Origin of the sequence: Planococcus sp. ISL-109 (genome assembly GCF_018613655.1) — a bacterium.
Classification (GTDB): Bacteria; Bacillota; Bacilli; order Bacillales_A; family Planococcaceae; genus Planococcus.
This window is the reverse complement of sequence record NZ_JAGGPW010000004.1, coordinates 267,970-383,312: the sequence shown is the minus strand read 5'-3', so window position 1 is coordinate 383,312 and position 115,343 is coordinate 267,970. Positions and strand designations below refer to the sequence as shown.

The window sequence follows — 115,343 nt, the reverse complement described above, 5'->3', positions numbered from 1 at the left end:
CGCTCATGAAAAATGCCAGGCTGACAAATGTCAGCCTGGCATTTTTTCGTGCGTTCAATCGGAACTTTCGATGATAATCAAATGGCCGCCCGTAAATTTCACGGTTCCACACTCCGACAATTCATTGCTGATAAAGCGCGTCGAACCGAACGGAATTTCCTCATCTTGCACCGTGTATTTAAAACCTTCTATAGTCAAGCCGCTTACTTGTTCCGCAAACGGATAAAACGATACGAAGTCGTATGCCGGGTCGGGTTCCATTTGGAATTCCCCAGGCTCCATGAAGCGGATGCGGTTTTGTTTGTTCAAAACGAGAAATTCGACATCCGGATAGCGCCTTTGATAAGCGAAAACAATATGCAACGCCGCCATGTAATGGTCCAGGCGCCCGCCTGTCACACCTGTAATGATGACCGTCTCCGGACGGTAATGCATGGCTTTTTCTAAGGCGAGTTCCGTATCGGATTCGTCTTTATCCGCCGGAGACCGTTCAAGTGAAGGGAAGCCCGCACGAATTTGTTCATACTCATCATCCGACACCGAATCAAAATCCCCAATCGCTTCTAACGGCTCAATGCATTGGCCGAGAAGCGTGACGACTCCTGCATCCACTCCGATATGAACCGCATCTTTATAGAGTGAAAGGTCCGGCAATTCATCTACCGGACCTCCTGCTGTTAGAACGACAATCACGAAAATGCCCCTTGACCCGCTTGTTTGATGGCCTGTAAAGCGAGCGCACGATCTTCTTTACTAAAAATAGCGGATCCAGCGACAAATACATTTGCTCCCGCTTTTGCACACGGAACAATTGTTTCTTCGTTGATGCCGCCATCGATCTGAATATCAACCGACAAGCCTCGTTCTTTAACCATCGCCGCCAATTGCGCGACTTTCGGCACCACCGAATGAATAAACTTCTGGCCGCCAAACCCTGGATTGACGGTCATAAACAACACCAAATCGATATCTTCCAGAACGTGCTGGATCGTTTCGACCGGTGTATGTGGATTCAATACGACGCCAGGCTTGACGCCAAATGAACGGATCAATTGAATCGTACGGTGAAGATGCGGGCACGCTTCGACGTGGACCGTAATATAATCCGCTCCCGCTTTTGCAAAATCTTCAATATAACGGTCCGGATTTTCAATCATCAAATGGACATCGAGCGGAAGCTTCGTTAACGGGCGAAGCGCACCGACGACGATGGGCCCCATCGTGATGTTCGGTACAAAATGGCCATCCATGACATCAATATGGATCCAATCGGCGCCTGCTTTTTCGACTTCTTGTACTTCTTGTCCGAGTTTGGCAAAATCAGCTGCTAGTATGGACGGTGCAATTTTAATCATGTGAATACCTCGGCTTTCGATTCATAATTTCTTCCAAAAACTTCAAATAGTGCTTGTGGCGGTAAGCAGGGATTTCCCCAGTTTCCACCGCTTGTTTGATGGCGCATTTCGGTTCGTTCAAATGCAAACATTCGCGGAATTTGCATGCGCCTGAGCGCTGTTCCATTTCCGGGAAGCATGCCGACAGTTCCTCTTTTTCCAGTTGATCAAAATCAAACGAGCTGAATCCCGGCGTATCCGCAAGCAGTCCGCCGTTCACGTCGATCAATTCCACATGGCGCGTTGTATGTTTTCCGCGGTTTAACGCCTGCGAGATATCATCGGTCTTCAATTTCAGCGAAGGCAAAATCGTATTCAGAAGCGTCGATTTGCCGACTCCGGATTGGCCGGCTAGCACGCTTGTTTTTCCTTCAAGAACCGGCATAAGCCGCTCTTGCAGCGTGGGATCGTCTTTATATGTTTCGATGACTTCATACCCGATATTCCGGTAATCCTCTGTGTAGCGGTCAAGTGCTGCACGCTCATTATCAGGTACTAAATCCATTTTCGTCAAGCAAATGACCGGCCGGATATTGAACGATTCGACAGCGACAAGAAAACGGTCCAACAGCAGCGGGTGGAAATCCGGCTGCTTTGCCGAAAATACCAAGATCGCTTGATCGATATTGGCGATCGGCGGCCGCACAAGTTCATTTTTCCGTTCTTCGATTTCGAGTATGGTTCCTTCGCGTTCGTTGTCCGCTTTATACTCCACAAAATCCCCAACGAGCGGCGTAATTTGGCGGTTGCGGAATATTCCGCGCCCGCGGCATTGCGTGTAACGCTCTCCATCTTCATCCAGCACATAATAAAATCCGCTTAACGCCTTTCGAATCTGACCTTTCGGCATAGCACCACCCCTTATTCTTTATTTTCAACTCGCTTAATCGACGTTCTCGTATTCTACGGTATTTTCCAGAATGATGGTCGCATCTCGGACAATTCGGTAAGAAGCGCTCGCATCTTCAACAATTTGCATTTCAATCTGGTGCTCAGTCGTTTCCGTGATAGTGAATTCTTCGACCGGCTCCACCATGCTCTGGTTTTGGTCCTGGATATAAATGCGGATTGTCTGTTCGACCGGGTCTTCCCCTTCTTCTGCAGGTTCAGCCGGTTCATACGGAATTTCCACCGTTTCAACATACGTCTTCACGGGGAGTTCAGCACCCCCTGAAGAAAGAACCACCTCAATCGTGCTGCCCACTTCGAGCATCTCTCCGCTAGCGACGTTTTGCGACAAGACCAATCCTTCTTCTACCGTTTCGGATGTTTCTTCACGTACAATCCGGATATTGAATCCTGAAGAACGGGCGTATTCGTTCAATTCAGATTCCCCGAATCCGCTTAAATCCGACACTTCCCGCATGTCCTTGCCTTTGCTGACAACAAACGCGACTTCAGTATCACTAATGACGACTTCGGTTCCAGCTTCTGGACTTTGGCTTAAAATGGTGCCAGTCGCTTCATCCGAAAATTCTTCCTGAGAATCGGCCGGGGCATAATTCGCTGACTCGAGCATGCGCTGTGCCTGTTCGAGTGAAGTGCCGACATAATCGCCGAATTCAGCGGTTTCTTTGCCAGCACTGACAAATAAACTGATGCCGCTTTCACGATCGCGCATTTTCCCAGCTTCTGGAATCGTGCGAATAATATGGTCCGCTTCCACTTCTTCTGAAAATTCCTCTGTCTCTTCTTCGATAATAAATCCAGCAGCCATCAGCTCTTCTTGTGCCTCAGCGCGTTCCATGCCCGAAACATCCGGCACCGCTACTTGCCTCGCTTCAAACAATCCTGGGAATGCAATCGCTATAATCAGCCCAGCAAGGAGCAATGCGCCAAAAATGCCGAGAATAATCGGAAGTTTTTTCCGTTCCTTTTTCTTTAATGGCTTTACAGGTGGAGTTTTTTCGGCTTTTGGCAGTTCCACCGTTTTCGTCGCATCCGCTTGCTCATACGCGCCGCTGTCTTTGATGGCGGGCATAGCACGGGTTTCCCCTTCGTCGATGGGAACCGCAAACTTCGGTTCGTTTAACCGTTCCGGAGAGAGCGCGGTCGACAGATCTTCCGCCATTTCATCAGCTGATGCATAGCGGTATTGCGGGTTTTTAGTAGTTGCTTTTAAAACGATGTTCTCCAAACTTTGCGGGAGGCTGGGGACAATCTCTTTCAGGGAAGGCGTTTCTGTCTGCAGATGCTTTAACGCAATCGCCACTGCTGATTCGCCGGAAAACGGCAATCTACCCGTCAATAATTCAAACATGACGATCCCAAGTGAGTAAATATCGGACTTTTTATTGGCTGTGCCCCCCCGAGCTTGTTCTGGAGATAAGTAATGTACTGTCCCGAGAACCGAGTTCGTCTGCGTATAGGAAGTGGCGCTTAATGCCATCGCTATACCGAAATCCGAAATTTTGACATTGCCCTCTCCATCTACAAGGACGTTTTGCGGTTTAATATCCCGGTGGACGATGTGATTGTGGTGGGCATGCGCTAGCGCTGAAGCCAACTGCTTCATAATTTCCACGGCGCGTTCCGGCTCGACTGGGGAATGTTTAATGATGTATTCTTTCAGCGTATCCCCCGGCACATACTCCATGACGAGATAAGGCAACGCATTTTCTTCCCCAACGTCAAAAATAGTGACGATGTTCGGGTGGTCAAGGCTGGTGGTAGATAGAGCTTCCCGCTGGAAACGGCGCCGCAATTCTTCTTCATTTGAAAAATCATAGCGCAACACCTTAATCGCCACATCCCGGTCAAGGATCATATCGTGCGCCAAATACACATTGGACATGCCACCGCTGCCGATTGCTTCGAGGACTTTATAACGACCATTAATTCTTTTACCAATCAACATCGCTATACCTCCTCACCGCGCGGCTTCATCAATACAAATGAGATATTATCTTCTCCGCCGTGCTCATTGGCCAGTCTGATCAATGCTTTGCCTTTTTGTGCCAGCGAAGCTTGTGAACGAACAATGGAGGAAATTTCATGTTCACTCAATTTATTGCTCAACCCGTCTGTGCATATTAGCAAATAAGGAATTCCCGCAAGAGAAAATCGGTGCATCTCACGTTCTATCTCTGGTTCTGTGCCGAGTGAGCGCATAATCCAGTTTTTCTTCGGATGGTCTTCTGCTTGCTGCTGAGTAATTTCGCCGTTATCGACCAACACATTCACATACGAATGGTCCCGCGTCATTAGTCTGACCGAGGAATCGATGAGGTAAACCCGGCTATCGCCGATGTGGCAAAGCACGCAATCTTCCCCGTCAATCAACGCAGCGATTAGCGTCGTGCCCATTCCTTTGCATTCGATATGATTTACCGCATGCTCATAAACATAACGGTTCACTTCCAAAATCCGCTCTGACAGCCATGCTTTTCTGGCTTCGGCAGTTTCAAATGCCGCGTCATCCGCTTCCAGAAATTTGCGGCTGAGTTCATCCACCGTTACCCGGCTTGCAACATCCCCTGCGTTATGTCCGCCCATGCCATCGGCGACAAGCGCCAGCAATAAACCGTTCGGACGATTGAGTACTGCGACACAATCTTCATTGACTTCCCGTTTTCTGCCGGTATCACTTTCAATTACATACTGAAACAATAGTGTACACCCCGCTTTTTAACTTCCGGCATTATGATTGCCAGTGCTTTTTTTAAAGCTTGCGACGAAAAACCCGTCACTCCCGAAATCCTGTGGGAAAACTTGGACAAAACCTTGCCCTTTACCTTTGAAAGCTGGCGGCAATGCGGACGGAATCTGCTCCATTTCCGGATGCGCCTTCATAAACTGTTCGGCCGTTCCCCGGTTTTCTTCGGTATCGACGGTACACGTGCTGTAGACGACAATGCCACCGGGCTTCAACAACTTGGCCGCTTCATCCAGCAGCGCCAATTGGATGGTCTGCAGGCGGCCGAAATCATCCGGCGTTTTCGTATATTTAATATCCGGCTTGCGCTTGATTACGCCAAGTCCACTGCAAGGTGCATCCACTAAAATACGGTCGAATTGCTCTTCGCCGAATCGTGCGGCGCTTTCCCTGCCATCCCCGACAATCGTTTCAATGTGCTGATGGCCGAGCCTTGCAGCCGTTTCTTCGATTAATTTCACTTTATGGGGATGCAAATCCATCGCCAGCACTTTCCCTGTGCCTTCCAACTTTTCGGCAATATGGGTCGTTTTCCCTCCTGGCGCGGCGCACATATCGAGAACCGTCATGCCAGGTTCGACCTGAAGCGCATAGGCCGGCAACATGGAACTCTCATCCTGGATAGTGATAAAGCCTTTTTCAAAAGCTTGCGATCGCACCGGCTGCCCACCGGTCACGATGAGACATTCCGGAATGATTTTGCTCGGCTCTGCCGTCAGCCCTTCTGACTCGAGCATTTCGATCACTTGTTCCGTTGACGCTTTGACAGTATTGACACGCACCGTCTGCAATGGTGCTTTATTGTTCTCGAGTGCCATTTCTCGGGCTTTTTCCATGCCGAATTGTTCGGACCAGCGTTTGATCATCCATACCGGATGGCTCGTTTCGATGGATATCTTCTCGATCGGATCGGCTATTTCGTTATACGACCGGACGCCTTCGCGCTGAACCGAGCGCAAAATGCCGTTGACGGCAGAAGCGATGCCCCCGTGTCCCCGGCGCTTTGCGATTTCCACCGCTTCATTGATGACTGCGTGAAACGGAATCCGATCCAAATAAATGATTTGGTAAAGCGACAAACGCAACAGTGTCCGCACCCATGGGTCGATTTTCCCTTTGATAAACGGTTTTAAATAATAATCCAAAGTCATTTGATGCTGCAGCGTCCCATAAGTGATTTCTGTAAGCAACCCTTTGTTTTTCGCAGAAATGCCATAGCTGTCCATCGTTTTATTCAACAGCAGATTGCTGTAGGCTTGTTTATTTTCTACCGCATACAGAATCGACAATGCCGCATCCCTCACATTGCCGTGGATTTTTTTGTTTTTCATTCGAATCGGTCTCCTGCCTGTAATTTCGGTCCGCGCAAATAATCCTGTGCCGTCATGCGTTTTTTGCCGGCTGGCTGCAGCTCCTTGATGGCAAGCGCCCCTTCACCAGTTTGGACGATGATAGCATCTTCTGTGAGTTCAAGCACTTCACCGGGTTCTGCGGTTTTGACCGAATCGGCGATTTCCGCACGCCAGATTTTCACGTTGGTTCTGTCTAATGAAGTAAAGGCTACAGGCCAGGGGTGCAGTCCGCGCACTTGGTTATACAGATCGCGTGCTGATTTGTTCCAGTCGAGACGCTCCTGGTCCCTCGAAATATTGCGTGCGAAAGAGACCCGTTCTTCATCTTGTGGAATCCGCGCATTCGTCCCGTCGATGATCGACGGCAAAGTTTCTTTCAATAATTCCATTCCTGCAGCACTGAGTTTTTCGAACATGCTGCCGGTATGGTCCGCTTCTTCGATCGGCACCGTTGTTTGCGAAATGATATCCCCGGCATCCAAGCGATCGACCATATACATGATCGTCACACCGGTCTGTTGTTTGCCGTCGATGATCGCCTGATGAATGGGCGCGCCTCCACGGTATTCCGGCAGCAAAGATGCGTGAACATTAATGGCGCCAAGCTTCGGCGCTTCAAGTACGGCTGTGGGCAAGATCTGTCCGAAAGCGGCCGTCACGATTAAATCCGGCTGCAAATCCAGAATCTTTTGGGCTTGCTCCGGGTCCTTCAACTTTTCCGGCTGATAGACCGGCAACCCGAGTGCTAGCGCTTGTTCTTTCACCGGTGTCGGCGTCAGGATTTTCTTCCTGCCGACAGGACGATCCGGCTGGGTGACGACCGATACAACTTCATGCCCCTCTTCTACAAGCATCCGTAAAATCGGCGCAGAAAATGCCGGCGTTCCCATGAAAACAATTTTGGTCAAAGCAAATCCTCCTCTTCCTGTTGGCGGATCATCTCATCCAATTCTTCCTGTGTCACGTACCTCTCGATTTTGCTCGTGAACAACACTCCGTCCAAATGATCCATTTCGTGGAGGATTGCGCGTGCTTCGTAGCCTTCAGCTTCCAGCTCGTACCATGCTCCGTCGCGTTCTTGCGCTTTGATTTTAATGCGGCCGTGGCGTTCCACTTCACCGAAAATTCCAGGGAAGCTCAAGCAGCCTTCAATATCGGTTTCCGCTCCTTCAAACAAAACGAGTTCCGGATTGATCATTTCAATCGGGTCTTGCCCTTCCTGAAAATCGACGATTGCGACGCGGAGCAAGACGCCCACTTGTGGAGCGGCAATGCCGACGCCGTCCGCTTCGACCATTGTTTCATGCATATCATCCAGCAGTACTGCCAATTCCTTGTCGAATTCAGTGACGGTGTTGCACGGTGTTTCTAATACTTTATTCGGGTTTTTTACAATGTCGCGGATTACCATTTCTATTCCTCATTTCTGTTACATGACTGTCGTCGGGTTCATATCGATGGACAAAGTCGCCCCCGTTTTGATCCACTCGCTGCGGTAAATTTTGATCAATTGCTGCAGCACTTCAGCCAGCTTTGGTTCTGTTTTGTATTTTATCAAACATTGATAGCGATATCTATTGTTCACACGGGCAATCATCGATGCAGACGGACCGATAATAATGGTCTTTGGCGATAAGCGATTGCGCAGATATTCCGTCATCTGTTCAGCATAGCCGGACACCGTCATCAAATCCTCATGGGTGAACTGGATATTGACGACAAAATAATACGGGGGGTAGCCGCTCGCACGGCGCATGGCCATTTCCTGCTCATAAAAAGGTTCGTACAATTGGTCTTTGGCGAGCATAATCGCGTAATGCTCTGGTGTGTAAGTCTGGACGTACACTTCCCCTGGCAGAATGTCGCGTCCGGCACGGCCGCTGACTTGCGTCAACAATTGATAGGTTTTTTCCGCTGCCCGGAAATCCGGCAAATGCAAAGTCGTATCCGCCGACAAAACGCCGACGAGCGTGATGTTCGGGAAATCCAGGCCTTTGGCGATCATTTGGGTGCCGAGCAGAATGTCGGCTTTTCCTTCCCCGAATGCCGACAATATTTTTTCATGGGCGCCTTTATTGCGTGTGGTGTCGACGTCCATCCTCAATACGCGGGCATCGGGAACGAGCTTCGCCAGTTCCTCTTCGACTTTTTGAGTCCCTGTGCCGAAAAAGCGGATATGGTCGCTTTCGCATTGCGGACAAATTGTCGGAACAGGTTCATCATAGCCGCAATAATGGCATTTCATGCGTTCGCTTGACCGGTGATAGGTCAAGGAAATGTCACAGTTCGGACACTGCAGCACCGTTCCGCAATCCCGGCACAACACAAACGAAGAATAGCCGCGCTTGTTCAAAAACAGCACGACTTGTTCATTTCTCTGGAGACGCTCACGGATCGCTTCTGCAAGCTCTACCGAAAACATCGACCGGTTGCCGGTCCGCAACTCTTCCCGCATATCGACAATGTACACTTCGGGCAAAGGCTGGTTTTTGGCGCGGTTTTTCAGCACCAACAACTCGTATACGCCTTTTTGCGCACGTGCATAGGATTCGAGTGAAGGCGTTGCACTTCCCAGAATGACTGGACATTGATGCTGCTTGCTGCGCCAAATCGCCACGTCTCTGGCATGGTAGCGAGGTGCATCGTCTTGCTTATAGCTTGATTCATGTTCCTCGTCAAGAATGATCAAACCAAGATTTTGGAACGGCGCAAAAATAGCCGAACGGGCGCCGACGACAACTTTCACTTCCGCCCGTTGGATTTTACGCCATTCATCGTATTTTTCTCCTGCCGACAAGCCGCTATGCAGTACGGCTACAAGATCGCCGAAGCGTTCTTTGAAGCGAATGGTCATTTGCGGGGTCAGCGAAATTTCCGGCACGAGCATTATCGCCTCTTTGCCTTCTTCGAGCACTTGGGCGATGGTCTGCAAATAAATCTCGGTTTTTCCGCTGCCCGTGATGCCGTGCAGCATAAAGGTCTTTTCCGTATTCAGGGAAGCTTGAATTGCATCAAACGCTGTTTGCTGCTCATCCGTCAACGACAATGCTGTTTTATGTTCAATAGCCGTCAACAGCGAAGGGTCGCGGTACGATTCCATGAGCGAGTAACTTGCCAACCCTTTTTCAACTAAAGCATTGATCGTCGGAAGCGAAACGCCCGCTTCTTTTTGCAGACGCGCTGCCTCGACCGTTTCCCCCGGATGGTTGTGGAAAAACTCCTGAAGTTTTAATTGCTGTTTGGCGTTCGCTCGAATGGAAATATTTTCAATTCCCTCTATAGAATCCATAATATGCACCATGCGTATGGTTTTAACAGCGGTTTTTTGCTGGATATTCGTATCCGCCAAAACCGTGCCTTTATCCATCTCTTTTTTCATCAGCCCAAATACGGCTTCAGCTTCTTGCGCACGGACAAATTCCCGTGTGCCGAAATATGGCTGCAAGTCTTTCGGCAAGTCTTCAAGCGGGGCATTCAACACGAAGCGCTTTTCATATTTCGCGCGCAGTGCAGCCGGCACCATCACTTGCAATGCGTCGATTTCAAAGCAGACGGTGTGCCGCTTCATCCACTGGGCCAAATCAAGCATTTCCCGGTTCAGAACCGGCTCAACATCCATCAGTTCATGCACAGTCTTTAGGCGCTTCGGGTCGAATTCGGACGTTTCTTTAATAGCCGTAATAAAGCCGAGAACTTTGCGATTGCCAAAAGGCACTTTGACGCGCATCCCCGGCTCTGCGAGTGCTGCAAATTTTTCCGGCACCGCGTAATCAAATGGCCGGTCGATCGGATGTGCGGCAACATCGACGATCACTTCCGCAATCATTTTACAAATTCCTTTTCTGTTATGAGCGCCAGCAATTCATGCGCCAATTCAGTTTTCGGCAAGACCGGGAAGGTTTTTTCAAACCCGCCCAGCCCATAGACTGTGACTTCGTTCGTGTCATGGTCAAAGCCCGCTTGATCTGCGCTGACGTCATTGGCGATGATATAGTTTGCGTTTTTACGCTTCAGTTTATCTTTTGCGTACTGTGCCACGTGATCGGTCTCTGCCGCGAAGCCGACCAGCACTTGCTTGTCTTTTTGTTGTCCGAGCTGCTGTAAAATATCCACTGTCCGCTCCAGTTCAATGACGGAATTCCCATCTTTTTTCTTGACCTTCTGCGCGGCAATCGCCGCAGGACGGTAGTCGGCAACGGCTGCTGTTTTGATGACCATATCGGCGCTATCGTAGTCCCGCAACACTGCGTCCAGCATGTCTTTTGCACTTTCCACAGAAATTCGAGTGACGCCGCTCGGCACCGGAAGAGAAACAGGGCCGCTGATCAACAGCGTTTCCGCACCAAGATCCGCTGCCGCTTGCGCCATCGCGTAACCCATTTTACCACTGGAAAAGTTTGTCAAAAAACGAACCGGGTCGATCCGCTCACGCGTCGGCCCTGCCGTCACTAACACTTTTTTTCCTGCCAGCGGCTTGTTTTTAGAAAAATGCCCAACAACTAGTTCAGTAATCTTTTCCGGCTCTTCCAGGCGCCCTTTGCCGACATATCCACACGCCAAAAAGCCTTCAGACGGTTCGATAAATCGGACGCCGTCATGGTGAAGCCTATCGATATTGCGTTTCACTGCCGGATGGTCGTACATGTGGACATTCATCGCCGGAGCGACCCATATCGGCGCAGACGCCGCAAGCAACACGGTCGAAACCATATCGTCCCCTAAGCCATTGGCCATTTTTGCGATGATGTTTGCCGTCGCTGGCGCTACGATGACCAGGTCTGCCCAGTCCGCCAAATCGATATGCGCGATGACTGAAGAGTCTTTTTCATCAAATGTATCAAAATAGACATCGTTTCTCGACATCACTTGGAACGTTAAAGGCTGGACGAATTGTTTCGCCGATTCGGTCATGATGACTTTAACGTCCGCACCTGCTTGCGATAGTTTGCTGACGAGTGCAACCGCTTTGTAGACTGCGATTCCCCCGCTCACACATAATAGGATTTTCCGATTTACCAACACCGTTAAACACCCTTTCTAAACAACAAACTCCCAAAGAACATATTCGCTCTGGGAGTCGTTAATTGATATCATTGGTTAAATTTCGTCTTCGTAAATTGCGGATGCATCTTGTTGAACCGGCGTCAATACGCCTTCTGCAATTTCTTCCAGCGCTTTTCCGACCGCTTTGTGGGATACATAGGAGTCTAATTTTTCGTCTCCATGTTCATGCAATTGGCGCGCTCGCTTCGACGCCAACGCTACAAGTGAGTATTTTGAATCGATACGGCTTTTTAGTTTATCAACGGATGGGTATAACATCAGGCATTCTCCTTTAGCATATCTAAGTATCTTTTTTCGACACGTTCCCGCTTGCAATGTTCTGCAATGATAATGGCATTGATGCGGTCGCATGCATTTTCCACTTCATCGTTTTCAACGACATAATCGTAGAGGTTCATCATTTCCAGCTCTTTTTTGGCGGCATTGATCCGGGAAGCAATCACTTCATCCGATTCTGTGCCACGGCCGACCAGGCGCTCTTCGAGTTCTGAAAGGCTTGGCGGCGCCAAGAAGATGAACAAGCCGTCGGGCACTTTGTCGCGCACTTGCGCAGCCCCTTGCACTTCGATTTCCAGGAACACATCGCGCCCTGCATCGCGCATTTTATTGACATAGTCGAGCGGCGTGCCATAGTAATTGCTGACATACTCAGCATACTCCAGCAATTGCCCTTGGTCGATCAGTTCTTCAAACTCATGACGGGTCTTGAAGAAATAATCGACTTCATCCACTTCGCCTTCACGCGGTGAGCGCGTAGTCATTGAAATGGAATATTCATAGTTTGTATCCGGCTGTTCGAACAGCTCTTTTCTCACCGTGCCTTTTCCGACACCCGAAGGCCCCGACAGCACAATCAGCAGTCCGCGTTGTTTTCTCATTTTATCCCTCGCTTGCCTCATCATCATTTTCTTCCATCCGCGCAAGTGCAGTCTCGACCGACAAAGCAGAAATGACCACATGGTCGCTATCCATGATAAAAATCGACTTGGTCTTCTTACCGCCTGTCGCATCGACGAGCAAGCCTTTGCTGCGCGCTTCTTGCATCAAACGCTTGGACGGCGCCGAATCCGGTTGGATCAGCGACACAATCCGGTTTACAGCCACCGCGTTGCCCGAGCCGATGGATATGAATTTCACTTTTGGTTTCATTATCTTCACCGCCACCGATGCTTGTCTAACTTTTTCGCTTTGAATCTAACTGTCTTATTATATCATATTCTGTCGTGAAAATGATAAGATGGAACAAAACGATTTGAAAGAGGGATTTTTTATGGCATTTGATGGATTATTTACGAAAGCGATGACGAGCGAGCTCCAACAGCTAGTCAGCGGTAGGATTTCAAAAGTTCATCAGCCTAATCAGCTCGAACTGCTCCTGCATATACGTGCACAAGGAAAAAACCATAAATTGCTCATTTCGATCCACCCATCCTATTCACGGATCCATTTGACGAACACAGCAAACGTCAACCCATCGGAACCGCCGATGTTTTGCATGCTGCTGCGCAAGCATATCGAAGGCGGCGTTATTACCGGAGTGCACCAGCACGGCTCCGACCGGCTGATCATTCTCCGCATACGTGCACGAAATGAAATCGGCGATGAAATTGAACGCGAACTTCACGTCGAAATGATGGGGCGCCATTCGAACGTCATCCTAGTCGATGCCGGACGTGACATGATCCTCGACAGCTTGAAGCATTTGCCGCCGAGCGTCAATTCCTACCGAACGATTCTACCTGGTCAAGATTATATTTTTCCGCCTTCGCAAGATAAACGCAATCCATACGATGAAGGCGCTCGTTTCAACGAACTCAGCGGCAAAGAAATCGTCTCGGAATTCGCCGGGTTTTCCCCGCTGACGGCAAAGGAATTGCATTACCGCCTCGAGAAAGACCCGGAAAGCGCTAAAGAATTTCTCAACGATTTCACGAATCCCGCACCGAGCGGCTATTACGTCGAGCAACAAGGCAAAAGCTATTTCTCAGCAACGCCGCTGACGCATCTTGAACAGGAAAATATCCACTTCGACAATCTTTCCGAGCTGCTCGACCGGATCTATTACGCCAAAGCAGAACGCGACCGCGTCAAACAGCAGGCTGGGGATTTAGAACGCTGGCTGCAAAATGAAATCGCTAAACTGAAACTGAAACTCAAAAAGCTGCAAAAAGAGCAGGACCAAGCACATAAACGCGACCAGCTTCAATTGAACGGCGAGCTGATCATGGCCAACTTGCACACCATCAAAAAAGGCATGAAGCAAGTGGAAGTCGTCAATTATTATAACGAAGAAACCGTGTCGATTGCGCTCGACCCGCGCAAGACACCGATCGAAAATTCCCAGAAATATTACTCGCGCTACCAAAAAGCCAAGACCGCGGTCGTCAAAACGCAGGAACAAATCAAGAAAACCGATGAAGATATCCGCTATTTTGAGCAGCTCATGCAGCAAGTCCAGCAAGCAGGGCTTTCCGATATCGAAGAAATCCGCGAAGAGCTGGCCGAACAAGGCCATATGAAAGCGCAGAAATCCAAGAAAAAGAAAAAGCCGAAGAAACCGAGTGTCGAACATTATGAGTCGAGTAACGGCATTGCGATTTCCGTCGGCAAAAACAATAAACAAAACGATTATGTGACGTTTAAAGTTGCGTCGAAATCCGATACATGGCTTCACACGAAAGACATTCCAGGGTCGCACGTTGTCATCCATTCACAAGAACCGGACGAAGAAACCATTTTAGAAGCTGCATCCATTGCCGCCTATTTCAGCAAAGCGCGCGAATCTGCATCGGTTCCAGTCGATTACACCGAAGTCCGCCAAGTGAAAAAGCCGAGCGGTGCAAAACCGGGCTTTGTAATTTATTTTGAACAGAAAACGGTCTTTGTTACGCCGGATGAAGACCTAGTTTTGAAATTGAAAAAGTAACAGAAGAACTGCCCTGCTGCCTAAAAGCAAGCCGGACAGTTCTTTTTCTTTGTTCAAAAGCAACTGCAGTTTACATAACATTATTATATGAACACTGTATTTCTTAAAGCATTGCCCGAACCTTTAGATAATGCTATCTTTTTAGAGGACGAATACAGAGGAGGCATATCATTGAACAGCTTGAAGAAACGAACATACATAAGTGTAGCTTCTCTTGCCGCAACAGTATTATTGCTGTCAGCTTGTGGCGATGAAACGGCAGACACGGAACAGTCATCAGAATGGGACCGTATCCAGGAAGAAGGCACATTGACTGTCGGCACATCCGGCACGCTGTTGGCTACTTCGTTCCGCGACGAAGAAAGCGGCGAGTTGACAGGCTTTGAAGTGGAAGTCGTCCGTGAACTCAGCGAACGCCTCGAGTTGGAAATCGAATTCCGCGAGCTCGGATTTGATGAAATGTTGACGAGCGTCAGCACAGGGCAGCTCGATATGGCCGCCAACGACATCGAAGTGACGGAGGACATGACCGATAAATTCCTGTTCTCCACACCAATCAAATACTCCTACGGCACAGCGGTCGTCCGAAAAGACGATTTGTCTGGGATTGAGTCACTTGAGGATCTTGAAGGCAAAAAAGCAGCCGGCGTATCGACTTCTGTCTATATGCAGACTGCCCGCGATTATGGTGCGGAAGAAGTGACGTATGACAACGCCACGAACGAAATCTATTTACGCGATGTGTCAATCGGCCGGACCGATGTCATATTGAACGATTATTATTTGTCGACATTTGGTGTCGCGGCTTTCCCGGAACTGAACATCACCATCCACCCCGATATCAAATACTTGCCTTCTGAAGTCGGGCTCGTCGTTAATCAAGACAGCGAAGAACTGCTCGAGCAAGTAAATGCCACACTAGATGAAATGCTTGCGGATGGAACAGTCAGTGAGATTTCGGCTGAGTTCTTCGGCGGAGCGGACGTTACTATCGAACCGGACATCGAAGAGGAAAATTAAAGGAGGGCCATTATTATGAGCGATATCGAATGGGGATTGTTATTCGATCCTGAACTGGCGATCGATTCCTTGCCCTATGTGCTCGAAGGCATTTGGTATACGCTGTTCATTTCGATGGGCAGCATGCTCGGCGGACTTGTCATCGGCTTTTTCCTGGCACTCGCCCGCACATCCAAACAGCCGCTGCTCCATTTGCCGGCGCGCCTTTATATTTCCTTTATGCGCGGCGTGCCGATTCTCGTGATCTTATTTTTGCTGTATTTTGCACTGCCAGTCATCGGCATCGAATTTACAGCGCTACAAGCCGCGTTGCTCGGCTTTACGATCAACAGCGCCGCTTATATCGCAGAAGTGTTCCGCTCCGCACTCGCTTCTGTCGATAAAGGCCAATGGGAATCGTCCACCGCGCTCGGCCTCAGCTATTGGCAGGCGATGCGGCGCATCATTTTGCCGCAATCGGTGCGCATTGCAGTACCGCCATTATCGAATGTTTATCTCGATTTGATCAAAGCGTCTTCACTCGCTGCGATGATTACGGTGCCGGAAATTTTCCAGAAAGCACGGGTAGTCGGTGCACGCGAATATGATTTGCTGACGCTGCTGATCCTTGTAGCCCTTATCTACTGGGCGATTTGTTCAGTCATGACAGTGCTGCAAAATTATTTGGAAAAACGCTACGCGGAATATTTATGACAAACAAAAACCCACGCCGGTTAACCGGCGTGGGTTTTTGTTATTCGAATGCTCCTTCTTCCTTATACATGACTTCCCATAGATGGCCATCGGGATCACGGAAACTCCAAGAGTACATGAACTTATTGTCCATCGGCTCATTGGCAGAGCCGGCGCCTGCCGCAATGGCTTTGTTGATCCATTCGTCGACTTCTTCGCGGCTCGAAGCGGTTAAGGCGATGATCGCTTCAGCACTTTTGGACGTGTCCGCGATGTCTTTATGGGTAAAGCTTTTGAAGAAATCCTCCACCAATAGCATGGCGTATATATTCGGTCCGATAATCATGCAAGTGGCGTTATTGTCCGTCATCCGTTCGTCAAAATCAAATCCCATTTCTCCAAAAAACTTCATCGATCTCTCCAAATCACTGACCGGCAAATTTACGAAAATCTGGTTCGCTTGAATGGACATGGTTTCGCTTCCCTTCTTTTTCGTTTTGCTTTCCCTCTTCTATTCGTTGAATGAAACGAGATTCCTGCTCATCCCCTCATTTTCTTTCGGCCTCTTTCATAAAAACCGGCCATTTCAGCATCCGGAACTAGCGCTCCACCTGTCAGCCAGACGATATGGGTGGCTTTTTCCAGCGCGATGCCATGGTCTTTCGCATAATCAGTCGAAGCAATCGCAAACGGACCTGTAAACCCAGCTGCAGCGGACGGTTCGATTTTCAGCGCTTCGCTGTCTTTCAACAATGCAAGTAAAGGGAATAACGCCTCATCTTCGATTGTCGCGACGCCTGATATCAATTGCTCAGAGCTCTCCGATGCAAAACTTGACGGCCGGCCGACAGCTAAGCCATCCGCTTCCGTTTCATTATCAATACCGACATCCTGGACGCAAATTCCGCTCTTCAAACCAGTCATCAACCCTAGCAGGACGGCCGGTGAATGCGTCGGTTCAACGAAAACCGGATGGACATGATCACCGAACACGTGGCGCAGCCCGAATGCGATGCCTCCTGGTGCTCCCCCGACTCCGCACGGCAAATAAACGAAAAGCGGATGCTCTTTGTCCACTCGAATCTCCTGCTGTTCAAGCTGTTCTTTCAAGCGCAGCGCGGCGACGCTATAGCCGAGAAACAGCTCACGGGATTTTTCGTCATCGACGAAATAACCGTTCGCAACAGCAAGCGTAGCCTTGCGCCCGGTCGTCACCGCTTCGCTGAAATCACCAGCAAACTCCACAACTTCCACTCCTTTGTCCCTCAGCAAATCCTTTTTCCACGCTTTTGCATCTGCCGACATATAGACGGTCACTTGAAAGCCGAGTTCGGCGCTGATGATGCCGATGCTGAGTCCCAAGTTTCCAGTCGAGCCGACACCGATCGAATAGCCGCTGAAAAACTCTTTCGCCGCTTTTGTCGCGAACCATTCATAAGAGTCCTCTCGTCTGATGAGCCCGGCATCAAGCGCTAAAGCTTCCGCGTAGCGGAGCACTTCAAAAAAGCCGCCGCGCGCTTTAACGGACCCCGCAACCGGCAGTTCGTTATCGCATTTGACATATAACTTGCCCGGCAGAGGCTTTTCGTAATACAACTCCAGACTTTTTTGCATGCGAAATGCCGGACGCAAAACCGATTCGATAATCCCTCCCGTTTCGGCTGTTTCGGCGAACACTTTCATTAAATACGGAGCAAAACGCTGCCACGTCTCCTCCGCTTCTTTGAGGTCTTTGAATGTAACCGGCAAATCCGTCACTTGTTCCATCCGCTTTCGCTTCGGATTCAGCCACACGACCGGCTTCAATTTGATCAAATTCGACAGTAGCGGGTACTGCTGCTGCATTTGTTCAATTTGTTGCGTTGTCAGCTCCATTTTAATTCCGCCTCCTTTTCGTAAAGTCCATTCATCGTTTTGAACGGATGCCACGCCTCCGATGCTTAGGTGATTTCTTTTTCTTACCTCGTATTATAACGAAATCTGCGGATTATTTCTTGCCACTAACAAATCCCAAAACTAAAAACACTCGGCACACAATGGTGTGCCGAGTGTTTTTACAAAGTACCTGCCTTTAATTTTTCATGCCATTCGCTTAACATCGGCAAATCTGCCTGATTGATGGCACCAGTTTGTTCCGCTTGTTCGACGAGCGACGGAAAATCCGTCAAGGTGTGGAACGAAAAGCCCGCCTGATGAATCGCTTCTTCTGCTTGTGGCAAACTATAGGTGAATATCGCGGCAATTCCAGCTACGGCAAATCCCGCATCCTTTAAAGCCTCCGCGGCCTGGAGAACCGAACCGCCTTTTGAGATCAAGTCCTCGACAACGACGACTTTCTTTCCGGGTTCGACTTTTCCTTCGATCAAATTCGACTGGCCGTGCCCTTTCGGTTTGGAACGGACGTAGACCATCGGCAAGTCGAGACGCTCCGCGACCCATGCCGCGTGCGGAATGCCCGCTGTCGCGGTCCCTGCGATCACTTCAGCATCCGGATATTCGCGGCGTATTGTTTCGGCGAGCCCATCGGCGATTGCCTTGCGCACGGACGGATAGGACATCGTCAGCCGGTTGTCGCAATAGATCGGTGATTTGACACCTGACGCCCACGTGAACGGATCTTTCGGCCTCAGCTCTACCGCTCCGATGGATAATAGTTGTTGTGCGATTTGCTTTTTCATGACCGGCCGCCCCATTCCCCGTTGATGTATTCATAGCTCTTTTGCGGATTTTCCGAGCGCGTAATGGCTCGGCCGACGACGATATGGGTCGCTCCTTGTGCTTTCGCATCCCTTGGTGTCGCAATGCGCTTTTGGTCATGCGCTTCTGATGATGCCGGGCGGATTCCTGGAGTGACACGCAGGAAGTCTTCACCGCAAGCTTCACCGATTGCTTTCGCTTCGTGCACCGAGCAGACCACTCCGTCAAGCCCTGCTTGTTTAGCGAGATTGGCGTAATGCAAGACCGACTCTTGTAAAGTGACTGGAATCAATTGCTCCTGTTGCATCTGCTCTTCACTTGTCGAGGTGAGCTGCGTGACGGCGATCAGTTTCGTGCCGCTTCCCGAGAGCCCACGCTTTGCCGCTTCCATCATCGCGACGCCTCCTGCCGCATGGACATTGACCATATCCACGCCAAGCTCTGCTATGCGCCGCATCGCCGACTCGACCGTGTTCGGGATATCGTGCAACTTCAAATCCAGGAAAATATCATGGCCGTATACGTTCAGCGTATTGACCAGCTCCGGCCCTTCCTGATAGAACAATTCCATGCCGACTTTCAAAAACAGCGGCTCGGTAAACTCTGAAAGAAATTCTTCCACGTCAAGTTTTGACGGAAAATCCAGTGCAATGATCGGTTTGCTCGTCATAGACGGTGGCTCCTTCCGATTAGTTCATGAACTGATTCGTAGCCGAGCTCATGTAAACGCTCCGGCAATTTTGCAATCAGTTCCGGACAGACGAACGGATTGACGAAATTCGCCGTACCGACTGCAACGGCGCTTGCGCCTGCCGATAAAAAGTCGATGACATCATCCACTTCCGTTACGCCACCCATGCCGATGATCGGCAAATCGGTATGGCGCCTCACTTCGTAGACCATGCGCAGGGCGACCGGTTTAATCGCAGGGCCCGACAAGCCCCCTGTTATATTGGCGATGACAGGACGCCCGGTTTTCGGGTCAAGCCGCATGCCGAGCAGCGTATTGATCATTGTGATGCCGTCAGCTCCGCCTTGTTCCACCGCTTTTGCAAGTTGAACCACATCGGTGACGTTCGGTGACAATTTCACATACACTGGAACGCCCGATACTTCTTTAACCATCCGCGTCAATTCTCTCGCAACGTCTGGGTCTGTCCCGAACGTGATGCCGCCTTGTTTGACGTTCGGACAAGAAATGTTCACTTCCAGTGCATGGACATTCGGCGCTTTCGAAATGGCGCGTGCCACTTCGACATAATCCTCCGCGAGCGATCCTGCAACATTGGCGATGATCGGCACATCGAATTGTTCAAGCCATGGCAGTTCTTCGCCTACCACTTTTTCAAGCCCCGGATTTTGCAGCCCGATGGCATTGAGCATGCCAGATGAGGTTTCTGCAACTCGCGGCGTCGGGTTGCCGAGACGCATCTCGGCGGTCGTCGCTTTGATCATGATCGACCCGAGTTGCGATAGATCATAAAGCTGTGCGTATTCTTTACCGAAGCCGAAGCAGCCGGATGCCGGCATGATCGGATTTTTCAAGTCGAGACCTGGCAGTTGAACGCGTAAATCCGTCATGAAATCACCACCCCTGCTGGAAATACCGGTCCATCTGAACACACTTTGATGTAATCCGTTTCACTTTTCGTCGTCCGGCAAACACACGCAAAGCATGCTCCGATGCCGCAACCCATGCGCTGTTCGTAAGACAAAAATCCTTTTTTCTGCGGATATGCCCATTGCACCGCTTCAAGCATCGGCGTCGGGCCGCAAGAATAATACGTATCGAAATCATTCGGCAAAGCGTTCAAGATATGCGTCACGAAGCCTTCCGTGCCGTGCGAGCCGTCGACGGTGGCGATATGGGTGTCGCCAAGTGCGCGGAATTTGTCTTCGTAAAACACCGCTTCACGGCTTTCAAATCCGAGAATGTGGACTGTTTCCACACCGCGCGCATTGAGTTGCACAGCCAGTTCATAAAGGGGCGGCACACCGATTCCTCCGCCGATTAAATACGCTTTCTGTTCGGCTGCTTCGACCGGAAAGCCGTGGCCGAGCGGGCCGAGCACGTCGAGCGTGTCGCGTTCGGTCTTTCCGGAAAGCAATGTCGTGCCCCTTCCTTCTGCGCGGTAGATCATCGTGAAGCTTGAAGCTTCCTTGTCGATTTTCGCCACAGAGATCGGCCGGCGCAGCAGCGGTTCGAAACTGTCCGCCACGCGCACATGGACAAACTGCCCGGGCTCAGTCATTTCCTGGACTAAGGCTCCTGTGACGGTCAGTTCAAAAATATTCTTTGCGATTTCCTGTTGGGAGACAACAGCCATTTTTTCTTGTTTGATCATACACCTGCCCCCATTTCTTCAGCTTGGAATGTCATCGATTCGATAACACGCAGCATTGCTTCCGCTGTGTCGAGTGAAGTTAAACACGGCACCCCGTTTTCGACCGATTCCCGTCGTATGCGGAAACCGTCGCGTTCCGGCTGCTTGCCTTTCGTCAATGTGTTAATGACGATCTGTGCGTCGCCACTTTGGATGACATCGAGAAGTGTCCGGCCTTCCGCACCGATCTTTCCGACTTCCGCAACCACAATGCCTGCTTCTTCGAAAGCTTGCGCGGTGCCGCCCGTCGCCATAATTTGGTAGCCGATATTTTTAAAACGCTTGGCAAGTCCGATCGCTTCCGTTTTGTCTTTGTCTGCGACAGTCAGAAGTACCGTTCCGTGATCCTGCACTTGCATACCCGCAGCAGCCAAGCCTTTGTACAGCGCTTTTTCCAGCGTGACGTCCTTGCCCATCACTTCACCGGTCGATTTCATTTCCGGCCCGAGTGTGATGTCGACGCGGCGCAGTTTCGCGAACGAGAACACCGGCACTTTGACGTAAACGCCTTTTTTCAACGGTGCGAGCCCCGCTTTGTAGCCCTGGTCGATGATGCTCTGGCCCAAAATCGCTTTTGTCGCGATATTCGCCATCGGAATGCCGGTGATTTTGCTGAGGAACGGCACAGTCCGGCTCGAGCGTGGGTTCACTTCGATGACGTACACTTCGCCTGATGAAATGACGTACTGGATATTGAGCAAGCCGATGATGTTCAAGCCTTTGGCCAGGCGAGTTGTGTAGTCGGTCAGTGTTTCAATGTATTCTTTGGAAATATTTTGAGGTGGATACACCGCGATCGAATCGCCCGAATGGACCCCGGCGCGTTCGATATGTTCCATAATCCCTGGAATCAAGACATTTTCACCATCGCAGATCGCGTCGACTTCAATTTCCTCACCCGTCATATAGCGGTCAACCAACACCGGATGTTCCGGGCTTGCTTCGACGGCATGTTCCATATAATGGATTAAGTCGGTTTCATTATAGACGATTTCCATCGCGCGTCCACCCAGCACATATGACGGACGTACGAGTACCGGATAGCCGATGTCTGTGGCGATCACTATCGCTTCTTCGGTCGATACGGCGGTTTTTCCGAGTGGCTGTGGAATGCCAATTTCATGCAGTGCCGCTTCGAACTTATTGCGGTTTTCTGCACGGTCGATATCTTCGAGAGACGTACCGAGAATCTTCACGCCGTTTTTCTCCAACTTGTCGGCCAAGTTGATGGCTGTCTGCCCGCCGAACTGGACGACGACGCCTTTTGGCTGTTCGAGGTCGATGATGTGCATGACGTCTTCAATCGTCAGCGGCTCAAAATACAGCTTGTCGGAAATGGAGAAGTCGGTCGAGACCGTTTCCGGGTTGTTGTTGATGATGATTGCCTCGTATCCTGCTTCTTTGATCGCCCATACCGAGTGTACCGTCGCATAATCGAACTCGACACCCTGTCCGATGCGGATTGGTCCGGATCCAAGAACGATGACACTTTCTTTGTCCGTGCGAATCGATTCGTTTTCGTCTTCGTAGCTGGCGTAGAAATAAGGTGTTTCGGATTCGAACTCGGCAGCACATGTGTCGACCATTTTATAGACCGGCACAAGTTTCTGCTGTTTTCGCCACTGATAAACTTCCTCTTCCGCGGTGTTCCACAATTTGGCGATCGTTCTATCCGCATAGCCCATGCGTTTCGCTTTTCTCGCCGTATCGAAATCAAACGGGTTAGCTTTCAGCACTTCCTCGTAGCGCACAATATTGTCGAATTTCTTCAGGAAGAACAAATCGATTTGGCTCCAGTCGTGGATCGTCTCGATCGTCACGCCGCGTCTGAGTGCTTCGCCGATAAAGAACAACCGTTCGTCCCCTGCTTTGCGGATGCGTTTTTCGATCCATTCGTCGCTCATCGTACCCCCATTTTTCAGCTCCAAGTGGAATTGTCCTGTTTCCAGCGAGCGCACCGCTTTCAGCATCGATTCTTCGAACGTCCGGCCCATCGCCATGACTTCGCCGGTCGCTTTCATTTGCGTGCCGAGGTTGCGTTTCGCCGATTCGAATTTATCGAACGGCCAGCGTGGAATTTTCGATACGACATAGTCCAGTGCCGGTTCAAACGCCGCATACGTGCGCCCTGTCACTGGGTTCATCATTTCACCGAGCGTCAGCCCGACGGCAATTTTTGCTGCCAGTTTGGCGATCGGGTAGCCCGTCGCTTTTGACGCCAGCGCAGATGAACGGCTGACGCGCGGATTCACTTCGATGATGAAGTAATTAAAGCTATGCGGGTCGAGTGCGAGCTGCACGTTGCAGCCGCCTTCGATTTTCAGCGCACGGATGATCTTCAGCGAGACATTGCGCAGCATTTGGTATTCACGGTCCGACAAGGTCTGGCTCGGTGCGACGACAATCGAGTCGCCGGTATGAATGCCGACCGGATCGATGTTTTCCATATTACAGACGACGATTGCGGTGTCTTCCGCGTCGCGCATCACTTCGTATTCGATTTCCTTGAATCCGGCGATCGATTTTTCCAGCAAACATTGCGTCACCGGGCTGTATTTCAGGCCGCTTGCGACGATTTCGCGCAATTGCTCATCGTTATGGCAAATGCCGCCTCCTGTTCCGCCGAGCGTAAACGCTGGGCGGACGATGACCGGATACCCGATGCGTTCAACAAATCTTTTCGCCTCTTCCATATTATGGATGATATCGGACTCCGGTACCGGTTCGCCGAGTTCGTTCATCAAGGTACGGAACAAGTCGCGGTCTTCCGCTTTATGGATGGCTTCCAGTTTTGTCCCTAGTATTTCAATGTCCAGTTCATCCAAAATCCCGGACTCGTCCAGCTCGATCGCCATATTCAGGCCGGTTTGCCCGCCGAGTGTTGCGAGCAGGGCGTCCGGGCGTTCTTTGCGCAAAATGCGGCTGACAAATTCCAAAGTAATCGGTTCGATATACACTTTATCGGCGATTTCCGTATCGGTCATGATGGTCGCTGGGTTGGAGTTGATCAAAATGACGCGGTAGCCTTCCTCTTTCAAGGCGAGGCAAGCTTGTGTACCCGCATAGTCGAATTCTGCTGCTTGGCCGATGACGATCGGGCCGGAACCAATAACGAGGATGCTGTTAATATCTTGTCTTTTAGGCATGTTGTTGCTCCTTCCGCTGTGCGTTCATCATTTCTAGAAATCGGTCGAACAAGTAATTCGAATCTTCCGGTCCTGGTGAGGATTCCGGGTGGTATTGGACAGTAAATGCCGGGTAATCCAAATGTGTTAATCCTTCATTTGTTCCGTCATTGAGTGCGCTATGTGTCACTTTCAAACGCGTTCCTTGCAAAGTTTCTTCGTCAACGGCATAGCCGTGGTTTTGTGAAGTGATTTCGACTTTCCCCGTCACGAGATCCCGAACCGGGTGGTTGCCGCCGCGGTGGCCGAACTTCAATTTGAACGTGTCCGCACCGCACGCGCGTGCGAACAATTGATGGCCGAGGCAAATGCCGAACACCGGCACTTCGCCGATAAGATCGCGCACGACGTCTACGCATTCCGGTACATTTTTCGGATCTCCCGGACCGTTCGACAGCATGACGCCGTCGGGGCCCCATGCAAGAATCTCCTGTGCCGAAGTGTTATGCGGCACAACGATGACATCACATTTGCGTTTCGTCAATTCCCTCAAGATGCCGTGCTTCATGCCGTAATCGATGATTACGACACGCTTGCCGCGTCCAGGGCTTGGGTAAGGACGTGTGATCGACACTTGTGCCACTTGATCGGTCGGCATCACGGTTTCTTTCAACTTATTTGTCACTTGCTCGAAGTCTGGCTCTTCGCCAGCTGCTGTCAAGACGCCTTTGATCGAGCCGTTGACGCGGATGAGGCGTGTCAGTTTTCGCGTATCGATCCCGGATATTCCGGGAATGCCTTTTTTTCTCAACAATTCGTCAATACTCATGGTGCTCCTGAAGTTCGACGGAAACTCTGCCGCTTCCCGGACGACCATCCCTTTCACTGCCGGGTCGATCGATTCGAAATCATCGCTGTTGATGCCGTAGTTGCCGATAAGTGGATAAGTCATTGTGACGATCTGCCCGCAATAAGATGGATCGGACAAGATTTCCTGATAGCCGGTCATACTCGTGTTGAACACCACTTCCCCGACCGATGCTTCTTCACTGCCGAATGCTTCCCCGTCGAATACCGTACCGTCCTCTAAGATCAAATAACGTTTCATCAGTTTTCCTCCTGCCATACGATGTCACCGCCGAAAATGGTCATAACTGGCCAGCCGGTGCAAGTTTGTCCGCCAAATGGTGTGTTGGTGCCTTTGGAAAGAAAATCTTCCGTGTGGATCTCCTGTTGTTTGTCCAAATCGAGCAGCACTAGATCTGCTGCTTGGCCCGCTTCGATCTTGCCGTAAGGAAGGCCGAACACATCCGCCGGCTTTTTCGTTATCCAGTCAATCAATTGCTGGAGCGTCCATTTACCGCTCTGGACAAATTCTGTGTAAAGAAGCGGGAATGCCGTTTCAAATCCGACGATGCCGAATGGCGCTTTTTCCATGCCGTTCGCCTTTTCCTGTGCAATATGAGGTGCATGGTCCGTTGCGATAAAATCAAGTGTGCCGTCGAGCAATCCGGCGTGCAGCGCGTCGAAATCTTCTTTTGCACGCAGCGGCGGGTTCATTTTGTAGTTTGCGTCGTCTCCCGGGATGTCGTCTTCTGTCAGCAGCAAGTGATGAGGCGTCACTTCCGCCGTTACGCGGACACCTGCTTTTTTCGCATCGCGGATAACGCGTACCGATTCCTTCGTGCTGACGTGGCAAACATGATAATGGGCGCCGGCTGCTTCTGCCAGCAGGATGTCGCGCGCGATATGGACCGATTCTGCAACGGACGGGATGCCCGGCAGACCGAGTTCGCGGCTTCTTTTGCCGTCATGCATAACGCCTCCGTAGATCAAGCTATTATCTTCGCAGTGAGCGACGACTGGCATATCGAGTGTAGCTGCTTCTTTCATCGTTTCGAACATCATCCCCGCTTCCTGGATGCCGACGCCGTCGTCGGTGAACGCGAACGCGCCATGTTCTTTCAATTCTTTCAAATTGGTCCGTTCTTTGCCTGCTTCACGGATCGTGATGGATGCATACGGCAAAACCCGAATGAGCGCATTTTTGTCGATCAGTGCGTTGACATGATCAAGATTTTCTTTCGTGTCCGGTACAGGGCGAGTGTTCGGCATTGCGCAAATCGTCGTGTAGCCTCCGCGCGCTGCTGATTTCGTGCCGCTTTCGATTGTTTCTTTTTGCTCTCCCCCCGGTTCACGCAAATGGACGTGGACATCCACAAATCCCGGTGCGATCATTCGGCCTTTGCCGTCGATTTCGATTTCGCCTTGCGATTTCAAGCCTTCGCCGATCTCTGCAATCTGGCCATCCTTAATGCGGATGTTGGCCTCCTGCAGTTGTTCTCCGTTTAACATTTTTACATTTTTAATGAATAATCCCATCTCAATCTCTCCCTTTCATTGCATATTCGAGTACTGCCATCCGGACGAACACGCCGTTGGCCATTTGCTTGAAGATCCGCGAGCGTTTGCACTCGACAAGCGAGTCCGCAATTTCAACGCCGCGATTGATCGGTGCAGGGTGCATGATGATAGCACTTTTTTTCATTTTCCGCTCCCGCGCTTCGGTCAGCCCAAACTCTTTATGGTAGCGTTCTTTGGAAAACAAGGCCGATACGGCGTGGCGCTCGTGCTGCACACGGAGCATCATGACGACGTCTGTTGCGCCGAGCAGCGCATCCAAATCGTCCGTCGTTTCGTAATCGCCGCTCCACTCGGCTGGGCAGACGAAGCTGACTGTTGCGCCGAGCTGCTTTAACGCCGCGGCGTTCGATTTTGCAACGCGGCTGTGGGCAATGTCGCCGACGATCGTGACGTGGATTCCTTCGATGCGCCCGAACTCTTGATGGATAGTGTAAAGATCGAGAAGCGATTGTGTCGGATGCTGCCCTGAGCCGTCGCCTCCGTTGATGACCGCGACATGGCATCCTGTTAGCTGCTGGTAATATTCTTCTTCTTCGTGGCGGATGATAACCGCACGGACGCCGATCGCTTCCATCGTTTTAACTGTATCATACAAGGTTTCCCCTTTTATAATACTGGAGAAGGCGGATTCAAACGGTAGCACGGATAACCCCAGCCGGTGTTCGGCCATTTCAAAGCTCATTTTCGTCCGCGTGCTCGGTTCGAAAAACAAATTGACGACCGCGCCTTCAAGTTCTGCTTGTTCACCTTGTTCAAACTGTTCCGCGCGCTTCAGCAAGTTCATGATCTGTTCGTTTTGGAGTCCGTTCATCGATAATAGATTCGGCAATTCCCTCACGCCCCTTTCGTTGACTGTACAAAAATACACCTTCCCAGGGGCAGGAAGGTGTAAGGAAATAAGGCCTGCTGCGCCTCTTTTCCAATAACCCTTTCCATGCCTCTCGGGACATTCCTTAAAAGGTAAATTTATTCAGTTCCGTCATCCAATTCCTGTTTGTTGAGTCCCGGTAAAATCAAGTTCAACAGCACCCCGACAATGGCAGCGAGTGCCATACCTTCGATGACGAAAGTTTCGCTGAATTCCAGTTTCGCGCCGCCGATCCCGATGACCAGAATGACTGAAGAGATGACCAAGTTGCGGTTGTTGCCGAAATCAATGCCGTTATCGACGAGCATGCGCATGCCCGATGAAGCGATAATGCCGAACAGCAGGATTGAAATCCCACCGAGCACTGCTGTTGGAATCGTGTCAATGACCGCCATCAACTTTCCGAAGAAAGAAAACAAGATGGCGAATACCGCGGCGCCGACAATGACGTAGACGCTGAAAACTTTCGTAATGGCCAGTACGCCGATGTTCTCGCCGTACGTTGTTTTTGGCGGCCCACCCATTAGTGAGGAAATGAAGGTCCCGAGTCCGTCTCCGAGAATCGAGCGGTGAAGGCCAGGATCTTTTATGTAGTTGCGGTTAACGATTTTTCCGAGCACGAGCTGATGTCCGATATGTTCAGAGATGGTGACAATCGCGATTGGCACCATGACGAACAGTAATGTCGGCGTCACTTGAAACGAATAGTCTATGCCCGGCACGAGAAAGTCCGGCACTTGGAACCAGCTTGCGGCGCCGATCGGGCTAAAGTCGATGATGCCGATCAAGGTGGAGTATACATATCCGACGATGATACCGATCAAGATCGGCATGAGCGAAATGATGTTCTTGAAGTAAATATTGCAAATGATGGCGGTGGTGAGTGTGACGAGTGCGGCCGAGAAATGCAGCAAGCTGTATTCGGAGCCGCCGTCTGCTGTCGGAATATTCATCGCCATATTGACCGCTGTGCCCGACAGTGCAAGCCCGATGACGATGATGACTGGGCCGACGACAATCGGAGGCAACAGTTTCATGAGCCACTGATAACCCGTCTTCCAGATGACTAGTGAGACGATTGCGTAGACGAGCGAGACGAACATGGCACCGATCATCGCCGATCCGATGCCGCCTGATTCTGTTGCAATCTGTATCGGGACGATAAAGGCGAACGATGACCCGAGGTATGCTGGAACTTTAAACTGTGTGATCAAGACGAAAATGATGGTGGCGATGCCACTTGTCAAAAGCGCGATTGCAGGACTCAAGCCTACAAGCTGCGGCACGAGGATTGTTGCGCCGAACATGGCGAACATATGCTGCAGGCTGAGGGAAATCCATTGCCCCGATTTTGGTTTGTCGTGAATATCTAAAATGGCATTGCTCAAGCTGTTTCTCCCCTGTCTCTATAATCTCTAGTTGTTAATCGTGGATTGTGACGCGGTCGGTATTGTCGCTTTCAGCCATTTCGACCACAATCCGTTCTTCGCTCGATGTCGGAATGTTTTTTCCGACATAATCGGAGCGGATCGGCAATTCCCGATGTCCCCGGTCGATCAGCACCGCCAGCTGGATCTGTGCCGGACGCCCGAGGTCCATGACCGCGTCCATCGCTGCGCGAACTGTACGCCCCGTATACAGCACATCATCGACTAGGATGACTTTCATATCTTTAATACTGTGGGCGATGTCGACTTGCTGGACGAGCGGTTCTTGACTAGGATTTTTCTGGCTGAGATCGTCCCGGTAAAGCGTGATGTCCAGTTCGCCGGTCAAAATGGGCTTGCCTTCGATTTGCTCGATTTTCTCAGCGAGCCGCTTGGCGATGAAGGCGCCGCGTGTTTTAATGCCGACTAAAATGCATTCGTCAATTCCTTTATTGCGCTCAATGATTTCATGGGCAATCCGTGTGATGGCACGGCCAATGGCTTTGTCATCGAGAATATCCGCTTTTTCTGCCATGATTTCCACTCCTTATCGCTCGTTTCGTTGTTTGTGCATGAAAAAACCCTCCGCCAAAGAGGCGAAGGGTATAGATGCGCAGTAAAAAAACCTTCCGGAAGACACACTTCCGGCTTTGCGATTATCCCTTTTCAGCCTCTCTGGACTGTTCTTAAAGGTGATGCGTATTGAGTTTTTGACTGGTCTTAGTATAAAGAACAGCAGTGAAACTTGTCAACCCTCTTCGCGAAGTGTTTCAAGCAATGCTTCGAATTCTGCCGGCAGCGGAGCGGAAAACTCCATATATTCCTTGCTGCGAGGATGGATAAAACCGACCACTCCAGCATGAAGTGCCTGTCCGCCGATATCCATTGTTTTTCTCGGTCCGTATTTTGGATCGCCGACAAGCGGGAATCCGATATATCGCAGATGGACGCGGATTTGATGCGTCCGGCCGGTCTCCAAGCGGCATTCTACCAGTGTGAAATTACCGAAGCGTTCGAGCACCGTAAAATGCGTCACCGCATGTTTGCCTTTATCGACAACGGCCATTTTCTGGCGCTCTTTCGGGTCTCTGGCAATCGGTGCTTCAATGGTGCCTTTATCATGCGCAATATGCCCATGAACCAGTGCCACGTATTTGCGCGTAACCGTTTTTTCGACCAGCTGGTCTACTAAAGATGCGTGTGCCATGTCATTTTTGGCTACCATCAACAAGCCTGAAGTGTCTTTATCGATCCGGTGGACAATTCCCGGGCGTGCAATTCCGTTAATGCCAGATAAATCCGTGCAGTGGTACATAAGTCCGTTCACAAGCGTTCCGTTCGCGTGGCCAGGTGCCGGGTGAACGACCATGTCTTTCGGTTTATTGACGACGAGTACATCCTCATCTTCATAGACGATATCAAGATCCAGGTCTTCCGGTTCTACGTCCAATTCTTCGAGCAAAGGCGGTGTGATAATGATTCCATCACCTATGCGGACTTTATAATTCGGTTTCACCGTTTCGCCGTTCACTTTAATCGCGCCATCTTTGACCCAATTGCTGATTTGGGACCGTGACCAGTCTTCATCAATAGCAGAGATCACTTTATCAATCCGGTCGCCTGCTTGTTCTTCTGTAATGTGTATCGTTAGCTCTTCCATTATTAAGACACCTTTTTCTTTTGTTGTTTTTCATCCATGATTACATAAACGATCATTAAGACGACACCAATGGTCAATGCAGCATCCGCCACATTGAAGATCGGAAAATCATAATTAATTACTGGAATCAGCACATCGACAAAATCGACGACTTCGCCTCGGTACATGCGGTCAATAAAATTGCCGATCGCGCCTCCCAACAGCACCATTAGCGAAAGCTGGAACAACGGCTGTCCCCCGGCATGTTTGTGGAAATAATACAGAATCGCCACGATGACGACGATTGTGATGATCGCAAACAGCCACATCTGCCCTTCAAGCATCCCCCACGCCGCGCCGCGGTTGCGGTGGGAAAGCCAGCCAAGATACGGCTCGAGCACCGGGATACGCTCGCCGAGCTCCATATTTTTGACGACTAGCCACTTGGTCCATTGATCCAGCGCGATAATAAGTAAAGCAATTCCATAATAAATCACTCATATTTCCCCCGTCATTCATCAGTCTATTCATTTTAACACAGAGCAGCCGAAAAAAGAAAAAGTCCGAAAACCGGAAAGCCGGCTTTCGGACCGTTGACACTTAAGCAAATTCGATTTCGACGACTTCTGCACAGCGCGGACAAAGCTCCGGATGCGCATCAAACTGTCCGATTTCTTTTGAAATTGTCCAGCAGCGGCCGCATTTCTCGCCTTGTGCTTTCTCGACAACAACTGACACTTCATCGAGAGCCAATGCGTTTTCAGGTGCTTGTTCTTTCGTTCCACCAAACGCGTACTCGGAGACGATGAACAATTGTGCAAGATTCGAATCGATGGCCGGCAATAAAGTCGCCATTTCTTCGCTGCCATAAACAGTCACTTTCGCTTCCAGAGATTTACCGATCGTCTTCAAAGCACGCGCTTCTTCCAGCGCTTTCAAGACATCGTCGCGGACGTCCATGAAACGGCTCCATTTCGCTTCCAACTCAGCGAATTCCGGACGTTTTTGCACTTCCGGGAAATCCGTCAACTGAACGCTTTCTTCTGATGCAAAGCTCAAATACGACCACATTTCATCCGCTGTGTGCGGCAGGATCGGTGATGACAGCTTGACGATTGCCATCAAACTGTCGAACATAACCGTCTGCATCGCACGGCGGTGCGGATGATCGGCGCGTTCGATGTAGACGACGTCTTTTGCGACATCTAGGTAGAACGAGCTGAGATCATTTGCACAGAAGCTGTTCAGCGCAAGATACACAGAGGAGAACTCATAGTTTTCATAGCCGCTGCGCGCCGTATCGATTAGTTTCTGCAATTTCATGACCATATACTGATCCATTTCACGCATTTCTTCAAACGGCACGCGATGCACTGTTTCATCAAAGTCCGCCAAGTTGCCGTGAAGGAATTTCAACGTATTGCGGATTTTCCGGTACACTTCAGACACTTGCTTGAAGTTATCATCTGATACTCTTACGTCAGCCGTATAGTCGACAGAAGAAACCCATAGGCGCAGGATATCAGCGCCCATTTGGTTCATGACTTTAGCTGGTACGATGACGTTGCCGAGTGATTTGCTCATTTTGCGGCCATTGCCGTCCAATGTGAAACCATGGCTCAAGACGCCTTTATATGGCGCGATGCCGTTGATTGCGACGCTGGTCGTCAGGGATGAGTTGAACCAGCCGCGGTATTGGTCGGATCCTTCGAGGTAAAGGTCAGCCGGATATTGCAGGTCTTCCCGTTCATCAAGCACTGCTTGGTGGGACGATCCCGAATCGAACCAAACGTCCATGATGTCCATTTCTTTTGTAAAAGTGTTGTTCGGGCTGCTCGGGTGCGTGAAGCCTTCCGGCATTAATTCCGCCGCGCTGCGCTCGAACCAGATGTTTGAACCGTGTTCGCGGAACAGATCCGCAATATGCGCAATTGTTTCTTCTGTAATGATCGGGTCACCGTTTTCCGCATAGAACACCGGAATTGGAACGCCCCACACACGCTGGCGGGAAATGTTCCAGTCACCGCGGTCGCGCAGCATATTGTAAAGTCGTGTCTCACCCCATGCAGGTGTGAACGTTGTTTCTTTGATTGCTTTCAAAATCTGCTCGCGGAACGCGTCGATCGATACGAACCATTGCGCCGTCGCCCGATAAATTACCGGCTTTTTCGTGCGCCAGTCGTGCGGATAGGAGTGTGTGATGAAAGATAATTTTTCCAACATGCCCGACTCGTCCAAAGCTTCGGTAATCGATTTGTTCGCTTTGTCGTAGAACTCGCCTTCAAATCCTGGCGCTTCTTCCGTCATGATACCGCGCTCATCGACCGGGCACAATACGTCCAAGCCGTATTTCTTGCCGATCAAGAAGTCATCTTCACCATGTCCTGGTGCTGTGTGAACGCAGCCTGTACCGGAATCCGTCGTAACGTGTTCGCCGAGCATAACCAGTGACGTTCGGTCATATAATGGGTGTTTCGCTAAAATATGCTCGAGTTCCTGTCCTTTAAGAGTCCGGACCACTTCGTAATCTGTCCAGCCGATTTCTTTTGCCACTTCTTCGACCAAGTCTTTTGCGACCACATACACCGAACCACCTTGCGCGATTTCTGCATAGTCCAAATCAGCATGCACGGAAATACCAAGGTTTGCGGGAATGGTCCACGGCGTCGTCGTCCAGATGATTAGCTTGGTGCCTTCTTCCAATACACCTTTGCCATCTGTAACTGGGAACGATACATAAATCGATGGGGATTTTTTATCGTGATATTCGATTTCCGCTTCTGCCAGTGAAGATTCACTTGAAGGGGACCAGTAAACCGGCTTCAAGCCTTTATAGATATAGCCCTTGTTGGCCATTTTACCGAATACTTCGATTTGGCGTGCTTCGTAGGAAGGCTTTAATGTCACATACGGGTTTTCCCAATCACCGCGCACACCGATCCGTTTGAACTGAGAACGTTGGCTGTCGATTTGTTCGTATGCATACTCTTCACAAAGCCTGCGGAATTCCGCCAAAGACAATTCTTTGCGGTTGACGCCTTTATTCGCCAGCGCCTGCTCGATCGGCAAACCATGTGTGTCCCAACCAGGAACATACGGAGCATGGAATCCCATCATCGAACGCGAACGGACGATCATGTCTTTCAGGACTTTGTTCAAGGCGTGGCCCATATGAAGATCGCCGTTTGCATATGGCGGTCCATCGTGAAGAACGAAGAACGGGCGGCCTTTCGTGCGGTCTTGAACTCTCTTATATATATCCATTTCTTCCCATTTCTTTTGCATTTCAGGTTCCCGGTTCGGCAGATTGCCGCGCATAGGAAATTCGGTTTTCGGCATCAATAACGTATCTTTGTAATCCATTTCCATTCCTCCTGTAGGCATAATAAAAAGCCCCCATCCCTGGAAAGGGACGAGAAGCTCGCGGTACCACCCTTGTTGCAGCGCTATGCTGCCACTCTGAACACCGTAACGTGGCGACGACGGAATCGGCTACTGTCTTTCACCGGTCCAGCTCAGGAGTGATATTCCAAAACGGCTCCAATGCCAGGCTTTCACCGCCCCCGGCTCGCTTCATCGGATTTCCGCTTTGTACTGTCTCCTTCAATGCGTTTGTAAGTATGTCGTAATTATAGAAGTAGAATAGATTACAGTCAAGGACGGGCTTATTCCTTCGCTGCGGTCTCAGCTTCATTTTTTTCGATTTGTTCCAGATTGTCAGTGTCCAAATCGTATTCAAGCAATGTGTTCCAATCTTCTGTTTCGATCAAATCCAATTGCGCTTCTACGAGCATTTTGAAGCGGTTTCGGAAAATCTTCGACTGCTTTTTCAGCTCTTCGATTTCCGTTGCGATGCGGCGCGCTTTGACCAAAGATTCGTTGACGATGCGATCTGCATTCTTTTCCGCTTCCTGAACAATCAGGTCCGCTTCTTTCTGGGAATTGCGGCGCACTTCTTCTGACGCTTCCTGTGCTACAAAAATAGATTTCTGCAAAGTGGATTCCAAATTCGTGAAATGGCCCATGCGCTCATCTGTCGACTTCATGCGCTCTTCCATTTGTGTTTTTTCTTTTAATACTTTTTCATAATCCTTCATAATCTGTTCGAGGAATTCATTGACCTCATCTTCTTGATAACCGCGGAATGCGCGGCTGAACTCTTTATTGTGTATATCTAGTGGTGATAAAGGCATCGTATCTCTCCTTACTCTCTTCATTATTAATCTCATTATACCGTTCATGACGAGAAATTTCAGTATTATTCAGCACTTTCATTGCTGTTTTATTTTTTAAGTTCCAATTTGCCGACTAGCAGGCGGATTTTGTCTTTTTTCGTCCGTCCTTCGATTGCTTGGATTTGCACACGGCCAAGCCCGCGTGCTGACATTAGATCGGATTCGTGCAGCTCAAACGACACTTGCTCTTGAATTGACCAATTCACTTTCACTTTGCCGCCGTTGATCAGGCCAGCCGCTTTTTGCCGGGAAATTTTATAAACTGAACTCATGACCGCATCAAGCCGCAGTGAACTGACCGTGTGTGCTTCTTCGATCCATTCTTCGATTACAGGCAGATAAGCCGACGAATCCACCACTTCTTCTAGTTGTACTTTAACTTTTCCGGCGCTGATGAAGTTAGCTCGCAAATACGGCGCGACTTCTTCCATCACCGCAAGCTGCACGCGTCCTTCTCCTATGCGGATATCTCCAAACTTCCCCCGCTCCAGCCCAAGAGACATGAGCGCACCGAGAATATCCGGATGCTTTAATGAGACGAACTTGATCGGGTAGCGCAGCTCGAACATCGTAATTTGAAAATCATCTTCTGACGGAACGTAATATGCCGGGTGCAGAAGGACGCGCTGCCGCTCTGCCTGTTCAAATAATCCTGAAGCGGCCATTTGGACATCTCTTGAGCCGATGAGGGATTGGATGATAAAGCGTTGGCGCGGGTCTAGAAAATCGGTGAGCTTCGGTGCATACATATCTTCTACGTCACGCAACCAATCGTTTGCTTGTTCGATGAATTGTTGTTCATCTTTACGGAAATGCTGAAATATCTCTTCCATAGTCGTACCCTCCGGTTCTAGAATTTGTGCACCATCCATTCTTTGTGCAGTCAAATAAAAAAGACAGAGAAACTAGTTTCTCCATCTTCCTACAGCGGCGCGTCAACCGGTCTCATATTATCAGAGAAAATAATTAACCAACGTGACGATTCCTTGGCTGGCAAGGCTCAAAGTGAAAATTGCCACAATCGGTGAAATGTCGATCATGCCGATTGGCGGAATAAAACGGCGGAAAATGTCCAAATATGGATCAGTAATCCGGGAAATCATCTGTCCGAATGCAGATTCCTTAATGCTTGGAACCCAGCTCATGAACACACTGACAATCAGGATATAGAAATAAATATTAATAGCACCTAACAGTAAATTTACAAGAAGAATCATTCGTTTTAAGCACCTTTCTTATTGTTGATCATCGTGATAGTAATCCGAGATGGCGCCATCCACTTCCACTGTGTCCGGCACGCACAGGAAAATATCAGTTCCGATGCGTTGGATATCTCCTCCGAGGGCATAAACGGTACCGCTTAGGAAATCGATGATGCGAAGAGCCTGGTCCCGTTCGATGCGCTGAAGATTGACCACGACGGCCTGTTTGTTTTTAAGGCTTTCCGCAATATCTTGCGCTTCTGCATAAACGCGCGGTTCTGCCAGGCTGACTTTAGATGAAGATGCAGCTGAATTCTGCAAATTGACAATATTTTGCACGGTAGGTTCCTCCACTTTTTCACGGCGTTCTTTCACTGGTTTCGATGTTTTCTGCACTTTCGCCTGCGCTTCTACAGCTGCTGCCGGCTTTTCATAGCGTTGGACAGGGCGCTGCTTGCGTTCTTCTTGTACAGGTTCTTCTTCGTATTCATCCAGATAGAAGAAGTTTTTGAATTTATCTTTCATGTTCATCTTTGTGCCTCGCTTTCCGACCCCACTAATGCCGTGCCGACACGGACAAATGTTGCGCCTTCTTCGGCGGCGATCAGATAATCATTGGACATGCCCATCGACAGTTCAGTGCAAGGGGCGTGCTGCCATTGTTTTTCTGCAATTTGGTGTTGAAGTTTTTTTAATCCTTTAAAAGTAGTGCGCACTAAGCTTTCATCTTCGGTGTTTGGTGCCATCGTCATCAAACCGACCACTTGAATTTTGTCATAGTCCTTGAGGAATTCGATAAAAGCGGGCACTTCTTCCGGAGAAAATCCACTTTTGGAGTCTTCACCGGAAACATTGACTTGAACAAAACATTTCACTGGTTTGCTGGCTCGCTTTTGAATTTCTTTCGCTAGGCTCAGACGATCCAATGAATGCAAGTAATCGATGAGATCGATCACTTCTTTGACTTTTCGCGACTGAAGTGCTCCGATATAATGCCATGCGACATCGCCTTCAACCTCGGCTTTTTTTTGCTTAAGCCCTTCAGGACGATTTTCCCCGATATGGCGTATACCTGCATCCACTGCTTCTTGAGTGGTGACGGTTCCAACTTGTTTTGTCACTGCGACAATCTCAATGCCGCTTCGGATTTGGTTTAATTTATTGGTCATTTCTTCAAACTTCGGTTTAATCGTTCTCATATGCTCACAACTTTTCTATAGACGTTCAATTTATTGTACCAAGACAAGACCGAATTATCAATTCAGCTAATCATGAAATCCACGGAGCGTCGGTTTTTTCCAAAAAAAATTGACTGAACCGTGACAAGGCTTGTCATTTCACCTTGCTCCAGTTCGGTTCAATCGGTTTCTAAAAAAAACCAACTGCCTAGTCGGCAGCTGGTTTTTGGATTAACGGCGCTTCTGTCTGTTGCGCAGGAAGGTCGGGATATCAAGTGCATCTTCACTTTGTTTATCCTGGCGCTGCGGCTCTTGGTTGTAATGAGGAGTCTGTTCCTCGCGGCGTTGCTGTTGCTCTTCACGGCGCGCTTCACGAATCGTAGGTGCCGGATTTTGCTGCTGGATGGATTGGATGCGGTTTGCGTTCAATCCAGAACCACGTGGCGCACGTCCAGCTGGGCTCAATGTTTCTTCGTTGAAGCCAGTAGCGATAACCGTTACTACGATTTCATCTTTCAAGTTATCGTTGATGACGGAACCGAAAATCATGTTCACTTCTTCGTCAGAAGCGGATGCAACGATATCAGCAGCTTCTTGGACTTCATACAAGCTCAAATTAGAACCGCCTGTAATGTTCATAAGAACACCTTTTGCTCCGTCAACCGAAACTTCCAGCAATGGGCTGGAAACTGCTTTCTTCGCAGCTTCAGCCGCACGGTTTTCGCCTGAAGAGACACCAATCCCCATAAGTGCAGAGCCTTTGTTCGACATAATTGTTTTTACATCGGCAAAGTCAAGGTTGATAAGTCCAGGAACCGCGATCAAGTCAGAGATCCCTTGAACACCTTGGCGCAGGACGTTATCCGCTTCACGGAATGCTTCGAGCATCGGCGTGTTTTTGTCGACGATTTCAAGAAGGCGGTCGTTTGGAATGACGATTAATGTATCAACCGACTCTTTCATTGTTGCGATGCCGCCGATTGCTTGAGTCGAACGCTTGCGTCCTTCAAACGTAAACGGACGGGTCACGACGCCAACTGTCAAAGCGCCAAGTTCTTTCGCGATTCCGGCGATCACCGGAGCTGCTCCAGTTCCTGTCCCGCCGCCCATACCGGCAGTAACGAAAACCATATCCGCTCCGCGCAAAGCTTCTTCGATCTGTTCTTTGCTTTCTTCTGCTGCTTTTTTCCCGACATCAGGGTTTGCACCAGCACCGAGGCCACGCGTCAATTTCCCACCGATTTGCAGGCGGGTCTCCGCTTTCGACAAGTTCAATGCTTGCGCATCAGTGTTGACTGCGATGAAATCCACACCTTGAACTCCATGCTCGATCATGCGGTTTACAGCGTTGTTTCCGCCGCCACCGACACCAATGACTTTAATTACGGCTAATGCATCGATATTTGTATCAAATTCCAACATTCTGTTTCCTCCTAAGATTGCTCAGCTTTTAACACATAAGCCGGACACAATGATGATTTTATTCAAAAAAACGATCAAACATTTTTTTGGCTTTGCTGACGACACCTTCGTTATCCTCTTTCGGTTGCTTTGGCTGTTTTTGCTTTTTCGGCTGCTGATCAACATACTCCGCTTTCGGGGAATGTGCAGCGGCTGAACCGTGGCCGACATTGCCATAGAACAAATCTTCAGCATATGCGTATTGGATCAAGCCGACCGCTGTCGTGTATTGCGGTTCACGAACACCGATAAATTCCGGCGTGAACAACCGGACGCGGCTTTGAAGGATGCTGCGCGCGAGCTCTGGAAGCCCATCCATTTTTGCCATGCCACCTGTCAACACGACACCGCCCGGCAGTTCTTCAATGCCAAGACGATATAGCTCATCCAAAATCAATTCGAAAAGTTCTTCCATGCGAACCCCGATTATTTCAGATATGTATTTTTGGCTATACTGTTCTCTGGAATCTGAACCGATAACCGGCACTTCGAATACTTCCTCTTCGGATGCATCGTCAAAAAATGCATGGCCGTGTTCAAGCTTGATTTTTTCAGCCTGCTCTGTCGGGGTTTTCAAGACGATCGATAAGTCTTTCGTTACGTGATCGCCGCCGACCGGAATGACCGATGCTGCACGTAAATAACCGTCACGGAACACTGCAATAGATGTTGAACCTCCGCCGATATCGATGCAAGCGGTGCCATGGTTTTTTTCGTCTTCAGTAAGCGCATAGCTTCCTGCAACTAATGGCTGGACATAAATCTCACGGATTTCGAGACCAGCTCGCTCTACGCAGCGCAATACATTGTGCAATACAGTTTTTGAAGTCGTCACCATTGTACCATCCATTTCAAGACGGATGCCGATCATGCCGCGAGGATCTTTAATTTCACCGAGATGATCAACGACATATTCTTCCGGAATGATGTTTACGAGTTCCCGATCAGGTGGAATCGACATGACTTGAGCAGCTTCGAGCACCCGCTCGAGGTCTTCGTCCGTGATTTCCCGGTTTTCGCTGTTGACTGCGACAATCCCTTTTACCGGCTGCAATGCCACTTGATTGGCTGGAATGCCCAGTACCACTTCGTGGATTTCTTTTCCGATCATACGCTCTGCTTGGTCGACCGCTTTTTTGATGGACTGCACTGTTGCATCTATATCAACAATCGCGCCTTTTTTGATTCCATTGGATTTGACGTTGCCTACGCCGATGACGTGCAACGACTTATTGGTCATTTCCCCAATCAATACTTTAACGGAGGAAGACCCAATATCTAAACTTACATATAATTCTGATTGACTCAACTCGTGGCACCTCCCTTTAAAACTTCTCTATATTACATTCTATTGTAAAATACACACCTTGTCTAAGTAAAATAGCGAAACTTAGAAAATTTTCCTGCAATTTCTCATTTTGCTTCACTTAACCTCTTTTTTCAGTCCATTTTGCCAGCAGCAGGCGGCGGATCACCGCAATGTTCTGGAACAGGCGCACACCGAAAGCAAAAATCGCCGCCAAATATAAATCTACACCGAGATGAACACCGAGAAAAGCGAGGCCTGCAGCCAGCACAATATTAAAGAAGAATCCGGAGACGAAAACTTTATCGTCGTAAACTTGCTGCAAATGCGCTCGAATGCCGCCAAATAATGTATCCAGTGAAGCCAGGACCGCGATGGACAAATAACTGGCGTATTCCGGCGGGATTTGAACATCGGTAAGCAAACCAAGCGAAATGCCGAGAAGCAGGCCAAGGATTGAAATCCACATAAATTACTCCTCCTCTAGTGCTTCAAGATGTGCTGCGCTCCAGTCCTCTCCAAATGGCGGGAGCGTCAACTGTTCTTGCGGTTCCGAAACGGCGATTGTTAAATCGTCTATGTAAAAATCATCATGTATTTCAGAAGCCGTTAAATGGCTAAAAAGTTTCCGTGTCTCCTCCATATTGCCAGTTGTAATCTCAATAGCAAAAGGAGGAGTTGAAATCCGTTCCCCATTAACGGTCGTGTAGCCATTGATATCACGGATGGCCGTCGTATTGATTATGCGCTGGCCGCTGATCGTCATTTCAATGCTATTGAAGCGATTGATTTCATTTACGAGACGGATGAGCAAGTCTGGCGGAATTTCCATGATGTCAGTTCCCATGGCAACCGCTTCAAGGGACGGCCTGACCTCGAGTGTAATCCCTGACCCTGTCACTTCAGTAAGCCCTGCTAAAATCCGTAGTTCCTCAACCGTTTCTTGTAAAATATTTTCAGGATCTTCTGCTGCTTCTCCTGTATATTTTCCAAGCGTCTCATCCAATAAACTGATTTCCGACAAAAGCTCTGAATGGATTTGCTTTTCCCTGGACAGCTCTTGGCGGATTTCCCACGTATCACGCGTGTCGCGCGTATCGCTGGTATTGATTGTATTGTATTGTGTAGCGACCATAAACCCGATGACAAAAAGAATCACAGTAAAACGGCTCAATATTCGCTTTTTCATTGCACGTCCTCCTGTTCCCTATTCCGACAATAAGGCCGGCATGCGGATATCGAGACCTTCATCCAGTGTCACTATAATATTGTCGTTGACGAGCTGGTCTTGGACACCGCCCGCTAATTGCATCGAAGCAGTCAAAACGTCCGGGCTGCCGATCGCTTCAATGGTAAACGGGGCAGGGTGCTGCACCCCATCCACCATGATTACGGGGCCGGTGCAAACGATATTGGAGTTGCCATGGATACGCTGGCCGTTGACCGCTATCGCTTCCGCTCCAGAGATATACAATTCATTGATCACTTGGAACACATGGCTTTCATGAACAATGTAATCATTCGGATTGACGTAGTCCGCGCTGTAGTCCCCATCTTGCAATGTGACTTTCAAGCCGCTGCCTTTAACTGGAACAAGCCCGAGGAAGCGTCGCAGTTCTTCCGCCTCCCGGGCATATGCCGTATAATCTTCTTCCCCGTCCGTTACAGAGCGCTCGAATTCTTGCACAGCGCCCTGTTTGCCGGACAGTTCTTCCCTCAGCTCTTTATTGCGTTCTTGCTGCTCGATCAATTCTTTCCGGTATTGCTCTTTTTGTTCGAAAAACGTGCCGCCGCTAAAATCGTTTTCTGCTTCACGCTGATTCGATAAGCTGTATGAATAAGCCATAATAAACCCGAGAACAAGAAAAACTAACGAAAAAATGATGGATTTACTGATGCTTTTCCGATCATTCCTCTTCGGCATCTTCAAAATCCACACCCGCTTCCGGCAATCCAAATACATCATTATAGGAACGGAAATAAATGCCGACTTCCATGTCGATGATGCCTTTTTGCTCTTCAAGCTGTGCTGTGACCGACGGATAATAATTGATCTTCTCCGCCAGTGTCGATAGGATAGCTTTGATTTCATTGCCATCATTCATGTAAATCGTAATATAATCCGCACGCTCTTCCTCTGGATCCAAAATGATTTGTGAAATGAGGTTTTGCACTTCCGGTTCCGTTTGGACCAATTGTTCCACGAGTGCTTCCCGTTTCGCTTCATCTTCAAAATTTAAAAATATCGGACCCTTGATATTGGTTACCGGCTGATTAAGCACCACGCCGTTCGAGAGAACCACCTGATAACTATTGCCTTGATCCAAATACCCCATTTCAACAAATTCCTCAATTTCAATTTCGACAGAGGTCAGCCATTTTTTTTGGACGGATGCTGTTTCAACCCATTCCAACGCCTCAATATGCTGTTCGATTTCTTCGCTATCAAATGACCACATCGAATCTCCAACCTCCAATGTGCTCGCTTGCTCATAGCTTTCCCCATCAAATAATTCGGCACCTGTTACGTCAATTGACTGAATTTCACTATACGTGGACTGGCTGTATAAGAGCACTAGCAACAAAGAAACGAAAATGAACAGCAATGCAGCAAACTTGCGGTTCGTTCTTTTTCTTCGCCGCTCCCGGAGCGTTGGAATGCGTTCTTCGATGTCTATAACTTTGTCCATAACCGCCGCTCCTTCGTATTATTCGTTCGCGTCTGTGTGTCTTTGGACTGCGTCGATAAATGCATCACCGCGGACTTCGAAACTCTCGTACTGATCCCAGCTTGCGCAAGCCGGCGACAAGAGAATGGTATCTCCTGGCTGTGACAACGCAATCGCTTTTTCGACCGCATCATCCATCATTCCGGCTTTTGTGACCGTCGGGACATTACACGATTCGGCAAAATCGGAAAAGCGTTCTGCCGTTTCGCCGAAAGTCACCAATCCTTTCACCCGTTCCATAAATGGCCGCAGTTCTTCAAGCGAATGCTCGCGCTCCAAACCGCCAGCCAACAGGATGATGTTTCCTTGGAACGCTTCTAAAGCGCTTTTCGTTGCCAGGGCATTTGTCGCTTTGGAATCATTATAAAAACGCCGTCCTTGCCATTCATCGACAAATTGGGAACGGTGCTTGACACCAGTGAAAGAAGTCAACACGCGGATGATGGTTTCTTTTGTCCCGCCCCATAATAATGCCGCTGCAGTGGCTGCCAGTATATTCTCAAGATTGTGTTCGCCTGCGAGCATGATTCGCTTGCGTTCAATTAAGGGTTTTCCTTGCCAGTAAATAAATTCCCGGTCTGCACTAATATGTTCGTCCGTCCTGCCTTTCAACGTAAAAGGCATAGGTATTGCTTTTACAGTTTTAGCGTGATCAGCGAGTATTTTTTGGTCCGCATTATAAATGAAATAATCTGTTTCGATCTGGTTTTCTGTAATTTTCTTTTTCGATTCAAGATAATCATCGAGCGATCCGTGATAATCGAGGTGTGCTTCGTATAAATTGATGATGATCGCAATTTGCGGACGGAAGGTTTCGGTTCCTTTTAACTGGAATGAAGAAAGCTCTGTGACGATGACATTGTCAGCAGCCGCTTTTTCCGCCACTCCGCTTGCCACTGTTCCGATATTCCCTGCAATTAGCGGTGCCTTGCCGTCTTGGTTCAGCATATGGAACAATAAAGTCGTAGTGGTGGTTTTGCCGTTCGATCCCGTAATTCCAATGAACGGCGCTTCGCTGATGCGGTAAGCAAGTTCAATTTCAGTCCAAACAGGAATGCCCTTTTCTATCGCTTTTTGGATCAGGTGATTGCGGTAAGGAATCCCAGGATTTTTGATGACCAGTTCGAATCCTTCGTCCATTAAATCTTCCGGGTGGCGGCCGCAAATAACGGTGACGCCCAGATTCAGCAAATCCTGTGCCTCTGGATTTTCTTCGAATGGCTTGGAATCATTGACTGTTACAAATGCTCCGAGCTTGTGCAAAAGGCGGGCGGCTGTATAACCGCTTTTCGCCAGGCCAAGCACCAGCACTTTTTTTTGATGCAATTGCGGCAATTCTTTCATTTACATGACCTCCAATAAAACGGCGACTGCGGCACTGATAAAACCGACGCCCCAAAATACGCTAACAACTTTCCATTCGGACCAACCGACCAGTTCAAAATGGTGATGTATCGGACTCATTTTGAATATGCGCTTTTTCCGCAACTTAAAGCTGCCTACCTGTAATATCACCGATGCTGTTTCGATAACGAATACTAAACCAATCAATAGCAAGAGCAATTCCTGCTTTAATAGGATCGACACCATAGCAAGCGCGCCGCCGAGTGCCAATGACCCGGTATCGCCCATAAAGACTTTCGCTGGATATTTATTAAAAACCAAAAACCCAAGAAGACCGCCTGCTACGGCAAAGGTGAACAATGCGATGCCCATTTGCTGTTGTGCAATCGCCAAAATGCCAAATGCAGCAAAAGCGATGGTAGCTGTCCCTGCAACGAGCCCATCCAGCCCATCCGTTAAGTTGACGGCGTTTGAGAAGCCGACAAGCCAGAAGACGATGAATAGCACATAAACCCAGCCAAGTTCAATCGACACCTCGGTAAAGGGAATTCCGAGCGCCGTGTCAAAACCGTTTGTGCGCAGCAAGAAGAATGACACAATGGCAATAACAATTTGTGCAATTAATTTCTGCAATGAAGTCAATCCGAGATTGCGCTTCAATACTACTTTGATGAAATCATCCAAAAACCCGATTAGTCCATAGGCGAACAACACCATCAAGAGAATGGTCACTTGTGTCGTCAGTTCTTCGTTAAATGCTGCGACAAGCAGTACTGTCACAATGATGGAAATGAGGAAAACCAGTCCGCCCATTGTCGGCGTCCCAGTTTTTTTCATATGGGATTGCGGTCCTTCTTCTCGAATGCTTTGACCAAATTTCATACGTTTCAATAGGGGAATGAAAAGAGGCATCAATACGACAGTAAATATTAATGCGACCCCAAATCCAATTATATGCATACCTTCCATTTATAGAGCTCCTTTAAAGACGAGTTGACTCGTTCGTTTATTCATTATCTTCCGGTTGTTCTTGTGTTTCTTGTGTTTCTTGTGTTTCTTGCGTTTCTTGTGTTTCTTGTGTTTCTTGTGTTTCTTGTGTTTCTTCGAGTGGGTTATCTATGGCCTCTTCGATATTTTGCGCCTGCTGCGGATAAAATATCTCCGGCGGTTGCAATTCGATGATGACGGATTCCCCTGCCGCAGGTGTCGCCCCTTCGGGAACACTTTGCGTCATGGTAAAGCCTTGTCCTGCAATTTCCAACGGCAATCCGCTGAGCGTCTGGTATGCAAGCAATTCACGCTTCGACCACCCTGTAAAGTCAGGGATAACGGTTTTCCCGCTCGTTCTTAAAATGATGTTTTCGCCAGCGACTAATGTTTCGCCGCTTTGAGGGTATTGATCGCTTACTTGCGTGTTTTCCCCTGTGACGACCGGATTCAAGCCGATTGCCTCCAATTCGGCAATCGCTTGTTCTAGAGGCATCTCAGAATAATCTTCTATCTGCACCGTCTTCGCTTCTATCGAATTCTCCGGTGCGATATTCAAGTATTTCAAACTATTCTCCATCACAGAAGTGAAAATTTTTGATACCGGAACGGATCCATATTCATCAGCCGGCAATTGAGGTTGCTGTACGCCGATATAAATCAACAGCTCCGGATCTTCCGCCGGCGCCATTCCGATGAATGAAAACAAATAATTATTGCTTCCGGTCATATATTGCCCGTCTTGGCCTGGGACTTGTGCGGTACCAGTTTTCCCGGCAACCGTGTAGTCCTGAAGCCCAAAGCCTTTGGCGGACCCAGCTTCCGCAGTGACTGTAGATGCCATCAGTTCACGCACTTCATTGGCCGTTTCTTGTGAAATCGGCTTGCCCGCTTCTGCGGGTTCAGACTTCACTGTTACGTCGCCTGTATCCGGGTTTTTAATTTGATCGATGATATAAGGCTTCATCATCGTTCCGTCACCTGCAATTGCCGTTGCTGCCTGAATCATTTGGATTGGCGTCACGGTTGAACCTTGTCCGTAGGCAGTCGTCAATTTATTGATTGGGTATTGATCCAGAATTTTCCCGGCTGCTTCATTCGGCAAATCGATGTCGGTTTTCTCGCCAAAGCCGAATGCATCGACATAGTTCATAAACATATCCGGTCCCATTCGTTCCAATAAATACCCCATTGATACGTTCGAGGAGCGTTGGAAACCTTCAAGAAAAGTAATGCTGCCCCAACCGCGCCCACTATTGTGGTCGCCGATAGTCCGGTCGAGTAATGTATACGTCCCGGAATCGTAATAAGCATTCGGATCCCATTTGCCTTCTTCTATTGCGGCAGCTACGGTGAAGATTTTCATCGGCGATCCGGGCTCTATAGTCAGTTCAATGCTTTCGTTCAGCCAGTTGTCCGATAAACCTTCCCTTGTGTTCGGATTGAAAGTCGGACGCTGTGACATGCCGAGAATCTCACCAGTATCGGGATCGGCGATGACCGCGATCATGCGCGTCGGATTGTATTCTTCCTGCACGCTCGACATGGCATCTTCGAGGAAATTCTGGATCGTCCGGTCCAATGTCAATTGAAGATTTGAACCGTCGATGGCGGGCGTAATCACTTCTTCGCTATTCGGCAAGAGGTAGCCCCATTTATCCGTATCGAACTCCATTTTGCCGTTTTGTCCGGTCAAAACTTGGTCATGAATCGCTTCGAGCCCCATTTTCCCAGTCGTTCTCACCAAGCCATCCTCACCTTCATCTTCTTCTTTCATCGCAAAACCAATCAAATGCGAAGCAAAGGTGCCGTTTGGATAAAGACGTTTTAGATCCTTGATGAATAATAGGCCTGGTAAATCCTGTTCTTCCATTTCAAGCATTTGCGTATGGTTGATTTCGCGGCCTGATGCCCCGAACTCCACTTGATAGCGCTCATTTTCGATGCCATTCACCAATATGTTCAATAGCTCTTCTTTCGGCGTGCCTAATTGCTCCGCCAAATATGTGGCCGTTTCTTCGGGATCGACGATATGGTTCGGTTGTTCCGGATTTGTCGTGACCGATTCATCCAAAACCGCCACCAACTTATAAGTAAGGGTGTCTTCTGCGATCACTTCGCCGTTGCGATCGATAATCTTTCCGCGTTCTGCCGTCAACACTTCTTCTTGGCTGTATTTGGCGGCCGCGCGTGCGGCTAATTCCTGGCCTTCCACTTTGCCAGTCGCTTGGATTGTGATTATTCTGGTCATTAAAAGGAAAAAGAGCCCTGCAAATAACAAAAATAGCAGAAAGGCTCCCCCTTGAAAACGAAACTTTTTCTTCATTGTCCAGGCACTACCTTTACATTTCGCTCATTTAATTTTAAGCCGTAATCCTTTGCTTTCGACCAAATGCGCTCATATGAAGACAGTTCACTTACTTGCACGGACAAATCGGTATTTTGTCTCATCGTTTCATTGATTGAATTTTCAATTGTTTGGATTTCCTGCGTCGAAGCTTGGATCGTCGACTGATTCTGCAAAACGAGCAGTGCACACAGAATGCATACAGCGAGGAAGGCCGTGTATAAGATTTTTTCGCCTTTTGTAATTCGAACTTTCTTTCGGACCGGCTGGCTACTCGGTTTTTGAGGAACGGCCGGCTGCTGGATGTAGGTTTGAGGTCTCGCATTCAACGCCATTTAAACACGTCCTTAGGATTTGATTTTTTCCGCAATCCGCAGCTTCGCGGAACGCGAACGATTATTATGGGCCAGTTCTTCCTCAGACGGCAGAATCGGCTTGCGTGTAACAAGTTTGAATTTCGGTTCAAGGCCTTCTGGAATAATCGGTAAATTCGGAGGCAATTCCGGCAGTGACGAAACCTCTTTAAAGAGTGCCTTCGTTAAACGATCTTCCAAGGAATGGAATGTGATGACGCTGATTCTGCCGCCTTCAGCCAACAGATCAAGTGCATCTTGCAAAGATGTTTCTGCAGCACCCAATTCGTCGTTCACTGCTATGCGGATGGCCTGGAATACTCGTTTGGCGGGATGTCCGCCTGTGCGTCTTGCCGGAGCCGGAATGCCGTCTTTGATGCATTCCACCAATTGTGCTGTTGTTTCAATCGGATGCTTTTCTCTAGCAGCTTCGATTTTCCGGGCGATTTGCTTGGAAAATTTTTCTTCTCCGTAGCGGTAAAAAATGCGCACCAAATCTTCAAAACGCCATTCGTTCACGACATGGTAAGCGCTCAGTTCAGCACTTTGGTCCATGCGCATATCGAGCGGTGCATCGTGGTGATAGCTGAATCCGCGCTCCGGTGTATCGAGCTGCGGTGAAGAGACGCCGAGGTCATACAAAATCCCGTCCACTTTCTCTACGCCCCGCTGATTCAGTTCTTCTTTTATATCTTTGAAGTTCGCATGAATAAATGTGATTTTATGTAAATAATCTTTCAGTTTTTCTTGTGCATGCGCGATTGCTGTCGCGTCCTGATCAAAGCAGTACAGATGTCCTTGATCGGATAATTGCTGGGCCAAATATTCGCTATGGCCTGCTCCGCCGAGCGTACAATCTACATATATACCATCAGGACGAATGTTCAGCCCATCGACAGTTTCATGCAGCAAAACTGTAGTGTGATTGAACAACCCAGTCCCCCCGTTCGTTTATTAAAAATCAAAGTCAGTTAAGTTTTCGGCAATTTCGTTAAAAGATTCTTCGGATTCCACAAAATACGCTTCCCAGGAATCTTTCGCCCAAATTTCAAATCGGTTGGAGACGCCTAAAATGACGCATTCCTTTTCGATTTTCGCATAAGTCAAAAGCGTCGCAGGTATATTGACGCGTCCCTGCTTATCAAGTTCCACTTCTTGGGCTCCGGAGAAGAAAAAACGCGTAAATGCACGCGCATCCTTTTTAGTTACTGGCATTTCTTTTAATTTTTCTTCAATTTTATTCCATTCATTCATTGGATAACCAAATAAGCACTGATCCAGGCCTCTGGTGATCACAAACTGTTCACCAAGCAAGTCACGGTATTTTGCAGGGACAATTAATCTGCCCTTTGCGTCAACATTATGTTGAAATTCGCCCATGAACATGCCTTTCACCCCACTTATTATAATTAATGTACCACATTCCCCCACATGCCACCACTTGTTTTTGAAATATTTCACTATTGTTACAGCATTTCATCTCAAGTAGTTTACTTCACAAAAAAGAAGCCTGCATATGCAGGCTTTTCCAATTTAAAGAATGACGATTTTATGTGTTTTATTATAGTTCATCGGCAAGTCAAGCAAGTCTTCCACCAATTCTACACCATATTGATTTAAATAAGGAATCGGGTTGTAAATCCGCTCTTGCCATCCGGATTCCGGCAGCAGCGCATTTTCGATTGCCGCGAGTTGATTGAACTGCGTACTGTTCTGGATCGCGACTTCATCTTGGAGCTTGTTCTTCAAGAAGGTCAGTTGATCCAAATGAATGCGTAAATTTTTCTCCACGAGCGGCTTGAGCCCGGCACTGACGGATGTAAAGCGCTCCATCAATTCATCGTATTCCACTGTAAGATCTTGTTGGATTGCGCCGATTTTCGATTCAGTCTCGACATCCCGAATCGACTCCAACAATTCGTTGCGCAGCTGTGGAATTTTCCGCTCGACCACGACGTCTTCAAAACTCAGCTGGTGCTTTTCAAGGAGTGCCGCTGTCCGGCGATCGATCAAACTGACGCTGAGCCGCGGCATGACAATCGGCATTTCCATGTCCATCAATTCGAATGCACCTTTCAAAGCAGCCCAGTAAGCGATTTCTCCAGGGCCTCCGACAAAGGCTAAAACAGGAAATACCAAATCCTGCATCAACGGACGGGTGACGACGTTATTGCTCAAGCGCTCCGGTTCGTGCCGCGCAATCTCCATCAGCTCTTGCTCTGTATAACGCACTGCTGTATTTTTCACGATAAATCCGGCATTGTCCCGCTCCAATAACAAGCGTTCGCCTTTGATCGTCAGGAACAAATGCGCCGCATCTTTTTTGGCGTCGATTCCGGCGGTATATCCGATCGCTTGTAGCGAACTTTCCGCCTCCATGACCGCTTCGGCAATTGCTTTGCTGTTGTCGATCATTCGACAAAAGAATTGCGATTCATATGTGCGCAATTGCTTGTCGGCCGCGTCAATAAAAAGCAGGCCTTCTTGTTGGAAAAAGTGATTTAGCAATGCTGCAAAAAAACCTGTAAATGTCTTGGCTTCGCGAAGGTGGCGAAATACCAGGCTATGGACGTGTTTCGTATGCGAGGTTTCAGGCAAGCTGCGGAAATATTCTTCGATGAATGCTGCGACTTCCTCATAATTCAGCGGTGTCTGCGAAGCGGCGCTTTTGCCGAATTTCGCATGCGGATAGTTGAGTTTCTCTATTCGCCCATTGGTTTCCCGGTAAACATGCGCGATTTCAGCAAGATCATGATCTTCCCCAGCGATCCAAAAAAGCGGCACAACCGGAGCTCCGAGTTCTTCTGCCGCTTGTCTGGCCAGCAAAATCGTTGAAATCGCTTTATGTACAGTATACAAAGGACCTGTAAGCAAACCCGCCTGTTGGCCGGTCACAACCACTGGCGCGCCTTCTTCAAAATGACACAGGTTTTTGCGCGCTGCCTCAGACAATCCGAAATCTTTCATATAGCTTTCCAGTATGCCGCTTACTTTTTTGCGGTCAACCGGATGGTCCGCAAGCGATTGCAAGCGTTTTCGCGCTTGTTCCAAAGAAGGTCCATAGGAAAAATATTGAAGGATGCTTTGATCCTCATTTGTATAATCAGCCATCAATTGAGAGGATGGCGGTATGTATTTCTCTTCTAATCTCATGAAGTTAAATCCCCTTTTCGCTTTACATTCAAAGACTACTATAACAAAAGGAGGATAACTTGAGAAAAAATCCGCTTAGCGAAATGTTTGAATCATTAAAAAAGCCGTACCTAACAGCCAGGTGATTGCATAAATCGCTGCAAGCGCCAAAAAATAAATGCGCCAGAGCTTACGGAAAAACTTGATGATTTCAATTTCTTTCGTAGTCTTCCATTCCCGAATCAACAAGAAAATCGCAAATAGTAAGGCAAACAAAAAGATGGTGGGCTGTGTTTGTATGCCGAACAGCAAAACTATTGACGCTGGAATCGAGAAAAACAATAAAAATGTCGTCACATCGGCTGCAATGCCTAGTGCTTTACGTTTTTTCGCTTTATGGGTCAAGGCGTAGACGAACAAGAAAATAAGAAATGGAAGGTAGAGCAGGATTTTCCCTATCGTATTCAGCCAATCCATCAGTTAGCCTCCACCGTTTTCAGCAAGTGATAAAATGATTTAAATAATGGCAAATCCAATTTCGAAGTTTGCAAAACATAGAGCATCAGCCCATCGACATCCATCAAGTCGCCAGCTAAACGGTCGGCGAGCATCGATGAAATTTCCTCTGGACGGGAAGCACAATAAGCGGCTACTCGTTCAATCGGCTGCAGCGTCTCGATTTCCGGAAATGCCAAATACAATTCATTGTATAGATTGCGGAACAGTTCATAGGCATTTGGATCAGTGAGCAGGCGGCCTTTTTTAATTTGCATGAGCGCCGTAAGCGGATTGATGAGGCTGTCGCGAAGCAGCCGCTCAAATAGCTGCGCTTCCAGGTCCTCCATCCAGTTGACCCGCACATGCTTCAAGTGGACTAACGGATCAAAATGGGACACCTCACCTTTGATCAAGCTCATATCGAGTATAGGCTGTTTGGAAAACTGGATTTCATGTCCGCTGACTTTGACGACATCCGTATCGAGCGTACCGGCTGCAATTTGGCGATGCGCCAACAAGCGCGCTTTTTCCAAATAAAGCATGCCTTGCTGGACAAAGATGAGCGGATTGCCGGGGCGCCTAATTTTAAGCAATTTCAAAATCGGCGGCAGTTGTTCTGAATGAGCCGCAATAAATATATAAGCATCCGGATTCACCTGTTCAATATCGGAATAAACAGGAATTTCTTGACGGTCATTTCCGCATACAAGCCCTCGCTCGCTAATGGCATTTGCTTGTGCTTTGTCTGTAATGATGAGCTGCACATCGCCATCTTTTTGTAATAGATGCGCAAGTAGAAGTGCTTGCGCATTCCCGCCAATGACTGCGAATTCCATGGAAATCCCTCCTTTTTAAAGCAATCGTATTTAGTAAACGCGCATAACAGCGCTGCGTTTGCTAAAAAAGAAGCCTGCCTTATGAGGCAGACTCCACGTCTAAACTTATTATACAGGAACAATTGGATGTTTTCGATAAGGCAATGGCAAATCTTTTGTGGCATAAATGGAAAGCCGCTTGGACAATTCATCGCGAAGTGCATACGGAGCAACGATTTCATCAACGATCAGTTCAGAAGCCAAGCGATAAATATCGATTTCTTCTTTATATTCCTGATGTTTTTTCTGAACATATGCGAGCCGCTCTTTCGGGTCTTCGATCGCTTCGATCTTATTCGAATAGACCGCATTGACTGCCGCTTCCGGCCCCATGACAGCAATTTGCGCTGTCGGCAAGGCGATGCAGACATCCGGCTCGAACGCAGGACCTGCCATCGCATACAATCCGGCGCCGTAAGCTTTTCTGACGACGACTGAAATTTTCGGCACCGATGCGGTACTCATCGCCGAAATGAATTTGGCGCCGTGGCGGATAATGCCGGCACGTTCAACTTTCGTTCCAATCATGAATCCAGGAACGTCTGCAAGGAAAATCAGCGGAATCGAGAACGCATCGCAGATGTTAATGAACTTGGCACCTTTATCCGCAGAATCTCCGAACAATACGCCGCCTTTGACTTTCGGCTGATTGGCGAGGATGCCGACTGCTTGCCCGTCGATACGCGCGAGGCCGGTAATCAACTCCGGTGCAAAAAGCTTTTTGATGTCGAAGAAGCTCCCTTCGTCGATCAATTGATCAATCAATTCGTACATATCGAACGGCGCGTTTTGGTTTTCTGGAATAATTTCTTCCAAGCTGCGCCCGGTTTTCTTCACTTTTGCTTCCACGTTCTCTGGCTTGCCGGCAAAGTTTGCCGGCAAGAACGCCATGTAACGCCGAGCTTCCGCAATCGCTTCTTCTTCAGTGGATACGAGCACATCGCCGACGCCGCTAACGGTGCAGTGCATGCGGGCGCCGCCCATCTCTTCAAGCGTCACTTTTTCGCCGATGACTTTTTCCGCCATACGCGGAGAACCTAAATACATCGAAGCGTTGCCTTCGACCATGATGACGATATCGCAAAATGCCGGGATATAAGCACCACCCGCAGCGGATGGTCCGAACAATAGGCATACTTGCGGCACCATTCCGGACATGCGGACTTGGTTATGGAAAATGCGCCCGGCGCCGCGGCGGTTCGGGAACATGTCCAATTGATCGGTAATGCGGGCTCCTGCAGAGTCGACCAAGTAAAGCATCGGCACTTGCATTTTCTCAGCCGTTTCTTGGATGCGGATGATTTTTTCCACCGTCCTCGAACCCCATGAACCTGCTTTCACTGTTGAATCGTTCGCCATGACGCAAACCGTCTCGCCGTTCACTTTGCCGATTGCCGTCACAACCCCATCAGCCGGCAAATCTCCCGCTTCAACATTGGCGAAACGCCCGTCTTCAATATAATCACCGTCATCAAACAATAAATTCAGCCGGTCTCTGACGAACAATTTATTGCTTTCTTTCAGTTTTTCATGGTATTTCTCCTGGCCGCCTGCGAAAATCTTCGAAAGCTTTTCTTCCAGTCTTGTATTGTATCCTGTTGTTTCAGTCGTTTTCGTCATTTCTTCCACCCCTTTGGATTCAAATGCCTTATTCGCCGAGCGTCACCAATGTGTCCCCTTCGTTGACAAAACTGCCCACTTCCACATTGACTTTCTCTACTTGTCCACTGAATTCCGCTTCTACCGGAATCTCCATTTTCATCGATTCCAAAGTCATGACCATCTGGCCGGCTGATACGGACTCCCCTTGCGATACTCTAATGTTCAAGACCGTTCCGGCCATAGTTGCTGTTAATTGTTTCATACTGTTTTTTCCTCCTTTTGTTGTGTAAGCCACTGAGCTAGAACCGCTGTAGCATAGTTTCCTTCAATAAATGGTTTGGATTCGATAAATTTGTCGAATAGCGGCAAGTTGGTTTTAACACCTTCGATTGCCGTTTCGCTAAAGAACTTCCGTGATTTTTCCAGCACCTCTTCACGGGACGTGCCTGTTAAGATGACTTTGGCGATCATCGGATCATAAAATGGCGTCACTTTATTGCCTTCCTCGTACCCGGTTTCAATGCGGGCACCCGCTCCCCACTTCAGGCTGGATAATGTTCCTGGTGAAGGGAAAAAGGTTTTTGGGTCTTCTGCGTAAATGCGGTATTCGATCGAATGCCCGGTCGTTTTGATGGCATCTTGAGCTGGCAATGCTTCGCCTCGTGCGATATTTACTTGCCATTCGACAAGGTCGACACCCGTCACTTCTTCCGTAATCGGATGCTCCACTTGTAAGCGTGTATTCATTTCCAGGAAATAGAATTCATTGTTTTCATCGACAATAAATTCGACCGTTCCCGCATTCGTATAGTTGACCGCACGCCCCGCCTTCACGGCTGCCTCGCACAATTTTTGCCTCGTGGATTCCGGTAAGTCCGGTGACGGTGATTCTTCTATGACTTTTTGGTTGCGACGCTGCACAGAGCAATTGCGCTCGAACAGATGAACGATATTGCCGTGTTCATCCCCGAAAATCTGCACTTCGATATGGCGTGCATTCGCAATGAATTTCTCTAAGTAGACGATGTCGTCGCCAAAATACGCTTTCGCCCGGTTTTTCACCGAATCGAACTGCTGAGTGAGCGCTTGCTCACTTTCACACAACACCATGCCGATTCCGCCACCTCCAGCACTGGCCTTCAACATGAGCGGGTAGCCGATTTCCTGTGCTGCTGCAATGGCAGCAGCACTGTCTTGCACCCCGTCTTTAGTTCCCGGAACAACCGGGACCCCGGCATCCATCATCGTGCGTCTAGAGCCAAGCTTGTCGCCCATAGTGTCGATAACTTCAGGTTTCGGGCCAATAAAAATAAGTCCTGCTTCTTGCACTTTGCGCGCAAAATCTGCGTTTTCGCTCAACAAGCCGTAGCCCGGATGGATCGCCTGCGCGTTTCGATTTAATGCTTCTTCAATAATTTTATCTGCTTGTAAATAAGATTGGGCGACCGGATTTGGACCGATCGCTGCCGCTTCTGTCGCTTCACTTACAAAGGGCAGTTCCCCGTCCGCCTCAGAGTGAATCGCGATAGTTTCGATGCCGAGGCGGTCGCATGTGCGGATGATGCGCCGTGCAATTTCGCCCCGATTGGCAATCAGGATTTTCTTCATCTATGGAATACCCCCTATGTTTTCTCCCTTCTCTAGCATATACGAATTTTGTAAGCGATTTCAACTATTCATATAAATATTTTTCCATAATGTTCCGTCTACTCACCACTTAGAAAGTTGCACCTTACCGGATTTTTCTCAAAACAAAAAGTGAACGCATAAGCGCTCACTTTTTGTTTTTGTTCAAAAACCCGTCCACTGCTGCGTGGTGGGCTTGTTCTGCCCATAACACAGCACATTCGCGAATTTCCTGGTCGACCCGCTCTTTTAAATTCGTTGCCTGCCATTTGCGGATTGCCATCGCTTTATAGGCTCGGTGCACTTCCGGCAAAACCCGTTTCATCGATGCCAGGAAATGCTCGACATCCCGGTCTTCTTCGATGATGGCGCTCGCCCAGCCGTTTGCCAGCAACTCGTCTGCTGAGTAAGCGCGCGCATCACTGAGCATCTTCAATGCCGCATCGTGGCGTAAGGCTTCAAAAAGGTAAGTACCACCGCCCCAGCCGCTAGTGATGGCGAGCGTCCCTTGGATAAATCCACATTTGGCGTGCTTGCGGACGAGCCGGTAGTCGCACGCTGTGGCAATTTCACAGCCGCCGCCGACTGCCGTGCCGTTGACGAGAGCCACGACCGGCACCGGCAGCGTTTTGATTGCATAAAGTGCCTGTCCCATCCGGTTAAGCATCGGCCAAGCTTGCTGCTCTGTTTTCAGTTCGTGGAAGACGGACAGATCCCCGCCTGAACAGAAGGCTTGATCCCCGGTTGCTGTAATGACGACAAACCGAATGTCTTCCCCGCTAGCACGAAGAGCCAGCTCTTCCAAACCTTCCATCACTTCGCCGTTGATAGCGTTCCGGATATGCGGACGGTCGATGGTGAACGTCATGATTTGATTATTTGTTTCGATTCGGTACGCCATTTGATCACCTCTGGCTCCATTCTACCTGATTTTAGGCAAGAGAAAAAGGTTATCCGGAGCCATGGTCTCCAGATAACCTTTTTTGCAGCAAATACTGTTTTATTTGCTTGCTACTACTTCTTTCCCTTTGTATGATCCACATGCTTTGCAGACATGGTGAGCCAATTTACTTTCGCCACAGCTTGGGCAATTTACCATGCCCGGCACTGACAATTTAAAATGTGTACGGCGTTTTCTTTTAGCGGTTTTGGATGTTCTTCTGAACGGTACTGCCATTGGTGACACCTCCTTACAGTGATTCTATTCATCTGTCTGATCGAAATACTTGGCTAAATCAGCCAGTCTTGGATCCGGTTTTGATTGTGCTTGTTCCTTCTCCGCTAAATCTTCTTCATCTGTCAAATAAGACCAGTCTTTGCCGCCTTTGATGACGGATTTTTCCGAGTCTTCTTTAAATACCTGAATCGGCACTTCGAGCGCGATCAACTCTTCTAAAATCTCCTGAAGATTAATTACTTCAGTAGTTACCGCGTGGACGAATTCATCGTCGCCTTCTTCTTGTCCTTTTTCAGACCAGTCGAAGATTTCCACCGTGTCGATATTGATCGGGAATTCGACATCTTCCCAAGTTCTAGCGCAGGGCAGCATGAGCGTCCCTTTAAGATGAAGCATGCACGTCATTTGTTGCGAGCCAATCGTACAGTGTCCTGTGACGTGAACAGGGGATATCGCGCGAATATCGCTATTGCGTGACTTCACCTCATCCAACTGAACAAACTCGTCAATTGGCATCCCGTCTTTACGATACTTTTGTAGCTGTTGAATCGCTATTTTCATAAGTAATCACCTCAAGACAACAAAGTTGATTATATAATGTAGAACAAACGATGTCAAGAAAAAATCTTGTCACTCTAATTCGCTCCCCGCTATACTAGAGCTATCATAACAAAAGGAGGCCATACATTGAAAGCAACAGGAATCGTCGTCGAATATAACCCGTTCCATAATGGCCATTTGCACCATGCCAAAAAAGCGAAACAATTGTCCGGCGCAGACATAGTCGTTGCGGTCATGAGCGGCCAATTCCTCCAGCGCGGTGAACCGGCATTCACCGATAAATGGACGCGTACGGAAATGGCGCTGCACGGCGGTGTCGACCTCGTAATCGAATTGCCGTATGTCTACGCGACCGCACAAGCTGCAGAGTTTGCACGCGGGGCGATCGGGCTGCTAAGCGCACTGCGCTGCGATTCTTTTTGCTTCGGCAGTGAACAAGGCGACATCAACCCATTTCTCAATAGCCTGGAACTGTTGAGCACAAACCGGGAAGCTTATGACAATATCATCCACGAAAGAATCCAAACCGGCATCAGCTACCCGAAAGCGCTGAACGATGCTTACCTCAGCCTGACCGAAGGCCGCGACGGCTTTGCTGATTTGACAAAGCCGAACAATATTCTCGGCTATCATTATATAGAGGCCGCTCACGCCCTCGGAAGCCCGATGACGCCCCTGACAATACAACGCATCGTCGCCGGCTTCCACGATCCCTTAGAGCGCGGTGTCAGCATCGCCAGCGCAACCGGCATCCGAAACGCCTTCTTTGAAGGAGAAAACATCGGGCACTTGACGCCTTATCTGCCGGAAACAAGCATACGCCTGCTCGAACGTTTTCATGCTGAACAGCACGGATTCATCGGCTGGGAAAAAATTTATCCGCTATTGCGCTTCACCATTTTGCGCGAAGGACCTAAAGCGCTTGCGCGTTTTGCCGATGTGACGGAAGGCATTGAAAACCTCATTTATGATGCCGCGAAGCGTGCAGAAAACTTTGAAGGCTTCATCACTCAAGTGAAAAGCAAACGCTTCACCCGTACACGCATACAGCGCATGCTGACACATATTTTCACCGGGTATACACAGGAAGAATCGCAAGCAGTCGGAGAGCCTGAATACATCCGCCTGCTCGGCATGACCGAGTCCGGACGCAATTATTTAAACGCACAAAAAAAAGCCATCCCGCTCCCCCTCATCAGCCGCGCTGCGGACTTAAAAGGGCCTATGGGACAGCTGGATATCCGGGCTTCCATGCTTTATCTTCAAGCAATCGGTGCTGCTTCCTTAAAAAAAGAATATACGACCCCTCCCATTTACTTCGGCGCCAGCTCAGATAAGTAATCGAGTACCGACTCGATGTCTGTCACCGGCACGATATCCATATCCGTACCGATCTCTTGTGCTGTTTCGAGCGCCACTGTGTAATTGCTCGGCAGATCGGATTCCGGCGCATCATCCGGTGCAAAGAAAATATCGATTTCCGCACGGTCGGCCGCAATGATCTTTTGGTCGATTCCACCGATGCGCCCTACTGTCCCATCACTCTCCATCGTTCCGGTCCCTGCTATGTCGTAGCCTTGTGTGATGTCTTCATCCAGCAATTGATTGAGAATTTCCAGGGTGAACATGAGTCCTGCAGAAGGCCCGCCGATCGCTTCCGAGTCAAACAGGACTTGAGGCGTCGTTTCAATGTCTTGGTCTTCCACAAATGAAATTCCGATTCCTGCCCGCTCCGACTCTGTCGGCAGCGGAGCTAATGTAATCGATTGGTTGAGTTGGCGCTCCTCCCGTTCAATCACCAACTCCACTTCGTCGCCCACTTGCTTTGTACTCAAATACTGCAGAAACTCTTCCATCGTGCCAAATGCTTGCCCATCAATTTCAAGCAAACGATCACCCGGAGACAACAGTCCAGCCGCTGCACCGTCCTCTAAAACGTTCATGATGAACACGCCGTTGCGTGATACTTCATAAGGCAGCTCTGCCTGCTCGAACGCCACTTGCAACGCATTGACCTGAGAATCGGACATGAGCTTTAATTGGCGGACATTGTATTCCTCGTCGCTTTCGTGCGGGCTTCTTACCTGTTCAGGGTCCAGCACCTTATAGCCTTCCTGGAATTTAGCCATTATATATAAAGCCGGTGTCGCATTAAACATCGTGACGGTCATCAGACTAAGTGTGCCTTCATCGTCGTCATCTCTGCCTTCCACTTCAACGAACGGAGAAAGTTCATAGGCATCTCCCGGACGGGAAATATACGCATCCAGCCGATAAGAACTGGCGAATACAACAATCGCCATCACCAATACAAAAAACCACAGTCTCTTATTTTTCATCGGCCATCCTCTCCTTTACTGTCGAACCACAACAAAAAGCCACGTGACACGTGACTTACTTGAACTTTTCTATTAACGCTTTTTCCACCACATCCGGCACAAGCCCCGAGATCGTGCCATGATACTTCGCCACTTCTTTGACAATGCTTGAGCTAAGGAACGAGTACTGATTGTTCGACACCATGAATAAAGTTTCGATGTCTTCGTTCAAAAAGCGGTTCATCGACGTAATCTGCATTTCGTATTCAAAATCCGATACGGCACGCAGCCCCCGAATGACGGCGTTCGCTTCAACTTCTACAGCATAATCGATCAATAAACCGGCAAAAGAATCGACCGTTACATTTGGTATCGTTTTGGTCACTTCTGAGATCAAAGCCATTCGTTCGTTCACGTCAAACAAAGGATTTTTCGATGAGTTGTTCATGACCACTACTTTCACTTCATCGAAAATCGCGGATGCTCGTTTGACGATATCCAAATGTCCCATCGTAATTGGATCAAAACTCCCCGGTACTACTGCAATTTTAGTCAATGCGTTCTCCCTCTTCCCCTTGGTAACGGTAAATTGATATAATTGTATTCCCATATAATTCCTTTTTAAAGCGCCTGCAATGGCTTGTTTCGTCTGGAAGTTCAATGTCACGGTCATGTTCACAGACGACAATTGCTTCCTCTTCCAATAAGCCAATCACTGCGGCCCGCTCCATCAGTTCATACGCTTTCTCCATATGATACGGCGGGTCCAAAAACAACAAGCGTGCAGTTACACCGTTTTTCTTCATCGCTTTTAATGCGCGCTCAGCATCCGCACGGTATACTTCGGCACGGTCTTCCATTTTTGTTTTCTGTAAATTCGCTTGGATCGTATCGATCGCTTTTTTATCTTTATCGGTGAAAATGGCATGTTCGATGCCACGGCTCAATGCTTCTATCCCTAAGCCGCCGCTGCCGGCAAATAAATCGATAGCTGTACCGCCATCGAAAAATGGGCCAATCATATTGAAAATGGATTCTTTTACTTTGTCGGTCGTGGGTCTTGTCGTTTTGCCCGGAACCGCTTTCAAAGGCAAACCTTTTGCTTGCCCAGCTACTACACGCATACTATCGCCTCTTACTTTGTCATTTTATTACTGCAATTGCCCACCGGAATGGTAGAATGGATTCTGGAAAGGACGTGACTTATATGATACAACGTTTTATCGAACTAGGAGAAGGATACGGCGATATTTACGAACTTCGCCAGTTGATGGAGAGCAATAAAGACCGCTTTATGCACGGATTTGTTTTTGTTTCGAAAACAAAAGACAACAAACCGGTGGTGTCCGTCGCCGCTGCATTTCAGCCTGCAATTGAAGGAAACTTCATGCCGATTTATTTATGCCGTGAAGGCATACCGGATGGTTCCAAGCGGCTGGCATTGTTCGAAGAAGCCGTAGAACAACTCGGGGCTACACCGATCCGCATGGACGTAAAGAATTCCACACAATATGCAGACCCGTCTCTTTATTTTGCCCATCTCATCGCGATTCTCAGGCTCAACCACTATATTCCGCCGATGCAATAATCACAAGCCGATTTTATAATCGTATTCTTTCGCTTTATCCGGCTTGGCGTTTTCGTACTCAGTCTTAAGGAATGGCCGCTGGGATTCCAGCACTTTTTTCACATAAGGCAATTTCGATAGTTTTTCTTTCGTGCTCTCGATTTTGTCTTGATCCATATAAACGACTACATATTTTAATTTGCGGGAAATAAAATGGACATGTCCATACTTCCGCAGCGATTTCGCTTGTTTCAGCTGATGCACATAGACAATCAGACCTTGGCGATCATGCATATCTATCCCTCTTTTCTAAACTCTAGAATACCATAGGAGTAAAAAAAGCTGCAACCGAATAAACTGACACCAAGAGTCCCATTCGGCTATAATGTGAATATTACCAATATAGGGGGTTATACATATATGGGAAAGAAAACGAAAATCGGACTTACAGCCGCCGCAGTCGGTGCTGCAGCATGGGCCGGATCAAAGGCCTTGACCGGACCGCAAATACGTCCGCAAAAAGCGATTTTGAGCTACGGCCACCCGATTGTGCTTGCTCACCGGGGCGGCAGTTCTCTCGCACCAGAACATACAATGGCGGCTTTCAATAAATCAACTGAACTCGGCGCGCATGGATTTGAAATCGACATCCGTATGACCAACGACGAAGAAATCCTCGTTTTCCACGATGAGTTTATCGACCGGACGTCTGATTCGGCGGGCCGCGTCGCTGAAATGACGATTGACGAATTGCGCGCGCTCGATCTCGGTTATCATTTTGTTGATGAAAACGGGGAACATTCATACCGGGGCAAAGGCGAGACAGTTGTGCTGCTGCGTGATTTATTGGAGAATTTTCCACAAATGCACATCAACATCGACATTAAAGACGCACCGGATACGTACGAAGGCAGCTTAATTCCTTCAAAGCTTTGGCGTTTGATCGAATCATTGGAAGCGCAAGACCGCGTCGTCGTTACGAGCTTTTTTGATGAACAGATCGACCGCTTTAATTTGTATGCACAAAACCGGGTAGCTCTTGGTGCTGGTGAAAACGAAGTGCGCAAAGCATTTGCCTCGTTTAATAGCCAGTTTGGCCATCTGTATGCTCCACGGGCAGATGTTTTCCAACTTCCAGTAAAGCATTCGGTGTTCCGGCTCGACTCGCCTCGTTTCATTGCGTTTCTTGAACGCCTGAACATTCCAGTACATTATTGGGTCATCGATGAAAAGGACGCGATGGAAAAACTGATTGCTGCGGGAGCAAAAGGCATCATCACCAGCCGGCCTGATATTGCCATCAAGTTAATATCGGCAGTTGAGGAAAATCGCAAATAAAAAGAATCAAAAAAATCAGTGAGGGATGAAAAATCTCCCACTGATTTTTCGTTGGTCTACTGGCCGTAAAAGCGGGATAAAAAAAAGTGCAACCGCGGTTGCACTTTTTTTCTATATTATGCGGAACAAGAACAGCTGCCGCCAGTGCCACATCCGCTGCCGCAAGAAGAATCCGAAGAAAAGAACGGATTGCTTGATGGGATCTTGACCGCTTCTGAAACCGATCGGCCGATTATAAAACTGACTTGATCTATTAAATCCTGCAACTCATTTTCTGCAAGACGGAGTGTAGCCACTTTTCCATTCAAATCAAGCTGCCGTTTATCTACACGAATCTGCTTCATCACCCGTTTGTAATCCGGGTGATATTTGCCGAAACGCTGCACTTCTTCGTAGAGTTCCTTCAGCCTGGCGAATTCATGAATTTCCCGCGCCAACACTTTATCGCTATAGACAGAGTCGTAGGCTTCGCGATACTTCGCCGATTGCTCTGATTGAAGAATCATTTCACTCAGCTCGTCTGCAGAGTCAGTTACTACAACCCATTCATAAGTCATGATCAATGCGCATTCCTCCTCTACCGTTACATCATATCAGAATTTTTTCCGGAATCATACACAGTTTGTCCTCTCATTAAGAAGACCTGCACTTTAAAATGAATTCATTTTAAAGTTCACACACCATAGGTTTTGTGATTATTGGCTTTCATATCTGTCTTGATCCTGTTTCAGCAAAATTTGGCTGTAATATCTCCCAAATACCCCAACACCCACTTGGTTGTATTGCCTGCCAAGCAAGGTTCCGCGGTGGCTTGTAGAATTGAACCAGCCATGAACCGTTTCGGCTGCGTCGTAATAGCGCGAAGCTGTATTGATTGCTGCCTGTTCAAATTGAATATCCGCCCCTTGAAGCCTTGCTTCCAAATTTTCGATCTCCAGTTCTACTGAAGTGAATTCCATACGCGCCATTTCTTCGCTCGTTTGTTTGGACAGCATGCTGACTCCACGGTTTTCTGAAACTGGCGAGCGCTGGTGACGCACACGGTAGACATTAGTCAAATCGACCAATTGCTTCGCGTTCGCCTCATCGATCGACCGCTGCAATGTAGATGAAGGACGCGGTGTCACGAGCAAATCACCAGCATACATAATGTCGTACGGCTGGTGGCGGATCAGCGTCTCCGCATCCATAAAGCGCACTGCTTCCAATTGCTGGTCTTCAGCATCGATATATAATTGTGCATAAACTTCGTCAAAGCTAACGAGAAGGCGCTTGTCCATATCTTCCTCGCTCAAGTTAAAGGTATACGTATTCGTTCCGTATTTTACGGTCACTTCATTCTGCACAATGGTGAAACGGTATAATTCCTCTAATGACTGGCCGATTTCATAAGGAGCTATATTGGTCGATTCTCCTGCTGCGAATACTTGGGCTATACGCCCCTCCTTGACGCCGACCATCACATAGTTGGAATAAGAGGCATCATATACCCACCATTCGTAAGCATAGGCGGATGGTTCGATGCGGTCCGGCTTGCCGTGCTCCGCCAGCCAGTCATCGATAGATTTCCCGATGTAGACAGACAATCCGGATGCTGGACGTTCCAAATCCAGTACGCTTTCAGTCAAGTCATCTGTCGGCATTGGATCTGCCTTCCTTGGGGCTTCCAGCAACTCATTTTCACTGATCGACGGGTCCAAATAAAATAGCCCAATCAGGACAATGGCGAGAAATATCATGATGCGCAATAAGTCCTTCAATCGATCAGCTCCCGACACCCGTTTTTTTTATTATAACAGCCGCCTGCATTCTGACACAATCTAGCCATTGCATGTGCTCTAAATATGATCTATTATTAAAGGAGCATTCAGTCTTTTTTTGTTATAGAGGAGGAGATTCCATGTATTTTGAAAATACAGGATTAGAGAACATTGAAGTAGATGTCACATTGCTTGAGTACGCTATGAACCAGCAAGGTTTGAAAAAAGAAGGTCAATGGGATTACGAACGAGTCACTTATGACCGTAAATTCATCGTGCGTGAAGGCACTTACTACTTGCGCGTTTTCGCTTATGCCATTGATGGCGACATTGATGCTAATGAAGCAACTGTCCGCGTCTTGAAACCGATGATCGGCAAGCATTATTACCCACACGGCGTCGAGTACGGCGAAGATGAGCATTTTCCGGATCACCTTTTGAAAACATGCGCTGAACTTTTAGCTGCTGTCAAAAAAGAAGTAGCCGAGTTCGAAATCAAAGCATAAAATTTCCGCAGTTCAAAGCGAACTGCGGTTTTTTTAAACAATCGCTTTTTTTTTGCATTAATTTCGAATAGTTCATTGAAGGAGGTTAATTGTGGGCAAGTGGTTTAATAAAAAGTTGGCAACCATTATCTTGGTCGTCGCTGTTTTGATTCTTATCTCTATATACATACTGCCGATAGCTGTCCCTTTGATCATCGCTTTGCTCACGGCCATCTTTCTCGAACCGTCTGTTAAATTCGTTCAGAGAAGGTTTAAATGGCAACGAAAAGGTGCTGTCATAACCGTATTCATTTTATTTCTAGTCATCGCCTCGACAAGTGTTTATTGGATCATTACACAGTTAGTTGGTCAAATTATCCAATTTTCTAAGATGGTTCCAGAATACACAAATTCCTTATCGACGATGTGGGGAGATGTCGAAGAATTCTTTTTCCGCTCGACAGCTGAAATGCCTGTAGAAGTGGTCAGTTCGTTCGAAACGGAAATGATCGCTTTTGCGGAGGGCACCCGAGACTGGATCTTAACATTAGTCAATTATGATACTGTCACTAATTTATTGACGGGTATACCATCTTTCCTCGTCAGCTTTATTGTTTTTCTGATTGCCCTGTTCTTGTTCATGCTGGATTTGATCGACTTAAGAAGCATGCTTTTTAACCGCTTGAAGGAATCGACTGCAGAGAAAGTGCGCTTTATGAGCGCACGCTTGAACAATGTTGTCTTCGGATTTTTAAAAGCTCAGTTCCTTGTCAGCCTCATCATTTTTGCAGTGAGCTTTATCGCATTATTATTCATTGCCCCTGAATATGCATTAGTGATGTCATTCGTCATTTGGATTGTCGATTTCATCCCGATTCTCGGTTCCATCATCGTCTTAACGCCTTGGTTTATCTATGAGTTTATCGTTGGCGACATTGTCCAAGGAACGCAGCTCGCTATTTTGGCGCTCGTCCTTTTGGTAATCCGCAGAACCGTCGAACCGAAAGTAATGGGTACACAGATCGGCCTGTCACCGCTTGCAACATTGATCGCCATGTTTATCGGCCTTCAATTGATCGGATTCCTCGGCTTTTTCGTCGGCCCGCTGCTGGTCATTCTTTTCACTTCCGCACGGGAAGCAGGCATCATCAAAATGGAGTTCAAGCTTTAACGCTTCCCTAATACAAAAAAAGCACAGAGCAAATTCGCTCTGTGCTTTTTTTACTTGTTTTAGTTTCCAAGTATTGCTTTGAAAACCGAGGTTGTGTGCCCGCCTTCATAAATTACATAAAGCAACAAGTAAACCATTACTCCTGTAATTGCAGTGAAGAACCAAACCACACTCGTATATGGCCCGATTTTCCGATGTTTGTCCAAGCGGTTTTTCAATCCCCAGAAAATGGTCAGTAGCCCCATCACTGCACCGATTGTTGCAAGCGTAATATGAAAAATCAAGAAAACCGTATAATAGATTTTCAATTCATCGGGACCGCCGAATGCCGTGTTCCCCACAAACAGTGTGCGGGAAACATAGATGATGAAAAACGTCAGCGCAGCAGCTCCCGCACCGAGCATAACTTTTTTGTGCGCTTCAATACGGCGTTGGCGGATCAAGTTCCATCCGATCGCCACAAGAATGGCGCTAAGGACGATAAAAATCGTGCTGATAGTTGGCAAAAGCGGCAAATTCATTTGAAATAAACTCCTTTTGGGTCATTACCCGTTATGTCTGTGATACGCCATATCTTTACGGTCTTGCAAAACTTTTGCGGTAATATCTTCTGCATTCGCTGTTTCATTTTTAAGCCATTCGTGGAAAACGAGCCAAATGAACACGGTGAACACCAGTTCCTGAATGACTTTCATCACGATCCCGCCCGTTCTTTGATCTTCGAGCGTCGACATATTGGTGAACAATTCAGGACCCGTCAAATTGAGCTGAGCCAATGTCCCAGCAGGAACACAAAGCGCCATTGCCTGCAGCCAAGCTTCCCCGTCCGAGTAGGTTGCATAAAACGGGCCGGTGCTGAAGATGATCAACGCACAAGCAGGCGTCATCAAGACGCTGAGTCCAAACAAATAGCTCAACTTTTTTAAGCCGTGGAATTTATGCATCCCTTCCAGGTTATTGACGATCGGCCACCAATAAAGGATAGCGGAAACAAACAGCAAATTGCTGACGATTCCATGGATCAGCACATCTTGCTTTACGAAGTCAAAAACCAGCGGCAAATGGTATAACGAGAAAAACAAACTAAATAACAGCAAAGCCAGCATAGGTTTTGTGAAAAACATGAACAACGGCTTGATGACCGGCAATTCAATGAACGCCCGCCATATATAAGCTGGTATGCCCATGATCAATAGTGGGGGCACCAAAAGCAATAGAAAGGCCATCTGCACCATGTGCATCGTAAAGATGATATGCCCCATCAAGTCGATAGGAGAACCTTTCAGGATATATAGCAATAACATCCCTGAGACGAACAAGATCGCTTGTTTCGGCTGCAAGGGTTCATTATCAGCAAACTTTTCTCTCCATTTTACCGTAATTAAAAAATAGAGCAGCGTGACGAGTACGAGAAATCCAAAATACCAGGGGCTCCATAACGCTTCGAAGCCGAAAATGCTGATTGGCATTAGACCGTACCTCCTTTTCCTTAAGTAACCTCATTATATAGGGGAAACACTGCTATATCAATGAACGAATCATGACATTTGCCGTTCCTGCTTGTATATAAAAAACTCCGGACACTGAGTGTCCGGAGTTTTTGGGGAATTACCACCATACAATTGTAACCATCGCTAGGACAGTCAGGAAAGCAATAAACATGCCGCTAAACATGAAGAAAGCCATCATGCCGTGCCCTTTGTTGCCCATATGCATGAAGTGATAAAGCTGAAGCACTACTTGAATTGCTGCCAGTAGCAACAGGATCGGCACAATAAGGTACGGAGAGAACTCCGCAGCCACTAGAGTGAATGCGATTAACGTCAAGAAGATCATTATTGCGAATGACGTTAATTGCCCGCGCATTTCAGTAGCTCTTTTTCTCTTAACAAATTCGTATTCTGCTCTAGATCTGTGAATATCATGAGTATCGTGTGCCATATTAACCGATCACTCCCATCAGATAGACTACAGTGAAGATGAACACCCACACTACGTCAATGAAATGCCAGTATAGAGCTGCGAGGTAGAACTTCGGTGCATTGTACATATTCAGGCCTCGTTTTGCATTTCGGAGCATCAAGGCGATAAACCAGCTAAGTCCGAAAACAACGTGGGCTCCGTGCGTTCCGACTAAAACATAGAAGGCGGAACTAAATGCACTATTGGTAAAACCAAAGCCAAGGTGAACATAATGATTAAACTCATAGATTTCCAAGCCTAGGAACGTTAAACCGAGAAGAACGGTTATGCCAAGCCATGCTTGCATCGCTTTGAAATTATGGTTTTTCATATGGTAAATTGCATACACACTTGTCAAAGATGAAGTCAGAAGAATCATCGTCATCGCAAAGACCAGTGGAAGTTCGAACAATCCGGCTGCGGTAAATTCCATTCCGCTCGGCCCTTTGTCTTTTAATGCTAAATATGTTGCAAAGAGAGAGGCGAAGGTGACTGTTTCAGCAGCTAGCAGCAACCAGAAACCAACGAACTTGTTCTTTCCTTCGAGCGTCGCCGTTTCAGGATGATCCGGCCAAGTTTGTGGGGTATATCGCTTATTTAAGTCCACCGTTTTTGCCTCCTTCCCGCGCTTGTGCTTCTCTTTGAATGCGTTCTTGATCCGCAATCAATTCTTCTTTTGTAACAATGAAGCCAAGATCATCTTTCCATGAACGGACTAGCATCGAACCGAATGTGATTCCAAGACCGATGATCAATACCGGCAATGCCCAAGCTTTGTCGCCATCTAGATGATACAAAGCACCAAATGATGCAACGAACATACCGAGTGACATGACAAATGGAATAAAGGAATTGTTCGGCATGTGGATATCGCCAAGCGGTTCTGCGTAAATCATACCTTCTTTATTTCCTTCCATTTTCTCGATCCAATAAGGATCTAGTCCACGGACAAGCGGAGTCTGTGCAAAGTTATAGAATGGCGGTGGTGAAGGAATCGCCCATTCAAGCGTACGTCCGTCGCCCCATGGGTCATTTCCAACGCGCTCATTTTTGATGGTAGTCATTACGACGTTCACAAGAAGAATGATTACGCCGACTGCCATGAAGAATGCGCCTACTGTACTGATGGCGTTAAAGAGATCCCAGCCCTGATCGGCTCCGAACGTGTAAACACGGCGAGGCATGCCCATAAGACCGAGGAAATGCTGGATAAAGAATGTCAAATGGAATCCGATGAAGAAGAACCAGAATGTCCATTTTCCGAGTTTCTCGCTCAACATCGTACCGAACATCTTCGGCCAGTACAAATGCGTACCTGCCAAAATTGCGAGCACGACACCACCAACGATTACGTAGTGGAAGTGAGCGACGATAAAGTATGAATCGTGAAGCTGGTAATCAAGAGGAGCGATTGCCTGCATGACACCAGTTACCCCACCCGCAGTGAATGATGGAATAAATGCTACTGCGTAAATCATCGGGACTGTAAAGGAAATGCTTCCGCCCCAAATCGTCAATAGCCAGTTAAAGATTTTGATTCCTGTCGGTACCGCGATGATCATCGTAGCCAAGGCGAATACTGCGTTCGCAGTTGGCCCAAGACCCGTTGTGAACATATGGTGAGCCCATACCATGAAGCCATAGAAACCGATCAAGATTGTTGCAAACACGAGTGCCGTGTATCCGAACAGACGCTTGCGAGAGAATATCGCAAAAATCTCAGAGAAAATACCAAATGCTGGCAAGATCAAGATGTAAACTTCCGGGTGACCAAAGATCCAGAAGAAATGCTCCCAGATGATTGTATTACCGCCCATCGTTACATCAAAGAAGTTCGCTCCGAACAAACGGTCAAATATCATGAAGAAGATACCGACTGTTAGTGGAGGGAATGCCAAGAGAATCAAGGCAGATGCCACAAATGTCGTCCATGTGAACAATGGCATTCTCATATAAGTCATACCCGGTGCACGCATGTTGATGATCGTTACCAGGAAGTTAATCCCTGCGATCAAACTACCGAAACCGGATATCGTTAAACCGAGTGAATAAAAGTCTATTCCGTGGCCTTCAGAAGCGAGTGCCAAGGAAGCGTAGTTTGTCCACCCTGCATCCGGTGCACCACCCAAGAACCAAGAAAGGTTCAAGAAGACACCACCGAAGAAGAACAGCCAGAACCCTAGTGAGTTCAGGAATGGAAAGGCAACATCACGCGCACCAATTTGCAAAGGCGCGATGGAGTTCATAAATGCAAAAAGAATCGGCATCGCTGCCAGGAAGATCATGGTCGTACCGTGCATCGTTAAAACTTCGTTATACGTTCCGGCACTGAGAAAATCATTTCCGGCTTTCATTAACTGAATCCGGATCAGCATCGCTTCTACGCCGCCGACTAGGAAGAAAAATCCGCCGGAGATCAAGTAGAGGATTGCGATTTTCTTATGGTCTACTGTTGTTATGTAGTCCCATATTGTAGCACCGAAGCCCGTTTTTTGAGCGTTAGAACTCACAATAGTTTACCTCCTTTTTTAAGCTCTGAATCTTTACTCTTCCACTTTCAAGCCCATCAAGTATGCAGCAAGAGCATCAAGTTCCTGATCAGAGAATGGCTCACCATTATTCAGTGAAGCTGCATTCGGCATCAAGTTACCTGGCTTATATTGCTGTGGATCTGCAATCCAGTTTTTCAAGTTTTCTTCGTTATGTTCCATGAAGCCGGCAACTGTGTTGCGGTCACCGAATGTTGCAAGGTTCGGACCGACTCCCGGAGTAGCTCCTACACCACTAGTTGCGTGGCATGCGATACAGCTTTGCTCAAATAGTGCTTGACCTTCTTGAGCAACAGCTTCTGTAGGTGCTTCTTGTTCTTCCTGCATTCCAGCTACCCATTGATCAAAGTCTTCGCGGTTAAGCGATTTCACTTTGAAGTCCATTAAAGCATGGGATGGGCCGCAAAGCTCAGCACATTTTCCGTAAAATACGCCGTTATCAAGCTCTGCCGATTCACGGTCGAATTCCAAGTAGAACGTGTTGACGTTTTCAGGGTTGACGTCTAGCTTACCGCCAATTGACGGAATCCAGAAAGAGTGCTTGATGTCTGCCGAAATCAAGTTGAAGTAAACGCGCTCTCCTGTTGGAACAACGAGTTCCTGAGCTGTAATGATTCCTTGTTCAGGATATTCGAATTCCCACCAGTAAAGTTTACCGGTGACGTTGACCGTCAAGCTCTCAGCAATGCCTTCTTCAGTTTGTGCATCCATCGCCGTGACATCTGCCAAGTCGAATGTGGAATAAACTGTAGGGACAGCGAGGATCAAAAGCAGGACGATTGGAATTGCAGTCCAGATAAACTCAAGCCGTGCACTTCCTTCGACTTGTTCAGGGATCATATCCTCCCCTACTTTTGAACGGCGGAATTTCACAATTGCCAATACATAGATGATTGAGACGACGATGATAACAAATAACATGACGACGGAAGACAATATCAGCAAGTTGAACTGATCTTGTGCGACCTTACCAGCCGGTATCAGCGTCGAAATTTCTTCGCGCCCGCATCCCGAAAGAACAACAAGCAATGCGGTCATCAATGCGAAAAGGCGCCATTTCTTTGGTCCTTTCATCATAGCTTTTCATACCCCTCTCTGAATAAAATGTTTTACATATAAGTGAAAATGAAATTTAGACGAAAACTGCAAAAATGATCATCGATACAAATAGAATCGTCATATAATTCAACGAATAGATGAACATTTTCTTCGCCCATTTCAAATCATCCGCCACACTAAAGCCTCGGATTGCCAGAACTAACCATCCGATATTCAAAGCAGTGGCTAAGATAATGAAGCCAATTCCCAGTTCCGTCAGTAAAAACGGCAATGGAAACAGCAGTAAAACCCATGCAAGCATCGATTTTTTTGTCCGGTGGAACCCTTTGACCACCGGCAGCATCGGGATATTTGCAGCCCGATACTCTTCCGTCCGTTTCATTGCTAGCGCATAAAAATGCGGCGGTTGCCAGATGAACATAATCAGAAACAACGCCCATGCGCCCATACCGAGCGTCGGCTCCACAGCAGCCCACCCGATTAATGGCGGGATAGCTCCGGAGATGCTGCCGACGATCGTATTTCCAACATGCCTTCTCTTCGACCACATCGAATAAAGTACGACATAAGCGAAAATGCCGGCTATTCCCAGTAGCCCTGCTGAAACAGAAGCGGAAAACAAAAAGAGTTCGCCTATAACGATGAAAGAAATGGCGAGTGCCAAGACAGCGGATGGCTTAAACCTGCCCGTAACCGTTGGGCGAGATCTTTTGCTAGCCATCAGTGGATCGATGTCTGTGTCGATGTAATTATTCATCGCCGCAGACCCCGCTATGATCAATGCCGAACCGGCGAGTGTGTAGACGAGAATGTCCATATGGTCAAGAAAGTTCGTTCCTGAAAACTGGAATGCGAGCCAAAGCCCCGTGAAGACTGTAATCAAATTGGAATTCACTATCCCAATTTTAATAAGTGCCAAAAAGTCTTTTGTGAACGTAGTCGCTTCCACAGCTTCAGTCGGTTCTGCAGGCAAAGACCGGCCGTTTGACATATAACTCCCTCCTTTCAAAGTTGTAAGCATATTCCGCTAATCATAACTATATCTAAATTCCAGCGCTTTTTCTACATATTACTGAAATTTCCTGATATAAATGATGATTTCACGCAATTGGTCTTACTTATATTCATCTTTAATCATACAGTAGGTTCCTCGTTATTTTAAGATAGAAAAAACGTTGTTTTTGAACAGTTTGTGAAGGTCGCTGTTATTATGTCCAAATCTTGAAAGTTTAGGCGAACGCTCATTTCTCGTTGTATTTTAAACGCAGTTTCGCTATCATCGAGTATGCAGGTTATATACAAGGATAAAAGTTTTTCTAAAAAAAGTAGGTGACATATTGAAAAGTAACATTTATATAAAAGTGTTCGGTGTGCTCGCGACTCTTGGCATGCTGCTCATTCTCCTTGGCGGTGCGCTTGTCACGAAAACCGACAGCGGCTTGGGCTGCGGGCGGAACTGGCCAGATTGCAACGGCAATCTGATTCCACGCGAAATCACACCAGAAGTATTGATCGAGTTTTCACATCGTTTGGTTACAGGCGTTGTCGGCATTCTCATTGTGATTCTCGCAGTATGGGCTTGGCGCAAGTTCGGCCATGTGCGGGAAACGAAATTCCTTGCGGTTTTAGCCGTATTCTTCCTCGTGCTCCAAGCCTTAATCGGAGCTGCTCAAGTTTTATGGGGACAAGGAGATTTCATTCTTGCTCTTCATTTCGGTATTTCACTGATTTCTTTTGCGGCTGTTCTGCTATTGACTTTGCTCGTCTTCGAAGTCGATCGGAAGTTTGATGCTGATCGCGTGCAGATCGGGCGCAAATTGAAATTCCACACGATCGGTGTCACTTTGTATTCATATATTGTCGTTTATACGGGAGCACTGGTCCGCCACACGGATTCAAGCTTGATTTGTTCCGATTGGCCGTTATGCCGCAATGATCAGTTTGCTCTCCCCAGCAACATGTACGAATGGGTTCAGATGGGTCACCGCTTTGCTGCTGCGCTCATCGTCATCTGGCTCGGCATCATTGCTCTCCATGCATACCGCCATTACCGCGACCAACGTGTAATTTATTGGGGCTGGCTCATCGCCTTCATCATTGTGCTGTTGCAGGCTACGACCGGCATGCTGGCCGTCTTGACGAAACTTAACTTGGCTGTCGCATTGATGCATTCTTTGCTGATTTCAATGCTGTTCGGATTACTGTGCTATATGGTCCTGCTCGTCTCGAGAAGCAAATTCATCAAGAGCAAATAAAAAATTCCGGTGCGAAGTTCGCACCGGAATTTTTTTATTTTGTTTCCATTTCGATCAACAGATCTCCTGTAGAAATGCCGTCTCCAGCAGTCACATAAATTTCCTGGATCGTTCCGTCAAATGGCGCCTGGACGGTCGTCTCCATCTTCATCGCTTCTGTGACGAGCAAGTGATCGCCACGTTTTACTTTCAGCCCTTTTTCACCGATTACTTTGAGCACGGTGCCAGGCATTGTTGCTGCGATATGGTTTTCTTTAGTCGGATCGGCTTTTGGTTTTGCCGACTGGTCAGTTTCCACTGTTATATCTTGTATGCTCACTTCACGTGGCTGGCCGTTCAATTCGAAGTAAATGATGCGTGTACCGTCTTTTTGCGGCTCGCCGATGGACACGAGTTTGATCATCAAAGTTTTACCTTTTTCGATGTCGACTTCGATTTCCTCGCCGAGGCGCATCCCGTAAAGGAATGTCAGCGTATCAAGAACGGATACATCACCGAATGTTTGATTGGTGACAGTATATTCTTCGAACACTTTCGGATAAAGCGCATAAGCCAACACTTCGTGGCTCGTCACCGGACGTTCCAAGCGGGCGAATAATTTTTTCTCGATGCCTTCAAAATCTGCCGGTTCCAAAAGCTCACCCGGACGTACCGTGATCGGCTTGCGTTCTTTTAAAACGACATCTTGCAACTCTTTCGGGAATCCGCCATGTGGCTGGCCGATATAGCCTTCGAAAAATTCGATGACCGATTCAGGGAAATCGATGCTTTCGCCGCGCGTCAGCACCGTCTCTTCGTCCAAATCGTTTTGGACCATGAACAACGCCATGTCCCCTACAACTTTCGATGATGGAGTTACTTTCACGACATCTCCGAACAATAAGTTAACACGGGAGTACATTTCTTTCACTGCTTCCCAGCGCATGCCGAGGCCGACCGCTTTCGCTTGCTGCTGTAAGTTGCTGTATTGGCCGCCTGGCATTTCATGCACATAGATTTCTGAATGTGGACTGTTCATGCCGCTTTCGAAATCAGAGTAGTATTTGCGGACATCTTCCCAGTAATGGGACAATATTTCAAGTGACTTGATGTCGGCGCGGACTTTCCGTTTGCCGCCGCTCATCGCGTAATATAGCGTGTTGGCGCTCGGCTGGGATGTAAGCCCTGCCATTGTGCCAAGAGCCGTGTCGACGATATCGACGCCCGCTTCGATCGCTTTGGAGTATAGGTAGATGCCGTTTCCGCTCGTGTCGTGTGTGTGCAGATGAATTGGCAAGGAAACCGTATCTTTCAGTTCGGAAACAAGGCGGTATGCCGCTTCCGGCTTCAACAGACCGGCCATATCTTTGATTGCCAGAATATGGGCGCCTGCAGCTTCGAGCTCTTTCGCCATATCTTTATAATACTGCACCGTGTATTTATCACGGCTCGGGTCGAGAATATCACCCGTATAGCAAATCGCGGCTTCCGCGACTTTGCCGGAGTTCCGGACTTCATCAATTGCAACTTCCATGCCTTTGATCCAGTTCAAGCTGTCGAAAATACGGAACACATCGATTCCTGCATCCGCTGATGTCCGTGCGAATTCACGGATGACATTGTCCGGATAGTTCTTATAGCCAACTGCATTCGCTCCGCGGAACAGCATTTGGAACAAGACGTTCGGAACGTCCTCACGCAATTTGATGAGGCGCTGCCACGGATCTTCTTTTAAGAAGCGGTACGATACATCAAACGTTGCCCCGCCCCACATTTCCATCGAGAACAAATCGCTCTGAAGGCGTGCGGTTTCTTTTGCTACCGCGAACATATCATGGGAACGCATGCGAGTTGCAAGAAGCGATTGATGGGCATCGCGCAATGTCGTATCTGTCAACAAGACATCATCCTGCTCAAGGATCCACTTAGCCAAGCCTTCTGGGCCTCGCTCGTCCAGGATTTGCTTCGTGCCTTTTGGGACTTCTGTGATGATATCGATTTCAGGCTTGCGTGGTGCTGCATGAACCGGTTTCTTTTTCTTTTCGATTCCAGGGAAGCCGTTAACCGTGACATTGCCGATATAGCTGAGCAATTTCGTTCCACGGTCTTGGCGCACAGGGAAAATGAACAATTCCGGTGTGCTGTCGATAAAGCTTGTATCAAAATCACCATTGATGAAGTTTTGATGTTTTACTACATTTTCAAGAAACGGGATATTCGTTTTAATGCCCCGGATCCGGAATTCCTGCAAGTTGCGGTCCATTTTAGCAGCCGCTTCCTTGAACGTCGTCCCCCAAGTGGAAACTTTCACGAGCAAAGAATCGTAATACGGGGAAATGACCGCTCCCTGGAATCCATTTCCGGCATCCAAGCGAACGCCAAAACCGCCGCCTGAGCGATAAACCATCAAACGTCCGGCATCCGGCATAAAGTCGTTCAACGGATCCTCCGTCGTAACCCGGGATTGGATGGCAAAACCGAACAATGGGATATCTTCTTGTTTTGGAATGCCGATTACATCGCTGTGGAGCGTATGCCCACGTGCGATATTGATTTGGGCATGGACGATGTCGATCCCTGTAACCATTTCAGTAATGGTATGCTCCACTTGGATGCGGGGGTTGACTTCAATGAAATAAAACTCATTCCCAGCTACCAGAAATTCAACGGTTCCAGCATTTATGTAATCGATGTTGTTCATCAATTTGACTGCCGCATCGCAGATTTCGTTGCGCAAGCTTTCACTGATCGAGTTGGAAGGTGCAATTTCCACTACTTTCTGGTGGCGCCGCTGGATCGAACAATCGCGTTCATATAAATGGATGATATTACCATCAGCATCTCCTAAAATCTGTACTTCAATGTGTTTTGGTTTGTCCACGAACTTTTCCACATACATTTCATCGGAACCGAATGCAGCTTTCGCTTCGGATTTTGCCCGTTCGTATGCAGAAGCCAGTTCACTTTGATCTTTGACGATACGCATGCCGCGTCCGCCGCCGCCGAGTGAAGCTTTGATCATGAGCGGGAATCCGGCTTGTTTGCTGAATGCCTCAATTTCTTCGAGCGATTCGACGGGGCCATCCGTACCGGGAATGACTGGAATGCCTGCAGCAATGGCCTGGCCACGGGCCTTGACCTTGTCCCCGAACATATCGAGATGACGGGACGTTGGGCCGATGAAGATGATACCTTCTTCTTCACAACGCCGCGCAAAATGGACGTTTTCTGACAAGAACCCGTATCCAGGATGAATTGCGTCAACATCCGAATCTTTTGCAATGCGAATAATGTCTTCAATGTCCAAATAAGCATCGATCGGCTTTTTGCCTTTGCCGACTAAATACGATTCGTCTGCTTTGTAACGATGAAACGAACCACTATCTTCCTGCGAATAAATCGCAACTGTCCGAAGATTCAGTTCTGTACAGGCGCGGAAGATCCGAATAGCAATTTCTCCGCGGTTGGCTACCAAGATTTTATTCATCTCTTTCACTCTGTCGCACACCCTTTACTTTTTCGTTTTTTCGTATTTATTGAACATGGAAACATTCATTAATACTCCCATAGCTAACGATAACAAAATAACGGACGTTCCGCCATAGCTTATAAAGGGAAGCGTGACTCCTGTCAGCGGAATAATTCCGGAAAGGCCGCCCAAGTTGACGAAAGACTGGATGCCAATCATGCTCGCCACGCCAGCTGCAAGCATTCGCGCGAGCGGATCTGTTGTCGTCATCGCGATCCATAATCCGCGCAGCACGATAAATCCAAGTCCGCCGATTACAAAGAAAACGCCGAAAACGCCGAGTTCTTCGGCAATGACCGACATGATGAAATCCGTATGCGGCTCCGGTAAATAGCCGAGTTTTTGAATCGACTGGCCAAGCCCGAGACCACTTAAGCCCCCTGACCCGATCGCCAAATAACCATTGACAATCTGAAAACCGAAGCCGAGTTCATCCGAAAAAGGATTAAAAAACGCATCGATGCGCCCCATCCGCTTTTCAGTAAAAATCAGATCGCGCGCAAACACCATCATTGGCACAATGAAGACCGCCGCAGCGGCAACAACCATGCCGGCCAATTTGATAAATGGCTTTAAGCGGACGCCGGACGCCGCCATGACTGACAGGCCGACCGCTCCGATGATGACCATTGAACCAAGATCCGGCTCGAGGAACACCAATAGCAGCACACCCGTCAAAATGATGACAGGAGGAAAAATCGATTCATTCAATTTATTGATGGAACCGTTTCGGTATTTGTTGGAGAACACACCAGCCAAATAAAAGATGATGCCGACTTTTGCAACTTCCGACGGTTGGATATTGGCGAAGCCAAGGCTGATCCAACTTCTTGCGCCACCCGCCGCAAAACCGATAAAGTGCACAAGGATGAGACCGGTGAAGATAACGGCGAGCACAGTCGCCATCATCCATTTTTTATTGAAATGTTTGTACGGGAAAATGGCTGCCACTAAAAATGCGGGGTAGGCAATCGCCAAGTTGATCAGTTGTTGTATGTAAAAGCGGTCCGGCGAATCGTTGTAATAGTTTACGGACCACGCCATGCTGGAGGAATAGATCATGATCAGCCCGAATATCGTCAAGGCCAGGTAGGTGAATAATAGCGGATAATCGATGTACTTCGCGTATTTCTTGATGTAGGATTTCATAGGTTTTTTCCCTCATTCAATTGGATTCATTAGTAAAAAAACTCAAACAGGAATCGTTTGAGTTTTGGGTCATTTATTTGTATACGCTTCATGAAGAACAGATAATCCCTTCTCCAGCGTATCCATTAAATTTTTTCCGGTTTCACGTTCGATCAAGCCAAGCTTAACCGCAAAATCGATTTCCCGTGACAAGCCAAACATTTGCGTATCAAGAACTTCTTCATATAAAGGGCAGGAAGGCAAAGTCAGATGGTCCATCTGCACCTTGATCAATTGCTCTATTTTCTCTGCATCAGCTTTAAGGAGTTCCAACGCTTTTTCTTGATAAGTCTGTTCTTCTGTATGTTCCATGAGGACTCCCCCATCACTCGTATTTCTGCTCCAATAGCCTGTATAAAGTGTATCTTTAACTTCGTTAAATTGCAAGTCTCTCCCTATAAGGATTAAACACTTTGGGAATTGCATGTGAACAGGTATACTGAGGAAGAGAGATACTATAATGGAGGGTTTTACTTATGGAATTCATAGTACCGTTTAAAGGCGAAGTCGCATACAAATTAACTTTGGATCCGACCGTGTGGATTTTCGACGACCGGAAACTCGATCTTCAAACCTTCTTCACAGAAGAGCAAATCGTTAAAGATGAACTCGAAGAATACAAACGCGGGATGGGTGAACATTGGTCGCGCGAAATCATGGAAGGTGCGACCGTGCCGCCTACTTTAAACTCTGAAAAGAAATACAAACGACATGAAAAACAAGCCATGCTTACAGGAACATTCGGCATGCGCTTCCAGCCATTTTTGGAAAACGCGGAGCCGAACGCAAGCGCTTCAAAAGTCGTATTTGAAACAGCTTCCGGCGAACATGTCTTCCCGATCGAACATGCCAAAAAATTGATCTTCAAATTCAGTGAAAACGGCAAACCGCTCCGCGAAGATGGCCCGGTTCATATTCTATTGCCCGATGGCTCGAATGTGGATCAACCGATTACACATATTCATGCTATCCGAGTCGAATAGGAGGAACCACTATGCGCGTACAATGCGTCATCTGCGATAAAATTGAAGAGCTTGAAGAAGATACGCTGCAAGCGAAGCGCCTCCGCAATCGGCCGATCCACACGCATATGTGCCAGGAATGCAACGAACGGATCGCCAAACGGACCGAAGAGCGCCTCGCCACAGGCGCGTTCCATTTCTTCCGCAGCTCCCGCAGCATTGAGGATGATTTTTAATGAAGATTTTAAAAGGACTTTGGATTGGATTCTGGAGCGGCCTCATACTTGGCCTTTTGATGAAGTGGATGCAAAAAGTAACGGGGGTCCGCATTTATGAGCTATTGCTGAATGTTGATTTTATCCCAACCATCGGCCAGGTCGACTGGTCCGAGCTGACTGAATTTGTTTTTCATTTGATCATTTCCTTAGTGATCGGGATCGTTTATGTTTATTTGGCCAAGCGCCGCAAGTATACGTTCGGGCAATTGACCATACTAAGCCTCATTTTGACTTTGCCGACTTACTTATTATTTTTTCCGTTATCTTTTCTTGCCGTTGAAGCCGATGTACCCAGCCCAACAGACATAGAGGCTTTTCTTTATTGGATCCTCGCTCATCTGACATATGCACTATTGTTGCCAGTCCTTTACAAAACATTCGAACGAAAAAACGCTGCTTCTCAATGAGAAGCAGCGTTTTCACGTTTTTCGCGCCAAAGGCGGATTTTATAGAGAATGAGGATCAATGCGGCAATAACCAAACCTTCGACTACAGGAAGGAAAAAGGCCAAAAATGTTAAACCTAATCCACCTGCAGCCAAAAACAAGATGATCACTGCATTTTTTCCTAAAGGCAGTTTTTTGGCAAAGCCCAGTTTATACACAAGTGCCGACAAAATGAAGATGACTGCAAAAAGTGCATATCCCGCCATTTCATAGCTCGGCAAGTTCTGGTAAAGAACTCGGGCTACCGGATACATATTCTCAAAGACAAAAGACTGTTCGTCCACTGATTATACATCCTTCCGGTTATTTATTCTTCGATGGCTACTTTCTTTTTCTTCGAAACACGTTCGCGCTCGCTTTTATCAAGAATTTTCTTGCGCAAGCGAATTGATTGCGGAGTGATTTCACAATACTCATCATCATTCAAGTACTCAAGTGCTTCTTCCAAGCTCATGATGCGGCGTTTCTTCATCGTAGTCGTCTGGTCTTTGTTCGCTGAACGGATATTTGTCGCAGCTTTGATCTTAACGATGTTAACAGTCAAGTCGCTGTCGCGGTTATGTTCACCGACAATCATGCCTTCATAGATTTCAGTACCCACTTCAACAAATGAAGTTCCACGGTCTTCGATACCCATCAAACCATAAGTTGAAGATTTTCCGCGTTCCATTGAAACAAGAACGCCTTGGCGACGTCCGCCAACACGGCCGGATGCTACTGGTTGGTAGCTGTCAAACGTATGGTTGATGATACCGTAGCCACGAGTCTGCGTCAGGAATTCAGTTGTATAACCGATCAATCCACGTGCAGGAACGTTAAAGACAAGACGCACTTGCCCGCTTCCGTTATTGATCATATCAAGCATTTCGCCTTTGCGTTCGCCAAGGGATTCAATGATCGATCCCGTGTACTCTTCAGGAACGTCTACTTGTACGCGTTCAACCGGCTCACAGCGAACGCCATCAACCATGCGGACGATTACTTCAGGTTTTGAAACCTGCAGCTCGAATCCTTCACGGCGCATGTTTTCAATCAGGATCGACAAATGCAACTCACCGCGGCCTGATACTACCCAAGCATCCGGTGAATCCGTAGGGTCTACACGCAAAGATACATCAGTTTGCAACTGCGCATCCAAACGTTCCTGAATCTTCCGGGAAGTGATCCATTTTCCTTCTTTACCGGCAAACGGACTGTTGTTGACAAGGAATGTCATCTGTAAAGTCGGCTCATCGATGCGGAGGATCGGCAATGCTTCCTGGTGATCCTGTGGTGTCACAGTTTCACCTACGTTGATATCTTCCATGCCCGAGATGGCAATCAAATCGCCTGCTTCGGCTTTTTGGATCTCAACGCGTTTCAGCCCCATAAATCCGTGGATTTTGGTGACGCGGAAGTTTTTAATGGATCCGTCCAATTTCATTAATGATACGGATTGTCCAACTTCAATCGTGCCGCGGAATACGCGTCCGATTCCGATACGGCCAACATAATCACTGTAGTCAAGAAGCGCTACTTGGAATTGCAGCGGCTCTTCACGGTTGTCGATTGGTGCTGGGACGTGGTCCATAATTGCATCGTAAATGACCTGCATAGTTTCTTCTTGGTCAGCAGGATCAGATGAAAGACTTGCAGTTCCATTCATGCCGGAAGCAAAAATAACCGGGAATTCCAATTGGTCGTCGTTCGCTTCAAGTTCGATGAACAATTCGATGACTTCATCGACAACTTCATCAGGACGCGCGAAATCGCGGTCGATTTTGTTGACGACTACAATCGGCTTCAAGTTTTGCTCAAGCGCTTTTTTAAGAACAAAGCGCGTTTGCGGCATACAGCCTTCATAAGCATCGACAACGAGTAAAACACCATCAACCATTTTCATGATACGCTCCACTTCACCGCCGAAGTCGGCGTGTCCAGGAGTATCCAAAATGTTGATCTTAGCGTCTTTATATTGAATCGCGGTGTTTTTTGCGAGAATCGTAATTCCGCGTTCTCTTTCAATGTCGTTGGAGTCCATCGCCCGCTCATCAACATGTTCGTTTGATCGGAAGATTCCGGATTGCTGAAGCAACTGATCCACCAATGTCGTTTTGCCGTGGTCAACGTGTGCGATAATTGCAATGTTACGTAAATCGTTTCTAAGGTTAGTCATAACTTTCACTCCAATATTCTTTTTTCGAGCCTATAACTGTGCTAGTATAGCACATATAGGGGAAAAACCCTACGATTTTATTTCATGCATACGCAGGAGGTTAGATGGAATGAAAGAAGCGGTCATAGAATCATGGCATAATATAAAATGGGTTTTTGTGCTTTATTCACTTGCTGCCATTGGCGCAATGGTGTTGATCGGTGTTGCAGTTGCGCTGCGCAGCATGCCGGGAATCGCCCTTTCAATCTTATTATTGCTCGCTGTTATGGGGCTCGGATTCAAACGGAAAAAAGACATGCGAGAAGCCGGAATACTATAACTCCACAAGAAAAAGAGGCGGATTTTTCCGCCTCTTTTTTCTTTGTCTTGCATTATGGTTGTTTCGGCTTGATGTACTCGTTGATCAATTTGCCGTGAATGGACGGGTTTGCAGCTACAAACGTATCCGACTTTAAAAGGTTTACCGGTTCGCCGGAAAAAGTGCTCGCGACAGCGCCGACTTCTTTGGCCATGACTAACCCCCCCGCAATGTCCCAAGGTGAAAGCCGCATGGAGATATATGCATCGATGCGCCCGCTCGCCAAATATGCGAGCTCCAGTGCCGCAGAGCCGTACGAGCGCACGCCGCGCACATCATGGACCAGGCGGATCGTCGCTTCATGGTCGATATGGGAGTTCGGTGTCGCCCAAATCGGATTCATGCCGATAATCGATTCGTTAATGTCCGTTTCAAAAAGCTTCTTCAGCCGTTCATCGTTGTAATAAGCGCCTCCGCCTTCAATTGCGTGGTAGAGATCATCATTGACGACATCATAAATATAACCCATCTTCCCGACGCCATCTTCATAGATGCCGAGCGAAATGGCGAAATTGCGCCGTTGATGCACAAAATTCATCGTGCCGTCAATCGGATCCAATAGCCAAACGGTACCGCTCAACTCTTCAATGTTGTCACCGAAGCCTTCTTCCCCGAACACGCGGTGGCCAGGAAAATCTTTACGGATGTGGCGGATAAAAAACTTTTCCACTTCTTTGTCTACATTGGTGACAAGATCATTTGCGTGAGCTTTTGTATCGACCGTAATATCGCTAAGAAATGAATTTCGGATGCGGTGCCCCGCTTCTTTTATCATCGATTTTATGTAACGGTCCATTGCGTGCTGATCCATGTAAGATTTCCCCCTCATTTCTCTCTAGTATAACGAAAAAGGCATCCGCTGTCTTTTGCCAGCAGATGCCTTTAAGGTATGGATGATTTTTCACAGTGCATGAAGGGCCTCCAGTTCTACCTGTATTTCAGTAAGCCGCTTCTTGCTCTTCGCTTTTTGCTCGTCGTCGTTTTGCTGCATTGCATCGTACAAGGTGGCCAATTCGTAATCAAGCTCTAGCTTCAACGTGTTGACGTATTCTTTCTCTACATCCGCCTTTCGGATAACCTGAATCATCTGTTTCATTTTGAGCGCCCCTTCCCACGTTATCGGAATATTCCGACCGCGATGTTTGTTATCCTCCTTTACCCCAATTCCGATTGCTGAAAACTTATTTATATTCTTTCTTTCCAAACTTCGTTACACTAAAACCTGATGTTGCATTTAAGGAGGAATAATCATGAACTCTTATTGGACTGAGCAGGATTTTCATGTTTTTGAAACCGACGGCCTTGAAGCACGAATGGAAGCTTTGACAAATTATGTCCGCCCGAAATTCGAAGAGTTGGGGCAAGACTTCTCGGCTTATTTCTCCGGGGAAACTGGAGATGAATTTTTTCCGCATGTGGCAAAGCATATGCGGCGCACCGTAAATCCGCCAAATGACAGCTGGGTGGCGTTTGCTCCCTATAAGCGCGGGTATAAAGCAGTTCCCCATTTTCAGATTGGGTTGTGGAACAGTCATGTATTTGTCATTCTCGCTGTGATTTATGAAGCTCCCGGCAAACCGGACATGGCGAACAAGCTCATCAAGCTCGACGCTTTAAGTGAATTGCCGAATGACTTTGTGGTTTCCGGCGACCATATGAAGCCGGACGCTGAAGCCATCGAGTCACTTGGCGAACAAGGAATCGAAAAATTACTGGTCCGTCTTCGCGATGTCAAAAAAGGTGAACTGGTTATCGGCCGCCACCTGGCACGGACTGACGCTTTATCACTTGATAAAGACGCATTTTATGCATTTGCAGAAAAAACATTCCGCGAGTTATTGCCTGTCTACCGCAACTTGCTCCAAATTAACGAAAAAACCGCCGTTCAGCGCTGAACGGCGGTTTTTTCATGATTTTTTAATGCGGATCAATTCGTCGCCCGATGCTTCTTTCATCCTTTTGATGACCGCGTAGCTTACATAGCTGCTTTCTTCTTCGAACTCACGGAAATAGTTTTTTTCTTCAGCCATCGAAGGCACAACCTTTTTGAACTTCCGGTATTTATCCATCAACTCTTCCCGTTTGATGCCTTTTTCATATGCATCCTCGATCGCTTGAAAAAATTCCACGACATCGACGATTTCATCCGTCGTCCAGTCAATGGAAAATGGATACGAATAATCCATCTCTCTCGCCTACTTTCCTTCAGTAATACCCCAACGTGCGCGAATGTCCTCAGCCTGTCTAACCATCCGGTCGAACAGCTCCTGCACAGACGGCACATCGTGGATCAACCCTGTCACTTGCCCAGCCCATCCAAAGCCTTTTTCAGCATCGCCGTCGTAAATATAGCGCTTGTTGGCGGTGCCGCTAATATAATCCTTCAGTGCTTCGTAGGTCGGTGTTTCTTTTTCAACCGCCAAAATCTGGTCGGTCCATGTGTTGGCGAGCGTACGCGCCGGTGCACCGATGCTGCGCTTAATGATTACGGTATCGTTTTCTGTGCTGTCAATCAAGTTTTGCTTGTAAAGTTGTGATGCATGGACACATTCTTTTGTCGCGATGAAGCGTGTGCCCATTTCAATTCCTTCTGCACCAAGGGCGTGTGCTGCCATCCAGCCACGTCCGTCGCCGATACCACCGGATGCGATGACTGGAATCGACACCGCATCGACCACTTGCGGGATGAGCACCATCGTCCCGATATCATCACGCCCGAGATGTCCACCGCCTTCGTGCCCGACAACCATGACCGCATCTGCACCGAGCTGTTCGGCTTTTTCAGCTTGTCGCCTTGCTGCCACCAACACCAATTTCTTGATTGATGTGCCTTTCAATTGTTCGAATATCGGCGTCGGATTGCCCCCCGTCATCGAGACGACCGGCACATTTTCTTCGATGGCAACATCGAGCATATGTGAAAAGGGCCTGCCGTGCTCTCCAATCGCAAAATTCACGCCGAATGGCCGACCCGTCAGTTCGCGGACTTTTTGGATCTCTCTTCGCAATTCATCCGGACCCGGCAAACTCATCGCTGTAATCTGACCTAAACCGCCAGCATTCGAGACAGCGGCGGCAAGGTCAGCATATGCCAAGTAAGCCAAGCCTCCTTGGATAATTGGGTAGTCGATGCCGAGCAGTTCTGTTATTTTCGTTTTAAACGCCATAATTCCACTCCTTTTTTAGGTCCTCAAGTTTTCTATTCGCGATACTTGTTGAAATTCCTTTTCCCGGGCAGCTTCCCTATATATGCTCCAAGAAAATAACTGATGCATTGCAAGTATATGTATAGTAACAAAATCTTTCGCATGCTATAATTTTTCTTGTTTTCATTTTAGTAAAGTGAGGTGCACGTCCCATTGTCCCAACTCGAAACTCCACTCTTTGATGCATTATTAAAGCATCGAAATCGGCATCCTATACAATTTCACATTCCGGGCCATAAAAAAGGCCAAGGCGTCGATCCGGCATTCCGGGAATTTGTCGGCGACAATATCTTATCGATAGATCTCATCAATATAGCTCCACTAGATGACCTGCATTCCCCAAAAGGCGCCATTAAAGAAGCACAGGAACTGGCAGCGCAGGCGTTCGGTGCAGATTACACGTTCTTCTCTGTGCAAGGAACTACCGGCGCAATCATGACGATGATTCTGAGTGTCGTCGGGCCGAACGACAAAATTCTCGTTCCGCGCAACGTCCATAAATCAATCATGTCGGCGATCGTATTTGCCGGAGCCATCCCGGTCTTTATCCACCCCGAAGTCGATCCGGATCTCGGGATTTCCCACGGCATTTCTCCGGAATCAGTGGAGAAAGCATTGATTGAATACCCCGATGCCAAAGCGGTTCTCGTCATCAATCCAACTTATTTCGGTGTAGCCGCGGATTTGAAACGCATCGTGGATATCGCCCATAAGAAAGATATCCCGGTGCTTGTCGACGAAGCACACGGAGTCCATATCCATTTCCACAAATCACTGCCGGTCTCGGCTATGTCAGCGGGCGCGGATATGGCGGCCACGTCGGTCCACAAACTGGGCGGCTCGATGACGCAAAGCTCTGTCTTGAATGTGCGGGAAGGGCTGGTGTCGCCAAAGCGCGTGCAAGCCACCTTGTCGATGCTCACGACAACTTCCACGTCCTACCCAATTTTGGCATCACTTGATACGGCGCGCAGGCAGCTTGCTATACATGGCTTCGACCTGATCGACCGGACAATCCGTTTAGCTCAAGACGCCCGCAAGCGCATCAATAAAATCCAACACCTCCATTGCGTTGGAAAAGAGCTGCTCAATTCTTCCGCAACGTTCGATATGGATCCGACGAAATTATTGATCAGCGTCAAAAATCTCGGGATTACCGGCCATCAGGCGGAAGAATGGCTGCGAGAGAATGCTAATATTGAAATCGAGCTATCTGACCTTTACAATATTCTGTGCCTCGTTACGCTCGGGGACAGTCGCAAAGAAATCAATTTGCTCGTCAATGCGTTGCAGCGGATGAGTAGTGCACTCGAGACGGAAAACGCCATAATGGAACCCATCGTCTTGTTGCCGGACATTCCGCGCCTAGCAATGACTCCGCGCGATGCTTTTTACGCTGATACGGAAATCGTCCCGATCGACCTGGCAGTCGGCCGCATTTCCGCAGAGTTTATTATGATTTATCCACCAGGCATTCCAATTTTCATTCCGGGAGAGATCATTACCGAGGAAAATATTTCCTATATCCACACCAATATTGCTGCAGGCTTGCCGGTGCAGGGACCTGAAGACGATTCCCTGCAAACATTGCACGTCATTAAAGAACATCAAGCATTCCGCTAGAATTCCCGATACATGTTCCACAAGAAAAAGGTTCTGGCATATTTAGCCAGAACCTTTTTTTACGATTGGATTCCTTCTATTTCGTCCGGATCAACAAAATCGTAGCCTTTATCCCGCAGCCCCTTGATGATTTCAGGCAATGCCTCTTTCGTCCATTCCCGGTCGTGCATCAACAAATTACCCCCGCTATTGAGTTCAGGTGCGTTGACCATGATATCCGCTAGTGCCGCTTCTTCCATATAGCCCTGCATGAAGTCATAGCCGTATGTCCAGTTCATGCGCACCATTCCCTGCTCTTTTGAAAGTGCATTGCTGAATTCAGTGTTCACGCCGAACGGAGCCCGGAAAAACCGGGGCGCTTCACCGATGATCGCTTCCACCGTATCATTGAGCGAAACAATTTCCTCCTGCTGCACAGTCTCTGTGGATTGCTTTAAATTAACATGGGTATTCGTGTGATTGCCGATTGCAAAGCCCATGTCATAAATCTTCGCTAATGTTTCCTTTTCTTCCTCGGTATCCAAAAAATGCCCGTTCACAAAGAAAATAGCCGGCACATCGAGTTCATTTAAAATTTCAGCCATTTCAAGTGCATATGTATCGGGTGCGTCATCAACCGTAATAAGAACTGCTTGTTCATTAGCATCTCCTATCGGCTCCACTTTGGAGTTCTGTGGATTGATCCGATAGCTTGGTTCATCGGCCGCCTCTGCTTGTTCCTCTTCTTGTTCCTCTTCTTGTTCCTCTTCTTCCACGGCTTCTTCAGTTGCTTTTTCATCTTCAGCCGGTTCTTCTTCTGTTTCTTTCCCGCTCACTTCAGCCGTTGCCATTTCTTCTGTTGCCGACTGTTCTGCTGATTGTTCTTCAGCACAAGCGCCAAGCAAGAGAACTGCGCACGCTGGCACTAGCCAATTTTGCTTCTTCATGATTATCCCCCATTTCGGCAAATTTTATCATGGTAAATTTTATCATAGATGACCAACCAAAAGCATAGAAAAAAGGACCGCTAAATGCGGTCCTTTTAAAAAACGCCTTATTTAATGATGTGAATCGGTGTTCCAAGAGCTACTTCCGCAGCTTCCATTGTAATTTCAGACAAAGTCGGGTGAGCGTGGATTGTCATTGCAATATCTTCCACCGTCATGCCTGCTTCAATCGCTAAACCGATTTCCGCAATCATGTCTGAAGCGCCTGCTCCAACGATTTGTCCACCTAGCAACAAGCCATCTTCTTTACGGGACACAAGTTTTACGAATCCTTCAGTAGCATTAAGAGCGAGCGCACGGCCGTTTGCGCCGAATGGGAATTTCGCCGCTACCACTTCAAAGCCTTCTTCTTTCGCTTGCTCTTCAGTCAAACCGGCACTTGCAAGTTCAGGGTCTGTAAAGCAAACCGCTGGAATCGCCATGTAATCGACTTCTGACTTTTCGCCAGCAATCGCTTCAGCAGCAATTTTGCCTTCATATGATGCTTTATGCGCCAATTGAAGCCCAGCCACAATATCACCGATTGCATAAATGTTCGGGATGCTTGTGCGGCATTGCTTGTCGATTTCAATCAACCCGCGCTCGCCCATTTTGATGTTAAGCTCTTCAAGGCCCATTTCATCTGTGTTCGGACGGCGCCCGACAGTTACCAATACGTAGTCAGCGTCGATTGTTTTCTCTTCGCCGCCAGCTTCATAAGATACGGAAACACCAGAATCTGTTTCTTTTACGCCTTTAGCAGACGCTTTCGTGATGACTTCGACGCCTTTTTTCTTCAAGCCTTTTTTGACGATTGCCGTCATTTGTTTCTCGAAGCCAGCAAGGATATCTGGAGCTCCTTCAAGAATCGTCACTTCAGAACCCATGTTCGCATAAGCAGTTCCTAGCTCAGTTCCGATATATCCACCACCGATAACGATAAGCTTTTTCGGAAGTTCTTTTAAGCCTAGCGCGCCCGTAGAATCCAATACGCGCTCTGAATACTTGAACGTCGGAATTTCAACGGGGCGTGACCCCGTTGCAATGATTGCGTTTTTAAACTTATACGTCTGTGCAGAATCCGCGTCCATGATGCGGACAGTGTTTTCATCCACGAAATAAGCTTCACCGCGGATAATTTCCACTTTATTGCCTTTCAGCAATGATTCTACGCCGCCTGTCAATTTCTTGACGACGCCTTCTTTGAACGCTTGTGCTTTTTCAAAGTTTAACGAAACTTCTTTAGCTACAATGCCCATTTCATCGGAATGCTGGGCTTCTTCAAAGCGGTGTCCGACTGAGATTATCGCTTTTGAAGGGATACAACCGACGTTTAAGCAAACGCCGCCGATATATTCTTTTTCAACGATGGTAACTTTTTGGCCAGTCTGTGCTGCACGGATAGCTGCGACATAGCCGCCAGGGCCTGAGCCGATGATGAGCGTGTCTGTTTCGATTGGGAAATCTCCTACTACCATAAGTTTTACGCCTCCATTAATAGTAATTCTGGTTCACTTAACAAACGCTTGAGGTGATTTAATGCATGCTGTGCTGTTGCTCCATCGATCATGCGGTGATCGAAGCTCATTGACAATGCTAACACAGGTGCTGCCACAATTTCACCATTTTTTACTACCGGCTTTTCAGCAATGCGCCCGATGCCCAAAATTGCGACTTCCGGATGGTTGATGACCGGCGTGAACCATTGTCCGCCTGCAGACCCGATGTTCGTGATCGAACATGACGCGCCTTTCATTTCAGCAGGGGATAATTTCCCTTCGCGAGCTTTTGTCGCGAGCTGGTTGATTTCATCGGAAATCGCAAAGACGGATTTGCGGTCAGCATTTTTAATGACTGGAACCATTAAACCTTTTTTTGTATCTGCTGCGATTCCAATATTAAAATAATGTTTCTGGATCACTTCACTCGTTTCATCATCAAATGATGTGTTGAGTGCCGGGAATTCACGCAAAGTGCTGACCAAAGCTTTTACTACATATGGCAAATACGTCAGCTTGATTTCTTTTTCGGCTGCGATGTCTTTGAACTTTTTGCGGTGTGCGACAAGTTCCGTCACATCAACTTCGTCCATAAGCGCGACGTGCGGAGCCGTATGTTTCGAATGGACCATGGCTTTGGCGATTGCTTTGCGCATGCCGGACATTTTTTCGCGCGTTTCCGGGAATTCGCCTTCTGGAGACGGTTTCGCCGCTGCTTCTTTTGTTTTTGCTGGTGTTTCTGCGTCTTGTGAAGCCGCTTCTTGAGCTGCAGCCGGCTCTTCCTGCTGTTGTCCGCCGTCCATGAATGATTCAATATCTTCTTTTAGGATTCGGCCGTTATTGCCGGACCCTTTGACTTTTTTAATATCGACTTCGTTTTCACGAGCAAATTTCCGGACGGACGGCATCGCGATGACGCGTACATTCGAATCACTCGACTCGTCTGCTTGCGGCTGCGCTCCTGCACCAGTATCGCCTTCGGGCTCAGTTTCCGGTGCCGGTACTTTTTCTACATCTTGGCCGGATTCAGCTGTGCCCGATTGCACTTGCTCTTCAGTTGTTTCTTCTTGCTTTTCTTCTTTTGCTTCAGGCTCAGGCTTTTCTCCATCTTCCTTGCCGCCTTTAAAGTGGACATCGTCTGCATCTGGAGCATCGATTCTCACCAATACATCGCCGACTATTGCGACAGTGCCTTCTTCTACAAGCACTTCCTCAACTGTTCCTGATACAGGAGATGGAATTTCAACGACCGCTTTATCATTCTGCACTTCGCACAGAATGTCGTCTTCTTCAATCGTATCTCCGGCCTTGACGAACCATTTTACTATTTCACCTTCGTGGATACCTTCACCGATATCCGGCAAACGAAATTCAAAAGCCATGCTAGTCACCCTTTCTAATGTACATTTGATACGGCGCACCATATGAAATGTTGCTGTAGATCTATATCCAGCCACCCGACTATACACACCCGCCGGCTCGACCGAACGTATTAAACTGCTATCACCCTATTTGCTTCTTTTTGAGGACAGAAAATTCTGCGCCATCATCAGCAAATCAGAAGTTCAGCACTTTTTCCGCTGTTTCTACTATATCCTTTGCATTCGGCAGCCAAACTTGCTCGGCTTGTGAGAACGGGAAAACAGAATCCGGCGCTGTTACGCGCAAGACAGGTGCTTCTAGGCTAAGAATCGCACGATCATTGATTTCAGCGACAACACTCGCTGCAATTCCCGCTTGCTTTTGCGCTTCTTGTACGACGATTGCGCGGTTTGTTTTTTCAACAGAAGCGATAATTGCTTCAATGTCGAGTGGCTGGACCGTACGCAAATCGATGACTTCGACTGAATGCCCGTCTTTTTCCAATTCTTCTGCCGCTTTGATGCTCTCCTGGACCATCGCGCCATACGTGATGATAGAAAGGTCGGATCCTTCGCGTTTCACATCGGCTTTGCCGAGTGGAATTGTATATTCTTCTTCCGGCACTTCCTGGCGGAAAGAGCGGTATAACTTCATATGCTCCAAGAAGATGACAGGATCGTTATCGCGGATTGCCGAGATCAAAAGCCCCTTAGCGTCATAAGGAGTCGAAGGAATGACTACTTTCAAGCCAGGCTGTGAAGTCATGAGGCCTTCAAGTGAGTCCGCATGCATTTCTGGGGTATGGACGCCGCCGCCGAATGGTGAGCGGATTGTTACCGGTGATGTCAGCGTGCCTCCACTGCGGTAGCGCATGCGCGCCATTTGTCCGCTGATGGAATCCATCACTTCGAAAACAAAGCCGAAAAATTGGATTTCCGCAACTGGGCGGTAACCTTGCAAAGCAAGCCCAATCGCAAGCCCCCCGATTCCTGATTCAGCGAGTGGCGTATCGAATACACGATCTTCCCCGAATTCTTTTTGCAACCCTTCAGTCGCGCGGAATACACCGCCGTTATTTCCTACGTCTTCACCGAAAACAAGAACATTTTCATCGTTTTGCATTTCTGTTTTCAGAGCGTCCGTAATCGCTTGGATCATCGTCAATTGTGCCATGGCTTACTTCGACTCCTTTGCTTTATAAATATCGAGCTGTTCCTGAACGTTGAATGGAACTTCTTCGTACATGATTCCGAGAAGGTCAGATACTTTTTGCTTCGGCGTGCTGTCTGCTTCTTTGATCGCCGCTTTGATTTCTTGTTTTGCTTTCTCGATCACTTCGTTCTCTTTTTCTTCATTCCAAAGTTTTTTGGCTTCCATATATTTACGGAAGCGAACGAGCGGATCTTTTTTCTCCCATTCGCTGTCGATGTCTGAAGTACGGTAGCGTGTCGGGTCATCTCCTGCCATCGTATGCGGTCCGTAGCGGTAACACATCGTTTCGATCAATGTCGGCCCTTCGCCTTTCACAGCTCGTTCCCGTGCATCGCGAGTGACTGCGTAGACTGCAAGTGGATCCATGCCGTCTACAAGCACGCCTGGAATCCCTGCAGATACTGCTTTTTGTGCGATTGTTTTGGCTGATGTCTGTAATTCGCGCGGTGTCGAAATCGCGAATTGGTTGTTTTGTACGATAAAGATCGCTGGTGCACGGAATGCTCCGGCGAAGTTGATGCCTTCGTAGAAATCACCTTGTGAAGATCCGCCGTCGCCTGTATACGTAACAGCGACTGCTTCTTTTTTGCGCTTTTGCATACCAAGCGCTACACCGGCTGCTTGGATGAACTGAGCGCCAATGATAATCTGCGGCGGCAAAATGTTCAAGCCTTCAGCCATCTGATTTCCTTTGAAATGGCCGCGCGAGAACAAGAACGCTTGGTGCAGCGGCCAGCCGTGCCAGATCAATTGTGGAACGTCACGGTAACCAGGCAAGATGAAGTCTTCTTTTTCCAACGCAAAATGCGAAGCCAATTGGGAAGCTTCCTGACCGGCAGTCGGGGCGTAAAATCCAAGACGGCCTTGGCGGTTCAATGAAATCGAGCGCTGATCCAAAATACGTGTGTAAACCATCCGTCTCATCAATTCTTCCAATTGCTCATCGGACAGCTTCGGGTCGTAATCCTTGTTTACAATTTCGCCTTCCTCATTCAACACTTGAACCATTTCAAACTTTTCCTCGATCGCATGCAATGTTTCTACTGGATCGAATTGCTGATTCTTTTTCGCAGCCATAAAAGCAACTCTCCTTTATCTGTATTAAAATTTTTACACTAGCTCATTGATACAATCATCACATTCTCCATCAGTATACGCGACCGCAATAACACGGTCAATCATAGAAGTACTATACATTATACGTATATACCCGATTTCAAAAATCTTAAAAATAGCAAAAACTGTACTATAAAAAAATCTAAACTGTACTATAATACAATGTATTCAGATTAGCCTTTTATAGCACAGAAAAAAGCAGCCTTTACGGCTGCTCATTCATTATCGGCTTCGATTTTCTGAGTTGTGTCACTTTTCAATTCATTGAACTGTTCGGTCTGTTCATTGAACGCTGTCACAGCTTCTTGGACAAGCTCATTTTGCTCGTTGACTTCATTTGTTTTAGCTTGAAGTGTCTCGAGGTCCATGTCTTTCTCAGCTACCATGGCGTACAATTCACTTTGGTGTTCCGTCAGCGATTGATAAGCATCTGTGAATTCGCGGTGCTTGGCAAAACGCTCCTCCATCCGCTCCTTCAGCGCCATAAGATCCGACTGCAAGCTTTCTTCTTCCGCCTCTTCGATCAATTGATCCATGCTTTGGAATTGCTCAGCTGCGCTTTGCATTGATTGCCTTTCGGTTTCAAGCAACTCCAGTCGTTCTTCCGCAGAAGCAATCGCTTCTTGCGCTATCTCTTCGACTTCCGCCTGCTGTTCTTTTGTCAATGCCATCATCGACTCGAAAAGCTGATGCTCGTTTTGCTCGCGGCTCTGCAACTCGCCCTGAACATCCCGGTAGTCTGCTTCCTCTTCAAATGTCGATTCTAAAATATCATTCAATTGTTCTTCCGTTGATGTTCCGGAACACGCAGAAAGAAAAAGAATCCCGGTTAAAACGGTGGCCATAGCTGTTCTCTTCACAATAAAGTCCCCCTTGATTTCCATGTTTTAACTATAGAATGAATATCCAAAAAACACAATGAAAGCTAAAGCTTTTTCTTTTTTCAAAAACGCTTTGATACGGTACAATAAAACTACAAGAAGGCATCATGAAAGGATGAACATAGTGATTTCAATGAAAGATATTATTCGTGAAGGGCACCCGACCCTCCGTCAAAAAGCAAAAGAACTCCAGCTTCCCCTTTCAGAGGAAGACCGCAAGCTAGGCGAGGAGCTTTTGCAATATGTAAAGAATAGCCAAGACGACGAACTGATGGAAAAATATGACCTGCGCCCCGGTGTCGGCATCGCCGCTCCGCAGATCAATGCATCGAAACGGATTTTCGCCCTGCATTTCGACGAGCAGTCCGGTGAGAATTTGAGCCTTGTGGCGGTCAACCCTAAAATCGTCAGCCATTCGGTCGAAAAAGCCTATTTGTCGAGCGGGGAAGGCTGTCTTTCTGTCGACCGTTCCGTTCCCGGCTATGTTCCGCGCTATGCCCGCATTACTGTCAAAGGCTTTACGTTAAGCGGTGAAGAATTCAAGATGCGCTTGAAGGGTCTTCCGGCTATCGCCTTTCAGCATGAACTCGACCATTTGAACGGCATTATGTTCTATGACCATATCAACCCGAAAAATCCGTTCCATGAAGTTGAAAATGCCGTCGCCATCGACCGTGTTACCGTCGAATAACAAAACCCCGTTCAGCGAGTGCTGGCGGGGTTTTGTTTTGCCGATTCGCCAACTGATTGCAGGCAAAGTCACGCCTACAAGCTATTTCTTTCGATTAACGGCTGAGGCCGAGAAAGTCAAAAGCTTTTGCCAGCCCGCCTTCATCGACGTGGCTGGTGACATGATTTGCACGCTTCTTCGTTTCTTCATGGCCATTTGCCATGGCCACGCTGAAGCCTGCAACTTCCATCATTTGCAGATCGTTCAAGCCGTCACCGAACGCAATCGTATCTTCTAAGCGGTGGCCTGTCGACTGTATCAAATGCTTGATGCCTTCAGCTTTGCTTCCTCCTTTTGGGAGGATGTCGCAGGAAACTCGGTGCCAGCGGACGAAATCGACATTTTGGAACGCTAGATGATATTGCTGTTCCTCGTGCTCTTCGCAAAATACCAGCGCCTGGTATACATCGTTCGTCCGATAAAACTCCTTATCCATTTGGGGATGCGGAAACTTCAAGCTTTTGATGCTTTCATCGATGTTCGGATGGAAATCGATCGATGACACCATTTTATGCTCATTCAAAAAAACGAGCGGATGATCGCGCTGATCGGCAAAATCCATCACACGCTCTAAAATAACCGGTTCAATCGCTTGTTTGTGGACGGCCTCATTCTCAAATGCGATGTACTGGCCGTTGAACGTAATATACGTATCGATCGCCAGCTCTTCTAGCAGCGAGCCTATCATAAATGGTGCGCGGCCAGTGGCGATGGCCAAGTGGTGCCCATTCGCCCGTGCACGTATCAATGCCTGCTTTGTAGCTCCCGGTAATTGCTTGTTCGAATCAAGCAATGTGCCGTCAATATCCAATAATAATAATTTTGACATACTTCAATCTCCAATCTTTTTATGAAGGAACTTTTGAGAGCGCCCTCTTTTCATTTGTCAGAAAAAACAGTATACTATACATAAGGAGTGGTGGGCCATGCTGAAACGGTTGAAACGCAGACTACTCAGACAGCTCAACGGCATTATGAACAAAAAGAAGATAGCATAAAGTTTTGGCCCTTCTTATATTAAATAGGAGGGCTATTCTTTATTTTAAAACAATGACATGATAATATAAAGGAAGTGCATTTATTATTGAACGTGTAAAAGGAGAGCAACCTATGATTTATAAAGTTTATTACCAGGAAAACCGTTTTGAAGTACCAGTAAGAGAAAACACCAAAAGCTTGTATGTTGAAGCTTCCACCGAGCGGGAAGTTCGTCATCATCTGAAAGACCGTAACTACAACGTCGAGTTAGTGCAGCTACTTGAAGGGCAGCATCTCGAATATGAACAAGCATCCCAAGACTATCATGTGGAGACACTTGAAACCCGATGAAATTCGTAAAAAATGATCAGACAGCTGTTTTCGCGCTCGGCGGACTCGGCGAAATCGGCAAAAATACTTATGGCGTCCAATTCCAGGATGAAATCATCCTGATTGATGCCGGCATCAAATTTCCGGAAGACGATTTACTCGGAATCGATTATGTTATTCCAGATTACACTTATTTAGTTAAAAACGCCGACAAAATCAAAGCCCTGTTTATAACACACGGCCACGAAGACCATATTGGCGGCATCCCTTACCTACTCAAGCAAGTAAACATGCCTGTTTATGGCGGTAAGCTAGCACTTGGCTTATTGCGCAAAAAATTGGAAGAGCATGGCTTATTGCGCAGCACAACGCTGATTGAAATTGCTGAAGAAGACGTTATCAAATTCCGCAAAACTTCGGTCAGTTTCTTCCGTACAACACATAGTATTCCCGATTCTTTCGGTGTAGTCGTTAAAACACCACCCGGCAGCATCGTCCACACAGGCGACTTCAAGTTCGACTTTACACCAGTCGGCGAACCGGCAAACCTTTTGAAAATGGCTCAAATCGGCAGCGAAGGCGTATTGTGCCTGTTGTCCGACTCGACTAATGCTGAAATCCCGAATTTCACTTTGTCCGAACGCAAAGTCGGCGAAACCCTTAAAGAAATTATGCGCAAAGTTGAAGGCCGCTTGATTTTCGCGACTTTCGCTTCCAATATTTACCGTCTTCAGCAAGTAACTGAAGAAGCAGTGCGCCAAGGCCGCAAAATTGCGGTATTCGGCCGCAGCATGGACAATGCCATGACAATCGGCCGTGAACTCGGCTATATTACTGTACCGGAAGATTCGTTCATCGACACGCAAACTTTGAACCGGATGCCTGCCGATAAGGTCGTCATCCTTTGTACCGGCTCACAAGGCGAACCGATGGCTGCACTGTCACGGATCGCTAACGGCACCCATCGACAAATCCAGATCCAACCGAACGATACTGTCGTCTTCTCGTCTTCCGCGATTCCAGGCAATACGAGCAGCGTCAACCGGACAATCAACTTATTGTTCCGTGCAGGAGCTGATGTTATCCACGGCTCGTTGAACGATATCCATACATCTGGACACGGTTCACAAGAAGAAAACAAATTGATGCTGCGCTTGATGAAACCGAAATACTTCATGCCGATCCACGGTGAATACCGGATGCAGGCACAACACGCAGAACTTGCAGTAGATTGCGATGTTCCGCGCGAGAATACCTTCATTATGGAAAATGGCGATGTTTTGGCACTTGGCCAAGACGAAGCATCCGTAGCAGGCCGTGTCCCTTCCGGCGATATTTACATCGACGGCAGCGGAATCGGTGATATCGGCAATATCGTACTGCGCGATCGCCGGCTCTTGTCTGAAGATGGACTGGTCATTGTCGTCGTCAGCATCGATAAAAAGAAAAGCCGCATGGTATCAGGCCCTGACCTCATTTCTCGTGGATTCGTCTATATGCGCGAATCCGGCACGATGATCTATGAGGCACAGCAAATGCTGAATCGCCACTTAAACAAAAAAATCCACAGTAAAAATACCGACTGGGATGAACTGAAAACCGATATCTCGGATGTTCTCGGACCGTATCTCTACGAAAAAACGAAACGTCGCCCGATGATTCTGCCAGTTATTATGGAAGTATAAAAAAAGAAGCCCTCAGCGGCTTCTTTTTTTTGCTCCATTTCATAGGAAAAAGCTGCCGTATTATCGGCAGCTTTAGTTAATTCATCACTTTCTTCTCAAAGCGGTTGATGTCCGCATCAGATCCGATGATGATCAAAATATCTTCCCGTTCGATTTCTAGATCGGCTTGCGGTGATACGATGATGTCATCGCCTCTTTTTATTGCGACGATGTTGATGCCGTATTTTGCCCGGATGTCCAATTCGATCAATGTATAGCCCGCGAGCTTTTCATTCGCTTTAATCTCCATAATCGAATGTTCATCCGACAATTCCAGATAATCGAGCACATTATTCGACAAAATATTATGGGCGATGCGGATGCCCATGTCCCGCTCCGGATGCACCACTTTATCGGCTCCAATTTTGTGCAGAACTTTGGCATGATAGTCATTTTGCGCTTTCACTGTAATTTTCTTCACACCGATTTCCTTCAGCATCAGCGTCGTCAAGATGCTCGCTTGGATATTTTCGCCGATTGCGACAATAACATGCTCGAAATTTCGGACCCCGAGGGATTTCAGAACCGATTCGTCTGTTGTATCGGCTACTACGGCTTGCGTTGCAATTGATGCGAATTCATCCACGCGCTCATGGTCTTTATCGATTGCCATGACATCCGCACCTTGCTCGATCAATTCCCGCACGATGCTTCCGCCAAAACGCCCCAAGCCAATTACCACGAATTCTTTCTTCATTGTGATCCCCCATCCTGTTAAGTCTCTCTTTTATCATATCCTTCTTTCATACATAAAAAAAGCCCCGCTTATTTGCGGGGGTCAAGCGGCCGTTTTGGACGGTTCTCACAATATTCACAGCTGATATCGCTGCAGCGCTCTTCGCGCCATTCATTGCAGCTCGCACAGTAACTCGCATCGAATTCGTTATCGAAAGTCAGCGGGTCCATGCACGTATGGCAAAATGTATGGACATCCATCCAATTGATAAACTTCTTATTCGCTACTAAATAAAGCCCTTTTTCATCTTGTTTATAATTCATAATCGATGGTTTTTGAGCTACCCTGTTTTTTGGGTCAAGGAAAAAATTCATCTTTCCGTTCATGTTGATCACTCCCGTTGGTGGTTGGGCTATTGTCTACCCTTCATCATCTGCTGAATCTGCACAACCGAAACTTCTATGTCAATCTTTTAAGACGTTATGACTTTTGCACTTTCTCTATGATAGTAATTGCCTTAGCCGATTGCAATAGATTCGGATTGTTTTTCGCAAATTATTTTCACTTGAATTCTATTCTATGTTTTGTATAATGAATAAATACTTTAACTAAACTTTAAGTGTATTTTTACTAAACTCCACTTTCGAAGCATGATACTAAGAATCAACTTATCGCTTTCGCCTATTTCACAAGAATTGAGGAAACTGCATGCAAATCGGCAAAAAAATCAAAACGCTGCGGCTGAAAAATGAACTGACCCAAGAAGAGCTTGGATCACGCACCGATTTAAGTAAAGGGTTTATTTCCCAGCTGGAGCGGGATATGAATTCTCCTTCGATCGAAACGCTATTCTCGCTTCTTGAAGTGCTCGGCACCACACCAAAGGAATTTTTCACGGATGCAGAAGAAGCGAAGCTCGTCTTCAAAGAAGAAGACCATACCGTGCATAGTGACCGGGAAGCGGGATACGAAATTGATTGGCTCGTCCCCACATCCAACAAAAAAGAAATGGAACCCGTTTATTTAACACTCAACGAACAAGGGAAATTCAAAACCTTTGAACCGTCGACATCCGAAACCTTTGTTTATGTACTGAACGGAAAAGTTCGATTGGATATCGGAAGCCGCTCCTATATAGCCGATGCCGGCGACTCCATTTATTATAGTGCAGACCAAGAACATACCTTAGTGAACCACTCCGCTGAACAGGCGGAAATGATCATTGTGGCCACAAAATCTTATTTATAATCCAGGAGGAATAGTATGACTGACCAATCGATCATCCGCTTTGATAATGTAGTACAAACATTTGAAGGCGCGGGAAACGTGTTGAACAATATTAGTTTTGAAATGGAAAAGGGGAAATTCTATACGCTGCTCGGTCCTTCCGGCTGCGGCAAGACGACGATTTTGCGCTTGATTGCCGGCTTTAACCAGCCGACAAGCGGCGATATCTATATTAAAGGAAAAAAAGTAAACACATTGCCGGCGAATGAGCGGCTAGTCAATACGGTGTTTCAAGATTACGCACTCTTCCCCCATTTGAATGTATTTGAAAATGTGGCATTCGGTTTGCGCATCAGGAAAATTAAAAAAGCGGAAGTCGAACGGCGCGTTAAAGAAGCGTTGGCGTTCGTCAATTTGAACGGTTATGAAAACCGGGAAGTCCACGAAATGTCTGGCGGACAACGCCAACGCGTGGCGATTGCCCGTGCAATCGTCAATGATCCGGAAGTGATTTTGCTCGATGAGCCGCTGTCGGCACTGGACCTAAAGCTGCGGACGGAAATGCAATACGAGCTGCGCGAAATGCAGCAACGCCTCGGCAAGACTTTTGTGTTCGTCACGCATGACCAGGAAGAAGCCTTGGCGATGTCCGATGAGATTTTGGTTATGAATGCCGGTGAAATCCAGCAAACCGGCACGCCGATGGACATTTACGATGAACCGATCAACCGCTTTGTCGCTGATTTTATTGGAGAATCCAATATCGTCGAGGGCACAATGGTTGCCGATTACCGCGTCCGCTTCGCCAACAAGGAATTTGATTGTGTTGACCGAGGCTTATCGCTCAATGAACAAGTGGAAATCGTCATCCGTCCGGAAGATCTCGAAATCACCCACCCGGAAAACGGGAAAATGGCAGTCCATGTTGATAGCCAATTGTTCCGTGGTGTGCATTTTGAGATTTCCACATATGACGAAACTGGCAATGAATGGCTCGTCCACTCGACCAAACGAGTGGAGGTCGGCTCGCAAATCGGCCTCGACTTTGATCCGGAAGCGATTCATGTCATGCGCTTGAACGAGTCCGAGGAAGCATTTGATGCGCGCCTTGAATCTTACGGAGCGCATCCGAATGGCTAAAAAGTCTTCTCGCCCGTGGTATCTCATCCCTTATTATTTATGGATTGTGCTGTTCGTCATCGCACCAATAGTACTCATCGTATACTTTTCATTTCAAGACTTATCCGGTGGGTTCACGTTTTCCAACTACGCGGATTTCTTTTCATCGACTTATTTACGCTTAACGCTCAGTTCGTTCTGGTATGCATTTTTGATTACCTTGATTTCGATTTTGATCGCCTACCCGACCGCTTATTGGCTGACGAAAACAAAGCATAAACAGCTGTGGCTCCTTTTGATCATCATTCCGTCATGGATCAACTTGCTGCTAAAAGCGTATGCGTTCATCGGCATCTTTGGCTTGTATGGCCCGGCCAACCAATTGATTCAGTTTTTCGGAGCGTCTCCTTTGCAGATCCTCTTTACGGATTTCAGTTTCGTCTTCGTAGCAGTTTATATTTTCATCCCCTTTATGGTGCTGCCGATCTTCAATTCACTCGATAAAATCAACCCTGCATTGATCGATGCATCGCGCGACCTAGGGGCATCGCAATGGATGACGTTCCGCCGCGTCATTTTTCCGCTGGCGCTCAACGGCGTCAAATCCGGTGTTCAAGTGGTGTTCATTCCGGCCTTGTCGCTTTTTGTTATTACCCGCCTCATCGCCGGGAATAAAGTGATTACACTCGGAACGGCCATTGAACAGCAATTTCTCGTCACCCAAAACTGGGGCATGGGTTCGACCATCGCCGTCTTTTTGATGCTCTTTATGATCATCATTGTGCTGCTCACTGGCCCAAAAGAGAAAGGGGGGGCATTGAATGGCAAAGCTAAGTAAGTCCGCCAAAATATATTTGGCATTCGTCTTTTTTATTCTTTACGCCCCGATTTTCTATTTAATCTTTTATTCCTTCAACAGCGGAGGCACGATGTCCGGATTTGAAGATTTCACTTGGGAGCATTATGCAGCTGTATTCAATGACACCCGCTTGCTCATTATCGTGTTGAACACGGTCATCGTCGCCTTATTATCTGCGCTCATATCAACCACAATTGGCGTGCTCGGGGCGATCGGCATTACCTTCTTGCGCAACCGCAAGATGCGCAGCGCCGTTTTGTCCTTGAACACTGTGTTGATTGTCAGCCCTGATGTTATTATCGGCGCCTCGTTTCTGATTCTCTTTACAATGCTAGGCGTCAAGCTCGGCTTTGCCTCCGTTCTCGTCTCGCATATCGCCTTCAGCATACCGATCGTCGTCATCATGGTATTGCCGAAACTGCAGGAAATGAGCTCGACGTTGATCGATGCCGCAACGGATCTTGGGGCATCCCAGCGCGATATTCTGACGCGTGTCATCATCCCTTATATCAAACCCGGGATTTTTGCCGGCTTCTTTTTGGCATTGACTTACTCGCTTGATGACTTTGCGGTCACGTTCTTCGTTACCGGCAACGGCTTTGCGACATTGTCTGTCGAGATTTATTCGATGGCGCGGGCCGGCATCACATTGACGATCAACGCTCTTTCGGCACTGATCTTTGTCGTGACACTTGGCCTGGTGCTCGGGTATTATTTCTTTAACCAGCGCTCAGCCGCGTCCGCCGGAACAGGAGGAACTCGTCTATGAAAGATCTAGTAAAAGCCAGTATCGCCATCATCGCCATCTCAGCCGTTCTCTTTTATGCGGTCCATTTGCTCGAAACCAGCTCGGCAACATCCGGCAGCGGTTCGATTTCAGTGTACAACTGGGGGGAATATATCGACCCGGAACTCGTTACCCGCTTTGAAGAAGAAACCGGCATTCAAGTTGTTTACGAGACGTTTGATTCGAACGAATCGATGATGACCAAGATCGAACAAGGCGGTACGTCGTATGATGTGGCCATGCCTTCTGAATACGCTATAGAAAGAATGAAGGAAAATGATTTATTATTGCCGATCGACCAAAACAAAATACCGAATCTTGAAAACATCGACCCTTATTTTCTGGATCTGCCTTTTGATCCAGGCAATGAATATTCCATTCCTTATTTCTGGGGAACGGTCGGAATCGCCTTTAACCCGTCTCTTCTTGAAGGACAAACCTTCGAACAATGGGACGACCTGTGGGACCCGACACTCGAACAGGAAGTAATTCTCGTCGACAGTGCACGGGAAGTGATTGGCATGGGCTTGAACAGCCTCGGCTATTCGCTGAACTCGACAGATCTTGGAGAACTGCGGGAAGCGACGGATAAACTGAAGATACTTGGGCCGAACGTTAAAGCCATCATCGGCGACGAAATCGTCGAAATGATGCGCCGCGAGGAAGCGGCCGTTGCTGTCACATGGTCCGGTCAAGCAGCGGACATGATGTGGATCAATGAAGACATTGATTACGTAGTACCCGTGGAAGGATCCAACCTATGGTTCGATAATATGGTCATTCCATCGACTGCCGGCAATGTCGATGGCGCACATGAATTCATTAACTTTATGCTCGATCCGGAAGTCGCTGCCCAAAACGCGGATTACGTCGGCTATTCCACACCAAACGAAGAGGCGCTTGCCTTAATGGATCCGGAAGTGACCGAAGATGAGCGTTTTTATCCGACCGAAGAAATGCGCGACCGCCTGGAAGTTTATGAAAACTTAGGGCTTGAAATGCTAGGTGTTTACAATGAATTATTTTTGGAATTCAAAATGGATATGGAAAAATGACAGGCAGAGCTTCTGCCTGTTTTTTTCTATTTAAATAAGGTATAGTAATTAAGTTCTTTATGCTAAATTTTAGTCACACGAAACAATACCGAGAGAAGGTCTGGCTTATGGCCGTAAAATCAACTAAATTTGCCTTATACATTCTCATGTTCAATATGTTCATCGCCATGAGCGGCATCGGCCTGATTATTCCGATCATGCCCGCCTATTTGGACACGTTCGGCGTAGCTGGCCAGGCGCTCGGCACACTGATTGCAACATTTGCATTTGCCCAGTTCCTATTCTCCCCCATTTCCGGGGAACTGTCCGATAAATACGGACGCAAAAATCTAATCATTTTCGGACTTGTCGTTTTCGGCTTGTCGCAATTGCTCTTCGGCATGGCCACCGAATTGTGGGTCCTTTACCTCGCCCGCTTTTTCAGCGGTGTCGGCGGTGCTTTTCTCATTCCACCAATGATGGCTTTTGTCGCGGATATTACAACTTATGAAGAACGCGGCAAAGGGATGGGATACCTCGGTGCTTCAATGTCACTCGGCTTTATGATTGGGCCCGGCATCGGCGGCTTTTTGTCGGAAGTCAGCTTGCAATTCCCGTTTTATGTCGCGACCGCCGTCGCTTTGCTAGCGGCATTACTGTCCTATTTTGCTTTACCGAACGTCAAACCAGCGGTGCAAGCGGCGGATTATAAACGGGAGAATTTATACCAGCAGATGAAGCGTTCTGTCTACACTCCTTATTTTGTCATGCTCGTCGTCATGTTCATTTTCGCGTTTGGACTGTCTAATTTCCAGTCGACGATTGCGTTATATGTGGATAAACAATTCCAGTTTACACCGAAAGAAATATCTGTCGTTATTACCGTCGGCGGCTTTGTCGGTGTCATCGTCCAAACCTTCGTCATCGACAGCTTGTTTAAGCGCTTTGGCGAGATGCGCGTCATTCTCGTCAATTTGCTCATCTCAGCGGCTGCTATGATCGGCATCCTGTTCGTCAACACGTTCTGGACCATCCTGTTCGTCTCAGCCATCTTCTTCACAGCCGCTTCCTTGTTGCGACCCGCCATCAACACACTCATCTCCAAGCTTGCCGGCGATTCACAAGGCTACGCAGCCGGCATGAACAATGCCTATATGAGCCTCGGCAATATGATCGGCCCGGCACTTGCGGGTGTGCTGTTTGATATTGATATGAGCTTTCCGTATATCGCGGGGACGCTCATCCTGCTCGTTTGTTTCTTCATTGCTTCGAGTTGGTCATTGAAAAAGAAAGACTTGCTGCAAGAAAGCCGCAGCTGATCAAGTGGTGTCTTATCACATAAAAAGAAGCTGACCGCGATTGCGGTCAGCTTCTTTTTACAATGCTTTAAAATAATTATAGAGAAAGTCCGGCATGAAATCCAATATCGTCTCATCCGGCACAAGCTTTGCATGATGCAAGCCGAACGGCGAACCGACGCCAGCCCAAAACATCAGGCCCGGCAAGCGTCCAGTAAAATAACCGAAGTCTTCACCGGTCATCGCGGCTTCACTGCGGATTGCCGTCACTTCAGGATACTGAGATGCATACTCCAAAAAGGATTCCGCAAGCTCTGTATCGTTATCGACTTGGCGGTAGCTGGCACCATAATCGATCGCTACGTTACACTCGTAGCCTTCTTCAATCGAGCGGCACAGCGATTCGATGCGTTTTTTCACACGCTTCATCGATTCCGGCGTCAAAGTTCGGATCGTTCCTTCGAGACGGGCGTTTTCCGCGATGATGTTTTGCACCGTGCCCGCTGTCATTTTGCCTACAGTCAGTACGGCCGAATCCATCGGGTCGACATTACGGCTGACGATTGTCTGCAATTGCATGAGCAATGCTGCAGCTGCGACCGCCATATCGCGCGTTTGATGCGGGAAAGCGGCGTGCCCGCCTTTGCCGCGTAAGTCGATGAACAACTCTGAAGTATTGGCAAACAACAAACCCGGCTTGGTCGCAACGGTACCGACAGGCAACTCCGGTGCAATATGAAGTGCAAACATTTGATCCGGCAAAAGATCCGGCCGCTGCTGTTCCAGCCAAGCTAGCAGCGGCTCAGCGCCGCCTGGCCCCTCTTCTGCAGGCTGAAATATCATCACCACATCATCTTTAATCGGTTGTTCGATCAGCTTAGCGAGCAAGCCGAGTGCAATCGACATATGGACGTCGTGCCCGCAAGCGTGCATAAACCCTTCGTGCTGCGAGGCAAACGGCAAGCCGGTCGCTTCCTGTATCGGTAAACCGTCGATATCCGTGCGCCACCCGAGCGTCCGCTTAGGCGCTGTACCTGTAACTATGGCTACAAGCCCGGTGCGCCATTCCGTCAGTTGGACGCGGTCAGTTGCCATGTCGGAAATGACTTTTTTCAGATAGTGCTGCGTTTTCACTTCCTGAAAACCGAGCTCTGGAATTTTATGAAGATCTCTTCTTATTTGAATAAGGTCCATAATATTCTTACAGCTGGCGCAGCTCTTGTTTGATTTCCGTTTTCGAACGGGTCTTATCGTCCATCAATTTCAATACACGTGCAGGCATCCCGCCGACAACGGCATTTTCCGGTACGTCTTCGATGACGACAGCCCCGGCTGCGACAACTGATCCTTTGCCGATCCGAACGCCTTCAAGTACGACGACATTCGCGCCGATCATAACGTCGTCTTCTACGATAACTGGTGTAGCAGATGCGGGCTCGATAACGCCAGCGAGTACTGCGCCTGCACCGATGTGGCAGTTTTTTCCGACTGTCGCTCGTCCACCCATGATGACGCCCATATCGATCATCGTGCCATCGCCGATTACTGAACCGATATTGATGACAGCGCCCATCATGATGATGCAATTATTGCCGATTTCCACATTTTCACGGATAAACGCACCCGGTTCGATGCGGCTATTGATATTTTTCAAATCAAGCATCGGAATCGCTGAATTTCTGCGATCGTTTTCCACGACGGAATCTTCAATGACAGCCGCGTGCTGTTCCAGTGCTTTTTCCACTTCAGCCCATTCGCCGAAAACGGTTGCGTGGTTGCCTTCGCCGAATACTTTCGAGCCTTCGCCGAAGTTCAGCGCAGCAACGCCTTCACCTTTAACATAAACTTTTACCGGTGTCGACTTTTTTGCGTTCTGTATGTACGAAATAATTTGATTTGCATCCATTTGCTCCATTGATCAAAACCTCTTTCTATTATGTAATGGTGTTATTATATCTGACTTTGTATAATAATTCATCCTTTAGCTTAGCAGAGCGGCATGTTTTTTGACTATATCGACAAATGCTTCCACTTGCCGCAGTTGAAACGATGTTTCATAGCCGATCAGCCACGTATCCCGCGTCAGCTCGAGTTCTTGCTCACTGGTCGTCAAAGGCATCGTATGGACGTCTTCTGTACCCGTCAGCGTTATGGAAGGCAATATGGCATAGCCGATGCCGTTGACCGCCATCTGCTTGCACGTTTCAATTTGATCCACAGTGATTTGGCGTTTCGGGCTGTAGGCGAAGTGCTTTTGCCACCATTGCTGAATCTCTGCATAATAAGTCGAATCGCTTTTAAACTGGATAAACGGCCGTTCCGTGTCCATCACTTCGTTCAATGACTGTATTTCTTTGTCGACTAAATACAAAGTGTCTTTGAACAAGTGGATCTTCGTGCCTTTCCAATCGGTCTGGCCGCGCACAATGCCGATATGCGCTTCCCCGTCATAAAGGGAGCGGACAATTTCAGAGCTCCATCCGGTGATCAATTGAACTTTCGCTTCCGGATAAAGCGTGACGAAATCTTTCAGCACTTTCGGCAGCCAATTTTGACCGATGATCGATGCACAGGCGATTTTTAATGTGCCGTGGACCTTTTCGCTTAAGGTGTGCAGCTGCTCGAAAACTTCCTCTTTTCGCTGGACGGCTTCATTGGCGTATTGAATGACCAGCTCCCCCGCAGGCGTCGGCGTCAAACCTTTTTGTGACCGGACGAACAATTGCTGCCCCCATTCCTTTTCGATCGATTGGAGGCGCTGCGATAGTGCCGGCTGGGACAAAAACAGTCGCTCTGCAGCTTTTCGCATATTTCCTTCTTCAGCTAATACTTTGATGATCAATTCTTCATTTGACATCAGGTTTCACTCCTTTTAATCCACGCAAACCGAATATCAGCGAAAAGCTCAGTAATGCACAGAAAAATGTCAGGCTGTAGACATTCCGCAATCCGAATGCTAACGCCTCCTGCAGCATCATCCGCTCTTCCATAGGCAACTGGCTTCTGCTGCCTGCACTTAAAATCGCATTAACCGATTCCAATGTGAGACTGCTGCCGTTTTGCTCAAAATACTTCAATAAGGAACTGTTTAAAATACTGCCCAAAAGCGCAACGCCGATCGTGCTGCCGAGATTGCGCATGAACATATTGGAAGCCGTTGCAGCGCCCCTTTTTTCATATGACACTGCCGATTGGATCGAAACGATAAATGCGGTGCTCGTCAAACCCATTCCTGCGCCAATAAAGAAGCTCGACATCCCGGCCCATAGCGGCCCGAATTCAGGGCGCATGAATACAAAAAGCATTGTTCCGAGAAGCAAAAACATAGCGCCCAAAAGTGAAGTCCGAAAATAGCCGATGCTGATCAACAGCCGGCCTGATAACACCGAGGCAATCGGCCAGCCGATCGACATCGCCGTTAGCGTAAAACCGGCGATAGCAGCAGGCTGCTCCATTACACCGGTGACATAGGCCGGCAAATAACTGGATATGCCGATCAGAATGATTCCTGTTGCCAGCGAGACAAGGTTTGCATACAAGATCGCCCGGTTGCGCCATATTTCAAAAGGCATCATCGGGTCGTGCGATGCGCGCTCTGCTTTGACGAAGCCATAGAGGAATAATGCACCGATCACTGCAAGTAACAAAGATGGCATCGACAACCACTCAAACGAGACGCCGCCTTCAATGAGGAGGTACAAAATCGTGCTCAATGCAACCGTCAATAACAGCGCGCCTTTATAATCGATCTTCAAGCGCTTATTCCTGACAGGCTCTTTTAAATAAATCATGATCCCTAGGAACGACAAGACACCAAGCGGCAAATTGACCCAAAATACATACTGCCAGCCGATGGTTGCGACCAGAACGCCACCGATTGCCGGCCCGGCCACAGCAGAAATACCCCAAACACTCGATAAATAGCCTTGGATTTTCGCCCGTTCTTCCGCAGAATAGATATCGCCGACAATCGTCGAGGCAATCGGCATGATTGCTCCCGCTCCAGCTCCTTGGATAAAACGGAACGCAATCAATTGATCCATCGAGTCAGCTAAACCGCAAAGCCATGAACCGACTAGAAACAGTACCATGCCGAACGCGAAAACGGGTTTTCGGCCCAGTATATCCGCAAGCTTTCCGTATAACAAAACGGTTACTGTGCTCATCAGCAAATACGCCGAAAATACCCAGCTGTATTTCGAGAAGCCGCCGAGGTCGGCGGCGATGCTCGGCATTGCCGTGGAGACGATGGTCGCCTCAACGGCCGACACGAACATCGCAAGCATGACAGCAATCAATATCAACGGGCGTTTTGCTTGTTCCATAGAATCCCTTCTTTCAGCGAGCAGAAAAAAAGGCCTCAATGGATGAGGCCTTTTTTCGGATGGTTACCGCTTGAACTGGTATAGCTGTTTTTTCAATTGCTTTAAAACGATGCGTCTCGTCAAAATCCCCATAAACATATCCTCATCATCGACTACACAAAGGAAGTTTTGGTCGATCACCAAATCCAAGGCTTTTTGGAATCGTTCATGCAGATGAATGCGCGGCAGGTCGGTTTGCATAATTTCTTCGACTCGGATATCCCCAAGTTTTTCATATTCTATATGATCCATTCCTAGAATGGCATCTGTGATGCGCTGGGCATTGATCAAGCCGTGAAACCGGTACTTCGCATCCAAAACCGGGATGGCTGAATAGCCGGTCTTCGTCAAAACTAATAAAGCATGCTCGGCACTATTGCCGATTTGAACATGTGCTACCTTTTCGGACGAGATGACAAATTCTTCGATCGGGGTTTCTAGAAAATCTTTGCTCGGTAATGAAATCATGTGCTCTACTCCTTTTGCATCGGATGGTCTGATGCCAAACACTTCGATTACATCATAACATAACACGAATCCCGAAACTATTTAATTGGGTGATTTGGCTTAAAAAGGGAATTTGTTTAACCACTGGCCACCGTCTAAAGTCACAATTTCCCCGTTCATATACGACGCTTTCTCTGACATGATAAACGCTGCAAGCTCGGCTATTTCTTCCGGTTTTCCAAGACGCCCCAACGGCACTGATTTTAACGTTCTTTCTTTCGCTTCCTCTGACTCAAACAGTTTGTCCGCACCGCCCGTCCGCTCAATAGGGCCTGGGGCAATACCATTGACGCGAATGCCGTATTGCGTGCCCCACTCCACGGCCAAAGTGCGTGTCAGCGACATAACCCCAGCTTTTGCGGCGGCAGAGTGTGCGACACCTGCACCGGCATTCCAGGCATACGTAGCCAGCATATTAAGTATATTCCCCTTTGTGCCATTTTCAATCCAATAGTTTCCTACAGCGTGGGAGCAGAAGAACGTCCCATTCAATACAATGTCGATAACAGAGCGCCAACCGTTCGGCGACAACTTTTCTGCATGGACAATGAAATTGCCCGCTGCATTATTGACGAGCCCATCAATTCTGCCAAACTTTTCGTGGGCGAAACTCACCATCGCTTTGGCATGTTCCGGTTCGCGGACATCCATTTGGAACGCTTCTGCTTTCCCGCGCAGTCCCGACAATTTCGTCAAAGCTTCGTTCAGCTTCTCCATATCCCGTCCGGTAATGACGACATTCGCTCCTTCCGCCGCAAATTTCTGTGCCATATGAAAACCCATCCCACTGGATCCCCCAGTAACAATAATTGTTTGTTCGTTCAACATCTCAACATCCCCTTATATTATTCGTCAGCGCAGCGCTGCAGTTGATTCCACTTTATGTACAGTGATTGAAAATTTTGATATGATACATGAGAATGAACACTCCATTAATGCGAAAGGAATGAGCCCATGTCCTCTACGAACAAGGATTCGGAAATCGCACAAGCAATATTCACTGTGAATCGCCACGCCAAAACCGCCACAGACAACCAGTATTTATATGCATTGAAAAAAGAAGCTCTACACTTGATGATCCAACAAAACAGAGCACAGAAACTGGGCTTGCACTTCAGTAAAAACCCCCGCAAAAGCCAACAACAATCTTCCATCCTCGTGAAATGCGGCGATTACTATTTCCATATGCTTCCTAGAAAGGAAGATTTCCACACACTCGAACATTTGGGTGAATTGGATGAAACGTACCGCAATCCGCCTAGCCGCATGAATTTAAAACATGCTAAAGAACTGTTGCGCAACTTAACTGGCCTAGAGCCGACAGATAAAAATCCCGCCATATCGGCACTTCCCAAACGCTACGAGCCAAAAGATATGGATCGTTTCTACACACCAAAAAAGTCTTATTTTGATTAGTCTAGCCGGCAGCGGTAATGCTGCCGGTTTTCATTTGCTCATTTTTCGGCAAAATCAAAATGCCGGATCAGCGCTTGCGTCCCAAGATCACCATCTCCTGCATCCTCAAGTTCTTCGTAGAGGCCGAGCGATAATTTAAGTCCGGGCAAATCAAGTCCCCATTGCTCCGCCGCTTGAACTGCAATTTTCATGTCTTTGATGAAATGCTTAATGTAAAACCCTGGACGGAAATCCCCTTCGATCATTTTAGGCGCCAAATTCGACAATGACCAGGATCCTGCTGCGCCAGTAGTAATGGAGAGCAATACCTTTTCTGGATCCAAGCCTGCTTTTTTCGCATAAATCAATGACTCGCATACCCCCAGCATATTATTGGCGATGTTGATTTGGTTGCACATTTTCGTATGTTGCCCCGAGCCTGCAGGTCCTTGGTGGATGATGTTTTCCGCGAACAATCGGAACAGCGGCAGTATATCGTTGAAAATCGGCTCTTCTCCTCCGACCATGACGGATAAGACCGCGTTCTTCGCCCCGATATCGCCCCCGGAAACCGGTGCATCTAAAGCGTGCATTCCTTTTTCCTTAGCGGCTTGTGCTATTTTTTGTGCCAATTTCGGTTGAGAGGTCGTTAAATCAACAAAGATGGCTCCTTTTTCTGCATGCTGCAACAAGCCGTTTTCGCCGAAATACACTTCTTCGACATCAGACGGGTAGCCGACCATCGTAAAAATCACTTCTGCTGACTGCGCCAGTTCCTGCGGATTATTTTTCCAAACCGCTCCCTTCGACAATAAGTCTTCAGCTTTTGACGCGGTTCTCGTATACACAGACAGTTCATGTCCCCCGTCTAGCAAATGTCCTCCAATGCTATTTCCCATGACACCCGTTCCGATAAATCCAATTTTCATGTAATTTCCTCCCTTAGTACTTCTATAGTAGCAAAAATCGTCAGTCTATTCACTCTTCTTTTCAAACAAAAAAAAGAGGCCGGTCCATAATGGGCCGACCACAAAAGGGGGAAATGAGAATGTTGCTGTGTTCAAGTATACTATGCCCGCTGCAAACGCACGGTAAACCTTTTTTAGAAAATTTATTTTGACGGCTGTTCTGTATATTCATATTCGGTCAGGCCATGATGATACGCGGTGCCGCGAAAATGCTTGAAGTCTTCTTGCTCGATTAATATTTTGCGAAATTCCAAAAAATCCTCTTTTGGAATTCTTAAGGTTTGTAGCTCCCCGTTTCTTAATCGTTCCAGTTCAGTTGAATAATCAGTCATGAAATGTTCCCCTTTTCCTTTCGTTTTGTCAAAATGCTTCTGTTATAATACTATACGGACTAAACCTTTCCCGTCCACTCACATAATCCATATGTTTGAATTAGGCAATACGCCGACGCAATTTTAGGAGGATTTTTTCTATGTTCAGTTTTTTCAAGCGCCATTCGCTCCTTTGGCTTTTGCCGCTTTCACTTTATTTGTATCATCTTGCCTTTGAAAATACAGCTGTCTTTTGGTATATGTACTCATTCGCCATTTTGCTCTTGATGTCGATCGCCATTGTAAACTACTCTGTCTTCGATCAACTGAAAACTTGGCAGTCGCTGCTTTACGGTGTCATGTTCGGTACGCTGCTTTATGCGCTCCTTGCGCTCGGCTACCGGTTCCTTGACGTTTTTCCACTCAATATACAAAGGCCTGTCGCTGCTTTACAGACCATTTTTGCCCCGAGCAGCATTTGGCATTATTTATTATTGATGTTCATCATCGTTCCAGGAGAAGAAATTTTCTGGAGAGGCTTTATCCAGCAGCAATTGAAGAAGTATATGAAGTTGCCGCTCGCGATTTTGAGCGCGTCGCTGCTATTCGGCGTTGCACTTTCTTTTAGCGGCTTTTGGCCAGCGATCATTGCTGGGATTTTAACTGGGGCAGTGCTCGGTGTGCTTTACGAATGGAAACGCAGCATGCCATTACTGATCATCACACACCTCGTGATCCTGATCTTGCTGTTTTTGATTTTTCCTTTACCGGCTTGAAACTTTTCCTGCTATCGTCATCAATTCCTTTTTGTTCAATTATCTTGAAACGTTTTCATCCTTCAGTCGTCTAATGGGGAAACCGGAAGGAGGAATTTGATTCATGAAAAAGAATATTTTATTCACTCCAGCAATTCTCACTGCAGGGATTCTTTTGGCAGGCTGCGGCACAGCTGACCTGGCGGGAGATGAACCAGACGCAGTAGACCCAGTGGAAACTCCCGCAGAAACAACTGATACCGATGTGGAAGAAACAGAAGATCAATCAGATGCGCCTGAGGATACAGACGGCACATCCGGGGATAGTCATGATGCGCCTGATGGGGAACTGACGATGAGCGATCAGCAAGCTTACCAGCTTTACGTGCTCGATGGCTATGCGTTCACCGCTGAAGAGCCAAACCGCGACGTCGTGTTCCTCGAAGAGAATGATGCCGTATTTATGCGCATCGAAACATATTACCCGAGTGACATCAGTTTCGATGATTTGGCGGCGAATACACAAGACACCGTCCAAGCGTCCAATCCGGATGCTGAAGTGCAGGAGTTTACAGGGTTCGACGGCTCGTCCTATAGCCAATCCGCAGCATATGAAGTGGAAACAGCGGAAGGCCACGTGACCGGCATTGCTTTTGAAGGCGACAACATCATCGTCCGCGTGACAATCTTCGACCATAGCACGATTGAAGCACGAGACGATTTCATCGAAATGGCACAAACGATCGAACGCGTACAGAAATAACAAAAAAAGATCCTCCGTGATAAACGGAGGATCTTTTTTTAATAAGACAGATCTTTAATCGACAAACCGAGCTTTTTCATCAATTCGATCGCTTGCTCTTTTTCTTCTGGAGACAAGGCTGCTGTCAATGCATGCAGTTTCTGTTCGTGCGCCGGGAAAATTTCAGCCATGAACGCTTTTCCTTCATCGGTGATTTCTGCATACGTGATGCGCCGGTCGCTCGGGCAATTGACCCGTGTGATAAATTGGCGCTTTTCCAATTTGTCGATCACATACGTAATGGAACCGCTAGCTAGCAAAATCTTGCCGCCAATTTTTTGGAGCGGCTGCCGGCCTTTATGGTACAGCAACTCGAGCACAGCAAATTCTGTCGGATTGACCCCGTTTTCTTGAAAAAAATGGTTCGTCTGTTCCGAGATTGCTTTATGCGCTCTCGACAAAACGATGAACAGTTTCAATGACTGCTTAATGTCTTCATTCATTTTGTTTCACTCATTTCCACTATAGTTACTCAATTACATTGATTATATCGTTTTGATAGCCGAATAGCACGTGCAGTCGACTTATCCGATGATGACGCGCTCTTTCGGATAATGGAATTTCGTCGGATCGGTTTTGCCGCCAATCGTGAACAGGAAGGAAATCAGCCCGACGCGCCCGACGAACATCAATACCATAATAATGACTTTTCCGACCGATGACAAATCACTGGTCAAGCCGAGCGACATGCCGGTCGTTCCAAAAGCAGATGTAATTTCAAAAACAATTTCAACGATAGAAGCATTCGGTTCGGTGATGATCAAGGCCATTGTTGAAAATAACACCATCGAACCTGCGAGGAAAATGACCGCAAACGACCGAAACACATCGATCAATTCGATTTCCCTATTGAATATTTGGATCGTGTTCTTGCCTCGCGCGAAATTGATCAAAAACAGGATGGCAATTGCAAATGTCGTCGTCCGGATCCCGCCGCCTGCTGAACTTGGAGAAGCGCCGATGAACATTAAGGCGCTCATAAATACATTGGTCGCG

General features: G+C 47.8%; 122 protein-coding genes and 1 other annotated feature (1 of these 123 running past the window's edge). Of the genes, 27 read left to right on the top strand and 95 right to left on the bottom strand.

What is annotated here, in order from left to right; genetic code table 11:
• Positions 1-54: 54 nt before the first annotated feature.
• The 13 genes from J7E21_RS03700 to J7E21_RS03640 all read right to left on the bottom strand — a co-directional run bounded on the left by J7E21_RS03700 (position 55) and on the right by J7E21_RS03640 (position 12,614).
• On the bottom strand, positions 55-693 hold the full coding sequence (locus tag J7E21_RS03700; RefSeq protein ID WP_215104858.1) for a thiamine diphosphokinase: 639 nt from the start codon (positions 691-693) through the stop codon (positions 55-57).
• Positions 690-1,355, bottom strand: coding sequence for a ribulose-phosphate 3-epimerase (rpe, locus tag J7E21_RS03695; RefSeq protein WP_215104856.1), 666 nt, complete (start codon positions 1,353-1,355; stop codon positions 690-692). The genes J7E21_RS03700 and rpe overlap by 4 nt, the downstream gene beginning before the upstream one ends.
• Positions 1,348-2,244 carry a ribosome small subunit-dependent GTPase A gene (gene rsgA, locus J7E21_RS03690; RefSeq protein WP_215104854.1) on the bottom strand — a complete coding sequence of 299 codons (897 nt, stop codon included), beginning with the start codon at positions 2,242-2,244 and terminating at the stop codon, positions 1,348-1,350. The genes rpe and rsgA overlap by 8 nt, the downstream gene beginning before the upstream one ends.
• A 33-nt stretch (positions 2,245-2,277) precedes the next feature.
• Complete coding sequence (gene pknB / locus J7E21_RS03685; protein ID WP_215104852.1) at positions 2,278-4,251, bottom strand: Stk1 family PASTA domain-containing Ser/Thr kinase; 1,974 nt, start codon at positions 4,249-4,251, stop codon at positions 2,278-2,280.
• 2 nt (positions 4,252-4,253) lie between these two features.
• Positions 4,254-5,003, bottom strand: a complete 750-nt coding sequence (locus tag J7E21_RS03680; RefSeq protein ID WP_215104850.1) for a Stp1/IreP family PP2C-type Ser/Thr phosphatase — start codon at positions 5,001-5,003, stop codon at positions 4,254-4,256.
• Positions 5,004-5,021: 18 nt separating this feature from the next.
• Entirely contained in the window at positions 5,022-6,380 is a 1,359-nt protein-coding gene (rsmB, locus tag J7E21_RS03675; protein ID WP_215104848.1) for a 16S rRNA (cytosine(967)-C(5))-methyltransferase RsmB, read from the bottom strand.
• Entirely contained in the window at positions 6,377-7,309 is a 933-nt protein-coding gene (fmt, locus tag J7E21_RS03670) for a methionyl-tRNA formyltransferase (RefSeq protein ID WP_215104846.1), read from the bottom strand. The genes rsmB and fmt overlap by 4 nt, the downstream gene beginning before the upstream one ends.
• A complete protein-coding gene (def, locus tag J7E21_RS03665) occupies positions 7,306-7,812 on the bottom strand; it encodes a peptide deformylase (protein WP_215104844.1) in 507 nt (168 codons plus the stop codon). Before def (J7E21_RS03665) ends, fmt begins: the two co-directional genes overlap by 4 nt.
• 18 nt (positions 7,813-7,830) lie before the next feature.
• A complete protein-coding gene (priA, locus tag J7E21_RS03660) occupies positions 7,831-10,227 on the bottom strand; it encodes a primosomal protein N' (RefSeq protein ID WP_215104842.1) in 2,397 nt (798 codons plus the stop codon).
• On the bottom strand, positions 10,224-11,423 hold the full coding sequence (gene coaBC, locus J7E21_RS03655; protein ID WP_215104841.1) for a bifunctional phosphopantothenoylcysteine decarboxylase/phosphopantothenate--cysteine ligase CoaBC: 1,200 nt from the start codon (positions 11,421-11,423) through the stop codon (positions 10,224-10,226). Before coaBC ends, priA begins: the two co-directional genes overlap by 4 nt.
• Before the next feature lie 75 nt (positions 11,424-11,498).
• The gene (gene rpoZ / locus J7E21_RS03650) at positions 11,499-11,723 is read right to left on the bottom strand and encodes a DNA-directed RNA polymerase subunit omega (protein WP_215104839.1); all 225 of its coding nucleotides are present in this window, start codon (positions 11,721-11,723) and stop codon (positions 11,499-11,501) included.
• Positions 11,723-12,343: a guanylate kinase gene (gene gmk, locus J7E21_RS03645; protein WP_215104837.1), complete on the bottom strand. Its 621-nt coding sequence runs from the start codon at positions 12,341-12,343 to the stop codon at positions 11,723-11,725. Before gmk ends, rpoZ begins: the two co-directional genes overlap by 1 nt.
• Before the next feature lies 1 nt (position 12,344).
• Positions 12,345-12,614 (bottom strand): extracellular matrix/biofilm biosynthesis regulator RemA family protein, encoded by a 270-nt coding sequence (locus J7E21_RS03640; protein WP_215104835.1) that lies wholly within the window; start codon positions 12,612-12,614, stop codon positions 12,345-12,347.
• A gap of 121 nt (positions 12,615-12,735) precedes the next feature.
• Between J7E21_RS03640 and J7E21_RS03635 the strand changes: the two genes are divergently transcribed.
• The 3 genes from J7E21_RS03635 (at position 12,736) to J7E21_RS03625 (ending at position 16,104) form a co-directional block, all read left to right on the top strand.
• Complete coding sequence (locus J7E21_RS03635; protein ID WP_215104833.1) at positions 12,736-14,391, top strand: Rqc2 family fibronectin-binding protein; 1,656 nt, start codon at positions 12,736-12,738, stop codon at positions 14,389-14,391.
• Between the two features lie 171 nt (positions 14,392-14,562).
• Positions 14,563-15,411 carry a transporter substrate-binding domain-containing protein gene (locus J7E21_RS03630; protein ID WP_483313474.1) on the top strand — a complete coding sequence of 283 codons (849 nt, stop codon included), beginning with the start codon at positions 14,563-14,565 and terminating at the stop codon, positions 15,409-15,411.
• 15 nt (positions 15,412-15,426) lie between these two features.
• Complete coding sequence (locus J7E21_RS03625) at positions 15,427-16,104, top strand: amino acid ABC transporter permease (protein ID WP_215104830.1); 678 nt, start codon at positions 15,427-15,429, stop codon at positions 16,102-16,104.
• 40 nt (positions 16,105-16,144) lie between these two features.
• Here J7E21_RS03625 and J7E21_RS03620 read toward each other — a convergent pair whose 3' ends face one another.
• The 41 genes from J7E21_RS03620 to J7E21_RS03420 all read right to left on the bottom strand — a co-directional run bounded on the left by J7E21_RS03620 (position 16,145) and on the right by J7E21_RS03420 (position 57,260).
• Positions 16,145-16,555: a VOC family protein gene (locus J7E21_RS03620; protein ID WP_215104828.1), complete on the bottom strand. Its 411-nt coding sequence runs from the start codon at positions 16,553-16,555 to the stop codon at positions 16,145-16,147.
• A gap of 68 nt (positions 16,556-16,623) precedes the next feature.
• A complete protein-coding gene (locus J7E21_RS03615; RefSeq protein WP_215104826.1) occupies positions 16,624-17,958 on the bottom strand; it encodes a D-serine ammonia-lyase in 1,335 nt (444 codons plus the stop codon).
• A gap of 179 nt (positions 17,959-18,137) precedes the next feature.
• Entirely contained in the window at positions 18,138-18,761 is a 624-nt protein-coding gene (gene pyrE / locus J7E21_RS03610) for an orotate phosphoribosyltransferase (RefSeq protein ID WP_215104824.1), read from the bottom strand.
• Positions 18,758-19,450, bottom strand: coding sequence for an orotidine-5'-phosphate decarboxylase (pyrF, locus tag J7E21_RS03605; RefSeq protein WP_215104822.1), 693 nt, complete (start codon positions 19,448-19,450; stop codon positions 18,758-18,760). Before pyrF ends, pyrE begins: the two co-directional genes overlap by 4 nt.
• Complete coding sequence (locus tag J7E21_RS03600; RefSeq protein WP_215104820.1) at positions 19,447-20,361, bottom strand: dihydroorotate dehydrogenase; 915 nt, start codon at positions 20,359-20,361, stop codon at positions 19,447-19,449. The genes pyrF and J7E21_RS03600 overlap by 4 nt, the downstream gene beginning before the upstream one ends.
• The gene (locus J7E21_RS03595; RefSeq protein WP_215104818.1) at positions 20,358-21,125 is read right to left on the bottom strand and encodes a dihydroorotate dehydrogenase electron transfer subunit; all 768 of its coding nucleotides are present in this window, start codon (positions 21,123-21,125) and stop codon (positions 20,358-20,360) included. Before J7E21_RS03595 ends, J7E21_RS03600 begins: the two co-directional genes overlap by 4 nt.
• Positions 21,122-24,310 carry a carbamoyl-phosphate synthase large subunit gene (gene carB / locus J7E21_RS03590; RefSeq protein WP_215104816.1) on the bottom strand — a complete coding sequence of 1,063 codons (3,189 nt, stop codon included), beginning with the start codon at positions 24,308-24,310 and terminating at the stop codon, positions 21,122-21,124. Before carB ends, J7E21_RS03595 begins: the two co-directional genes overlap by 4 nt.
• Complete coding sequence (locus tag J7E21_RS03585) at positions 24,303-25,397, bottom strand: carbamoyl phosphate synthase small subunit (RefSeq protein WP_215104814.1); 1,095 nt, start codon at positions 25,395-25,397, stop codon at positions 24,303-24,305. Before J7E21_RS03585 ends, carB begins: the two co-directional genes overlap by 8 nt.
• Positions 25,397-26,671: a dihydroorotase gene (locus J7E21_RS03580; RefSeq protein ID WP_215104812.1), complete on the bottom strand. Its 1,275-nt coding sequence runs from the start codon at positions 26,669-26,671 to the stop codon at positions 25,397-25,399. Before J7E21_RS03580 ends, J7E21_RS03585 begins: the two co-directional genes overlap by 1 nt.
• A 1-nt stretch (position 26,672) precedes the next feature.
• Complete coding sequence (locus J7E21_RS03575) at positions 26,673-27,542, bottom strand: aspartate carbamoyltransferase catalytic subunit (protein WP_215104810.1); 870 nt, start codon at positions 27,540-27,542, stop codon at positions 26,673-26,675.
• Between the two features lie 137 nt (positions 27,543-27,679).
• Positions 27,680-28,969, bottom strand: coding sequence for a solute carrier family 23 protein (locus tag J7E21_RS03570; RefSeq protein WP_215104808.1), 1,290 nt, complete (start codon positions 28,967-28,969; stop codon positions 27,680-27,682).
• A gap of 34 nt (positions 28,970-29,003) precedes the next feature.
• Positions 29,004-29,543, bottom strand: a complete 540-nt coding sequence (gene pyrR, locus J7E21_RS03565; protein WP_215104805.1) for a bifunctional pyr operon transcriptional regulator/uracil phosphoribosyltransferase PyrR — start codon at positions 29,541-29,543, stop codon at positions 29,004-29,006.
• Between the two features lie 213 nt (positions 29,544-29,756).
• The gene (locus tag J7E21_RS03560) at positions 29,757-30,668 is read right to left on the bottom strand and encodes an RluA family pseudouridine synthase (protein ID WP_215104803.1); all 912 of its coding nucleotides are present in this window, start codon (positions 30,666-30,668) and stop codon (positions 29,757-29,759) included.
• Between the two features lie 2 nt (positions 30,669-30,670).
• Complete coding sequence (gene lspA, locus J7E21_RS03555) at positions 30,671-31,144, bottom strand: signal peptidase II (protein WP_215104801.1); 474 nt, start codon at positions 31,142-31,144, stop codon at positions 30,671-30,673.
• Between the two features lie 103 nt (positions 31,145-31,247).
• Entirely contained in the window at positions 31,248-34,010 is a 2,763-nt protein-coding gene (gene ileS / locus J7E21_RS03550) for an isoleucine--tRNA ligase (RefSeq protein ID WP_215104799.1), read from the bottom strand.
• A 42-nt stretch (positions 34,011-34,052) separates the two neighbouring features.
• Positions 34,053-34,263: a binding site (T-box leader), on the bottom strand.
• Between the two features lie 49 nt (positions 34,264-34,312).
• Positions 34,313-34,840 carry a DivIVA domain-containing protein gene (locus tag J7E21_RS03545; RefSeq protein WP_215104796.1) on the bottom strand — a complete coding sequence of 176 codons (528 nt, stop codon included), beginning with the start codon at positions 34,838-34,840 and terminating at the stop codon, positions 34,313-34,315.
• Between the two features lie 89 nt (positions 34,841-34,929).
• Positions 34,930-35,715 carry a YlmH family RNA-binding protein gene (locus J7E21_RS03540; protein WP_215104794.1) on the bottom strand — a complete coding sequence of 262 codons (786 nt, stop codon included), beginning with the start codon at positions 35,713-35,715 and terminating at the stop codon, positions 34,930-34,932.
• Positions 35,716-35,835: 120 nt separating this feature from the next.
• The gene (locus tag J7E21_RS03535) at positions 35,836-36,099 is read right to left on the bottom strand and encodes a YggT family protein (RefSeq protein ID WP_215104792.1); all 264 of its coding nucleotides are present in this window, start codon (positions 36,097-36,099) and stop codon (positions 35,836-35,838) included.
• 18 nt (positions 36,100-36,117) lie between these two features.
• Positions 36,118-36,615, bottom strand: a complete 498-nt coding sequence (locus J7E21_RS03530; protein WP_215104790.1) for a cell division protein SepF — start codon at positions 36,613-36,615, stop codon at positions 36,118-36,120.
• The gene (locus J7E21_RS03525) at positions 36,612-37,283 is read right to left on the bottom strand and encodes a YggS family pyridoxal phosphate-dependent enzyme (RefSeq protein ID WP_215104788.1); all 672 of its coding nucleotides are present in this window, start codon (positions 37,281-37,283) and stop codon (positions 36,612-36,614) included. The genes J7E21_RS03530 and J7E21_RS03525 overlap by 4 nt, the downstream gene beginning before the upstream one ends.
• A gap of 210 nt (positions 37,284-37,493) precedes the next feature.
• Entirely contained in the window at positions 37,494-38,684 is a 1,191-nt protein-coding gene (gene ftsZ / locus J7E21_RS03520; protein WP_215104786.1) for a cell division protein FtsZ, read from the bottom strand.
• A 58-nt stretch (positions 38,685-38,742) separates the two neighbouring features.
• Complete coding sequence (gene ftsA / locus J7E21_RS03515) at positions 38,743-40,032, bottom strand: cell division protein FtsA (RefSeq protein ID WP_215104784.1); 1,290 nt, start codon at positions 40,030-40,032, stop codon at positions 38,743-38,745.
• 118 nt (positions 40,033-40,150) lie between these two features.
• Entirely contained in the window at positions 40,151-40,498 is a 348-nt protein-coding gene (locus tag J7E21_RS03510; protein WP_215104782.1) for a small basic family protein, read from the bottom strand.
• A gap of 3 nt (positions 40,499-40,501) precedes the next feature.
• Entirely contained in the window at positions 40,502-41,218 is a 717-nt protein-coding gene (locus tag J7E21_RS03505) for a DUF881 domain-containing protein (RefSeq protein WP_215104780.1), read from the bottom strand.
• Between the two features lie 18 nt (positions 41,219-41,236).
• The gene (locus tag J7E21_RS03500; protein WP_215104778.1) at positions 41,237-41,959 is read right to left on the bottom strand and encodes a DUF881 domain-containing protein; all 723 of its coding nucleotides are present in this window, start codon (positions 41,957-41,959) and stop codon (positions 41,237-41,239) included.
• Entirely contained in the window at positions 41,937-42,719 is a 783-nt protein-coding gene (locus J7E21_RS03495) for a cell division protein FtsQ/DivIB (RefSeq protein ID WP_215104776.1), read from the bottom strand. The genes J7E21_RS03500 and J7E21_RS03495 overlap by 23 nt, the downstream gene beginning before the upstream one ends.
• A gap of 18 nt (positions 42,720-42,737) precedes the next feature.
• Entirely contained in the window at positions 42,738-44,102 is a 1,365-nt protein-coding gene (gene murD / locus J7E21_RS03490) for a UDP-N-acetylmuramoyl-L-alanine--D-glutamate ligase (protein WP_215104774.1), read from the bottom strand.
• On the bottom strand, positions 44,103-45,062 hold the full coding sequence (gene mraY / locus J7E21_RS03485; RefSeq protein ID WP_483313484.1) for a phospho-N-acetylmuramoyl-pentapeptide-transferase: 960 nt from the start codon (positions 45,060-45,062) through the stop codon (positions 44,103-44,105).
• 46 nt (positions 45,063-45,108) lie between these two features.
• On the bottom strand, positions 45,109-47,415 hold the full coding sequence (locus J7E21_RS03480) for a penicillin-binding transpeptidase domain-containing protein (RefSeq protein WP_215104770.1): 2,307 nt from the start codon (positions 47,413-47,415) through the stop codon (positions 45,109-45,111).
• Positions 47,412-47,771 carry a cell division protein FtsL gene (ftsL, locus tag J7E21_RS03475; protein WP_215104768.1) on the bottom strand — a complete coding sequence of 120 codons (360 nt, stop codon included), beginning with the start codon at positions 47,769-47,771 and terminating at the stop codon, positions 47,412-47,414. The genes J7E21_RS03480 and ftsL overlap by 4 nt, the downstream gene beginning before the upstream one ends.
• 12 nt (positions 47,772-47,783) lie before the next feature.
• Positions 47,784-48,722, bottom strand: a complete 939-nt coding sequence (gene rsmH / locus J7E21_RS03470; protein WP_215104766.1) for a 16S rRNA (cytosine(1402)-N(4))-methyltransferase RsmH — start codon at positions 48,720-48,722, stop codon at positions 47,784-47,786.
• A 21-nt stretch (positions 48,723-48,743) separates the two neighbouring features.
• A complete protein-coding gene (mraZ, locus tag J7E21_RS03465; protein WP_215104764.1) occupies positions 48,744-49,175 on the bottom strand; it encodes a division/cell wall cluster transcriptional repressor MraZ in 432 nt (143 codons plus the stop codon).
• 147 nt (positions 49,176-49,322) lie between these two features.
• Complete coding sequence (gene bshC, locus J7E21_RS03460; RefSeq protein WP_215104762.1) at positions 49,323-50,942, bottom strand: bacillithiol biosynthesis cysteine-adding enzyme BshC; 1,620 nt, start codon at positions 50,940-50,942, stop codon at positions 49,323-49,325.
• A gap of 75 nt (positions 50,943-51,017) precedes the next feature.
• The gene (locus J7E21_RS03455; RefSeq protein WP_215104760.1) at positions 51,018-51,398 is read right to left on the bottom strand and encodes a DUF3397 family protein; all 381 of its coding nucleotides are present in this window, start codon (positions 51,396-51,398) and stop codon (positions 51,018-51,020) included.
• Positions 51,398-52,255 carry a ketopantoate reductase family protein gene (locus J7E21_RS03450; RefSeq protein ID WP_215104757.1) on the bottom strand — a complete coding sequence of 286 codons (858 nt, stop codon included), beginning with the start codon at positions 52,253-52,255 and terminating at the stop codon, positions 51,398-51,400. The genes J7E21_RS03455 and J7E21_RS03450 overlap by 1 nt, the downstream gene beginning before the upstream one ends.
• A gap of 108 nt (positions 52,256-52,363) precedes the next feature.
• Positions 52,364-53,914 (bottom strand): acyl-CoA carboxylase subunit beta, encoded by a 1,551-nt coding sequence (locus tag J7E21_RS03445; protein WP_215104755.1) that lies wholly within the window; start codon positions 53,912-53,914, stop codon positions 52,364-52,366.
• Between the two features lie 28 nt (positions 53,915-53,942).
• Positions 53,943-54,158, bottom strand: coding sequence for an acyl-CoA carboxylase biotin carboxyl carrier protein subunit (locus J7E21_RS03440; protein ID WP_215104753.1), 216 nt, complete (start codon positions 54,156-54,158; stop codon positions 53,943-53,945).
• Positions 54,155-55,504: an acetyl-CoA carboxylase biotin carboxylase subunit gene (locus J7E21_RS03435; RefSeq protein WP_215104751.1), complete on the bottom strand. Its 1,350-nt coding sequence runs from the start codon at positions 55,502-55,504 to the stop codon at positions 54,155-54,157. The genes J7E21_RS03440 and J7E21_RS03435 overlap by 4 nt, the downstream gene beginning before the upstream one ends.
• Before the next feature lie 166 nt (positions 55,505-55,670).
• Positions 55,671-56,423 carry an enoyl-CoA hydratase/isomerase family protein gene (locus J7E21_RS03430; RefSeq protein ID WP_215104749.1) on the bottom strand — a complete coding sequence of 251 codons (753 nt, stop codon included), beginning with the start codon at positions 56,421-56,423 and terminating at the stop codon, positions 55,671-55,673.
• A gap of 99 nt (positions 56,424-56,522) precedes the next feature.
• Positions 56,523-56,699, bottom strand: coding sequence for a 50S ribosomal protein L32 (gene rpmF, locus J7E21_RS03425; protein WP_215104747.1), 177 nt, complete (start codon positions 56,697-56,699; stop codon positions 56,523-56,525).
• Between the two features lie 24 nt (positions 56,700-56,723).
• Positions 56,724-57,260 (bottom strand): YceD family protein, encoded by a 537-nt coding sequence (locus tag J7E21_RS03420; RefSeq protein WP_215104745.1) that lies wholly within the window; start codon positions 57,258-57,260, stop codon positions 56,724-56,726.
• Positions 57,261-57,386: 126 nt separating this feature from the next.
• Between J7E21_RS03420 and J7E21_RS03415 the strand changes: the two genes are divergently transcribed.
• Entirely contained in the window at positions 57,387-58,601 is a 1,215-nt protein-coding gene (locus J7E21_RS03415) for a nucleotidyltransferase (RefSeq protein WP_215104743.1), read from the top strand.
• Here the strand turns inward: J7E21_RS03415 and J7E21_RS03410 are convergent.
• Genes J7E21_RS03410 through rsmD form a run of 3 tightly spaced genes read right to left on the bottom strand, consistent with a single transcriptional unit; the run spans position 58,574 to position 60,702 of the window.
• Complete coding sequence (locus J7E21_RS03410; protein ID WP_215104741.1) at positions 58,574-59,599, bottom strand: SepM family pheromone-processing serine protease; 1,026 nt, start codon at positions 59,597-59,599, stop codon at positions 58,574-58,576. The two genes, J7E21_RS03415 and J7E21_RS03410, sit on opposite strands and share 28 nt — an antisense overlap.
• 55 nt (positions 59,600-59,654) lie before the next feature.
• On the bottom strand, positions 59,655-60,134 hold the full coding sequence (coaD, locus tag J7E21_RS03405) for a pantetheine-phosphate adenylyltransferase (protein ID WP_215104739.1): 480 nt from the start codon (positions 60,132-60,134) through the stop codon (positions 59,655-59,657).
• Entirely contained in the window at positions 60,127-60,702 is a 576-nt protein-coding gene (gene rsmD / locus J7E21_RS03400; RefSeq protein WP_215104737.1) for a 16S rRNA (guanine(966)-N(2))-methyltransferase RsmD, read from the bottom strand. The genes coaD and rsmD overlap by 8 nt, the downstream gene beginning before the upstream one ends.
• Before the next feature lie 83 nt (positions 60,703-60,785).
• On the opposite strand from rsmD, the gene J7E21_RS03395 reads away from it, so the two are divergent.
• Complete coding sequence (locus J7E21_RS03395; RefSeq protein ID WP_215104735.1) at positions 60,786-61,166, top strand: DUF7147 family protein; 381 nt, start codon at positions 60,786-60,788, stop codon at positions 61,164-61,166.
• Here J7E21_RS03395 and J7E21_RS03390 read toward each other — a convergent pair whose 3' ends face one another.
• Positions 61,167-61,439 (bottom strand): YlbG family protein, encoded by a 273-nt coding sequence (locus tag J7E21_RS03390; RefSeq protein WP_215104733.1) that lies wholly within the window; start codon positions 61,437-61,439, stop codon positions 61,167-61,169.
• A 126-nt stretch (positions 61,440-61,565) separates the two neighbouring features.
• Here J7E21_RS03390 and J7E21_RS03385 point away from each other — a divergent pair, with 126 nt between their 5' ends.
• Positions 61,566-62,483, top strand: coding sequence for a glycerophosphodiester phosphodiesterase family protein (locus J7E21_RS03385; protein ID WP_215104731.1), 918 nt, complete (start codon positions 61,566-61,568; stop codon positions 62,481-62,483).
• A gap of 116 nt (positions 62,484-62,599) precedes the next feature.
• On the opposite strand, the gene J7E21_RS03380 is transcribed toward J7E21_RS03385, so the two are convergent.
• Together J7E21_RS03380 and J7E21_RS03375 are read right to left on the bottom strand one after the other, a co-directional pair.
• On the bottom strand, positions 62,600-63,046 hold the full coding sequence (locus tag J7E21_RS03380) for a YlbF/YmcA family competence regulator (protein ID WP_285228724.1): 447 nt from the start codon (positions 63,044-63,046) through the stop codon (positions 62,600-62,602).
• A gap of 132 nt (positions 63,047-63,178) precedes the next feature.
• Positions 63,179-64,243, bottom strand: a complete 1,065-nt coding sequence (locus J7E21_RS03375; protein ID WP_215104729.1) for a CAP domain-containing protein — start codon at positions 64,241-64,243, stop codon at positions 63,179-63,181.
• A gap of 140 nt (positions 64,244-64,383) precedes the next feature.
• Between J7E21_RS03375 and J7E21_RS03370 the strand changes: the two genes are divergently transcribed.
• On the top strand, positions 64,384-64,749 hold the full coding sequence (locus J7E21_RS03370; RefSeq protein WP_215104727.1) for a YugN family protein: 366 nt from the start codon (positions 64,384-64,386) through the stop codon (positions 64,747-64,749).
• Positions 64,750-64,840: 91 nt separating this feature from the next.
• Complete coding sequence (gene ytvI, locus J7E21_RS03365) at positions 64,841-65,899, top strand: sporulation integral membrane protein YtvI (protein ID WP_215104725.1); 1,059 nt, start codon at positions 64,841-64,843, stop codon at positions 65,897-65,899.
• A 59-nt stretch (positions 65,900-65,958) separates the two neighbouring features.
• Here the strand turns inward: ytvI and J7E21_RS03360 are convergent, their stop codons facing one another.
• The 7 genes from J7E21_RS03360 to cyoE form a co-directional block, all read right to left on the bottom strand.
• Positions 65,959-66,420 (bottom strand): DUF420 domain-containing protein, encoded by a 462-nt coding sequence (locus J7E21_RS03360; RefSeq protein ID WP_215104723.1) that lies wholly within the window; start codon positions 66,418-66,420, stop codon positions 65,959-65,961.
• A 24-nt stretch (positions 66,421-66,444) separates the two neighbouring features.
• A complete protein-coding gene (ctaG, locus tag J7E21_RS03355) occupies positions 66,445-67,368 on the bottom strand; it encodes a cytochrome c oxidase assembly factor CtaG (RefSeq protein WP_215104721.1) in 924 nt (307 codons plus the stop codon).
• A gap of 139 nt (positions 67,369-67,507) precedes the next feature.
• Positions 67,508-67,840: a cytochrome c oxidase subunit IVB gene (gene ctaF / locus J7E21_RS03350; protein WP_215104719.1), complete on the bottom strand. Its 333-nt coding sequence runs from the start codon at positions 67,838-67,840 to the stop codon at positions 67,508-67,510.
• Position 67,841: 1 nt separating this feature from the next.
• Positions 67,842-68,468: a cytochrome (ubi)quinol oxidase subunit III gene (locus J7E21_RS03345; protein ID WP_215104717.1), complete on the bottom strand. Its 627-nt coding sequence runs from the start codon at positions 68,466-68,468 to the stop codon at positions 67,842-67,844.
• On the bottom strand, positions 68,455-70,371 hold the full coding sequence (locus tag J7E21_RS03340) for a cytochrome c oxidase subunit I (protein WP_215104715.1): 1,917 nt from the start codon (positions 70,369-70,371) through the stop codon (positions 68,455-68,457). The genes J7E21_RS03345 and J7E21_RS03340 overlap by 14 nt, the downstream gene beginning before the upstream one ends.
• A gap of 33 nt (positions 70,372-70,404) precedes the next feature.
• Positions 70,405-71,487: a cytochrome c oxidase subunit II gene (coxB, locus tag J7E21_RS03335; RefSeq protein ID WP_215104713.1), complete on the bottom strand. Its 1,083-nt coding sequence runs from the start codon at positions 71,485-71,487 to the stop codon at positions 70,405-70,407.
• A 55-nt stretch (positions 71,488-71,542) separates the two neighbouring features.
• The gene (gene cyoE, locus J7E21_RS03330; RefSeq protein WP_215104711.1) at positions 71,543-72,460 is read right to left on the bottom strand and encodes a heme o synthase; all 918 of its coding nucleotides are present in this window, start codon (positions 72,458-72,460) and stop codon (positions 71,543-71,545) included.
• Between the two features lie 346 nt (positions 72,461-72,806).
• Between cyoE and J7E21_RS03325 the strand changes: the two genes are divergently transcribed.
• Positions 72,807-73,724, top strand: a complete 918-nt coding sequence (locus tag J7E21_RS03325) for a COX15/CtaA family protein (RefSeq protein WP_215104709.1) — start codon at positions 72,807-72,809, stop codon at positions 73,722-73,724.
• A 34-nt stretch (positions 73,725-73,758) separates the two neighbouring features.
• Here the strand turns inward: J7E21_RS03325 and pyc are convergent, their stop codons facing one another.
• From pyc to J7E21_RS03310, 3 genes are all read right to left on the bottom strand, one after another.
• On the bottom strand, positions 73,759-77,199 hold the full coding sequence (gene pyc / locus J7E21_RS03320; RefSeq protein ID WP_215104707.1) for a pyruvate carboxylase: 3,441 nt from the start codon (positions 77,197-77,199) through the stop codon (positions 73,759-73,761).
• Between the two features lie 15 nt (positions 77,200-77,214).
• Positions 77,215-78,381, bottom strand: coding sequence for an FtsW/RodA/SpoVE family cell cycle protein (locus J7E21_RS03315; RefSeq protein ID WP_215104705.1), 1,167 nt, complete (start codon positions 78,379-78,381; stop codon positions 77,215-77,217).
• 69 nt (positions 78,382-78,450) lie between these two features.
• Positions 78,451-78,732 carry an Fpa/YlaN family protein gene (locus J7E21_RS03310; RefSeq protein WP_215104703.1) on the bottom strand — a complete coding sequence of 94 codons (282 nt, stop codon included), beginning with the start codon at positions 78,730-78,732 and terminating at the stop codon, positions 78,451-78,453.
• Positions 78,733-78,896: 164 nt separating this feature from the next.
• Here J7E21_RS03310 and J7E21_RS03305 point away from each other — a divergent pair, with 164 nt between their 5' ends.
• The 3 genes from J7E21_RS03305 to J7E21_RS03295 are packed head-to-tail and all read left to right on the top strand — an operon-like array spanning position 78,897 to position 80,067.
• The gene (locus J7E21_RS03305; protein ID WP_215104701.1) at positions 78,897-79,403 is read left to right on the top strand and encodes a peptidyl-prolyl cis-trans isomerase; all 507 of its coding nucleotides are present in this window, start codon (positions 78,897-78,899) and stop codon (positions 79,401-79,403) included.
• 11 nt (positions 79,404-79,414) lie between these two features.
• Positions 79,415-79,618, top strand: coding sequence for a YlaI family protein (locus J7E21_RS03300; protein WP_215104699.1), 204 nt, complete (start codon positions 79,415-79,417; stop codon positions 79,616-79,618).
• The gene (locus J7E21_RS03295) at positions 79,618-80,067 is read left to right on the top strand and encodes a hypothetical protein (protein WP_215104697.1); all 450 of its coding nucleotides are present in this window, start codon (positions 79,618-79,620) and stop codon (positions 80,065-80,067) included. The genes J7E21_RS03300 and J7E21_RS03295 overlap by 1 nt, the downstream gene beginning before the upstream one ends.
• Here J7E21_RS03295 and J7E21_RS03290 read toward each other — a convergent pair.
• Together J7E21_RS03290 and typA are read right to left on the bottom strand one after the other, a co-directional pair.
• Positions 80,061-80,390, bottom strand: coding sequence for a YlaH-like family protein (locus J7E21_RS03290; protein WP_215104694.1), 330 nt, complete (start codon positions 80,388-80,390; stop codon positions 80,061-80,063). The genes J7E21_RS03295 and J7E21_RS03290 overlap by 7 nt on opposite strands.
• A 23-nt stretch (positions 80,391-80,413) precedes the next feature.
• Entirely contained in the window at positions 80,414-82,261 is a 1,848-nt protein-coding gene (typA, locus tag J7E21_RS03285; protein ID WP_215104692.1) for a translational GTPase TypA, read from the bottom strand.
• A gap of 109 nt (positions 82,262-82,370) precedes the next feature.
• Between typA and J7E21_RS03280 the strand changes: the two genes are divergently transcribed.
• Positions 82,371-82,580 (top strand): YlaF family protein, encoded by a 210-nt coding sequence (locus J7E21_RS03280; protein WP_215104690.1) that lies wholly within the window; start codon positions 82,371-82,373, stop codon positions 82,578-82,580.
• Between the two features lie 52 nt (positions 82,581-82,632).
• Here J7E21_RS03280 and J7E21_RS03275 read toward each other — a convergent pair whose 3' ends face one another.
• The gene (locus J7E21_RS03275) at positions 82,633-83,430 is read right to left on the bottom strand and encodes an inositol monophosphatase family protein (protein WP_215104688.1); all 798 of its coding nucleotides are present in this window, start codon (positions 83,428-83,430) and stop codon (positions 82,633-82,635) included.
• Between the two features lie 90 nt (positions 83,431-83,520).
• Entirely contained in the window at positions 83,521-83,715 is a 195-nt protein-coding gene (locus J7E21_RS03270; protein WP_215104686.1) for a hypothetical protein, read from the bottom strand.
• A gap of 154 nt (positions 83,716-83,869) precedes the next feature.
• On the opposite strand from J7E21_RS03270, the gene J7E21_RS03265 reads away from it, so the two are divergent.
• On the top strand, positions 83,870-84,514 hold the full coding sequence (locus J7E21_RS03265) for a YktB family protein (RefSeq protein ID WP_215104684.1): 645 nt from the start codon (positions 83,870-83,872) through the stop codon (positions 84,512-84,514).
• Between the two features lie 12 nt (positions 84,515-84,526).
• Here J7E21_RS03265 and J7E21_RS03260 read toward each other — a convergent pair whose 3' ends face one another.
• Together J7E21_RS03260 and J7E21_RS03255 are read right to left on the bottom strand one after the other, a co-directional pair.
• The gene (locus J7E21_RS03260) at positions 84,527-84,805 is read right to left on the bottom strand and encodes a UPF0223 family protein (RefSeq protein WP_215104682.1); all 279 of its coding nucleotides are present in this window, start codon (positions 84,803-84,805) and stop codon (positions 84,527-84,529) included.
• A 9-nt stretch (positions 84,806-84,814) separates the two neighbouring features.
• A complete protein-coding gene (locus J7E21_RS03255) occupies positions 84,815-85,786 on the bottom strand; it encodes an NAD(P)H-dependent flavin oxidoreductase (protein WP_215104680.1) in 972 nt (323 codons plus the stop codon).
• Between the two features lie 192 nt (positions 85,787-85,978).
• On the opposite strand from J7E21_RS03255, the gene J7E21_RS03250 reads away from it, so the two are divergent.
• On the top strand, positions 85,979-87,448 hold the full coding sequence (locus tag J7E21_RS03250; protein ID WP_215104678.1) for an aminotransferase class I/II-fold pyridoxal phosphate-dependent enzyme: 1,470 nt from the start codon (positions 85,979-85,981) through the stop codon (positions 87,446-87,448).
• A 59-nt stretch (positions 87,449-87,507) separates the two neighbouring features.
• Here J7E21_RS03250 and J7E21_RS03245 read toward each other — a convergent pair whose 3' ends face one another.
• The 6 genes from J7E21_RS03245 to J7E21_RS03220 all read right to left on the bottom strand — a co-directional run bounded on the left by J7E21_RS03245 (position 87,508) and on the right by J7E21_RS03220 (position 94,462).
• The gene (locus J7E21_RS03245; RefSeq protein ID WP_215104676.1) at positions 87,508-88,374 is read right to left on the bottom strand and encodes a polysaccharide deacetylase family protein; all 867 of its coding nucleotides are present in this window, start codon (positions 88,372-88,374) and stop codon (positions 87,508-87,510) included.
• A 107-nt stretch (positions 88,375-88,481) separates the two neighbouring features.
• Positions 88,482-89,891: a dihydrolipoyl dehydrogenase gene (gene lpdA, locus J7E21_RS03240; protein WP_215104674.1), complete on the bottom strand. Its 1,410-nt coding sequence runs from the start codon at positions 89,889-89,891 to the stop codon at positions 88,482-88,484.
• Positions 89,892-89,896: 5 nt separating this feature from the next.
• Complete coding sequence (locus J7E21_RS03235) at positions 89,897-91,294, bottom strand: dihydrolipoamide acetyltransferase family protein (protein ID WP_215104672.1); 1,398 nt, start codon at positions 91,292-91,294, stop codon at positions 89,897-89,899.
• A gap of 175 nt (positions 91,295-91,469) precedes the next feature.
• Positions 91,470-92,447: an alpha-ketoacid dehydrogenase subunit beta gene (locus J7E21_RS03230; protein ID WP_215104670.1), complete on the bottom strand. Its 978-nt coding sequence runs from the start codon at positions 92,445-92,447 to the stop codon at positions 91,470-91,472.
• Between the two features lie 3 nt (positions 92,448-92,450).
• A complete protein-coding gene (pdhA, locus tag J7E21_RS03225; RefSeq protein WP_215104668.1) occupies positions 92,451-93,563 on the bottom strand; it encodes a pyruvate dehydrogenase (acetyl-transferring) E1 component subunit alpha in 1,113 nt (370 codons plus the stop codon).
• 254 nt (positions 93,564-93,817) lie between these two features.
• The gene (locus J7E21_RS03220; protein WP_215104666.1) at positions 93,818-94,462 is read right to left on the bottom strand and encodes a YkyA family protein; all 645 of its coding nucleotides are present in this window, start codon (positions 94,460-94,462) and stop codon (positions 93,818-93,820) included.
• Positions 94,463-94,607: 145 nt separating this feature from the next.
• Between J7E21_RS03220 and def (J7E21_RS03215) the strand changes: the two genes are divergently transcribed.
• Positions 94,608-95,174 carry a peptide deformylase gene (gene def, locus J7E21_RS03215; protein ID WP_215104664.1) on the top strand — a complete coding sequence of 189 codons (567 nt, stop codon included), beginning with the start codon at positions 94,608-94,610 and terminating at the stop codon, positions 95,172-95,174.
• A 94-nt stretch (positions 95,175-95,268) separates the two neighbouring features.
• Here def (J7E21_RS03215) and J7E21_RS03210 read toward each other — a convergent pair whose 3' ends face one another.
• Positions 95,269-96,042: a Cof-type HAD-IIB family hydrolase gene (locus J7E21_RS03210; RefSeq protein WP_215104662.1), complete on the bottom strand. Its 774-nt coding sequence runs from the start codon at positions 96,040-96,042 to the stop codon at positions 95,269-95,271.
• A gap of 281 nt (positions 96,043-96,323) precedes the next feature.
• On the opposite strand from J7E21_RS03210, the gene J7E21_RS03205 reads away from it, so the two are divergent.
• Together J7E21_RS03205 and rnjA are read left to right on the top strand one after the other, a co-directional pair.
• On the top strand, positions 96,324-96,542 hold the full coding sequence (locus J7E21_RS03205; protein WP_215104660.1) for a DNA-dependent RNA polymerase subunit epsilon: 219 nt from the start codon (positions 96,324-96,326) through the stop codon (positions 96,540-96,542).
• Positions 96,539-98,206, top strand: a complete 1,668-nt coding sequence (rnjA, locus tag J7E21_RS03200; RefSeq protein ID WP_215104658.1) for a ribonuclease J1 — start codon at positions 96,539-96,541, stop codon at positions 98,204-98,206. Before J7E21_RS03205 ends, rnjA begins: the two co-directional genes overlap by 4 nt.
• Positions 98,207-98,282: 76 nt before the next feature.
• On the opposite strand, the gene J7E21_RS03195 is transcribed toward rnjA, so the two are convergent.
• Positions 98,283-98,942 carry a potassium channel family protein gene (locus J7E21_RS03195; RefSeq protein WP_215104656.1) on the bottom strand — a complete coding sequence of 220 codons (660 nt, stop codon included), beginning with the start codon at positions 98,940-98,942 and terminating at the stop codon, positions 98,283-98,285.
• A gap of 68 nt (positions 98,943-99,010) precedes the next feature.
• Positions 99,011-99,307 carry a hypothetical protein gene (locus J7E21_RS03190; protein ID WP_215104654.1) on the bottom strand — a complete coding sequence of 99 codons (297 nt, stop codon included), beginning with the start codon at positions 99,305-99,307 and terminating at the stop codon, positions 99,011-99,013.
• A gap of 322 nt (positions 99,308-99,629) precedes the next feature.
• On the opposite strand from J7E21_RS03190, the gene J7E21_RS03185 reads away from it, so the two are divergent.
• The 6 genes from J7E21_RS03185 (at position 99,630) to J7E21_RS03160 (ending at position 105,266) form a co-directional block, all read left to right on the top strand.
• The gene (locus tag J7E21_RS03185) at positions 99,630-100,169 is read left to right on the top strand and encodes a helix-turn-helix domain-containing protein (protein ID WP_215104652.1); all 540 of its coding nucleotides are present in this window, start codon (positions 99,630-99,632) and stop codon (positions 100,167-100,169) included.
• Positions 100,170-100,184: 15 nt separating this feature from the next.
• The gene (locus tag J7E21_RS03180; protein WP_215104650.1) at positions 100,185-101,288 is read left to right on the top strand and encodes an ABC transporter ATP-binding protein; all 1,104 of its coding nucleotides are present in this window, start codon (positions 100,185-100,187) and stop codon (positions 101,286-101,288) included.
• Positions 101,281-102,105, top strand: coding sequence for an ABC transporter permease (locus tag J7E21_RS03175; RefSeq protein ID WP_215104648.1), 825 nt, complete (start codon positions 101,281-101,283; stop codon positions 102,103-102,105). The genes J7E21_RS03180 and J7E21_RS03175 overlap by 8 nt, the downstream gene beginning before the upstream one ends.
• The gene (locus J7E21_RS03170) at positions 102,089-102,895 is read left to right on the top strand and encodes an ABC transporter permease (RefSeq protein WP_215104646.1); all 807 of its coding nucleotides are present in this window, start codon (positions 102,089-102,091) and stop codon (positions 102,893-102,895) included. The genes J7E21_RS03175 and J7E21_RS03170 overlap by 17 nt, the downstream gene beginning before the upstream one ends.
• Positions 102,892-103,968 (top strand): ABC transporter substrate-binding protein, encoded by a 1,077-nt coding sequence (locus J7E21_RS03165; protein ID WP_215104643.1) that lies wholly within the window; start codon positions 102,892-102,894, stop codon positions 103,966-103,968. The genes J7E21_RS03170 and J7E21_RS03165 overlap by 4 nt, the downstream gene beginning before the upstream one ends.
• 107 nt (positions 103,969-104,075) lie before the next feature.
• Positions 104,076-105,266: an MFS transporter gene (locus J7E21_RS03160; protein ID WP_215104641.1), complete on the top strand. Its 1,191-nt coding sequence runs from the start codon at positions 104,076-104,078 to the stop codon at positions 105,264-105,266.
• A 57-nt stretch (positions 105,267-105,323) separates the two neighbouring features.
• Here the strand turns inward: J7E21_RS03160 and J7E21_RS03155 are convergent, their stop codons facing one another.
• The 6 genes from J7E21_RS03155 to fadH all read right to left on the bottom strand — a co-directional run bounded on the left by J7E21_RS03155 (position 105,324) and on the right by fadH (position 110,944).
• On the bottom strand, positions 105,324-106,439 hold the full coding sequence (locus J7E21_RS03155; RefSeq protein ID WP_215104639.1) for an N-acetyldiaminopimelate deacetylase: 1,116 nt from the start codon (positions 106,437-106,439) through the stop codon (positions 105,324-105,326).
• 7 nt (positions 106,440-106,446) lie between these two features.
• Positions 106,447-107,160 (bottom strand): 2,3,4,5-tetrahydropyridine-2,6-dicarboxylate N-acetyltransferase, encoded by a 714-nt coding sequence (gene dapD / locus J7E21_RS03150; RefSeq protein ID WP_215104637.1) that lies wholly within the window; start codon positions 107,158-107,160, stop codon positions 106,447-106,449.
• 66 nt (positions 107,161-107,226) lie between these two features.
• Positions 107,227-108,102 carry a transcriptional regulator CcpC gene (locus tag J7E21_RS03145; RefSeq protein ID WP_215104635.1) on the bottom strand — a complete coding sequence of 292 codons (876 nt, stop codon included), beginning with the start codon at positions 108,100-108,102 and terminating at the stop codon, positions 107,227-107,229.
• A complete protein-coding gene (locus J7E21_RS03140; protein WP_215104633.1) occupies positions 108,092-109,570 on the bottom strand; it encodes an MDR family MFS transporter in 1,479 nt (492 codons plus the stop codon). The genes J7E21_RS03145 and J7E21_RS03140 overlap by 11 nt, the downstream gene beginning before the upstream one ends.
• A 63-nt stretch (positions 109,571-109,633) precedes the next feature.
• Positions 109,634-110,077 (bottom strand): cyclic-di-AMP-binding protein CbpB, encoded by a 444-nt coding sequence (cbpB, locus tag J7E21_RS03135; protein ID WP_215104631.1) that lies wholly within the window; start codon positions 110,075-110,077, stop codon positions 109,634-109,636.
• Positions 110,078-110,176: 99 nt separating this feature from the next.
• Entirely contained in the window at positions 110,177-110,944 is a 768-nt protein-coding gene (gene fadH / locus J7E21_RS03130; protein WP_215104629.1) for a 2,4-dienoyl-CoA reductase, read from the bottom strand.
• A 126-nt stretch (positions 110,945-111,070) separates the two neighbouring features.
• Here fadH and J7E21_RS03125 point away from each other — a divergent pair, with 126 nt between their 5' ends.
• A complete protein-coding gene (locus J7E21_RS03125) occupies positions 111,071-111,532 on the top strand; it encodes a YkyB family protein (RefSeq protein WP_215104627.1) in 462 nt (153 codons plus the stop codon).
• 38 nt (positions 111,533-111,570) lie between these two features.
• Here J7E21_RS03125 and J7E21_RS03120 read toward each other — a convergent pair whose 3' ends face one another.
• On the bottom strand, positions 111,571-112,440 hold the full coding sequence (locus tag J7E21_RS03120; protein WP_215104624.1) for an NAD(P)-dependent oxidoreductase: 870 nt from the start codon (positions 112,438-112,440) through the stop codon (positions 111,571-111,573).
• Positions 112,441-112,622: 182 nt separating this feature from the next.
• Positions 112,623-112,811, bottom strand: coding sequence for a hypothetical protein (locus J7E21_RS03115; protein ID WP_215104623.1), 189 nt, complete (start codon positions 112,809-112,811; stop codon positions 112,623-112,625).
• A 140-nt stretch (positions 112,812-112,951) separates the two neighbouring features.
• On the opposite strand from J7E21_RS03115, the gene J7E21_RS03110 reads away from it, so the two are divergent.
• Both J7E21_RS03110 and J7E21_RS03105 read left to right on the top strand, forming a co-directional pair.
• Positions 112,952-113,566, top strand: coding sequence for a CPBP family intramembrane glutamic endopeptidase (locus J7E21_RS03110; protein ID WP_215104620.1), 615 nt, complete (start codon positions 112,952-112,954; stop codon positions 113,564-113,566).
• 103 nt (positions 113,567-113,669) lie between these two features.
• Positions 113,670-114,308 carry a hypothetical protein gene (locus tag J7E21_RS03105; RefSeq protein ID WP_215104618.1) on the top strand — a complete coding sequence of 213 codons (639 nt, stop codon included), beginning with the start codon at positions 113,670-113,672 and terminating at the stop codon, positions 114,306-114,308.
• A 38-nt stretch (positions 114,309-114,346) separates the two neighbouring features.
• On the opposite strand, the gene J7E21_RS03100 is transcribed toward J7E21_RS03105, so the two are convergent.
• The gene (locus J7E21_RS03100) at positions 114,347-114,790 is read right to left on the bottom strand and encodes a MarR family winged helix-turn-helix transcriptional regulator (protein ID WP_215104617.1); all 444 of its coding nucleotides are present in this window, start codon (positions 114,788-114,790) and stop codon (positions 114,347-114,349) included.
• An 81-nt stretch (positions 114,791-114,871) separates the two neighbouring features.
• Positions 114,872-115,343, bottom strand: the 3' end of a protein-coding gene (locus tag J7E21_RS03095) for a TrkH family potassium uptake protein (protein ID WP_215104614.1). The gene runs 878 nt beyond the window's last position; only the last 472 of its 1,350 coding nucleotides appear in the window; the start codon falls outside the window, past its right edge; it ends in the stop codon at positions 114,872-114,874.

Bases quoted from the DNA above. Each gene is read 5' to 3' on its own strand.
- J7E21_RS03360 (WP_215104723.1), bottom strand. From the start codon at position 66,420: ATGAATTTGCCGCTTTTGCCAACTATCAGCACGATTTTTATCGTCCTT.
- J7E21_RS03595 (WP_215104818.1), bottom strand. From the start codon at position 21,125: ATGATCAAACAAGAAAAAATGGCTGTTGTCTCCCAACAGGAAATCGCA.
- rpe (WP_215104856.1), bottom strand. From the start codon at position 1,355: ATGATTAAAATTGCACCGTCCATACTAGCAGCTGATTTTGCCAAACTC.
- J7E21_RS03435 (WP_215104751.1), bottom strand. From the start codon at position 55,504: ATGAAGAAAATCCTGATTGCCAATCGGGGCGAAATTGCACGGCGCATC.
- J7E21_RS03540 (WP_215104794.1), bottom strand. From the start codon at position 35,715: ATGGAAGAGATATTTCAGCATTTCCGTAAAGATGAACAACAATTCATC.
- J7E21_RS03450 (WP_215104757.1), bottom strand. From the start codon at position 52,255: ATGGAATTCGCAGTCATTGGCGGGAATGCGCAAGCACTTCTACTTGCG.
- J7E21_RS03245 (WP_215104676.1), bottom strand. From the start codon at position 88,374: ATGAAGAAGCAAAATTGGCTAGTGCCAGCGTGCGCAGTTCTCTTGCTT.
- J7E21_RS03205 (WP_215104660.1), top strand. From the start codon at position 96,324: ATGATTTATAAAGTTTATTACCAGGAAAACCGTTTTGAAGTACCAGTA.
- J7E21_RS03545 (WP_215104796.1), bottom strand. From the start codon at position 34,840: ATGCCTTTATCACCACTAGATATACACAATAAAGAGTTCAGCCGCGCA.
- cyoE (WP_215104711.1), bottom strand. From the start codon at position 72,460: ATGTCAAACGGCCGGTCTTTGCCTGCAGAACCGACTGAAGCTGTGGAA.
- J7E21_RS03125 (WP_215104627.1), top strand. From the start codon at position 111,071: ATGTCCTCTACGAACAAGGATTCGGAAATCGCACAAGCAATATTCACT.
- J7E21_RS03270 (WP_215104686.1), bottom strand. From the start codon at position 83,715: ATGAAACAGATGATTCAGGTTATCCGAAAGGCGGATGTAGAGAAAGAA.
- J7E21_RS03275 (WP_215104688.1), bottom strand. From the start codon at position 83,430: ATGGATCAGCACGCAATGGACCGTTACATAAAATCGATGATAAAAGAA.
- J7E21_RS03280 (WP_215104690.1), top strand. From the start codon at position 82,371: ATGAAAGAAGCGGTCATAGAATCATGGCATAATATAAAATGGGTTTTT.
- pdhA (WP_215104668.1), bottom strand. From the start codon at position 93,563: ATGGCTGCGAAAAAGAATCAGCAATTCGATCCAGTAGAAACATTGCAT.
- dapD (WP_215104637.1), bottom strand. From the start codon at position 107,160: ATGGAGCAAATGGATGCAAATCAAATTATTTCGTACATACAGAACGCA.
- J7E21_RS03105 (WP_215104618.1), top strand. From the start codon at position 113,670: ATGAAAAAGAATATTTTATTCACTCCAGCAATTCTCACTGCAGGGATT.
- cbpB (WP_215104631.1), bottom strand. From the start codon at position 110,077: ATGATTTCATTACCGAGCAAAGATTTTCTAGAAACCCCGATCGAAGAA.
- J7E21_RS03585 (WP_215104814.1), bottom strand. From the start codon at position 25,397: ATGAAACGTTATTTGATCTTAGAGGACGGTACGGTATTCGACGGGGAA.
- J7E21_RS03260 (WP_215104682.1), bottom strand. From the start codon at position 84,805: ATGGATTATTCGTATCCATTTTCCATTGACTGGACGACGGATGAAATC.
- J7E21_RS03480 (WP_215104770.1), bottom strand. From the start codon at position 47,415: ATGAAGAAAAAGTTTCGTTTTCAAGGGGGAGCCTTTCTGCTATTTTTG.
- rpmF (WP_215104747.1), bottom strand. From the start codon at position 56,699: ATGGCAGTACCGTTCAGAAGAACATCCAAAACCGCTAAAAGAAAACGC.
- J7E21_RS03160 (WP_215104641.1), top strand. From the start codon at position 104,076: ATGGCCGTAAAATCAACTAAATTTGCCTTATACATTCTCATGTTCAAT.
- J7E21_RS03165 (WP_215104643.1), top strand. From the start codon at position 102,892: ATGAAAGATCTAGTAAAAGCCAGTATCGCCATCATCGCCATCTCAGCC.
- J7E21_RS03640 (WP_215104835.1), bottom strand. From the start codon at position 12,614: ATGAAACCAAAAGTGAAATTCATATCCATCGGCTCGGGCAACGCGGTG.
- pyrF (WP_215104822.1), bottom strand. From the start codon at position 19,450: ATGACGAGCAAACCGATCATTGCACTGGATTTTCCGTCAAAACTTGAC.
- J7E21_RS03560 (WP_215104803.1), bottom strand. From the start codon at position 30,668: ATGGAAGAGCTAACGATACACATTACAGAAGAACAAGCAGGCGACCGG.
- J7E21_RS03455 (WP_215104760.1), bottom strand. From the start codon at position 51,398: ATGGATTGGCTGAATACGATAGGGAAAATCCTGCTCTACCTTCCATTT.
- J7E21_RS03510 (WP_215104782.1), bottom strand. From the start codon at position 40,498: ATGTGGATTTCAATCCTTGGCCTGCTTCTCGGCATTTCGCTTGGTTTG.
- J7E21_RS03115 (WP_215104623.1), bottom strand. From the start codon at position 112,811: ATGACTGATTATTCAACTGAACTGGAACGATTAAGAAACGGGGAGCTA.
- J7E21_RS03170 (WP_215104646.1), top strand. From the start codon at position 102,089: ATGGCAAAGCTAAGTAAGTCCGCCAAAATATATTTGGCATTCGTCTTT.
- fadH (WP_215104629.1), bottom strand. From the start codon at position 110,944: ATGTTGAACGAACAAACAATTATTGTTACTGGGGGATCCAGTGGGATG.
- rpoZ (WP_215104839.1), bottom strand. From the start codon at position 11,723: ATGTTATACCCATCCGTTGATAAACTAAAAAGCCGTATCGATTCAAAA.
- J7E21_RS03190 (WP_215104654.1), bottom strand. From the start codon at position 99,307: ATGAACGGAAAGATGAATTTTTTCCTTGACCCAAAAAACAGGGTAGCT.
- J7E21_RS03580 (WP_215104812.1), bottom strand. From the start codon at position 26,671: ATGGGATTATTCATTAAAAATGTAAAAATGTTAAACGGAGAACAACTG.
- rnjA (WP_215104658.1), top strand. From the start codon at position 96,539: ATGAAATTCGTAAAAAATGATCAGACAGCTGTTTTCGCGCTCGGCGGA.
- J7E21_RS03530 (WP_215104790.1), bottom strand. From the start codon at position 36,615: ATGAACATGAAAGATAAATTCAAAAACTTCTTCTATCTGGATGAATAC.
- J7E21_RS03535 (WP_215104792.1), bottom strand. From the start codon at position 36,099: ATGATTCTTCTTGTAAATTTACTGTTAGGTGCTATTAATATTTATTTC.
- ftsZ (WP_215104786.1), bottom strand. From the start codon at position 38,684: ATGTTGGAATTTGATACAAATATCGATGCATTAGCCGTAATTAAAGTC.
- J7E21_RS03210 (WP_215104662.1), bottom strand. From the start codon at position 96,042: ATGTCAAAATTATTATTATTGGATATTGACGGCACATTGCTTGATTCG.
- J7E21_RS03625 (WP_215104830.1), top strand. From the start codon at position 15,427: ATGAGCGATATCGAATGGGGATTGTTATTCGATCCTGAACTGGCGATC.
- J7E21_RS03110 (WP_215104620.1), top strand. From the start codon at position 112,952: ATGTTCAGTTTTTTCAAGCGCCATTCGCTCCTTTGGCTTTTGCCGCTT.
- J7E21_RS03140 (WP_215104633.1), bottom strand. From the start codon at position 109,570: ATGGAACAAGCAAAACGCCCGTTGATATTGATTGCTGTCATGCTTGCG.
- J7E21_RS03445 (WP_215104755.1), bottom strand. From the start codon at position 53,914: ATGACGAAAACGACTGAAACAACAGGATACAATACAAGACTGGAAGAA.
- ileS (WP_215104799.1), bottom strand. From the start codon at position 34,010: ATGGATTACAAAGATACGTTATTGATGCCGAAAACCGAATTTCCTATG.
- J7E21_RS03370 (WP_215104727.1), top strand. From the start codon at position 64,384: ATGTATTTTGAAAATACAGGATTAGAGAACATTGAAGTAGATGTCACA.
- J7E21_RS03505 (WP_215104780.1), bottom strand. From the start codon at position 41,218: ATGAAAAAGCGAATATTGAGCCGTTTTACTGTGATTCTTTTTGTCATC.
- J7E21_RS03235 (WP_215104672.1), bottom strand. From the start codon at position 91,294: ATGGCTTTTGAATTTCGTTTGCCGGATATCGGTGAAGGTATCCACGAA.
- J7E21_RS03100 (WP_215104617.1), bottom strand. From the start codon at position 114,790: ATGAATGAAGACATTAAGCAGTCATTGAAACTGTTCATCGTTTTGTCG.
- J7E21_RS03155 (WP_215104639.1), bottom strand. From the start codon at position 106,439: ATGGACCTTATTCAAATAAGAAGAGATCTTCATAAAATTCCAGAGCTC.
- J7E21_RS03180 (WP_215104650.1), top strand. From the start codon at position 100,185: ATGACTGACCAATCGATCATCCGCTTTGATAATGTAGTACAAACATTT.
- J7E21_RS03395 (WP_215104735.1), top strand. From the start codon at position 60,786: ATGATACAACGTTTTATCGAACTAGGAGAAGGATACGGCGATATTTAC.
- J7E21_RS03440 (WP_215104753.1), bottom strand. From the start codon at position 54,158: ATGAAACAATTAACAGCAACTATGGCCGGAACGGTCTTGAACATTAGA.
- J7E21_RS03255 (WP_215104680.1), bottom strand. From the start codon at position 85,786: ATGGCGTTTAAAACGAAAATAACAGAACTGCTCGGCATCGACTACCCA.
- J7E21_RS03315 (WP_215104705.1), bottom strand. From the start codon at position 78,381: ATGAAATCCTACATCAAGAAATACGCGAAGTACATCGATTATCCGCTA.
- J7E21_RS03145 (WP_215104635.1), bottom strand. From the start codon at position 108,102: ATGTCAAATGAAGAATTGATCATCAAAGTATTAGCTGAAGAAGGAAAT.
- J7E21_RS03525 (WP_215104788.1), bottom strand. From the start codon at position 37,283: ATGAGAACGATTAAACCGAAGTTTGAAGAAATGACCAATAAATTAAAC.
- rsmB (WP_215104848.1), bottom strand. From the start codon at position 6,380: ATGAAAAACAAAAAAATCCACGGCAATGTGAGGGATGCGGCATTGTCG.
- murD (WP_215104774.1), bottom strand. From the start codon at position 44,102: ATGAAAGAATTGCCGCAATTGCATCAAAAAAAAGTGCTGGTGCTTGGC.
- J7E21_RS03300 (WP_215104699.1), top strand. From the start codon at position 79,415: ATGCGCGTACAATGCGTCATCTGCGATAAAATTGAAGAGCTTGAAGAA.
- J7E21_RS03635 (WP_215104833.1), top strand. From the start codon at position 12,736: ATGGCATTTGATGGATTATTTACGAAAGCGATGACGAGCGAGCTCCAA.
- J7E21_RS03620 (WP_215104828.1), bottom strand. From the start codon at position 16,555: ATGTCCATTCAAGCGAACCAGATTTTCGTAAATTTGCCGGTCAGTGAT.
- J7E21_RS03615 (WP_215104826.1), bottom strand. From the start codon at position 17,958: ATGGAGCTGACAACGCAACAAATTGAACAAATGCAGCAGCAGTACCCG.
- J7E21_RS03175 (WP_215104648.1), top strand. From the start codon at position 101,281: ATGGCTAAAAAGTCTTCTCGCCCGTGGTATCTCATCCCTTATTATTTA.
- mraZ (WP_215104764.1), bottom strand. From the start codon at position 49,175: ATGTTCATGGGCGAATTTCAACATAATGTTGACGCAAAGGGCAGATTA.
- pyrR (WP_215104805.1), bottom strand. From the start codon at position 29,543: ATGGCAGAAAAAGCGGATATTCTCGATGACAAAGCCATTGGCCGTGCC.
- J7E21_RS03195 (WP_215104656.1), bottom strand. From the start codon at position 98,942: ATGAAGAAAGAATTCGTGGTAATTGGCTTGGGGCGTTTTGGCGGAAGC.
- bshC (WP_215104762.1), bottom strand. From the start codon at position 50,942: ATGAGATTAGAAGAGAAATACATACCGCCATCCTCTCAATTGATGGCT.
- J7E21_RS03230 (WP_215104670.1), bottom strand. From the start codon at position 92,447: ATGGCACAATTGACGATGATCCAAGCGATTACGGACGCTCTGAAAACA.
- mraY (WP_483313484.1), bottom strand. From the start codon at position 45,062: ATGCATATAATTGGATTTGGGGTCGCATTAATATTTACTGTCGTATTG.
- J7E21_RS03310 (WP_215104703.1), bottom strand. From the start codon at position 78,732: ATGGAACATACAGAAGAACAGACTTATCAAGAAAAAGCGTTGGAACTC.
- carB (WP_215104816.1), bottom strand. From the start codon at position 24,310: ATGCCTAAAAGACAAGATATTAACAGCATCCTCGTTATTGGTTCCGGC.
- rsmD (WP_215104737.1), bottom strand. From the start codon at position 60,702: ATGCGTGTAGTAGCTGGGCAAGCAAAAGGTTTGCCTTTGAAAGCGGTT.
- typA (WP_215104692.1), bottom strand. From the start codon at position 82,261: ATGACTAACCTTAGAAACGATTTACGTAACATTGCAATTATCGCACAC.
- lpdA (WP_215104674.1), bottom strand. From the start codon at position 89,891: ATGGTAGTAGGAGATTTCCCAATCGAAACAGACACGCTCATCATCGGC.
- J7E21_RS03120 (WP_215104624.1), bottom strand. From the start codon at position 112,440: ATGAAAATTGGATTTATCGGAACGGGTGTCATGGGAAATAGCATTGGA.
- J7E21_RS03185 (WP_215104652.1), top strand. From the start codon at position 99,630: ATGCAAATCGGCAAAAAAATCAAAACGCTGCGGCTGAAAAATGAACTG.
- J7E21_RS03600 (WP_215104820.1), bottom strand. From the start codon at position 20,361: ATGACGGATTTACGCGTTCAACTGCCAGGTCTCGACTTGAAAAATCCG.
- ctaF (WP_215104719.1), bottom strand. From the start codon at position 67,840: ATGGCACACGATACTCATGATATTCACAGATCTAGAGCAGAATACGAA.
- pknB (WP_215104852.1), bottom strand. From the start codon at position 4,251: ATGTTGATTGGTAAAAGAATTAATGGTCGTTATAAAGTCCTCGAAGCA.
- J7E21_RS03295 (WP_215104697.1), top strand. From the start codon at position 79,618: ATGAAGATTTTAAAAGGACTTTGGATTGGATTCTGGAGCGGCCTCATA.
- J7E21_RS03430 (WP_215104749.1), bottom strand. From the start codon at position 56,423: ATGGCGTACCGAATCGAAACAAATAATCAAATCATGACGTTCACCATC.
- gmk (WP_215104837.1), bottom strand. From the start codon at position 12,343: ATGAGAAAACAACGCGGACTGCTGATTGTGCTGTCGGGGCCTTCGGGT.
- ctaG (WP_215104721.1), bottom strand. From the start codon at position 67,368: ATGCCAATCAGCATTTTCGGCTTCGAAGCGTTATGGAGCCCCTGGTAT.
- rsgA (WP_215104854.1), bottom strand. From the start codon at position 2,244: ATGCCGAAAGGTCAGATTCGAAAGGCGTTAAGCGGATTTTATTATGTG.
- J7E21_RS03495 (WP_215104776.1), bottom strand. From the start codon at position 42,719: ATGGACAAAGTTATAGACATCGAAGAACGCATTCCAACGCTCCGGGAG.
- J7E21_RS03305 (WP_215104701.1), top strand. From the start codon at position 78,897: ATGGAATTCATAGTACCGTTTAAAGGCGAAGTCGCATACAAATTAACT.
- J7E21_RS03265 (WP_215104684.1), top strand. From the start codon at position 83,870: ATGAACTCTTATTGGACTGAGCAGGATTTTCATGTTTTTGAAACCGAC.
- J7E21_RS03390 (WP_215104733.1), bottom strand. From the start codon at position 61,439: ATGCATGATCGCCAAGGTCTGATTGTCTATGTGCATCAGCTGAAACAA.
- J7E21_RS03420 (WP_215104745.1), bottom strand. From the start codon at position 57,260: ATGAAAATAGCGATTCAACAGCTACAAAAGTATCGTAAAGACGGGATG.
- ftsL (WP_215104768.1), bottom strand. From the start codon at position 47,771: ATGGCGTTGAATGCGAGACCTCAAACCTACATCCAGCAGCCGGCCGTT.
- def (WP_215104844.1), bottom strand. From the start codon at position 7,812: ATGGTAATCCGCGACATTGTAAAAAACCCGAATAAAGTATTAGAAACA.
- J7E21_RS03385 (WP_215104731.1), top strand. From the start codon at position 61,566: ATGGGAAAGAAAACGAAAATCGGACTTACAGCCGCCGCAGTCGGTGCT.
- J7E21_RS03410 (WP_215104741.1), bottom strand. From the start codon at position 59,599: ATGAAAAATAAGAGACTGTGGTTTTTTGTATTGGTGATGGCGATTGTT.
- pyrE (WP_215104824.1), bottom strand. From the start codon at position 18,761: ATGAAAAAGCAAATCGCACAACAACTATTATCCATCGGAGCGGTAGAG.
- priA (WP_215104842.1), bottom strand. From the start codon at position 10,227: ATGATTGCGGAAGTGATCGTCGATGTTGCCGCACATCCGATCGACCGG.
- coxB (WP_215104713.1), bottom strand. From the start codon at position 71,487: ATGATGAAAGGACCAAAGAAATGGCGCCTTTTCGCATTGATGACCGCA.